Raw genomic sequence first — 98,898 nt, 5'->3', positions numbered from 1 at the left:
AGGTGGAAGGTAATATGTATTTAAAAATCTCTGAAAAAGCGCAGGAAAGATTAGAAAAGTATATCCAAGAAGGTGCCATCATCATTCTTGACCTAGATGATGGTGTGGGTAAGTATTCTAAGATGGGTGTGTGTTCGTTAGATACGAGCTTCCGTCTATTGTTATTAGCTAGCAAACAAGAGAAAACAGACTATCCAATGAAGATTGACAGTGATATGGGAGCCATTTATATCAAAGACTATTCAAAAATGTACATGGATGAAACGATGACGTTAACTTTAGACCCCCGTTTAAATAGTTTTAAACTTGAATCCCCTAGTGGAACTTTGGATAACCAAGTCCCTCTAGTTGATTTACGCCCTTAAAGACATGCAGTTGTGACAGCAGTGTTTAGCACTGAGAAATAAGCTGGAGAATCCAAAAATAGTTCTTCTTATTTTTTGGATTCTCCAGCTTATTTTCGATACTACTTGGAACATCGTAGATCAGAGGATGCGAAAAGAGCGTTTTGATCTGAGCGCTCACTAAATAGAAACTGCGATGAGTAATTGCAGGGCCAATAAGGATGGGGATCTTGAAACAGCTTCTCATATTATGAAAAATTCAGGCTTATTGCAAGGAGTGGTTGATTGAACACTGTTTACTCGTTATTAGAGTAAACCTAAGATTTATATCTAAGGCACTAGTCCTTTACGTTTATTTACAACTAGCTATTCATTACAGCTTAGTTTTATTAGCTATAAAATCATATAGTATTTAAAAAAATGAAGATAAAAAAACAACGTAACCTTATTGTTAAAACAACAGGTTACGTTATCTAAGTAAGCCACTTGCCGGGCTTGAACCGGCGACCTCTTCCTTACCATGGAAGCGCTCTACCAACTGAGCTAAAGCGGCATGATTTCTTAATACAAGTAATAGAATAACGAAAATAATCAATTTTGTCAATATCTAAAACAAAAAAAATTGGGTTTCATAGGATGATCATTCTAAATTGTATAAATAACAAATTTTGGACAGTGATTTTTGTGAAAAAACAAAAAAATATGTAAAAAAAGTATTGCGTTATTTAAGATAAATTGATATTATATACATGTACTTGATTCCGGCATAGCTCAGTTGGTAGTAGCGCATGACTGTTAATCATGATGTCGTAGGTTCGAGTCCTACTGCCGGAGTACTTCAACCACAGCTTAGAGGCTGTGGTTTTTTTGTTATTCTCAAAAACTTTTGAGAATAACAAAAAAGGGTTGTCGTGAGGGGGATTCAGCCGATTTGTTGTAACGATTAAAAGTGAGTCGTTGTATTTCAAACCACTTAAGGGTAGAATTAAAGATATATTTTTGATTGGAAGGATGATTGGATGAAAGCTATTACACCTGAAATGACGAAAAAATTTGCAAAAGGTTTTGAAGAAAACAACAAGCAACAAGCTCTACAAAGAGCGGTAGTAAAAAATGGGATCACCGCTTCTGCTGAAAATGTGGCTGCCCATGTGTCTAATACACCGGTTTTTTCAATTGATTTAACAACGGGAAAGGTTTCAAATCAGAAACAATCTGGTCGTTGCTGGATGTTTGCAGCATTAAATACTTTCCGACATAAATTGCTCAATCAATTCCATTTGAAAGAATTTGAATTATCACAAAACTATACGTTTTTCTGGGACAAATATGAAAAAGCTAATTATTTTTATGAAAATATTATCGCAACAGGGAATGATGCCTTAGATAGCCGAAAAGTAGCCTTTTTATTAACAACCCCACAACAAGATGGCGGACAATGGGATATGATTGTTTCCCTCTTCCAGAAATATGGTGTAGTTCCTAAATCTGTTATGCCAGAAAGTGCAAATAGTTCAAATTCACGAGATTTAAATAATTACTTGAATAAATTGTTGCGTAAAGATGCGACGGTCTTACGTGAAATGATTGCCGGTGGTGAAACTGCTGAAGCGATTCAAGCAAAAAAAGAGGAAATGCTAGAAGGAATCTATCAATTTTTAGCCATCTCCTTAGGAACACCACCAAAAGAATTTGATTTTGAATACCGTGACGAAGAAAACAATTATCATATTGACCAACAGCTTACACCTCAACTCTTTTATGATAAATATATTGGTGTAAAACTAGATGATTACGTTAGCATCATCAATGCACCGACAAAAGACAAACCTTTTGATCGTTCTTACACTGTAGAAATGTTAGGTAATGTGGTTGGCGGGAAAGAAGTTCGTTACTTGAACGTAGATATGTCAACGTTTAAACAGTTGGCTATTGCCCAACTGGAACAAGGAGAGTCCGTTTGGTTTGGTTGTGATGTTGGACAATCTTCAACTAGAGATAGTGGGGTCATGGCACTGGATGTTTACGACATGGATGACTTATTCGATGTAGATTTTACGATGACTAAAGCACAACGTTTAGATTATGGTGAAAGCTTAATGACCCACGCGATGGTATTGACGGGAGTCGATCTTGTTGATGGGAAATCAACGAAATGGAAAGTCGAAAATAGCTGGGGAGAAAAAGTTGGCAATAAAGGATTTTTTGTAATGAGTGACGATTGGATGAACGAATACACGTATCAAATCGTTGTTCGCAAAGATTTGTTGTCGAAAGAGCAACTCCAAGCCTTCAATGAAGAACCAATCGTTTTAGCTCCTTGGGATCCAATGGGCGCATTGGCTTAAAAAACTGATTCTACTCAAAGTATGAAGAAAATAGACGAATTGGTGTCTCAGATTACTGAAAAAGAAAGTAAATGAGGGATTGAAAGAAAGACGAGGTTAGTCTTCGAAATTAGTAGGGTTGCTAATTTTGAAAGAAGCCTCTCTTTTTTTGTCTATAAATATGAGCAATGGGCTTTTACTGTTGAACAAAGAGTTACTAGACTCATTTTCTTTGTTTTAGATTCTCTGTGATATAATGATAGCTAACAAATAGGTTGGAAAAGCATGTGAGGAGGAGTAGAGATGAATATTCAGTCGGTGTTAGCAGAAATCCAATTAGAAGGCAAAGTGATACCTATCACTGGTGGGGACGTTAATCAAACGTATCGAATTGAAGAGCAAAATAAATCATATTTCTTAAAGCTTCATCCTAATATTGGAAAGTCTTTTTTTGAAGCAGAAGTGGATGGGTTAAAAGAACTAGCTCCCTACGTTCGAGTACCTGAAACTTACATGCTGGGTGAACAAAAAGATGGTGCCTATCTTTTGATGGAATGGATCGAACCTGGTAAAGGAGATCAAAAAGATCTAGCCGTTTCTTTGGCGAAATTGCACAAGGTAACCGCTCCTCAATTTGGGTATCGAAAGGATAACTATTTAGGGACCGTTCCGCAATTCAATCATGTGGAAGAAGATTGGTGGCTTTTCTTCTTCAAAAATCGTCTAGAAAGTCAAATTGCTTTGGCACAAAAAAACAACCATTGGAATCAAAACCGCCAAGAAACATTTATTTCTTTTAAGCAATATGTGTTAGAAAACTTTAGTGATAAAAAGATTGTCCCTAGCCTCTTGCATGGCGACTTGTGGAGTGGTAATGTGTTCTTTGATCAGCAAGGAGAGCCAGTCTTCGTTGATCCAGCCGTTTCTTACGGTGATCGTGAGCAGGACATAGCTATGAGCCAGCTATTTGGTGGATTTCGTCCAGAGTTTTTACAAAGTTATCAAATGGTCTATCCTTTGGAAAAAAATTGGGAAAAGCGATTGCCGATTTACCAGTTATATTATTTGTTAGCCCATCTAAATATGTTTGGGGAAAGTTATGGTTCACAAGTGGATCAATTATTAGCGAAAAGATAAGAGGAGGGTGTTTTTTTGGCAAAGAGATATACAAAAAAACATGAAGTTTCATATTATGAATGTGACATTAATCAGACCATGACATTTCCATCAATGTTAGGAATCGTGATCAAGACATCGGAAGATCAAAGTGATGCGCTTAATCGTGGCAGTAAATTTGTCAATAGTTTTGGACTGACTTGGGTCATTACTAATTATTCAATGACAATCACTCGTTTGCCTAAAGTAGGAGAGACGATTTCTATAACAACACAAGCCATGGAGTACAATAAATTCTTTTGTTATCGTAATTTTTGGATTCATGATGAAGAAGGTACAGAACTGGTAAAAATAGAATCAGTTTTTGTATTAATGGATTTTGTGAATCGGAAAATGAGTAGCGTCAATGAAGAAATTATTGCACCGTTTGAAAGCGAAAAAATCAAAAAAATCAAACGGCAAGAAAAAATAGAAAAGATCGAATCGGGCACGATGTTACCTTATCGCGTGCGTTTCTATGATATCGATAGTAACCAACATGTGAACAATGCCATGTATTTCAACTGGATTATTGATGTCTTAGGCTATGATTTCTTGACGACACATGTACCAGAAAAAGTTTTGATCCGTTTTGACAAAGAAGTGGAATATGGAAATGAAATTGAAAGTCATTATGAACAAGTAGAGATGGAACATGGTGTGAAAACAAGACATGAAATCAGAATGCAAGAACAACTCTATTGTGAAGCAAATATCACTTGGAAAAATAAATAAACAGCTAATAGCAAACGATGTTCCAATTGGAAAGAGGTTGTCGCAGAAGTGTCTAGCTCTGGGAAATAAGCAGGAACAACAAGGGAAAAAAGGGACTGAGACAAAAGTTGTCTCAGTCTCTTCTAGTATCTCTAAAAACGAATAAACGGTGAGACAAAAGTAGCATCTTCGGAAATAAGCCGAAATTTACCAAAAATTTGAGAAGCAATTTTCGGAAATTCCTTCTTATTTCTTGATGCTGAACACTTTTGTCTCAACCTCTTTTTTGATTGATTGCCGAAGTGCTGAATAATAAAGAATTCTTTAGGTGTTCATACTTTTGGACATTCTAACATGGAAATAAGACTTTTGGATATCCAGTAATAGGTAAGGATCGATAACCTTCCATGATTGAAAAAAGAATGCGCAAAATTGGTTCAATTGCTAAACGAACACTGGATTTTTTTAGAACGGAATTTTAATGTCAGGAATTTTTGTATGTGATTTAGCTATAACTTATTGAGTAATAAACGAAATCAATGATTGATCTTTTAACCCGTGATTCAAGGCAATCAGTAGTTTGATGCGAGCTTTTTGGCTATTGATGCTATTACAAAAAATAATCCCCATGTTTGCTAATTCCTTTCCGCCACCCTCGTAGTCATAAACAGGTTCTGCTATCCCATTAAAACACCGGGAAACTAAGACCACTGGGATTTTTTGTACTAATAATTTTTTCAAAGCTGTTACAGCTTGTGGTGGTAAATTGCCAGCTCCTAAAGCTTCGATCACTAGGCCATCTACTTTGGTATGGGCGATAGCTTCTAATAGATCACCTTGCATCCCCGCATAAGCCTTAACGATTGGGATCGTACCATTGACTGAAGTGATATCTAAGCGTGTAGTTTCTAGTAATTCTTGCATAAATAAGATCCGATGTTTTGTTACTAGACCAATTGGACCTAATGTGGGTGTACGAAAAGTGGCAACATTTGTCGTGTGGGTTTTGGTCACGTAACGTGCGGAGTGGATCTCATCGTTCATTACGACCAATACACCTTTTCCATTTGCTTCCTTACAACTAGCGACTCGAATAGCACTCTCGAAATTGTACAGCCCATCGCTCCCTAATTCGTTGCTGGATCGCATAGCGCCAGTTAGTACGATCGGCAGTTTATCTCCAATCGTCGTGTCTAAGAAAAAGGCGGTTTCTTCTAACGTATCTGTTCCATGAGTGATTACAACACCGTCAAACTCCAAATGATAGGCTTCATTAATCCGATTTTTTAAAATCAACATATGCTTAGGCATGATATGAGGTGAAGGAAGATTAAAGATATCTTCTATTACTAAATCAACATCTTCTGGAATTTCAATTTCAGCATCTAGCAAAGGATTCACAACATCAGGACTCACTCCACCAGTTAAAAGATTTTCTCTCATGGCAATCGTTCCGCCAGTGTGTAAAATTAGAATTTTTTTCATTTTTTTTCGGACTTCCTTACATATAATTTTGCATAGGCTTTAACGCTTATTGTATACTATATGAAAGAGTTTTGCTATCCGTGGCATTGAGCAATGAGTAGTAAATCTCACTATACATAGTTGATTTTTGGATGGAAAAGCAAAGGTGGCTTGAAATGATACGAATCGGATTAACCTCATTTAAAGAACATGATAAATTGACTGGAAAAAAGAATAACACACTTTATGAGTATGCTAGATATTTGCCATTAGTGGAGCTTGATACAGCTTACTATGGAATCCCAAGACGAACTTCGGTAGAAAAATGGGTGCAAGAGGTTCCAAATGATTTTCGTTTTGTTGTTAAGGCGTATCAAGGGATTAGTGGTCAAGGAGACTGGGAAAAATATTATCAAACAGAAGAAGAAATGATTGCTAAATTTCTGGAAGTAATGAAACCAATGAGTGATGCGAACAAGCTTTTTTGTTTTTTAGTCCAATTTCCAGCTTCCTTTAAATGCACCAAGGAAAGTGTACAATACCTACGTAAGCTTCGAAAATGGTTTGCTGGCTATCCGGTAGCAATCGAACTTCGGGACTTTTCGTGGTACAGTGAGGAATTCGTTGAGCGCACGAGAAGCTTCATGACTCGAGCAGAATTTTCTTTGGCAGTAATTGATGAACCACAGTTGTTAAACACAACAGTTCCTTTTGACCCATTCATCACGAATCCAGACTTTGCTCTTTTCAGGTTTCACGGAAGAAATGCTCAAGGTTGGCAGGCCAATGATAAAGATTGGCGTAAAAAAAGAACTCTTTATCGCTATTCTGAGCAGGAACTGAGAGAACTAGCAACTGCTATTGACTCTGTTAGCTCAAAAACGAAAGAAATCGGAGTTATCTTTAACAACAATTCTGGTGGAGATGCTGCAGAAAATGCGTTAGCTTTACAAAAAATATTAAAAATAAAACCGGAAGGCTTAAACCCACAACAAATGGATTTATTTTAGAGAGGGAGCGTTGAATGATCAAAGCAATTTTTTTTGATATTGATGGCACATTAGTCAACGACCGTTCAAAAGCACTTGCTTCGACTAAACGTGCGATTAGCTATGCTAGAAAAAATGGGATATTGTGTGGTGTAGCAACTGGGCGGAGTCCAGTTAAAATCAAAGAAGTGATTGATGAATTGGAATTAGATATGTATGTTGTCTATAATGGACAATTGGTATTTACTGCCGAACGAACGATTGTAGATCAACCATTTGATCAAGTCGTTTTAAGTAAGATCGTGGAATATGCTGATAAGAACCATCGCCAGATCATTTTTGGTGGAAGAGATCAACTAGCTGGTTCGACCACGATGCTATTAGGACAGTCGATTTTAATCAAACGTTTAGTTAGTTTATTACCAAAAAAATTTCCCGTTCGATTGATGAAAAAAGGACTGCAAATTTTTAGCCCACATCGACAGAAAAAGCGATATGAGGCACTGGAGATTCTTGATGAGCCAATTTACCAATGTATTTTATTGAGTCAGGAATCAGAACAAGAAAAATTAGAAGAGCGGTTTCCGGAGTGCAGCTTTCAACGGTCCAATGCGTATACCGTTGATATCATTCCAAAAGGTGGCTCAAAGCTTTCAGGAATTGCAGCCTTTGCCAAAGACATGGGGATCGAAATGACCGAGATCATGGCATTTGGTGATCATTATAACGACATTGAGATGCTGGAAGGTGTCGGAATCGGGGTTGCTATGGGGAATGCTCAAAAAGAAGTTAAGCAAGCTGCTGATTATGTGACGGATACCAATGAAAAAGACGGAATTTATCAAGGACTGAAGCATTATGGTTTGATTTACTAAAACAGTTGATAGACTAGACTTCAGTAAAAATGTTAAGAGAAGTAAGAAAAGAAGGTAGAAAAAGATGTCTGAGAAAACACCCTTTCAACAAGTAGAAGAGTTTCATAAAATTTTTGATCCTCGTTCACCTGATGTACCGACTGCATTTTCGAAACAAGCAGCCATTTATCGTGCAGAATTTAAAATCGAAGAATTAGTCGAATTGATTGCGGCCAATTGTCAGGGAGATCAGGAACAATTACACGAAGGAGTAACAGCTCTTCACGAAGCATTAGAGAAAGCAGAACAAAAAATGTTGACTAAAAAAGAATGGGGACAAGCACCTTTGATCGAGCAAGTCGATGCTTTAACCGATCTTTTATATTTTACTTATGGTTCTTTTTCATTATTGGGTGTTGATCCTACGAGGATATTTGAGATCGTTCACCAAGCAAACATGGGGAAATTATTCCCAGATGGTAAACCACATTATCATCCGGTCACGAATAAGGTATTAAAACCTGATAACTGGGAAGAGCAGTGTGCCCCTGAACCTAAGATCGCTAAAGAAATTCAACGGCAAATCGCCCAAGCGACTCGAAAGAAACAGTCTTGAATAGACGAAACAAACCAAAATAAACCGGCGTTTCATACTGGTTATGCTATTTTCTAGGTAGGAATAAAAGATTTTCGATGAAGTTAGTGAATGCTTAAAAATTGTGTGTTATAATTTACAATAGATGTCTTTTGCACGGAAGACGTATTTATTGTTTTATGCACACAAATTATTTAACTAAGCATAAAAAATAGATGCATATTGAAAACGGAGGTACCTTAAATGGGAAATAATGTTATCATCGGAATCGTCATAGCAATCATTATAGTCGCCCTAGTCGTCTTTTTGGTTAGTTACTATATGAAGAAAAAAAACCAAGATCGATTGGACGCCTTGGAAAAGCGCAAGGAAGAATTATTCGACTTGCCTGTGATTGAAGAAGTCGATGATGTTAAAAAAATGCATCTGGTGGGGCAAAGCCAAAATACCTTTCGTGAATGGAGTCAAAAATGGAATGACATATCCACTTCCTCGTTTGCTGAGTTAGAAAGTCAAATTTTTGAAGTAGAAAATCTTAATGAGAGTTTCCGATTTTTAAAAGGTAAAAAAGCTGTGATCGAAGCAGAAAAAACCATGGACCAAATGGAAAAGAAAGTTTCTGAGATTCGTGATGGACTAAAAGAGTTACGTGAAACAGAAGAACGTAATTCACTAGCGGTTCAGCAAGCTTTGGATGTCTATGAAGAACTGAAAGAAACAATCAGAGAAGATGAGCAAGAATACGGTCCTGCGTTTCCTGAATTACAAAAGCAAGTCAAGATGATCGAAAATGAATTCACGCAATTTGTTGCATTGAATACTTCAGGTGATCCTGTTGAAGCTCGAGAAGTTTTGGATAAAGCAGAAAAACATACGTATGAAGTTGAAGCTTTGATGAAAAAAGTTCCGCCGTTATTTGAAGATTTGAACACTACTTTCCCAGAACAACTGGAAGAAATCCAGCAAACTTATGAAAAATTGATGCAGGAACAATATGTTTTCCCAGAAGAAGATCTTGTTGGTGAGATTGAAAAAGTAAGCCATCGTATTGAAAGTTCATTAGCAAATCTTGAAAAAACAGAAGTTGAAACGGTTGAATTCGAGAATCGTGAAACTGCTAGTATGATTGATTCGCTCTATGACATTCTAGAGCGGGAAATGGAAGCCCAAAATTATGTCACAACCAATCAAGCAACCATTGAACAATACATCAAACATGCCACAAAAAACAATCGTCAATTATTGATTGAGTTAGATCATACTGCTCAAAGTTATGCGTTGAATCATAATGAAATTGGTCGAGTACGCGGATTCCAAACAGAAGTGGAAGAAATCGAACGTCAAAACGAACAGATGAAACCACAAATCCAGCAACACTTGTTACCATATTCTGAAGTACGGACTTTCTATAAAAAAGTATTCAAAGTTTTAGAAGATATCGAAAACCAACAAGTTGAAATCGATGACTCACTACACGAGTTAAGAAAAGGTGAAAAAGAAGCGCAAGAAAAAATCGATACTTTCGAATTTAAATTGCGTAATTTGAAACGTTTTGTAGAACAACAACGTTTGCCTGGTCTACCAAATGATTATTTAGAATTTTTCTTTGTGGCAACTGATCGGATTGAAGAGCTAAGTATCGTGCTAAATAAAATCAGAGTCAATATGGAAGAAGTCAATCGCTTAGTTACGTTATGTGAAGAAGATTTAGACTTACTTGATAAGAAAACGCATGATTTAGTGGATGCTGCAGCACTGACAGAACAAATGCTACAGTATGCAAATCGTTATCGCCACACACATGAAGAAATCAGAGAAGCAATTGATAAAAGTTATTACTTATTCAATAAGGAACATCATTATCAAGAAGCTCTGGATGAGATCGGTACAGCACTCGAACGTGTTGAACCTGGTGCTTTCAAGCGAATTGAAGATTTTTATTTTAAGAATCCTGATTTAGTTTAATAAAACTAACTAAAAAGGCAACACTGGTCAATCCACCAAGTGTTGTCTTTTTTCGTGTTCAATTACACGAAACTTTCTGAAAAAACAACCTCCTCTTGAAAGCAATTGGGACAACCGTTATAATAGTAAAGAATTTCAAAAAAGAGGGGTTTCTTATGATATATTTTGATAATAGTGCGACAACCCCAATCTTTCCGCAAAGTTTAGATGCCTATATAAAGACAAGTCAGCGGATTATTGGGAATCCGTCAAGTTTGCATGATTTAGGCAATCAAGCAAACCGTTTGTTACAACAAGCTAGAAAACAAATTGCTGAGCTGATCACTGTTACTCCAGATGAAATTTATTTTACTTCTGGTGGGACAGAAGGCGATAATTGGGTACTTAAAGGGACGATGATTGAAAAACGTGAATATGGAAACCACATGATCATCTCTGGGATAGAACATCCTGCTGTAAGTGAAACAGCTGAACAACTTAAATCTCTAGGGGTAGAAGTTAGTATAGCGCCAGTAAATAATCAAGGATTTGTCATTGTTGATGAATTGAAGAAACTAATTCGTAAAGACACGGTATTGGTTTCAATCATGGCAGTCAATAACGAAATTGGATCAATCCAACCAATTTTAGAAATCAGTGAGTTGCTAAAAGAATACCCTAAAATCCATTTTCATGTGGATGCTGTGCAAGCAATCGGAAAAGTTTCTTTATCTGAATGGCTGACCGAAAGAGTTGATTTTGCGACGTTTTCAGCTCATAAATTTCATGGACCACGTGGTATAGGTTTTATTTATTGGAAGAAGGGACGACGTTTAGCACCGCTTCTTAATGGCGGTGGCCAAGAAAAAAATCAACGAAGTGGAACAGAAAATGTTCCTGCGATTGTCGCAATGGCGAAAGCCTTACGAATTGCACTGGATCGAAAACTTCAAAAGCCAGATCACACCAAACATTTAAAAGAGGCATTGATCAACGCTTTGAAAGCCTATGAAAAAGTGACTATTTTTTCAGAGGGAGAAGATTATGCACCACATATCTTATGTTTTTCACTCAAAGGGATTCGAGGAGAAGTCCTTGTTCATGCGTTAGAAGAAAAACAAATATTTATTTCTACAACTAGTGCTTGTTCTTCTCGTAAACACCTTGCAAGTAGCACGTTGCATGCCATGCATGTGCCTGATGATTTAGCTACGTCAGCTGTTCGCATTAGTTTAGATGAAAGTAATTCTATGGCAGAAGTAGAACAATTTATGATCATTTTTAAACAATTATATAAGAAATTTTCAACCATCAATTAATCAATAAGGAGTGTTTTTGTGAAATATAGTGAAATCATGGTCCGCTATGGTGAACTGTCAACAAAAGGAAAAAACCGTAAAAGTTTTATTATGCAACTTGCTCAAAATGTTCGTCAAGCATTGAGTGATTTTCCCGAAATCAAGATCCATGCTGATCGTGACCGGATGCACCTACTGTTAAATGGTGCTGATAGTGCATTAGTTATACCTAAATTGGCTAAAATTTTCGGTATCCAAAATTTCTCACCAAGTATTCGAATCGAAAAAGATGTTCAAAAGTTAAAAGATGCAGTTCAAGCTATCATGAAAGAAGTCTATACAGGAAAAGAAACCTTTAAAATTATTGCGAAACGTAGTGACCACGACTTTGAATTAACAAGTAATGAATTAAATCAAACGTTAGGAAATGCGGTGGTAGATATCTTCCCTGATATAGAAGCACAAATGCGTAAACCAGATATTCCACTACGGGTAGAAATCCGTCGAGATGCTGCTTACCTATCCTATGAAACGATTAAAGGAGCAGGCGGATTGCCAGTGGGAACGAGTGGTAAAGGCATGTTGATGTTGTCTGGTGGAATCGACTCACCTGTGGCTGGTTACTTTGCCATGAAGCGTGGTGTCGAAATTGAAGCGGTCCACTTTGCTAGTCCACCTTACACGAGTGAGCAGGCATTGCAAAAAGCAAAAGATTTAACAGCAAAATTGACTCCTTATGTCGGTAAAATTGAGTTTATCGAGGTACCGTTTACTGAGATCCAAGAAGAAATCAAGAAAAACATTCCGCAAGGGTACTGGATGACGATTACTCGACGGATGATGCTGCGATTAACGGATGAGATCCGCCGATTACGCCATGGGTTGATTATCCTTAACGGGGAGTCTTTAGGACAAGTAGCTTCCCAGACCTTACAAAGCATGGTTGCTATCAATGAAGTAACGAATACGCCTATCATTCGTCCAGTTGCTACGATGGATAAATTAGAAATCATTGAAGTAGCTGAACAAATCGATACCTTTGAGCTTTCAGTCCAACCATTTGAAGATTGCTGTACGATTTTTGCCCCACCTCAACCAAAGACTCGACCACGCCTTGATAAAGTTCATCAATACGAAGAACGTTTACCAATCGAAGAAATGATCGAACGAGCTCTTTCTGGTTTAAAAATGGAAACGATCCATACAGCTACCGAAGCTGAACAAGTAGAAGAATTTGCTGATTTGTTATAAGAGTCTTGAAATTATCGTGGAGCTTTGACAAGAATAAGACAGTAGATTGAACCGTTTTTTTATGTTTAATAAAACATATTTTAAAAACATTACTTTTTATTTGTTCTTACACTTATTTAAGAGTCTGGGGTCAATCCCAGACTCTTTTTTATGTTCCCTACTGTTGCTCTAAGAGAGGATAAATGATAAACTGACTATGTGAAGAAATTAACAAAGGAGTTTGAAGATGGGAGAAAAAATAGCGGTTTTACCAAAAGCAACAGCTAAAAGACTACCTTTATATTTACGTTATTTAAAAATGCTCAATGATTCAGGTGTGAAGCGGATTAAATCAAATGAATTTAGTCAAATCACCCAAGTACCTTCTGCGTCGATCCGTAGAGATTTTTCATATTTAGGGGAGTTGGGGCGCAGTGGCTATGGTTATGAAGTGCCTTATCTGATCGAAGTATTTGATCGGATCTTAAAGACGGAAGAGGAAAAACGAATTGCCTTAGTTGGGTATGGAAATCTAGGGAAAGCTTTAAAGCACAATAATTTTAGAAGAAATGAAAATTTGAATATCGTCTGTGTATTTGACAATGACCCTAAAATCGTCAACCAAGAAATCGATGGTCAATTCATTTATCCAATCGAACAGTTTGGCGAAATCGTCAAAAAAGAAAAAGTAACAGTTGCGATTTCAACGGTTCCAAGTAAACACTCCCAGTCAGCAATCGATGAAATCGTGAAAGGTGGCGTATCAGCGATCTTAAACTTTGCTCCTGACCGAGTGATCGTACCCAAACATGTGAATATTCAATACATTGATTTGACGACAGAATTGCAAACGCTTATATTTTTTAACGAGAAATATTCAGAAGTTTTTTTATGACAATCCATAGTTTTAGCGCTTAGAGCCAATGTTTCTAAGCGTTTTTTTATAACGTATGTTTATATCTATTTTTGTTTGTTTACAATCATAATACTGATATAATAGCTTTCAGTTCATTGTATCATCGTGTGTAGGGATTATAAAATAACAGGTTTTTTTGAAAGAAGAACCCTTTTTTAGGAGTGAATGACAGTAATAAAGATGAATGCAATGGATAGAATCACTGTTGTAAGAAAAAAGTTAACCTGAAGGAGGCGGTTATGAAACAAGTTGGAGTAAAAAATACTAATGAAGTTTAAGATTTGATTGAATGTACATAAAAGGAACAATTCTTAATTCTTATGATTCAGGCTAGATATGAATGTCTAGCAAAACAGACAAGCCACGGATGCTATAACAAAAAAATGTAAAGGATGGTAAAAAAATGAATCAAGAGGAGAAAAAAGCAAAAATCACTGCAGATGAGGCATACGAAATCCTTACCTTGCTTGAAGAAGAAGTGACACCTGAATTGGTGAACAAGTACGACAAAGTGTTAGTTTTGGGAAAACAAGGAACAGTTGAGTTGATGACACAAATTTATGTTGAGTCTCAGTTCACACTGGTAAAAGATTCTGTCAGACACCAAGTCAATACTTCCTTTAAAGAAACGGACCGTTTAGAATTTTATAAAAAAAGTATTATCGAAAAACTAAAAAAAGAAAATCGATCAGATTTAGGGGATCAATTAGAAGATTTATTGAATAGTGGGGCAAAAATAGATCGATTTGATAGATTCTATAGATTATTGAATTCTCCAGAGTTAAAACAACAGTTATCCTATTTAGGGAGACTTGTTTTTGGTGAAAATCAATGGCACAAATTTGAAACAGTTCAGGCATTTAAAGAAGAATTAAAGGAGACAGAATCAAAAACAAATAGTCCTTTATCGGAAATGATGAAAAAAGATCTGAGTGAAATCGAAAATCAACGAATCATGAATGGACTTCGATCAATTGATAATAATCTGGAAAACGATGACTATCTTCAGCAATTAAAACCGGAACAGATTGCAACGATTATGCTTCAGTTAAAGATTAATTACCCAAACTGGTCCGAGAAAAGCTTTGAACAAGTTAATAAGCAATTGAACACTCATTTAAATGAAGAAGATAAGATTCAAACAAATAAAATTTTGAATGAAAAAGAACTGATCTTAAAAATATCCGCAATAAGTACGGAAATGGGAGAAATAGCGAAAAATATAGCACATAACCTTACCGATGATATGAAAGTTAGGTATGTAGTGGAAGAAGTAAGAAAAGAATTAGAGAAACAGAAAGTCAATTACCTTTTTCTTGAAGTACGGAAAATAATTGATCGTACACTATACGAACATGAAATTGATTGTGATTACCGTTCCGACAGGGAAAAAGCATTAGATTTATTATATAGTTATCAGACAAAAAAAGAAATACTTCCAAAAATCGAAGAAGCACTCCAGCAAAAAAAGGAGGGAGAGACTTTATCAACAGTCATTTATTCTGTAATGATGAGAGAATGGGAAAGTCCAAGTGATGTAAACTATCTTAAAGAAAGATATGGGGATGACGGAGAAGGACTATTAAAGGAAACCAAGGACCTTTCACAAGCTGAGTCTCTCCTTCAATCAATTAAAGAAGCACTTCGTTCACAAAATATTAATTTTACTGAATCGGATGTAATCAATTGGACGGAAAAATGTTTATCAATGGATGAAAAAAAGCGGCAAAGGGAATCCCAAGTTGTAATAAATAAGATTAAAAATAGTTTATTGAAGATAAAAAAATCAAAAAATATAGAACAAACCAGAGTCAATAAAGCAATTAGTCGGTTTCAAATAGATTTAAATAATAAAAAAGAAGAAATAAAAAAACAAATGAAATATAGTGTGATTGAGGTGTACAAACTTAGAGATAATCGAGTTAGTATAGAGGAGCAATTTTCAAATATCCTTAATCAAAAAGAAGAGATACAAAATTTTATACATACATATCCCAAATTAAAAAACATCATTGACGAGTGTATCAAGCAAATTCCTTTAGTTTCTGTTGATCTTAAGATGGTAACGACTAAAGAAGTTGAGAGCAACAATAATAGATATTTTAACAATCTTAATAAGGTGCTGACTCCATTCGAAAGGGAGTGGTGGCAAAAGGAAAGCGATAAGATTAAGCAGTTTATAAATACTTACGTAAGTAAGAAGAATCTATTAGTGTCTGATGTGAATCGACAGATTGAAGAATTACTAGTGGAGGATGAGTATTGTTGTTCCCAGGTTGTTTTGTCTTTCTTAGTATATTCATCTGGTGTATCTAAAAATTTAAATCCTAAATACACGGCAGGGTATCTTAATAAAGACTCAGAACACCAACAGAATCGAGGGAAAATTAAAGGATTAGTTGAGAGTTTCAAGGAATTACACTCACATAGACAGGAAACGAAGCAACTTAAAGAACTGAATATAGACGTTGAACCAACTCTAATGCCCCAGGGAACAAGTAATCAATCTCTAATAAGTACTTCAGTAAAGGAACCAGAGAGAAAAAAGGAGCAACCTAAAGAAAAGTCTGCAGGTATTGAACCAACATTAACACCTCTCGGAATCAGTAATCACTCTCTAACAGATAAACAAACCAAAACGCCCCTTGTAATAAAAAATCAAACATTCGAGGAGCAAATGAATCAGTCTACAAATGTGGCTGATAGTCTAAATCAGGAGAAGTCCGCTGGTATTCAATCAATACCAATTCCCAAGGAAATCAGGGATCAATCTCTAACAAATAAATCACCTCAAACGGCTAATAGTCTCTCTCTGACAAGTAAATCAACCCAAACGACTAATAGTCTCTCTTTGACAAGTAATAAATCAACTCAAACGCCCAATAGCCACCCAGTAATAAAAATTCAAACACTAGAGGAGCGAATGAATCAGTCTACAAATAAGGCTAATAATCTAAATGAGATGAAGGAAGCAGGAAAAAATCAGCCTTCTGTAAGAAATTTAAAAAATTTCTTTGAACAGTTACGATCTGAATAAACAAACATTGTCAATACTGCTTATTGTTTAGTCAATTATTTATAATAGGCGAATCATAAGCCTAAAGAGGTACTATTTAGGGAAATACGATTCTTACCGTCTTTTATTGACTTTAAAATTGAACCATTGTAAAATGAGGCATAACGTTGATCAAGAGGAGTAACTAGTTACAGCCTTTTAGAGAGAGAACGAGATGGTGGGACGTTCTTAGGAGAGACTAGTGAAGGTAGCTTGGGAGTTTTTATCTTGAACCCTTTATCGTGTACAGCAAACCGATAAAACCTAGAGATAAACGAGTCGTGATCGTTAACTCACATGAGAGGTAGTAGGAAACTGCTACAAATTAGGTGGTACCGCGTAAATCAATACGTCCTAAAATACGAAAGTATTTTAGGACTTTTTTTATTTTTAAGGAGGACATCAGTATGACGGAAGAAAAAAATCTATCAACAAAATACAATCCGCAAGAAGTTGAAGCTGGCCGTTATGAAAAATGGTTGGAACAAGATTTGTTCAAACCAAGTGGCGATCAGAAAGCAAAACCCTATTCAATCGTAATCCCCCCACCAAATGTTACAGGAAAACTTCACTTAGGACATGCCTGGGATACGACTTTACAAGACATGCTGATTCGTCAAAAACGGATGCAAGGCTTTGATACCTTGTGGTTACCTGGGATGGACCATGCAGGGATCGCTACACAGGCAAAAGTAGAAGAAAAGCTTCGTCAACAAGGAATTTCGCGTTATGACTTAGGACGTGAAAAATTTGTGGATCAAGTATGGGAATGGAAAGAAGAGTATGCAAGCCATATCCGTGAACAATGGGCAAAAATGGGCTTATCTCTCGATTATAGTCGTGAACGTTTTACACTAGACGATGGCTTGTCAGAAGCTGTTCGTAAAGTATTCGTGACACTTTATGAAAAAGGCTTGATTTACCGTGGTGAATACATCATTAACTGGGACCCACAAGCACGCACTGCTTTATCGGATATCGAAGTGATCCACAAAGAGATTGAAGGTGCTTTCTACCACATGAGCTATGAACTGGCTGATGGTTCGGGTGTAGTGGAAATTGCAACGACTCGTCCAGAAACTATGCTAGGTGACACAGCGATTGCTGTACACCCAGAAGACGAGCGTTATCAAGCGTTGATCGGCAAAAAAGTAATTTTACCATTAGTAAATAAAGAAATTCCGATTATTGCAGATACGTATGTTGATATGGAATTTGGAACAGGCGTAGTGAAAATTACACCTGCGCATGATCCAAATGACTTTGAGGTAGGTAACCGTCATGATCTGCCACGTGTAAATGTGATGAACGAAAATGGAACGATGAATGACTTAGCTGGAAAATATGCAGGTATGGATCGTTTCGAAGCACGTAAAGCGATTGTCTCTGATTTGAAGGAAATCGGACGATTGATCAAAATTGAAAAAATGATCCATAATGTTGGGCATTCAGAACGTACGGGAGTAGTCATTGAACCACGCTTGTCCACACAATGGTTTGTTAAAATGGCTCCATTAGCTGAGAAAGCAATGAAAAATCAAGAGACTGATGATGCAGTTGAATTTTTCCCACCACGTTTTAATCAAACATTTTTACGTTGGATGGAAAATGTTCACGATTGGGTTATCTCTCGTCAATTGTGGTGGGGACACCAAATCCCGGCTTGGTACCATAAAGAAACGGGTGAAATGTATGTAGGGATGGAAGCTCCAGAAAATAGTGAAGAGTGGGTACAAGATCCAGATGTATTAGATACTTGGTTTAGTTCAGCGTTATGGCCTTTTTCAACGATGGGATGGCCAGATGAAAATAGTGCTGATTATCAACGCTATTTCCCAACAAGCACATTAGTAACTGGCTACGACATTATCTTCTTCTGGGTTAGTCGAATGATTTTCCAAAGCTTAGAATTTACAGATCGTCGTCCGTTTGAAAATGTTTTGATTCATGGGTTGATTCGGGACGAGCAAGGACGTAAGATGAGTAAATCTCTTGGAAACGGCATTGATCCAATGGAAGTGATTGAAAAATATGGCGCTGATGCCTTACGTTGGTTCTTATCAAACGGTTCAGCACCTGGTCAAGATGTCCGTTTCAGCTATGAAAAAATGGATGCAGCTTGGAATTTCATTAATAAAATTTGGAATGCTTCACGTTTTGTTATTATGAACAGTGAAGGCATGACAGTTGAAGATATTACGCTAACTGGCGAGAAAACTGTGGCAGACCGCTGGATCTTGACACGTCTAAATGAAACGATCGCTAAGGTTACTGAACTCTTTGATCATTTTGAATTTGGGGAAGCTGGGCGTCAGTTGTATAACTTTATTTGGGATGATTTTTGTGACTGGTATATCGAGATGAGTAAAGAAGTCTTGTATGGTGATGATGCTGTCTCAAAACAAACAACACAAAGTATTTTGGTGCATACGTTAGATCAAATTTTACGTCTATTGCATCCAATTATGCCATTTGTTACTGAAGAAATTTGGCAACACATCCCACATCAAGGTACTTCTTTAGTAGTTGCTGATTATCCGGTGGTTCATCCGGAATTTAATGATGAAACAGCTTCAAAAGGGATGGAAGTACTCAAAGAACTAATTCGTTCCGTACGTAATATTCGTTCTGAAGTGAATACACCATTATCCAAACCAATTACATTAATGATTAAGATCAATGATCCGAAAATCGGTCAATTCTTAACAGAAAATACCAGCTATATCGAGCGTTTCTGTAATCCAGAAGAGCTAACGATCTCAAGTGAAATCGTTGCGCCTGATCTAGCAATGTCAGCTGTATTGACAGGTGCAGAAATTTTCTTACCATTAGCAGGTTTGATCAATATCGAAGAAGAAATCAAACGGTTAGAAAAAGAACTAGCGAAATGGACAGATGAAGTGAAACGAGTACAAGGAAAATTAGGCAATGAACGCTTTGTTGCCAATGCGCCAGCAGAAGTGGTTGAAGCAGAGCGGGCAAAAGAAAAAGATTATTTGGACAAACAAGCAGCAGTTACAGAAAGAATCCGCAGCTTAAGAACCATCCAGTAATCTGACATTCGAACAATCGTACAAATGCAAAAGAGAGCGGAAAGTGGTTGAAAAACATTTCCGCTCTTTTTTTAAGTAAAAAGCAAGACGTCAGCACAAATAAGTAGAATCAGAATGGGCTATTCAGTATTTCTTCTTTTACATATACTACGTCTTTTTCTGTGATTCCGCTTGCTTTTTGCTATAATAAATATGGAATGGGGGAAACGTTGATGAAAATAGAAGAAGCAATCGCATGGATCCATAGCCGCTTGCCATTTGGCTCTCGTCCGGGACTAGATCGAGTGGAGGCATTATTAGAGATAGTCGGACATCCTGAAAAACAGGTAAAAACGATCCATATCGCAGGAACCAACGGAAAAGGTTCAACGGTTACGTATCTGAGATGTCTACTAGAAGAAGCAGGACTGACAGTGGGGACATTTACTTCGCCGTATATTGAATCTTTTAATGAACGAATCTCGATCAATGGACAAGAAATTCCAGATCAAGACTTAATCAAGCTTGTACAAAAATACCGACCACTTGTTGAACATTTGGATCGATTTGAAGCAGTTGCCGGAATCACTGAGTTTGAAACGCTGACAGCAATGGCATTTGATTATTTTTTGTGTCAAAAAGTCGACGTTGCTATTATTGAAGTTGGGTTAGGCGGTTTACTAGACTCAACAAATGTTGCCGTACCATTACTTACAGGAATCACCACGATTGGCTTGGATCATACGGATATTTTAGGAGAAACAATTGAAGAAATCGCTGCCCAAAAAGCAGGAATAATCAAGCAAGGGGTGCCTGTCGTTACGGGAAATATCGAAGAAAGAGCTTTAGAAGTAATCAAAAAACAGGCTAGACTAAGAAATGCCCCCCTTCATATTTTTGGCGAAAACTATCAAGTTACTTATCAACATCCAGCTGAGCAATGGGGAGAAGTATTTTCATTTCATAATGAGCATGGAAAAATGACCTCGCTTACGATTGGCATGATTGGACAACATCAGACAGAAAATGCTGGTATGGCAATTGAACTATACCAAGTTTACTGCAAGATGACAGGAATACCATTTAGTGAAAAAGAAATTCGCAAAGGACTGAAAAAAGCGCACTGGCCTGGACGAATGGAAAAATTAAGTGAAGAACCTTTTGTTATTTTAGATGGCGCTCATAATACACATGCAGTCAGCCGTTTGGTTCAAAATTTGAAGAAAGAGTTCAAAGATTATCGGATCAATATTTTATTTTCTGCACTAAGTACAAAAGATGTAGAAGCAATGCTAACCCAATTAAAAGCAGTTCCTAATGCGCATTTGTATTTAACGACGTTTGAACACCCGAAAGCATTGGATTTAAGCACCGTGACTGATCTTGTAGATGAAACAGTTTCAATTGTTTCATTATGGCAATTTGGTTTAGCTGAAATATTAGAAAAAATGACCAATGAAGATGTCTTAGTGGTTACAGGTTCCCTTTACTTTATTTCTGAAGTACGAACACTATTGTTACAGTTAGGAGGAAAAAATGAATTATAAAGCTGTCATTTTTGACATGGATGGGTTACTCTTTGACACAGAAATCGTCTACTATGAAGCCTCGCAAATGGTTGCTGATCAAATGGGCTTTCCTTACGACAAAGAATTGTATTTGAAATATCTAGGTGTATCAGATGAAGAGGTTTGGGCAAATTATCATCAGATCTTTGCAAGTTTTGGGAAAAATAATGTCCAAAAATTCATTAATGATGCTTATGAAGAAACGATCAGACGGTTTTCCTTAGGTGCAGTGCAATTAAAACCAGGAGTAATTGAATTACTGGACTTTTTAGAAGAACACCGAATACCTAAAGTTGTCGCTTCTAGTAACCAACGTCATATTATTGAGCTATTATTGGAAAAGAACCAACTGACAAACTATTTTGAAACGATTGTTTCAGCAGAAAATGTCAAACGTGCTAAACCTGATCCAGAAATCTTTTTGCTTGCCCATGAATATCTAGGAACGAAAAAACAAGAAACATTGGTTCTGGAAGATTCTAAAAACGGGATACTTGCAGCAGCAAGTGCGGAGATCCCAGTGATTATGATTCCAGATTTGTTGGCTCCTTCAGAAGACTTGCAACAAAAAACGTTAGCAGTTTTATCTTCTCTACACGAAGTACCAGGATATCTAAAAAAATAAAAATAGCTCCCCCCTTTTTTCGTATCTTATTAGTGAGAAGAAGAAAGGGGGGATTTTATGGAAAAAAATTTGCTGGATGCTGTGCCAGCAACCTCACTTCCAAGGGAGCGGATGTTGCTTTACGGAGAGAAAGCACTCTCTGATCAAGAATTACTTGCTATTTTATTACGCACGGGACAGCATCCCTATAATGTCTTGGAACTAGCAGGTAATTTGTTGAAAACATTTGGTGGACTTGCACTGTTAAGACAGGCAACGCTGTCTGAGCTGGAAAAAATACGAGGAATTGGTCAGGTTAAGGCTCTTGAAATCAAAGCACTGATCGAGCTAGGAAAAAGAATCCAAACACAGCATGTAGCGGTACAACCCACGATCCATGCCAGCTATGAATTAGCGCATCAATTAATCATAGAATTAAAGGATCACAAACAAGAACATTTGATTTGTATTTATTTGGATACTAAGAATCAAGTATTGTTGAAAAAAACGCTATTTATTGGTTCCCTGGATCAAACGATCGCACATCCAAGAGAAGTGTTCCATTATGCTGTTCGATATTCTGCAGCAAGAATTATTTTAGTTCATAATCATCCCTCGGGGAATGTTCTTCCATCTAAACAAGACTTGCTTTTTACTAAAAGAGTTCAAAAATGTGGGGAGATGATGGGAATCGATGTCTTAGATCATTTGATCATTGGATGCAAACAGTATTTTAGTCTGAGAGAGGAGGGATTGATGGAAGAGGAATAAATTGAATAAGTGGAAGTAGCTTTCTTGCAAAAAAAAAGAACCAAGTGTACAATTATATTGTAATTTTGTTTGGGAATAGAAGTTGAAACATCTGTTGCACCTCTATCGTACGCGAGCAATGTTACAATCAATTAAGTGCTTAGGCACGAGGAGGGTATTATTAATGGAAAACGGAACAGTTAAATGGTTCAACGCTGAAAAAGGATTTGGTTTTATTTCACGTGAAGACGGAAGCGATGTTTTTGTTCACTTTTCAGCTATCCAAGGTGACGGATTCAAAACTTTAGAAGAAGGTCAAGCAGTGACTTTTGATGTTGAAGAATCAGATCGTGGCCCACAAGCTGCTAATGTTGAAAAAGCTTAAGTAGAGCGAGTAAACTAAATAAGTGTTGTTCACCTATTTAAACATGTTAAGAGCGTAAGTGATTACGCTCTTTTTTGTTACAAAAAAACTTATAATGGACAACTGCGCCGAACTTTACCCATCTATGTAGGTAGTCGGCGCATGCAGCCATTATAAGTTTTTCATTTATTTTTCTTCATCAGGTGTCATCACCATTGGAAGGATCATTGGATGTCTTTCTGTTCGTTCAAATAAGAAAGGTTGTAAAGCGCCTGTCATGGCTTCTTTCAGTTTATGTTCAGAGCAATCAGGAGCATTTAACACTTCACGCAATGCATGGAAAAGGATGCGTTGCGCCTCATTGATCATCTCACCTGATTCACGCATATAAACAAAGCCACGTGATAAAATATCAGGTCCCGCTAAAATTTCTTTCTTTTTGATGTCGACAGTAGCAACTGCCAGAACTAGTCCTTCTTCAGATAACAAATGACGGTCTCTCAAAACAACATTTCCAATGTCACCGATCCCGCTACCGTCGATATAGACGTCACCGGCAATAAAATGTCCGGCTGGACGAGCGGTTTCGCTAGTCAAAGCCAACACATCTCCATTTTCCATAATAAAGCAATTTTCAGCAGGTACACCAGTATCTTGAGCAAGGGAAGCATGGATCTTCAACATTCTGAATTCTCCGTGGACTGGAACAAAGTATTTAGGCTTCATCAAACGAAGCATCAGCTTTTGTTCTTCTTGACCACCGTGTCCAGAAGTATGGATATTGTTGATTTTCCCATGAATGACTTCTGCACCAGCTTCAGATAATAAATTGATCAAATGGTTGACGCTGGTAGTATTCCCAGGAATTGGTGAGCTTGAGAAAATGACGGTATCATCTGGTTGGATCTGGATTTGGCGATGGGTACCATTAGCAATACGACTTAAAGCAGCCATCGGTTCACCTTGAGAACCAGTACATAAGATCATCGTTTCATTCGCAGGTAATCGATTGATTTCATGTGCATCAACAAAGGTTCCTTCTGGGACTTTGATATAGCCTAAACGTTGGCCGTTAACGATCGCATTTTCCATACTGCGTCCAAAAACAGCAATTTTTCTGCCGGTAGCAACCGCTGCATCTGCTGCTTGTTGTAGACGGAAAATGTTTGAAGCGAAGCTGGCAAAAATGATCCGACCTTCGATTTTCTCAAAAATCTTTAGGATCGAAAGACCAATCGTTTTTTCTGATTTTGTAAATGTTGGGATCTCAGCATTTGTACTGTCTGATAGCAAGCAGAGTACGCCTTCTTCACCGATCCGTGCCATTTTGTGCAGGTTAGCAGGTTCACCGACTGGGGTGAAATCAAATTTAAAGTCACCTGTTGCAACGATATTACCAGAAGGTGTTTTTACAACGACACCCAACGCATCAGGGATACTATGGGTTGTTCTAAAAAAGCTGACCGATGTTTTTCTGAAACGAATCACGGTATCTTCATTGATTTCATGCAATTGTGCATCTCTAAGCAAGCCATGTTCATCCAACTTATTGGTAATCAGTGCAAGCGCTAATGGCCCAGCATAAATAGGGATATTCGCTTGTTTCAACAAATAAGGAATGCCACCGATATGGTCTTCGTGTCCATGCGTGATCACCAGTGCTTTCACTTTGTGTATATTTTGAACGATATAGTTGTAGTCAGGAATTACGTAGTCAATCCCAAGCAGATCATCTTCTGGAAACTTGATTCCAGCATCAATGATGATAATCTCATCTTGGAATTGTACCCCATACGTGTTTTTCCCGATTTCACCTAATCCACCAATAGCAAAGACGCCTGTCTCATTATTTTTGATGGAAAGTTTCATTTTAAAACTCCACTAATGTGAATTCAGCATTTTCTTTTTCGTATTCTAGATGACTGCCTTCTAGAAGTTGAACGAATTCAATGTTGTATGGGGTATTTTCTTCCACTTGTTGACGTGCGTCAACATCACTATTTGCTTCAATGTAAAGTGATTTTGTTTCTTCCCGTTTAGGATTACGGATTTTTGATTCTTGATAATATACTTTGTAAATCATGTTTATGTCTCCTTTATCTGCATGTCGCAGTAATTTAGCTAGTTGATTTTTTTTAGACAACACAAAACGAGGGGTCAAGCCACCTGTTTTTTGATATGCTTTGATTAAAATGAGCGATTCTAATCAAAGAGACAAGCCTCGTTTTGCTTCTCTGTTCGGAAATTTTTTCAACCGTACCTTCTGTATGAATTCATACAATAGTTAATTGCTATTTTAGCATAAAAAAGTGGATAAGTATAGAAATCAACAAGGTGGAAAGGAAAAATGTTTTTTATCATTTAAATGTAATAAAAAAAATTTTTGATGAGAGAGGTGTTCTATATACTATAGGAGTGTGCTATTATTTTTATTAATAGCTAAATTTATTCTAATTAAAAGGAGATGAGAGTTTGAAGTTGATGTGGCACTATACCATGCGCTATAAGAAATATTTGTTATTAAATTTCATCTGCGTATTTGGTTTTATTTTAATTGAGTTAGGCTTACCAACGATTTTAGCTCGTATGATTGATGTCGGGATTCGTAACAACGATTTTGGTTATGTAAAACAACAAGGGATCTTGATGGTCGTGATTACTGTGGTTGGGATCATTATGAATATTCTATTAGGCTATTTTGGTTCACGGATCACGACGAACATCGTTGCGGATATTCGTGACGATCTATTCAAGAAAATCCAGAGTTATTCTCACCAAGAATATGAAACATTGGGGGTTGCTTCGTTGATCACGCGTACGACGAATGACGCTTATCAAATTATGCTGTTCTTACAAAATATCTTACGGATCGGATTTATGACACCGATGATGTTTGTTGTCAGTCTTTATATGGTTATGCGGACCAGTGTTTCATTGAGTTATTATGTGATCGGAGCTCTACCGTTTTTACTACTTTCAGTGGTTGCGATTGCGAAATTTTCTGAACCGTTATCAAAAAAACAACAGAAAAATTTGGATAAGATCAATAGTATTTTACGTGAAAATCTTTCAGGATTACGTGTTATCCGGGCATTCGTTAATGAAAAATTTGAAGAAAAACGATTTGCGAAAGTTAATGATAACTATACAAAAAGCTCGAAAAGCTTGTTTCGTTTAATGGCTGTTGCACAGCCTGGATTCTACTTCCTGTTTAACATTGTAATGGTCTTGATTATTTGGAGCGGAGCGGTTCAAATCGATGCTGGTTCACTTCAAGTGGGGGATCTGATTGCATTTATTGAATATATTTTCCATGCATTATTCTCCTTCATGCTGTTTGCAAGTGTCTTTATGATGTATCCACGGGCAGCTGTTTCAGCAGGGCGTATCCAAGAAGCATTAGATGCCTCACCGTCGATCAAAGAAGATCCAAATGGTGTATCTGAAACAAAAACCAAAGGATATATTGAGTTTAAGAATGTGACATTTGCTTACCCTGGACATTCACAAGAACCCGTGATCCGTAATGTGAGTTTTACTGCTTCGCCAGGAGAGACAGTCGCATTCATCGGTAGTACAGGTAGCGGGAAGTCAACGTTGATTCAATTGATTCCTCGATTTTACGATGTAAGTGATGGGGAAATCCTTATTGATGGCGTAGATGTCAGGGACTATCGCTTGAGTAAATTAAGAGATAAAATTGGTTTTATTCCTCAAAAAGCATTGTTATTTACTGGGACGATCGCAGATAATTTAAGATATGGAAAAGAAGATGCTACGCAAGAGGAGATGGAGCGAGCAGCTGAAATCGCACAAGCAACGGACTTCATTTCGAAGAAAACGGATGGGTATGATGAACTTCTTTCCGAAGGTGGAGCTAATTTCTCTGGAGGACAAAAGCAACGTTTAGCGATTGCCAGAGCTATTATTCGACGTCCGGAAATCTATATTTTTGATGACAGCTTCTCGGCACTTGATTATCAAACGGATGCAAAACTTCGAGCTCGCTTGAAAAAAGAAACGACCGAATCAACGGTGTTAATCGTGGCGCAGCGAGTGGGTACGATCATGCATGCTGATAAAATCATCGTCTTGAATGAGGGAGAAGTCGTAGGTATCGGGACACACCGTGAATTATTAGAAAACTGTCCAATCTATTATGATATCGCAGCTTCGCAATTATCGAAGGAGGAATTAGCATGAAACAAACATTATCTTCCTTAAAACGATTAGCTCGATACATCAAACCTTATCAGTTAACATTTTTCTTTGTGCTGTTGTTTACTGTTTTGACGGTGATTTTCAACGTTGCTTTACCCTACGTTGTCGGATTGCCAACTACTGAGATCAGTCACAATATTGCAAACAACGAAGCGATTAATTTTTCTTATATTTTCAATTGTTTGATTTGGATCACGATCGTGGGCGTTGGTTATTGTGTTTCGCAATTACTTTCAGGTGTTTTGATGACGAATGTCGTGCAAAGTGCAATGCAAGATTTGCGAAGAGATATTGAAGAAAAAATCAATCGATTGCCTGTTTCTTATTTTGATAAAAATCAACAAGGAAATATCTTATCTCGGGTGACGAATGACGTAGACGCAGTCAGTGGAGCGTTACAGCAAGCGTTTATCGGTGTGGTGAATGCTATTTTAGGGATCACACTGGCAGCAGCGATGATGTTTTATATCCAGCCATTGATGGCGTTGATCTCGATGATCATGATTCCAGCATCTATCTGGATTTCAAAACGTGTGATCAATGCTTCGCAAAAATATTTCCAAGAAATGCAAAATTCGTTAGGGGATTTAAATGGTTATGTCCAAGAAAATATGACTGGTTTTAGTGTGTTAAAAGTTTATGGACGTGAGCAAAAAACGTTTGAAGGATTCAAACAAGTCAATCATCGATTGAAACATTATGGATTTAGAGCAGCCTTTATATCTGGATTGATGATGCCCTTAGTTCAGTTGACCGCATATGCTACTTATATCGGTATGGCTGTATTGGGAAGTTTTTACGTCATTACGGGTGTCATCGTTGTGGGGCAATTACAAGCATTTATCCAATATATTTGGCAAATCAGCCAGCCAATGGGGAATATCACACAGTTATCTTCTGTATTGCAAAGTGCATCTGCGGCTACCAGACGTGTCTTTGAGATTTTAGATGAACCAGAAGAAAAAGAAAATAAAGTGGATGTCACTTTACCAGAAACAGTAGCAGGAAATGTTTCATTTGAACATGTTGATTTTGCTTATGACCCTAAAAAACCGTTGATTCAAGATTTGAACTTTGAAGTAAAAGCTGGTCAAACAGTTGCGGTAGTCGGACCAACCGGTGCAGGGAAAACCACTCTGATTAATTTATTGATGCGTTTTTATGATGTGAGTCATGGGGCAATAAAAATCGATGGTATTGATACTAAAACGATGAGTCGTAGTGATGTCCGCTCATTATTTGGGATGGTTCTTCAAGATGCTTGGCTCTATGAAGGGACAATCGCTGATAATATTCGTTTTGGTAAATTAGATGCGACGGATTATGAAGTCGTTGACGCAGCAAAAACAGCTAACGTTGATCATTTTATTCGGACAATGCCTGATGGGTACGAAATGGAAATCAACGCTGAAGGTGACAATGTTTCGTTAGGGCAAAAGCAATTATTGACTATTGCCAGAGCCGTGGTTTCTGATCCTAAAATCTTGATACTTGATGAAGCTACTAGTTCTGTCGATACTCGTTTAGAAGCATTGATCCAAAAAGCAATGGATCGTGTAATGGAAGGACGAACAAGTTTTGTTATTGCTCATCGCCTTTCAACGATTCGTGATGCGGATTTGATCTTAGTGATGGATCAAGGACAAATTATCGAAAAAGGAACGCATGAAGGGCTGTTAGCTCAAGGCGGATTCTATGAAAAACTGTACAATAGCCAATTTGCTGAAGATGTTGCTGATGCTTGATACCGTTTAAACCAAGAGGTTGTGAAAGAAGCGGGTAGCTCCGATGACAATAAGAAAGAATTTTTTGAAACAGCTTCTCATGTTTTGAAAAATTCAGGCTTATTTCAAGGAGTTGCTTCTTGAACACCGTTTAAACCAAGAGGTCGTGAAAGAAGCGATCAGCTCCGAGCAAATAAGAAAGAATTTTTAGAATAGAGAGACTGAGGAAAAACTTTCCTCAGTCTCTTTTAGTATCTCTAAAAATCGAATAAACAGTGAGATAAAAGTAGCATCAAGAAATAAGAAGCACCAAGTAGGTAACGATCAACAGCAAAAAACGAGTGTTTATGCTTCTTGTTAATTTTCAGAAATCCCTTCTTATTTATTAAAGCTAAACATTTTTGTCTCACCTCTTTTTTTATTTGTTGGACTACTATACAAAATAAAAATAATAGGATCTGAGCGTTACGATAATTTTGTAGTAGAAAAAAGATCAAGGGAGGCGAAATAGCATTCAAAAATGCTTCTACTACTGGATGCTTGCTAGTAAATGAATTTTACGCGTAATTGTTTACTAAAAGAATGAAAAGAGATGGTGAAATGCAGATAAAACGGAAAAGGATAGTGTATAAAAAATAACTATATGAATGGGAGTGTTATTTATTATGAACAAAAAGACCTTTTATAAAAAAGTATGTGCAGGAACTATTGGATTAATTGGGGTAAGTGTTGTTGGATTGTCAGTAAATGCAGAAACTAGTAATGTTTTAGTCAATAAAAATATTGCTATCTCCCAAAATGTGGATCAAAATAATTTTGATTTGAAAGACATCGTCGCATTTAATGGAAGTGCCGTCCAACTTGATTCCCATACAGCTCGTCTTACTCAATCGAAACAATTTCAAAAAGGAACAATATCTGGAATCGTCTCCCTTGATATGAACTATGATTTCTTGTTGGATATGGATGTCAATTTAGGTGATAATGTAAATGGTGCTGATGGGGTAGGTGTGGCTTTCCACCAAGGAGCAATTGGCGACATTGGAGCTAATGGTGGTGGTCTAGGTATCAGAGGCCTGAAAAAGGGAATTGGATTTGAATTGGATACCTATTCTAAAGCGCCAGATAGAGATGATGCGGATACTTCTTTCAACCATGCTCAAATGGTTGGTGCTCATGGAGGCTTTGTTTCAACAGATGCCAACAGCGGATTTTTAACCGCTTTAGCTCCTATGCAACAAATTAAATTCACGCCAAATACTTTTAAAAAATTAACGTTAAAATGGAATAGCAAGCAACAACTTATTACTGCAGATTATGATGGGCAACATTGGGAATTGAAAAATCCAAACATCGATAAATCAAAGAAATATACTTTTACGATTGGAGCTGCAACAGGAGAACACTTCAATACGCATACTGTCAGAATCAATCAATTTGCAGCTGTTTTTGAAAAACCAGAGTTACATGCAAATGATATTGAAATTTTGCACGATGAGTTATTTGATCCATATGACAAACGAATCAATCTAAGTGCTTATGATCGTGTTGACGGAGACATCACAGACAAAATCAAAGTGGTAGAAAACAACGTTGATTCCTCTATTCCTGGAAAATACCAAGTCACTTATGAAGTGAAAAATAGTGTAAATGAAGTGGCTAGAAAAACGATTAATGTAACGGTGAAAATCAATGATACTTGGCCTGACGGACAAACTGCTGGATGGAAAATGTTCTCAGGAGATGACATTGAACTAGTGAAAGACCCTGTGAATGCTTTAGTTGGTGACTATACTTTCTTTGCTGATCAGCATGCTAGTGTATATAAAATCTTTAACGGTAGTGAAGCTTTAGAAGAAAATGCAACTTATCGAGTAACCGTTTATGTGAAACCAGTGGTCGATATGTTGAGTGACCATTATGTAAAAGTGGCATTGAAGGAAGATACTTCGTCTAAAGATAGTCGTGAACTCCTTAACACCACATTGATGAGAGATGGGGTTTTAGAAGAAAAAGGATACTATCGACTTACAACTACTTTTAAAGTAAATAAAGGAGAAACAAGCCCACTAATCAATGTGGAAAACTATAAAGCTGGCTATATCGGCTCAATCAATATTTCTAAAGTAAATGGATAAAATTTAGCTACCAGTTTAGATAGCATATAGATAAAAGGAAAGAGCTTGGAACACGAAAGATTGTTCTGAGCTCTTTAGTTGTGTAAAAACGAGAGGTTGAGACAAAAGTGTTCAGCATCAAGAAATAAGAAGGAATTTCCGAAAATTGACAAGAAACACAAAAACTAGTTTTTGATGTTGATTGTTACCTACTTGGTGCTTCTCAAATTTTTGGTAAATTTCGGCAAATTTTCCGAAGATGCTACTTTTGTCTCACCGTGAATCAGAGATCGTGAAAACATCGGGTAGCTCTGATGACAATAAGAAAGAATTTTTTGAAACAGCTTCTCATGTTTTGAAAAATTCAGGCTTATTGTTGAGGAGTTGCTTCTTGAACGCCGTTTATTCGTTTTTAGAGATACTAGAAGAGACTGAGACAACTTTTGTCTCAGTCCCTAGAGAGTAGGCGTGCTTGAAGGGACTATGAAATAATAGCTGCCAGTCTTTTTGAAGGAGAAATCCATCTTCTGCTATAATTGGAAATAAGCCAAAAAAGGAGATGTGTAAAAATGAGTCAAAAATTTATTGCACCGAATGCAACTGTTGTTGGCGATGTAGAGCTCGAAGAATCGGTCACAGTTTGGTATCAAGCGGTGATTCGTGGGGATAGCAATACGGTTAAAGTTGGAGCAAGAACGAATATTCAAGATGGTACTGTTATTCATGTGGACCATGATGCACCAGTTGAAATTGCTGAAAATGTAACGGTAGGACATCAATGTATGCTTCATGGTTGCACCATCGAAAAGGGCGCGTTGATTGGTATGGGATCAACTATTTTGAACCATGCAGTGATCGGTGAAAATAGTTTGATTGGTGCTGGTTCTTTAGTGACCGAAGGCAAGGTCATTCCGCCCAACGTATTAGCGTTTGGTCGGCCAGCTAAAGTCATTCGTCCTTTAACGGAAGAAGAGATTGAAAAGAATCGCCAAAATATTCAACATTACGTTGAACTTGGAGAACAATATAACGAAGGAAAGTTTAAAGAACAGCATTGAAAAACCGAGCTTTCGTTCCAACTGAAAAAAGGACGATGAGCCGCTCAATCGAGCAGTCCCATCGTCCTTTTAGTTTACAAATGATATTAGTTTAATCCAGCACTGTTTTCCATCACTTCATCAATCAAACCGTATGCTTTCGCTTGTTCAGCAGTCATGTAATTATCGCGGTCGGTATCTTTTTCAATCACTTCAAGAGGTTGACCAGTACGTTCTGCTAAAATTTTGTTCAAGCGTTCTCGTGTTTGTAAAATGTGACGAGCTGCGATTTCGATTTCTGTCGCTTGACCTTGTGCGCCGCCAAGTGGTTGATGGATCATGATTTCAGCATTTGGTAAAGCAAAACGTTTGCCTTTTTTACCTGCTGTCAGTAAGAAACTACCCATAGAAGCAGCCATACCCATCACAATGGTTTGGACATCTGCTTTAACAAAATTCATCGTATCATAAATCGCCATTCCAGCAGTAACAGAACCGCCAGGAGAGTTGATATAAAGATAAATGTCTTTTTCAGAATCTTGTGCATCTAGGAAAAGCAATTGGGCAATAATCGAGTTTGCAAGATCATCTGTCACTTGACCACTTAACATGATAATGCGGTCTTTTAATAAGCGTGAATAAATATCATAAGCTCGTTCGCCACGAGAGGATTGCTCAATAACTGTAGGGATTAAATTCATAATTTGGTTCCTCCTTAAGTTCTTTACAAATAGTGTAACACAAATTCATTTCTTCTACCTAAAAAGTAGTATACATTCTTGGTCAATAAAGGTCAAATAAAAAAATTTTAGAAAATAGTCTGTGCTTGCACGTTTATGTTATGATGAAATAGAAGAATACAGCAAGGAGGAACACTAATTGGTAGTTGGCATCGTAGGCTTAATTGGCGTTTTATTAGGAGCTATTTTAGTATATATCGGGATGGTTGTTCAGATGCGCCATCTTGAAAACAAAGAGCAACGAAGACGGGAGTTAGAATTAAAAGTTAAAGAGATTGAGACTTTGAATCAACTAAATAAAAAAATCAATGAAATCTTGCAAAAAAGAGCAACACTGTTAGATGAATATGTCAGCTTTGATGCATTTGATGATTGTTATATCACTATTGATGATTTTGCTTATTTACAGTCATTTGCTGCACAAAATAATTTTTATCTTCCAAATTACATCTTAGAGGAGTTGTTTAAAAACATTGCGCACCGTAAAGTCGTTCTTTCTCCTGACGAAACGATGAAAATAGGCGGTTATGCTTATAAAGGTGGACGTGTGATCTTAGAAAACTTCACGGATAATCTGACGGAAATGATCAATGAAAAAAAAGCGCAATTAAAAAGTGTCACGCGACAACCTATTGGCTTTTTCTCAAATGATAATGTGTGGAGCTAATTGTTTTTTGAGTTGAGATCGAAGAGGATCAAAAAACTTTTATAATTTGTAAAGGCAAGGTTGTGACAGAATTGTCTAGCTTTTAGAAATAAGCCGAAGAATCCAAAAGTAGTTCCTTATATTTTTGGTTTTTTCGGCTTATTTTCGATAGAGGGAACACTATAAATGAGAGAGGACTTTTTTATAGCTTTTCATATTTTAGAAAATCATCGCTTATTGCTGAGTAGTTCTTTATTGAATACCGTTTACTCATTTTTTAGAATGACAAGTCAACCTCATTCTTAACCATTTGAAGTATTACGACTTTTTCACAGCCTTTTTCCTATGGTACAATCAAAGAGACTGAAAGTGGTGATGAAATGGTTCAGATTTTTGCGCATCGTGGAAGTAGTGGTACCCATCCAGAGAATACATTGCCTGCGTTTGCCGAAGCGGTTCGAATAGGTGCAGATGGGATTGAACTAGATGTTCATTTGACGAAAGATGAGCAGATCGTGGTGATTCATGATGAGGAAGTGGATCGGACAACGGATGGCAAAGGATTGGTACGGGAAAAAACATTAGCAGAGATAAAAAAGTTGAATGCAGGAAAGTGGTTCAATACAGAGTTTCAGGCAACAAAAGTGCCAACTTTGAAAGAGGTCTTGCATCTTTTTTGGGAAATGAATTATCGTGGAACGGTAATGATCGAGATTAAAACAGATAAATATGAGTATGCTGGCATCGAAGAAAAAGTAGTTCAACAATTAAAAGCAGTGGAATGGCCTTTTCGACATGCGTACTGCAGTTTTAACTTTCATACATTGGAACGAGTAGTAAAAATTGATCCTCAGGCACAGCTGGATCTTCTTTTAAGTACGTCACAAAAGAAAGTACAGTTAGCTGAAGATACTCCTTGGATAGAAGGGATTCATCCTAGAGGTGACTGGTACTTGGAGCATTTGCCATCCATGGAGACATTCCCCAAATCGATCAGATGCTGGACCATCAACGACGACCAGCAGATGGCACGATGTTTCGATCAACAACTAGATGCAATAATCACAGACTTTCCCCAAAAAGCATTTTGGATAAAACAAACAATGAAAAAGTAGGATGATAATGGAAAAAGTATTAGTAATCGTTGGACCTACAGCGGTAGGGAAAACAGCGCTTAGCGTGGAATTGGCTAAAAAATTTCACGGTGAAATTATTAGTGGGGATTCACTGCAAGTGTACAAAAAATTAGATATCGGGACGGCTAAAATAAAAACGTCAGAAATGGAAGGTATCCCTCATCATTTGATTGATGTCATCGAACCGAATGAAACTTATTCCGTAGCAGATTTTCAAAAAGCTGGACGAAAATTGATCACAGAAATCACAGAACGTGGTCGTTTGCCGATGATCGTTGGCGGAACAGGGTTGTATATTCAATCTTTACTTTATGATTTTCAATTGGGTGCAAAAGAGGAAAGCGTCACAGCAGTACGAAAAAAATATGAAGAATTAGCTGAAACACTCAGTAAAAAAGAACTTTGGGAGTATTTGAAAACACAAGATCCGCTAGCAGCGGAAAAAATTCATTGGAACAACCAACGAAAAGTGATTCGAGCTTTAGAAGTATTTGAAGTGACTGGCTACAGTATCACAACACCGCAAGAGGAACCCGCACGTCTTTATGATTATTGTATGATTGGTCTTAATACCGAGAGATCCTTGTTATACCAGCGCATCAATCAACGTGTAGATAGTATGTTAGAGGAAGGCTTATTAGAAGAAGCACGTTTTGTGTATGAACTTGGTGAAGTCCAAGCGAGTCAGGGCATTGGATACAAAGAATTCTATCCGTATTTTAAGGGAGAAGAATCTTTAGAAAACGTTGTGGAGCAGTTGAAGATGAACTCGAGACGGTATGCAAAGCGACAATTAACATGGTTTCGTAATCGTCTTGATGCACATTGGTTTGACTTATTAGCAGAGTCCAGTAGTATGGAGCAAATTGATCAATTGATCAGAACGTGGTTGGAGGAAAAAGATGACAAATAAAAAAGAAAAAGTGATCATCGTAGGCGTTGAGACAGAACAGAATCAACGATACTTCACAGAGTCGATGGCAGAATTAAGCAAGCTGACCAATACAGCTTCTGGGGAAGTTGTATTTACATTGACGCAAAAACGACCGCAAGTCGATCGTCAAACCATTATCGGTAAAGGTAAATTACAAGAATTGATCCAACAAGCGGATGCTCATGAAGCGGATCTGATTATCTTTAACCATGAAATGACCCCTCGGCAGAGTCAGCTAGTCTCAGAAGCAGTAGGAATCCCTATCATTGACCGAGTCCAGTTGATTTTAGATATTTTTGCCATGAGAGCCCGTTCGAAAGAAGGAAAGTTGCAAGTAGAGCTAGCTCAATTAGAATACCTTTTACCACGCTTAGCTGGACAAGGAAAGTCATTGTCTCGATTAGGTGGTGGAATTGGAACGAGAGGACCTGGGGAAACCAAATTGGAAACGGATCGACGTCATATCCGTAATAAAATATTAGGGGTAAAACGTGAGTTGAAGGCTGTAGAAGCCCATCGAGCGAGAAATCGCCAAAAAAGACAGTCTAGTGAAATCTTTCAAATTGGTTTGATTGGGTATACCAATGCGGGGAAGTCAACCATTCTTAATTTGCTTACGCAAGCGGATACGTATTCTAAAGATCAGTTATTTGCTACTTTGGATCCCTTAACAAAGAAATGGCGATTTGCAGAAGGATTTGAGATTACTGTTACTGATACGGTTGGATTTATTCAAGATCTTCCGACACAATTAATTGATGCGTTCCATTCAACATTGGAAGAAAGTCAATCAATGGATCTATTGTTACATGTAGTTGATGCAAGTTCGCCAGATCGTATTTTGCAGGAGCAGACTGTATTACAGTTGATGGCGGAACTAAAGATGGAAGAGATGCCTGTATTAACAGTCTATAACAAAGCGGATCAAATTGATCCAGCCTTATTTACTCCCTCACTCTTTCCAAATGTATTGATATCGGCGCAAAGTACCGATGGGAAAGAAAAGCTAGTACAAGCGATCAAACAGCAGTTGTTGGAATTGATGGTGCCATACACGCTCTTTGTACCCAGTCAGGATGGGCAAACGTTAAGTGCTTTACGAAGACAAACCCTCGTTTTGAAAGAGCATTTTGTAGAAGAAAAAAATGGATATGAAGTAAAAGGATTTGCAAAGTCAACTTCTAAATGGCTGAATAGTTAAATGGTCGTTGTCTCTTTCTTATCAGAGTGACCTATGTATTTTCTCTTTTTTTAAAAGTTAGAAAACTTGAGCAATGAATCGTTGCTCAAGTTTTTTTGTAAAAAAAACAACTCTCATGTTAGAAAACCTGACATAAGCGGTTGACAGTAGTTTTTTTGATTGGTATACTTTACCCAACTTGTTAAACGAAAGGGGACGTCTGATGGGAGAAAAGGAATTGCGCCGTTCAATGTCTGTATTTCCAATTGGTACAGTAATGAAACTGACTGATTTATCCGCACGACAAATTCGTTATTATGAAGAACAAGATTTTGTTCATCCTGAAAGAAGTGAAGGAAATCGTCGAATGTATTCATTAAACGATATTGACTTGTTGTTAGAGATCAAAGATTATCTTTCTGATGGATTAAATATGGCTGGTATCAAACGAGTTTACGAAATGGCTCAAGCCAAAAAACAGGAAGAAAAGAGCAAAAAACCGCTAACTGATCATGACGTTCGACAAATTTTTCGTGATGAGATATTGGCGCAAGGTGGGCTAAGTAAAACTGGGCATTATCAGTCGCAAGGAATGCAACGACAATTCTTTGACTGAATAATATAAAGAAAAAGAAAGAGGGATACCATGGTAAAGAAACAAATAACTGGTGATGAAATTAAACGAATCATTGAAGAAGAGAACGTTCGATTTTTAAGATTAATGTTCACAGATATCTTAGGAACGATCAAAAATGTCGAAGTACCCGTTAGTCAAATCGATAAAGTACTTGAAAACAAAATGATGTTTGATGGTTCTTCGATCGAAGGTTTTGTTCGGATTGAAGAAAGCGATATGTATTTGTATCCTGATCTTTCAACATGGATGATCTTCCCTTGGGAAAGTGATCATGGCAAAGTAGCTCGTTTGATTTGTGATATCTATAACCCAGATGGCACACCTTTTGCAGGTGATCCACGCGGGAATTTGAAACGTGCATTAAAAGATATGCGCAACCTTGGATTTACCTCTTTCAACTTAGGTCCAGAACCAGAATTCTTCTTATTTAAGTTAGATGAAGATGGTGGAATCACGACCACGTTAAACGATAAAGGTGGATATTTTGATTTTGCACCAACAGATTTAGGTGAGAACTGTCGTCGTGATATTGTTTTAGAATTAGAAAGCCTTGGGTTTGAAGTAGAAGCTTCTCACCACGAAGTAGCTCCTGGGCAACATGAGATTGATTTTAAATATGCAGACGTTGTGGATGCTTGTGACAATATTCAAACATTCAAACTAGTCGTTAAAACAATTGCTCGTAAACATGGGTTACACGCAACGTTCATGCCTAAACCATTATTCGGGATCAATGGTTCGGGGATGCACTGTAATATGTCCTTGTTCAATGATGAAGGAAATGTCTTTTATGACAAAGATGGCGATTTAGAACTTAGCCAAACAGCGTATCATTTCCTAGGTGGGCTATTGAAACATGCTCGTGCCTATACAGCGGTTTGCAATCCGACCGTCAACTCATATAAACGTTTAGTTCCTGGCTATGAAGCACCAGTATATGTGGCATGGAGCGGTCGTAATCGTTCACCATTAGTCCGTGTTCCAGAATCACGTGGCTTATCCACACGTTTGGAATTGCGTTCAGTTGATCCGTCTGCTAACCCATATCTAGCAATGGCTGTTTTATTACAAGCTGGATTAGATGGCGTTCGTAATGAAATCACACCACCAGCAGCGGTGGACCGAAATATTTATGTGATGAACGAAGAAGAACGGGAAGAAGCTCACATTCAAGATCTTCCTTCAACGATCCATAATGCAATCAAAGAATTAAGAAAAGACAAAGTGATGATCGATGCATTGGGACAACATATCTTTTCGAACTTTGTCGAAGCAAAACGCTTGGAATGGGCAGCGTTTAGACAAACTGTTTCAGAATGGGAAAGAGAACAATACTTGGAGTTATATTGATTATCGTTGCCCCATTAGAATACGAATAATTGGAGTTGGAGAGATCAATCTCACCTCATTCTAAAAACGAGTAAATGGGTTTTTAGCATCAGCTCCTTGAAATAAGCATGAATTTTTCAAAACATGAAAAGCTGTTTCGAGGTTTTCATCCTTAATACTCAGGGCAAACCGCTCTTTTCATAGCCTTCTTTTGCATGATAACAGGACAATAAGCCAAAATTTTACGAAAAATAAGTACGACTGAAGAGAAAGTTAGTTTGTTTCACTGATTTCTTAGTCGCTGAAGACTTATTTTAGGAAATTTTGGCTTATTTTGTTCGTGCATGGTTTAGTGAGAGCAAAATAGATGTGGGACAACAAAAAACTCCTGAAGAATACACCTCAGGAGTAAGAGAATGAGAAACGGATGATGTTAAGTTATTCTGAATCACAAATAACTGGTTGGATTGTGTAATGAAATCATTCTCTACGAGTAGTATACAGCTATTTCTGATTGAAATTTTTTTTAAAATTTTAATGGAAAGAAAATTATTTGCAAAATATGAATAACACACCTATTCTATAGTATAAAAAAATTTTTTTCATTTTTTTTGTGTAGAATTTTTCTGAGAATATTCTTGTTTTACAGTGATTATTGCACTCCTGGTTGATACGCACAAGTAAAAAATGAGTTCATTGAAGATTGTATATGATGATAAATAATTGAATTTTTTTAATTTGAGCATACCTATTTCTTCTGGGGGGAAAATTAGGTATGCTCAAATTAAAGTTATTGCCTTATTATTATATTATAAAGGAGGCATAAATTTATGAATAAAGTTGAATTAGATCAAATAATCAAAGATATGAATGAAGGATTAGAGGAAGATGAAGAAGAAATATTTTTATTAAACCTACGTACTTATTCTAAAGATGAAATCAATTACGTAGTAGATCGTCTTAATCTGGATGATCATACTCGTGAACAGGTTAGAACATCACAAATTAATTCAATGAAAAAACATCAAGTGCGAAAAAAAAATTTATTAAGAGACGAAAAACTTAGAGCTGTTCATAAAAATTTAAACAAACAAAGTGAGGAAGTCAATTCATTCTCTGATCGCTCAAAGATGATAGATACAGTTGTTGCATCTATCAATCAATTGATTCATGATCCGGAAATTAATGTTATTCAACCAATAGACGATATTGATATAAGTGAGGCATTAGACGTCTTCTTTGAAAAAACCTATTTTACACCAGATGAAATAAATTCTACTATTGATAAGCTAGAACTAGCAAATAAAGAAAATCTTCGTGAAACAATTAGAAAAAGGGAGATTGAAGAAGAACCTCGACGTAAAATCAAGTTTTTAAAAGAAGAACGAATACAAAAAATTAACGAAATGGTGCAACAGTCGATGACATCAAGGACGTTCACAGAGGTTGCAGAGAGTCTTAAAAAAATGTATTCAGAGTTACCTTACAAAGTTAATGAGGCTGATTTAAGTGAGGATATAGAATTTGTAATAGAAAATTTTAAGATGAAACCTAATGATATTGGTTCTTTCGTGGACTTGTTTGACCTCAGTCCTGATACTCGTAATAAAATTAAAGAATCACAAAAGAAAAGAATTGAGGAGATGAAGGCAATAAGGGATACTGAACTTTCAATAAAAATAGAAAGGTTGAGAATGCGCCGTCCTTTTACCCTGATACAGGATATCACTTCAGTACTTCGTGAGCAAATGAATGACCCAGTTATTCCACTTGCACAACACGAGGTTGTATCTATATTAGAAGAGAATTTAGATATACCACATAGTACAACAATAGAAGGTACTTCAAGACGTGTTTTGCCTCTTAGGCAGAATGAATATAGGGAAATTATACATAATCTTGGTTTGAGCGTGGAAAACGTAAATGAACGTTGGCAGGTTAACCGCCATGCTGTAGAACTGCTGACTAACTATGCTGAATTCAATATGTTACAGCATCCACAAACAGATCTTGTGCATGGCAATCCAGAGGAACTTTCAAACCTTGAATTATATAAAAGAGAATTTAGAGAGTTGGTTAAAGAAAGTGTAGGTAAGGTGGGAACTAAAGCTGAAGATAAATCAGGTTTTCAAGCTGAAATTTCTAATTTGACCCCCGAACAACAGGAACAGGTAATGAAAAAAGTGGAGGATTTGAAGAAAAGAAGACAAGAAAACTGGAAACAATTAGATGTAGAAAAATTGTTACCGTTAAAAAATAGGACAGAAAAATTCAATGCTGCAAGAACGAGAAGTACAAATACATCTGAAAAACAAGGACAAAAATCTTCTAGAGATCATCAAAGATAGTCTAGTGAATGAGTAAAGAAGTCGTATGGCTAATCGTTCTTACTAAAAGAATGAGTGTACTATTTTTCGTGCAGTTTTTTTATTAGAGAGTGAACTACCTGTTTTCATTTATCAATGACGTTGGATTATTCTTATGACTAACGACATCTGCAACGTTAAATTAGAGGCTTGACTTTCTTCAAATTTGCTTGTAGTATACTCATTGGGCACCCTTTTAAAGGGTCAGAAGTTCACAGAAATTTTGCTCCCTATTCTAACTAGAATAGGGAGCTTTGTTCATTTTCTGGGACTTTTCCTGCAGATAAAAGAAGAAGGAGTTTTTGAACTTATGACAAAATACATTTTTGTAACGGGCGGCGTAGTTTCATCGATTGGTAAAGGAATCGTTGCAGCTTCTTTAGGTCGTTTGTTGAAAAATCGTGGCTTAAAAGTAACCATCCAAAAATTTGATCCCTACATCAACGTAGACCCGGGAACAATGAGTCCGTACCAACACGGAGAAGTTTTTGTAACAGACGACGGAGCAGAAACTGATTTGGATCTAGGCCATTATGAACGTTTTATCGATATCAATTTGAACAAATACTCCAATGTTACTACAGGGAAAATTTATTCAGAAGTACTTCGTAAAGAACGAAAAGGGGAATACTTAGGAGCAACTGTTCAAGTCATCCCTCATATCACAAATGAAATCAAAGAGAAAATCATGCGTGCAGCAAAAATGACTGATTCAGACGTGATCATCACTGAAGTTGGCGGAACAGTCGGCGATATCGAATCTTTACCATTTTTAGAAGCACTACGCCAAATGAAGGCGGATGTTGGTGCTGATAACGTGATGTATATCCACACAACATTGATTCCTTATCTAAAAGCTGCGGGAGAAATGAAAACTAAACCAACTCAACATAGTGTAAAAGAATTACGTGGTTTAGGAATCCAACCTAATATCTTGGTGGTTCGAACAGAGCAACCTGTTTCACAAAATGTGAAAAATAAATTAGCACAATTTTGTGACGTAGAACCCGAAGCGGTCATTGAATCACCAGATGTGGACACTCTTTACTCTATTCCGTTGCTTTTACAAAAACAAGGCATGGATCGCATCGTTTGTGAACATTTGAAACTAGAAACGCCAGAAGCTGATATGGAAGAATGGAAACAATTAGAAGAAAAAGTATTGAATCTGAAGAAAAAAGTCCGAATTGCTTTAGTAGGTAAATATGTAGAATTACCAGATGCTTATATCTCAGTTGTTGAAGCGTTGAAACATTCAGGCTTTGCTTTTGATGCGGACATCGAACTTGACTGGATCAAGGCTCAAGATCTAACCAAAGAAAATGTTGCAGAATATTTGAAAGATGCAGATGGTATCTTAGTACCCGGTGGCTTTGGCGATCGTGGGGTTGAAGGAAAAATTGAAGCTATTCGTTACGCTCGTGAAAATGATGTGCCTTTCTTAGGGATTTGTTTAGGCATGCAAATGGCGTGTGTGGAGTTCGCTCGTAATGTGGTTGGTTTGGAAGATGCTGCTTCAGCAGAAACTACACCAGAAACAACGAACAATATCATTGATTTGATGGCAGACCAAGAAAATATCGAAAACTTAGGTGGAACGTTACGTCTAGGTCTTTACCCATGTAAAATTAAAAAAGGAACGAAAACAGCCGAAGCTTATGACGGAGCCGATGTAGTACAAGAACGTCACCGTCATCGTTATGAATTCAACAATAAATACCGTCAATTATTTGAAGAAAAAGGATTAGTATTCTCAGGTGTTTCTCCTGATAATCGTTTAGTGGAAATCGTGGAATTAACAGAGAAAAAATTCTTTGTTGGTTGTCAATTCCATCCAGAATTGATCTCAAGACCAAATCGCCCACAAAAATTGATCAAAGGATTTGTCGGAGCTGCTTTGTCTGAACGTGAAGGAAAATAAGCGGGACAAATACGCTTTTAATGTTTCAGATGAATTTAGAGAAAACAGTTATAAATAAATTGTTATTGTTTGAACAATAAAAAACGATAAACTAGCCATTTTTGACTAAATCAGCCAACTGAAAACCTTATTTTTTGCAAAAAAGTTCTTGAAAATTTTCATTTTCATTGATTTTAGTAGAAAACTCTGAAAATGTTTGGTAAAATAGGTTCGTTGGTTAAGGATAGTCTTAACAAATTTAGTTTTACAAAACTTAGGAGGAATTTATTATGCCAGTAGTATCAGGAGCTGAATTTTTAAAAGCTGCTCGTAAAGGCGGTTACGCTGTCGGCGGATTCAATACAAATAACTTAGAATGGACTCAAGCAATTCTTGAAGCAGCTGAAGCAAAACAAGCACCAGTACTTATCCAAACTTCAATGGGTGCGGCTAAATACATGGGTGGCTACAAAGTTGCTAAAGATATTATTTGTGACTTAGTTGAATCAATGAACATCACTGTTCCTGTTGCCATCCACTTAGACCATGGTGACTATGATGCAGCTATGGAATGTATCGAAGTAGGCTATACTTCAGTTATGTTTGATGGTTCTCACTTACCATTTGAAGAAAACTTGAAATTAGCGAAAGAAGTTGTAGAAAAAGCTCACGCTAAAGGAATTTCTGTTGAATGTGAAGTTGGTTCAATCGGCGGAGAAGAAGATGGAATCATCGGTAACGGTGAATTAGCAGATATCGAAGAATGCAAACAAATGGTTGCTACAGGAATCGACTACCTAGCATGTGGTATCGGTAACATCCATGGTCAATATCCAGAAAACTGGAATGGTTTAGCATTTGATCATTTACAAGCAATCGCTGATGCTGTAGGTCCAGATATGCCTTTAGTATTACATGGTGGATCAGGTATTCCTCAAGAACAAATCCAAAAAGCAATTTCAATGGGTGTTTCTAAAGTAAACGTAAATACTGAATTCCAATTATCATTTGCTAAAGCTACTCGTGAATATATCGAAGCTGGCAAAGATAAAGAAGGAAAAGGTTTTGACCCTCGTAAATTGTTAGCACCAGGTAAAGCTGCAATCATTAAAGATGCAGAAGAACACATTGATTGGTTCGGTTCAGCTAACAAAGCTTAATTAATCGATTAAGAATGCCGTGAAACAGGTTCAACCTGTTTTGCGGTTTTTTTTTCGCAAATTGATAATCGTTCACTTTGATAAACATTTGTCCATCTTTTTTCAGAATAAACCTTTGATTTTTGAGGAAATAAAAAAGAATGGGAACTCGTTTCTTTATTTCATCTATGATAAAATACAAGCATGTGTAATAAAATTGAACAATAACAAGGTGGAAATCAATGAAAAAAATCATAATTGAAGGAAATCGTCCGTTAACTGGTGAAGTAACGATCAGTGGGGCTAAAAATAGTGCAGTGGCTTTGATTCCTGCAGCGATTTTAGCAGATTCTCCGGTTATTTTAGAAGGCGTACCTGATATTCAGGATGTTCATTCACTAATCGAAATTTTAGAAATCATGGGAGCAAAAATCCATTTTTCACAAAACATTTTAGAAATTGATCCCCGCGGTATCGTCTCTGTGCCCATGCCAAGTGGTAAGATCAATAGTCTACGGGCTTCCTATTATTTTATGGGGGCACTGCTTGGAAAATTTGGTGAGGCAGTGGTTGGTTTGCCAGGTGGTTGCTATCTAGGACCGCGACCAATTGATTTACATGTCAAGGGTTTCGAAGCATTAGGTGCTTCAGTCAACAATGAACATGGTGCGATGTATTTACGGACCGACCAAGAGGGATTACAGGGAAATCGGATTTTCATGGATGTCGTTTCAGTCGGTGCAACGATTAATGTGATGCTGGCGGCTATTAAAGCGAAAGGTCAGACAGTAATCGAAAATGCCGCTCGTGAACCAGAGATCATCGATGTTGCTACTTTGTTAAATAATATGGGTGCCAAAGTGCGAGGAGCAGGGACGGATGTGATCCGAATCGAAGGTGTAGACAAACTCCATGGTTGTCGCCATTTCATGATCCCTGATCGAATCGAAGCAGGAACTTATCTAGCGCTTGCTGCAGCAGCAGGAAATGGTGTTAAGATCAAAAATGTGATTTACGAACATTTAGAAAGTTTTATTGCTAAACTTCAAGAAATGGGCGTAAACATGACAATTAGAGAAGATGAGATTGAAGTGTTTCCGTCTAAAGAGTTAAAAGCGGTGAATGTGATGACTTATCCATATCCTGGGTTTGCAACAGACTTACAACAACCATTGACTCCCCTCTTATTAATGACCAAAGGAACAGCTGAAATCACAGATACGATCTATGCTAAACGTGTGAATCATGTGCCTGAATTAGCACGTATGGGTGCTGATATATCAGTGGAAGGGAATTTGATCATTACAAATGGACCAAATAAACTTCATGGAACAGAGGTAGTCGCTTCTGACCTTCGAGCAGGTGCTTGTTTAGTTATTGCAGGTCTCATGGCTGAAGGAACAACTACTATTTATAACGTAGAATATATTTTACGTGGTTATGATCATATTATTGAAAAATTGACGGCATTAGGTGCTGAAATCCAAATGGTGGAGGAAGTGGAAGCTGAATGAGTGATTATTTAACGATGGCGGAACTGGAAAATAAGACATTAAAAGAGGTCTACAGTTACGCAAAAGAATTTAAGATTCCTTATTATAGCAAAATGAATAAAAAAGAATTATCTTTAGCTGTGATTCGGGCGCAAGCAGAAAAACAAGGGTTTTATTATATGGAAGGAATCTTAGATATCGTTGGACAAGATGGGTATGGTTTTTTACGACCAATCAATTATGGGCCAAGTGTAGAAGATATCTATATCTCTGCTTCACAAATAAGACGGTTTAGTTTGCGAAATGGAGATAAAGTAGCAGGAAAGGCTCGCCCACCTAAAGAGTCAGAACGTTATTATGGGTTGATGCACGTGGAAAGTGTAAATGGAAAAGACCCAGAAGAAGCCAAAGAACGTCCGCATTTTCCAGCATTGACACCTCTGTATCCTCAAGAACAGCTTAGGTTAGAAACAACCTCTCAAAGACTAGCAACAAGAATGATCGATATCTTCTCACCAGTAGGTTTTGGTCAACGTGGCTTGATCGTAGCACCTCCTAAAGCCGGAAAAACTTCTGTGTTAAAGGAAATCGCCAATGGAATCACTGAAAATCATCCAGAAGTAGAACTGATCGTTCTTCTGATCGATGAACGCCCAGAAGAAGTCACGGATTTGGAACGAAGCGTCAAAGGAGATGTCGTTTCATCTACTTTCGATTTACAACCACAAAATCATACAAGGGTATCTGAGTTGGTCCTGGAAAGAGCGATGCGTTTAGTCGAAGATAAACGAGATGTCGTGATCTTGATGGACAGTATTACCCGATTAGCTAGAGCTTACAATTTAGTCGTACCGCCAAGTGGTCGTACATTGAGCGGGGGAATCGATCCAGCCGCACTATATAAACCAAAAAAATTCTTCGGAGCAGCTAGAAATATCGAAGAAGGTGGAAGCTTGACGATCTTAGCAACTGCCTTAGTCGATACGGGTAGCCGAATGGATGATGTGATCTATGAAGAGTTTAAAGGAACAGGGAATTTAGAACTTCAACTGTCTCGTGAACTATCTGAGCGTCGTATCTTCCCTGCCATTGATATCAAGAAATCTGGTACGAGAAAAGAAGAGCTTCTAATGCCAGAAGATCAATTAGAAGAAATTTGGAAGTTACGAAAGAATATGGTCGGCGATTCATTGGAATACACCGAACAATTGATCCGTTTTTTAAGAAAAACCAAAAACAATCAACAATTTTTCAAAGAATTCCAAGATGTCTCGTTCGGTAAAAAAAATCAGACAAGAAATCTAAAAAGATAATTGCAACGTTGTTAGAAACATGTTAAGATGTTACTGTTGTATATCGACAAATCAACTCTGGTTCAGCAAATGGGTCAGGGCAAAGGAGCGAAAACGCATGAAAGAAAACATCCATCCAGATTACCATCCAGTAGTGTTCTTGGATTCAACAACTGGCTTTAAATTCTTGTCAGGTTCAACAAAAACTTCACAAGAAACAGTTGAATGGGAAGACGGTAATACATACCCAGTCATCCGTGTCGAAGTTACTTCTGACTCACATCCATTCTATACTGGACGTCAAAAATTCACACAAGCAGACGGACGTGTGGACCGTTTCAACAAAAAATACGGTCTCAAAGACGCAAACGCTGCAGAATAATCAAAACATTGTTCATACGATGTTTAGCAGACTATCTGATAAAGGTAGTCTGTTTTTTTTTGTGTTTTCTGTTTCTGATAATCAAAAAATTGTCACTAAAAATTTATCATACCATATTATTTAAAATTCTGATTTTCATTATTTCCTTTCGTTAGAAAAAAACGACAACATTTATAAAATAATGCATGTTAATGTTATATTATAAAGAAAAAATAACATTAAGGGGTGCTAATATGAGTAAGAAGAAAGCAATGATTTTGGGGTCTTTACTGTTCGGTATGGTTATTTTATCAAATGACCTAAATGTTGAGGCAACAGTAAATGAACCGACTATTGGGAGGGAAGTCGTTCTTTCAGAGCGAAGTAATGAAAACGTTTCAACGGTTTTGAATGCTTATCAAAGTGAGGATGTTGAGAGTTATCGGGAAGAAATCGGTAATTGGTTTGGTCCTAGTAGCAATCAATCTACAGGGATCTATAAACGTAAAAATGATACGATCGAAATTTATGTAGATGAAACGGCGCAACAACTACCGACGTATACGATTACCAGGGCTAGTCTGAAAGATTATCTCGAAGGGGCAACGAAAGGGAAACGACTAAATAGAGGAAGAAACGTCATTTCCGGTACTCAAGAAGGTGTGATCCATATCCAAAATGAATCCACTCGCATCACGCAACAAAAAACGAGAATTGAAATACGTGGTGGTATTACAATTCCACGTTTTATTCTAGGAAAAATGACCAATAAAGATTGGCAGAATGAAGTAAGAAATCATCCAAATGCACCTGCTTATGAATTGGTCAGTGATCGAGTTTTGGTTACAGGATCCGACAAAACAATTAATTATGTGAAGGACCCAACTAAAATTTTAACAACGAAAGAAAAAGTAATTGATCTTCACGATCAAACAGCCGGACTAGATAATAGCGCTACAATCCATCGTCAACCAACTGGCTTAGTTCAACATATGCGTGAAACGAGTGCCAGAGAAGATTATATGTACGCGTATGAACAACATACTGGTTTTAATTATGCAGATGGAATGAGAGTCTTGTTAGATCCAGACGGTTCCTCACAGTGGGGGATTTGGCATGAATTAGGTCATACCTATCAAATTGATGATATGGGTTGGGAGGATATGACCGAAGTGACCGTGAATATCTTTTCGATGCGGGTACAAAAAGCATTAGGACAGCGTAGTCGTTTAGAAGAAGATCGCGTATATACGGATATTTTCAATTATTTGAATCGAAGTCAATCGAAAAATTTTGATAAACAAGATGAATTTGTTCGACTAGGAATGTTTTGGCAGCTGGAATTAGCATTTGGCAGCGACTTCTATCCTAAACTACATCAGTTATATCGTGAAGAAAGTCCACAGCTATGGACAGAACAAGATAAGCGACAACATTTTATCTTATCTGCTTCAAAGATCAGTAACAAAAATCTAACGCCATTTTTTGAAAAATGGGCTATCGAAGTTACTGCCGATACTAAAAAAGAATTAGCAAGACTACCAAAATTAACGAAGAAAATCTGGGAATATCGTGATGAAATGAAAGGTGATGTAGGAAATATCACCGATGATGATAATAACAATGGCAACACGGAAGATCCTTCAATTGAAACTTGGGATAAAGATAAAGTGTATGTTGCTGGGGATATTGTCATGTATAAAGGTGTGAAATATCGTGCAAAATGGTGGAATACCGATAAAGTTCCTGGAGAAACGATTGACTGGGAAAGAATTGATTGATCATCAATAAACACAACGTATTTTGATTGTAACGGTCAAAATACGTTGTGTTTTTTTATATAAGTAAGGCCTGAAACACATGAATCTCTAATTTTGATGAACGCTATCGATCATTTTTTTGACTGATTTTTTAAAAATTTGATCCATTTTTCGTTATTCGTTCAAAGCATTGAATGGCTGAATTAGGGATGCTATACTTGCCACAGTTATTAGAAAGCGTTAACAAATAGTGAAAGGAGGCTATATGGAGTGGAGATTAGTCAACTGATTTCAGAAGAATTGATTCTTTTCGATGACTCAATTCGATCAAAAAAATCATTATTTGAATGTATCGGTACTACACTTGAAACCACACATAGAGTAAAAAGTGCAAAAAAAATAATCAAAGCATTATTTAAAAGAGAAGAGGAAGTGCCTACAGGAATCGAAGCTGGATTTGGTATCCCACATGCTAAAAGCAAGGCTGTCATTACACCAACCATTTGTTTTGTTCGTAGCAGCCAGATTACAGAATATCTTGGCTTAGATGGGGAGCCAATTGCATATACTTTTGCAATCGTGGTTCCTGCAAACGCTGCTGACAGTCATCTTGAGATTCTCAGTGCGTTGTCAAGGCGATTAATTGATCCAAACTTTAGAAAACAAATCAAAGAAGCAAATTCAGCCTCAGAAATTATGACCGTTTTAAAAAATGAAGAAAAAGCAATCCGTTAAATGAATCATCGAATAATGTCACACGCATCAACTGAGACCGTTATTGAATAAGCAGATAGGGGAGAATAACGATGAAAATAATTGGTGTAACCGCATGTCCTACGGGAATTGCGCATACGTATATGTCCGCTGAGAAATTAGAAGGGACTGCTAAAAAACTAGGCCATGATGCAAAGTTTGAAACGCAAGGAATCAAAACGGAAAATAGGTTAACTACAAAAGAGATTGCTGAAGCAGATGCGATTATTCTAGCAGTTGATAAAGAAATTGATATGCAACGTTTTACGGGTAAAAGAATCAAAAAAGTTTCAACGAGTCGAGCAATTAAAGAACCAGAATTGGTAATTGATGAAGCATTAAAAGGGATCAATACTTTAGAAATTGCCCAATCAGTTGAACAAACAAAAGCGACAAAACAAAAAGCCACACTTTATAACCATTTTATGAGTGGTGTGAACTATATGTTACCGTTTGTTATTGCGGGCGGAATTATTATCGCATTAAGTTTTGCTTTTGGGATCACTGCAGCGGATCCTAAATCAGCTGACTATAATGTCCTAGCTGCCGCATTTTCTAGAATTGGCGGAGACACCGCTTTTGCTATGATGGTGCCAGCTTTAGGGGCAGGGATTGCGACCTCTATTGCGGGGAAAGCTGGCTTTGCACCTGGGATCGTGGCAGGGCTACTGGCATCTACTGGTGGTTCTGGATTTCTTGGGGGGATGATTGGGGGGCTGTTAGCAGGGTATGTGACAGATTTTCTGGCAAATAAAATTCCTGTAAAAAAAGGTATCTTAGCGATGTATCAATTGATCGTTGTTCCGCTAGTATCTATCTTGATCATTGGTTTAGCAATGGTTTTTGTAATCGAACACCCCATTTCATGGTTATTAGAAGTATTAACCAATTGGTTGAATAGTTTAGGCAATACTTCTGGGTTAATGTTTGGCTTGATCATCGGCGTGATGATGGCAGCTGATATGGGAGGGCCGATCAATAAATCGATCTCAACTTTTTCCATTGGTTTGATGTCTGCCGGAGTCAATGCACCGATCGCAGCATGTATGGCAGCTGGAATGACCCCACCTCTGGGGATCGCTTTAGCCACACTGTTGTTCAAGAAAAAATTTACGAAAGAAGAACGGACTTCTGGTCAATCTTGTTGGGTGCTTGGTGCTTCTTATATTACAGAAGGAGCGATTCCCTTCGCAGTTTCAGATCCGATTCGAGTCATTCCGAGCTTGATTCTTGGCTCTGCTACTGCAGCGGGTATCTCAATGGCTGCCGGTGTCACATCCATTGCTCCGCATGGTGGGATCTGGGTCATGCTGATACCTAACGTGATCAATCACCTACCCATGTATTTGCTAGCGATTGGTGCTGGGACAGTAGTTACGGCTCTTTCACTTGGATTATTAAAGAAATCAAGCGAAGAACAAGTCGGAAATGAAGAAAAAATAGTGAAGCAAGAAAAAATAATAAATGAGGTGGAAGTGTAATGTTATATACAATGAAAGAGTTATTGAAAGTAGCTAAAAACAATCAATTTGCGGTTCCTGCTTTTAATATTTGTAGTTATGATATGTTAAAGGCAATCATGGAAGAAGTAGAACGGTTAAATGCACCAGTGATTTTAGAGATCCATCCCGATGAGATTGCTTACTTGAATGATGAATTTGTTGCTGCTGTTCGAGCTTATGCGCATAAAAGTAAAGTACCTGTAGTGATCCATCTTGACCATGGCGGTAAAGTAAGTGATGTATTACGGGCTATCCGCAATGGCTATACCTCGGTTATGATTGATGCCTCCTTGCAATCCTTTGACGATAATATAAAGATAACTAAAGAAGTGGTGGCTCTAGCTCACGAGGTAGATGTGTCAGTCGAAGCAGAAATTGGTACGATTGGGAATAATGGGTCAGCAGAAGGTGGGGCAGCTAATATTATTTACACAGATCCTGAACAAGCAAAACAGTTTGTTGAAGAAACGAATATTGATACATTAGCTATCGCTATTGGAACAGCACATGGCTTATATCCTAAAGATAAAACACCAAAACTGAATATCGAGTTATTGAAAGAATTGAATGAGACCATCGATTTGCCGTTTGTTTTGCATGGTGGTTCAGGAAATCCGGATAAAGAAGTAAGCGAAGCAGTTAAATATGGTGTAGCTAAGGTCAACCTTAGTTCGGATCTTAAAAGTGTCTTTTTCGATGCATTAAGAGAAATCTTAAATGAAAACCCGGAAATGTATGAACCGAATATGATCTACCCTTATGCGAATCAAAAAGTACAGGAAGTAGTGAAACATAAAATGACGATCTTAAACACGATCGATCAAGCCAAGTGTTATAAATAAGACGAATTTCTCACCGTTTATTCGTTTTAGAGATACTAAAAGAGACCGAGACAAGTTTTGACTCAGTCTCCAATGAAATCGAAATCGAGTGGTCATGAAAAAATGCTCAGTATTTCTAGGAATAAGCCAATGAATCGCTAATTTTAGTTGTTTCGGCTGATGTCCTATAGCGAAGCATTTTCATTCTAACCGCTCGATTCTGTTTTTGGATGTAGGTGGAGGCATCTTTGTTTATGGTAAAATAAAGCGAAAGAGAAAGGAGTGGGGAAGATGTTAAGTGACGTAGAAGAGCGACAACAAACGATTGTCAATCATTTGAAAATCAACCAATTTGCCAGGATTACTGAATTGATCGATTTAGTAAATTACAGTGAAGCGACAGTGAAACGAGATCTTGTTGTCTTAGAACAAAGTGGTCTGATCCGAAGAGTCCGTGGTGGGGCTATGTTAGTAGATAATCAGAAAATCGATGTACCATATATGATGAAAATCACCCATTTAGAGGAAGAAAGTGAAAAACGTTATATTGCGGATATTGCAGCTAATTTGATCAAAGATGATATGGTTTTATTTTTAGACTCTAGTACAACTAGTTTGCATTTAGTTCGAAATTTAGGTCGATTTGAAGGGCTGCAAATCATTACGAATGGGGTCATTACTGCTGCGATGCTAAGTGAATTTACTTCAGCAAAAGTATCGATCGTCGGTGGTAAAATCGTTCAAAAACGAGCAACGATCAACGGAGCAAAAGCGTATAATGATATTTTGACTTATGCTGCTGACCTTGCAATCATCAGCTGTCGAGGATTTGATTTTAATCAAGGCGTGACGGAAACGCATGAAGGAGAAGCGTTAGTAAAAAGAGCGTTTCGTAAACAAGCCAATCATTTGATGGTGTTAGCTACACAAGATAAATTAGAACAACGCTTCATTCATCAAGCAATTGCTAGTCATGAAATCGATTATTTAGTGACCAGTCATAAATTAACGAACGAACAATTGAAAAAAATCCATGAACACCACACAGAGTGTTTTTATTAATCAGAAAGACCAATAAAAGTGTATGTTCTCATAAAATTCATTCATTGATAACACCTATAATTTGTATCAAGAAAGCTATAGTTTGTTCATGTACACCCTTTTTGGTAAGCGCTATCATAAATTGTGGAAGATAATAATTGAGAAAGGAGTAACGAGTGGACAGTTGCAGCAAGCGATTAGATAAGAACAAATCATAGGAGGTAGCGATGAAGAAGTTAGAAGGTACTTTAGCTGGATTGTTGGTAACGGTGATGATGGGAATTGCACTGAAAGAACCGGTCGTTTATGCACAAGTAGATGCCACAAATCCCGAGGTAAGGGTTTCGATGGATAATCAACCGGAGTCCTCTTACTGGTTCCCTGATGAATTGCTTAAATGGACGTTTGATCAGGATACAGATGCGAAATACAATGTTAGTGTTGAGCCTTTAGCCACACGAGTGGAGAAATCGCACTTATTAAAATCGAATACTACCCAAAACGAAAAGATGAAGGTTGTCGCACTTTCGATCATGAATAATAGCACTAGTGGAAATGCACCAAGAGGGAGCAATCAGTTTGATGCAAATGTTTTTTCGAATTGGCAATATATTGATCAATTGGTTTATTGGGGAGGCTCAGCTGGCGAAGGTATTATTGTTCCGCCAAGCCCAGATGTTACCGATGCGGCGCACAAAAATGGTGTGCCTGTTTTAGGTACGATCTTTTTTCCGCAAGGGGCCCATGGCGGAAAAATCGAATGGTTGAATACTTTTTTAGAAAAAGATGATCAAGGTCATTTTCCAATCGTGGACAAGATGATCGAAGTCGCACAAAGATATGGGTTTGATGGATGGTTCATCAATCAAGAGACAGAAACCAATCTAACGAAAAAGCACGCTGATTTAATGAAAGAACTGATTGGGGAATTTAAACAAAAATCAGCTGGAGCGTTAGAGGTTATGTGGTACGATTCCATGACAAGTGATGGGAAAATGGATTGGCAGAATGCGTTGACTGATCAAAACCAAGATTATTTAGTGGATGCTGATTTGAATCCAGTAGCAGATAGCATGTTTTTGAATTTTTGGTGGAATACCTCTAGCTTAGCAGGCCAAGATCTATTGCGTAAATCAAAAGAAAAAGCAGAAAGTTTAGCCATTGATCCCTATGATTTATTTGCGGGAATCGATGTCCAAGAAAAAGGGTACGATACACCGGTCAAATGGGATTTGTTTACGGATAAGAAGGGAATACCCTATACTTCACTAGGGCTTTACGTCCCAAGTTGGACCTATTCTTCTTCCAATGACCCAATGGACTACCAACAAAAAGAAGAAAAATTCTGGATCAATGAACAAGGGGATCCTACTAAAAGTACACTACCAACCGGCACAAGTTGGCCTGGAATCTCTACTTTTTCGGTTGAACAAACCGCTATTACGCAATGGCCTTTTATCACCAATTTCAATGTTGGAAATGGTTACAGCTATTTTAGCAATGGGCAACAAGTTTCAACAAATGAATGGAATAATCGAAGTCTCCAAGATATCATGCCGACTTACCGCTATATTATCGAAGAAGGAGCTGGCAATAAATTAGCTGGTAGTGTGGACTATACTACTGCTTTTAATGGTGGGAGTTCTTTGGCTTTTAAAGGTAAGATGGCAGAAAAAGTAACAAGTAAGATCAAACTGTATCAAACAAAAGTCAAAGTCGAAAAAAACATGTCATTTACGACGACAGCCAAAGCATCTGATCGAACCACGTTGAAACTAGTGTTAGGTTTTGCTGATGGTACATTTGAAACGTTTAATGGCAATAAAAAAATAGGGAATGACTGGACAACGGTTTCTTATCCTTTGAATAAAGCAACTGGAAAAGAAGTAACGTCGATTGCCTATGAGGTAACCTCAGCAAAAGCAAGTGAGAATTATGAGTTATTCTTAGGTCAAATTTCTGCGACACCTAAAAAAGTGCTGAGTCCAACAGCGGTCAATGATGTTACGTTCGATGATTTGTCATTTGACGAAGAAGCAATGTTTGCCGGGATCAGATTATCTTGGACTAGTCCACAAGCAGATCGCATCAAACACTATGAAATTTACCGAGTTCTAGACGATGAAACACGTGTCTTTATCGGAGCCACACCTGCTGAGAATTATTTTATCAATGGCTTAGAACGTCAAAATGCAACAGCTACAGCTATCGAAGTTGTGCCAGTTGATATCTATGGCAACAAGGGTGAACCTTCCAGACCAAACAGTTTTGACTGGCCACCTGTTCAGTTACCACGTGCTTCCTTTACTGTCTCAAAAACTTTGGTAGCGCCAGGAGAACCGATCACTTTCACGAACACCTCTTCACGAAATACCCAAAGTTTAAAGTGGACATTCAAAGGTGCTGATGTAGAGTCAAGTACGGAAGAACATCCTCGTGTCACTTATTCAAAAGAAGGAAGCTACGATGTAGAATTGACAGCAATCAATGAAGCAGGAGAAACGACAACTGAAATGAAAGGGATCGTTACGGTTACCAAGAATGCCCAAGCTGGTCTGAGTTTATTATCTAAAGGTGCCAAAGCAGAAGCCTCTTCATATGTGAATGAATCAGAGGCACCAAAGTTTGCTGTCGATGGTGATCTTGGAACAAAATGGTGTGCTGTAGGGAGTGCCCCACATACCATCACGATTGACTTAGGAACAGCTAAATTGATCAGTGAAGTGCGCATGGCTCATGCTTCTGCAGGAGGAGAAAGTGTAGGCATGAATACCAAAGCTTATACTATAGAAGTGAGTGCAGACGGAGAAAAATTCCAAGAAGTTTCGCGAACAACTAATAATACGCAAGGTTCAACGCTAAATACCTTTGCAGCAACGTCTGCCCGATTTGTGAGAGTCATCATCGATCAACCAACTCAAGGCGCAGATACAGCTGTCCGTCTTTATGAACTAGAAGTTTATGGGTTAGCAGAATAAAATTGGGTGATTGTTTCTGAACAAAAAGGAGTTCTGACAGAAGTATCTATTCATGAAAATAAGCCGAAGAATCCAAAAATAGTTTCTTCTATCTTTGGATTCTTCGGCCAATATTTTGCTAGAGGTGAATACTTCAACACCTTTTATTCGTTTCTTGAATCAGTTTCAGATCATCACTAATTCCATTCAAGTTTTGCTGAGTGGCTCTTTTTTTTATTATAAACGATATAGAGAACTGTACAGATCAAAGGAATGATACCAGAAACAATGTATAATCCTCTAAATGACGTATAAGATTTCAATATTCCCATCAAGTAGGGGCCAACACCTAGACCTAGATCTAATCCGATGAAGTAAGTTGAAAGAGCGATACTGATACGGTGTTCTTTGACGATTTTCAAACAAACTGCTTGTCCGTTTGACATGAAAGTCCCGTAACCTAAACCAACGAGTGCGCCTGAAATAAGTAAGGTGATGCTGTTTGTTGTCGCACTTAGTAGAAACAAGCCAGCAGTCAAGAACAAATAGCTAGGATACATGACATACTGTTCGCCTTTAGCATCAAAAATACGTCCCGTCAATGGGCGAGTGAAGGTGATAACTAACGCATAGACCACAAAGAAAAAGGAGCCTGCAGCGACTAAATGAATGACTTTCGTGTAAGAAGATAAGAAGGACAAAACACTTGAATAAGAAAGACCCATCAAAAAGGCGATTCCTGTAATGAACAATGCTTTTTTCTCAATGAATCCATGGATACTCCAAGATTGTAGTGATTTTCTTTGAGTATCTGATAAATCAATGTTTTTGACTGGGAACATCAGGCAAGCAATCGTGACAAGAAAAACTAAAACGATAGAAAACCAAATAATAAAATGAAAATCAGTCAGATTAAGCAAGATCATTCCTAAAAAGGGTCCGATAGCAGCGGCTAAACTAGTACTTAAACCATAATAATTGATCCCTTCTCCTTTTTTTGATTCAGGAATATAGGCAGTGACGATCGCATTGGTTGCTGTCGAAACGGTCCCGTAGCCAAACCCATTTAAAAAACGTACCAGATATAATACGCCGATCGTTGGGGTGAAAAGATAGGCTAAAGTAGAGAGTAAATAAAAAATCGCTCCACCACGCAAAGTAAACTTGCGCCCAAATAATTCAAGTTGTTTACCCATAAATAAACGAGCCAATAGTGTACCTATGATGTAGATACCAGAAGCAAAACCTGCTTGGCTCATACTAGCATGTAAATCATCTTGAGCAATAACGGCAATAATGACCATCAGTAAATAATAAATTAAATAGACAATGAAATTAATAAGAGTGATTCCGATAAAATGTTTATTGAATAATTTTTTTTCCATTTGCTTTGTGTTTACCCCTTAATCTGAATAAGCTTTTAATTTTTGGATTTGTACTTCAACATCGTGGTAATTTGATGGGTAGCGATCGACCAATTGACGAATGAACAAGTCTCGAGTCGTCATAAATAATTCTAAAAATTCTTCTAATTCGTTCGATGGTTTTTCATCAACTGCTTTGATCAATTCAATCGAATTTTGGTAAGCATCATTTAAGAAAACCAAAGAAGCTTTCATGTCAAATCTTGTTTGATAAGCTGTTTCAAGTCGATTAATAATTGTTTTCATCCAGTAGTTCATATTTTTTTCCTCAATTCTTTCATTTTTTTTACATTCGCAGTATAACGAAACGAAAAGAAGAAAAAAATCACAGACATAATTTAAAATGGTACTTAACAAATGTTAATATCATTAGTAAAATACCTTTGGGCTTTAAAATACTTAGAAATCTTGTATTATTTTTTTAGATAAATGTTTGGATGGGGGAGCATGATTGGACAGCAGAGTGCTAAAGGAATATTTAGAGAAAAATCAATTTCCAATTGTACGAAAAAGATATCATAAGTATCTAACTTTTGAAGGAGTGGAGGATTGTTACACGTATATTTTAAAAGAAGGCACGGTCAAAGCAAGTGTCATCTCAAATGATGGTCGTGAGTTCAACTTGAGGTATATTAAAGATCTAGAGATTGTTTCACTTTTAAAAGATGAATATTCGCAGTTTATTGATTCGCCGTACAATATTCGGATTGAATCTGAATATGCAGAATTTTATCGAATCAATCGAGTGAAATTTTGGGAACATATCAACGAGGATCCAAAGATGCAACACTATGTAAAAGAGTATTATCGGTATCGTTTGCTGTATTCCATGAAAAAAATGCAACAAATGCTTTTAAATGGGAAATTAGGTGCTGTATGTACGCAACTTTACGAGTTATATGATTTATTTGGGGTTCGGACAGAGGAAGGCATGATGATCGATTTTGTGATCACTAATGAAGAAATCGCCAAGTTTTGCGGAATCTCTACCGCTAGTAGTGTGAGTAGGATCTTAAAACAACTGAAAGAAAATGGGATAATCACCGTTAAAGATCATCGGATCATTATCACCAATATGGATTTATTAGAAGACAATATTATCTTTTAAACAGGATCAGTGGAAAACATAAGATGCTTCCTTCATGTAGTTGTATCAGCTTTAGCTGACGACAATGCATGAAGGAAGCATCTTAATTTATGGATGATTGTTCCTATTGTGGTGCTTTAAAAGCTTCGACCACCACCACCGAAAGTCCCGCCACCGCTGGAATGAGTCGTACTTCCGCCACCGCCACTGCCAGGAGGTGGGCTTTTTGGAATCCTGCGTGTAGTGACAAAGGAGTTGGTTAAGCGATCTGTTTTATCCGTTAATTTTACGTTTGATTTTTCTCTAAATGGGTATTTATAAGTTCCCGATTTTAACTGATACCTCGAAACTGTTACAAAGTAGAATACGAGGCTCAACGCTAGGGCTAAAATGATAGAAATCACCATTTCAGTCGTCGTCAACACTTTATACCGCGTGATCTTACCAGTCTTTTCATCAATTCGATAATGCCCACCAGGAACTCCAGCTTCTACATATTCTGAAGTTTTAGTCAAATAAGCTTGAGCTGCTGCAAAATAAGCCGAATTTGTCATTTGGTCGTAGACATCATCTAACGTGTCATTGATCCGAGCATCATCAAGATAATCGATCATATTACCAGAAGTTGAAATGTAAATCTCACGTTGTCCCATATCTAACAACAGAACAGCCCCATTTTGATCATTACCGATCGCATTTCTTAAGTAATCATCTGCAAACGTTCGAGGTTCTTCTGAGTTGGAAGTCGTCGTTACGATAAAGATTTGTCCTTTGATCTTCTCATTGATAGGCTGGATTTGTTGCTCTAAAGATTGGATCTGCTCTTGCGTGAACAAACCAGCTTCATCGTTCACTGCGGGTGTAGCAGCATCAACGGAAGAACTCCAAAAGAAACCGAATAGGACTAGAAAGAAAAGTAAAATTCTTTTTTTCATATCAAGTATCCTCCAATCATAAAGAGGATCGCCAATACAGCAAAGATTCCAAAAGCCGTCAAGCCCAGTTTTTTATGACTGATGGGTAAAACACCGCTGACTTTACCTGTTTGACCATTCATGGCGTAATAATAGACTTTCTTATTGGCATCACTACTGCGATAAGTGACTAACCATACCGGTAAAAGAACATATTCATTATTCTCACTAGTGATATCTGTCGAAGTCCGAACATTGGTCAATGTGGTATAACCATTTGCGGTGTCACGTAACAATTTCTCGGAGTAATCTTGCAGTTCATCTTGCACTTGTGATTTGATTGCTTCATATTCGATATCTCGTTTTTCTGCTTGAAACCCTGCCAGATACTGACTTTTGAAGTCAATTGCCTTGTTCAAAGGAAACGGTTGGACTGCTTCCACCATTTTTTGTTGGGTATTCTTGGACAATGCATTTTTTACTAGTTCTTTAAAGGAAAGTGAGCCTTCTCGATGAACAGCAAACTGTTTGGTTTCTGTATACTCGATGTCACCCACTCGCCAAATACGAATCACTGTTCCGGTCGCTTGCATAGAGCCGTCAACGGTTGCATCCGTTGTCCAATAAGGAAAATAAACGCCAGTTAGTTTGTCGATTTGGTCTTTGTTGAAAAATTCTTTGGGTACAAACCATTTTTTCTTTGTCCAAGCTAAGAATTTTTCGACCGCCTCTTCTTTTTCGACTGCAAATGGTAAGACTTTATTTGGCAGTAATTTTCCACTTAACCGCCCGGATAAAACAACTGGGTTGTGACAATAGTAGCAGTAAGTAGCAGCAGTTGTTGCATCGGTCACGATCTCTGCTCCACAGCTTGGACAAAGAAATAGTTCCATCGTTGCTTCTGTTTCTTCTTCCGCTGATTCAGCTGGTGTTGCTTGATCGCTAGGATCAGAAAAACCACCAGCTTCTTCAAACGCTTTTCGTTCTGCTTCATCCATCTGCTCCAACTGTTCATCTGCAGTAAAAGTAAAATCTTTTTCAGAATCTTGTTGGGAGGGCGGTTGATCTTCTGAGTGAATCCCTCGGGCTGCTTTTTGTTCTTGTTCGTACTGACTGACTTCTTCCTCAGTGTAAACATTTAAACAATAGTCACAGTGGAATTTTTGATCTTTTGGATCAAACGTGAGAGGACCCCCACAGTTTGGGCATTTATGTGTAAGAACGTCCATTCTATCCACACCTTTCTAAAACTTAGTCGAGTGGGATTCCTTTGAATGGTTTTCCACAATTTGGACAAAACTTAGGGATACCATTTGAAAGATCGACCACTTCGTTACATTCACTACATTTCATTTGTAACTTTGGTTGGACATTTGCAACTGGCTTGGCTGCCCCACAGTTAGAACAGAATTTTCCCGTATTTTCAGTTCCGCAGACTGGACATGTCCAAGTATCATTGCTCCCTTGAGCAGTTTGTTGGTTTTGTTTTTCAGCTTGTTGTTTGATTTGTTCCTGGTTATTTTGTGCTGCTTGTGAAAGGTAAGAACCATTAGCATTCATTCCCATTCCCATGCCCATAAAGCCAGTCATCGCGCCGGCATCATTTTTACCAGCTGCTTCCATCCCACGAGCAATCGAACCTTGAACATAGCCTTCACGGACACTTGGATCTCCCAACATCGCACCTTCATTACGCATATTGATCAATTTCACTGAATCATCTGTGTAAGAAATACTTGCTACTGCGACAGAAACGATTTCCATACCACGTAATTCATTCCAAGATTCATCTAAAACATTGCCCATGTATTTACTTAATTCTAAGCTTTTTGATGGAACATAAGAAATGCGCTGACCATCAGCAGACATTTGGTTGATTGCAGCTTGAAGAGCTGTTAAAAATTCTGCCAGATACTGCTCATTAATATCTGAGATTTCTACTTGCGTTTTGTTTTTAGGAATAGCGTTGGTATAAAACAAAATTGGATCAGTAATATGGATCGAATAAGTACCATGAGCTCGTAAGAACAATTCAGCATTGTAAAAATTGTCAAAATAGTTCAGTGGCGCACTGGTACCAAACTTGATTCCTTTGATTTCTTGAAGATTGATATAAAAGACTTGTTGCTTTTGAGGTGTCACGCCACCGAATTTAAAACGTTCAAAAGTTTCTGCGATCGCACCTTTCAATGAACCATTGAACATGGAAGGAGCAGAGTCATTTTTGATCGTGTAGTAGCCTTCTTCAGCAGTATAATCAATGATTTTACCACCATCTACAAGGAGCATCATCATATTCGGATAGACATGGACAACGGTTCCGTCAGTTAGAACATCCTCTGTTCCTTTACGATTGGAGCCACGTTTATCATCTTTACGTACTTTCACACCTTTTGTCATAACTGTTGTATCGCTCATATCCGCTGGTTCGATTACTTCGATCCATTGATCTGCTAATCCACCGCCGATCATGCTTGTGGCTGCTTTGATAAGACCCATAAAAAATTCCTCCCTTTATGAATGTTGATTGTTAAATGAATGACTCTATTATACCATAGGAGCAATGAAAAACTCTCAGACGGAAGATGGATATTAGCTGTTTAGCTGATTTTCTTTCAGTTGCAAAAAGCAAGGAAGATCGAGAAAGCTGTTTGTGAGTATTTATTTGAAAGAATCGGGGAATACACAAGTAACTACAAACGACAAATCATGATTCTTCTCATAACTATAGTAGTTTTTTTTAGCAAAATCACGTATAATAAAAGATAGTGAATTTTTCAAAAAAGGGGGATCTTCATGGCATATCAAGCACTCTATCGTGTCTGGCGTTCACAGCGTTTCGAAGACATTGTCGGGCAAAAAGCGGTGACACAGACGTTGAAAAATGCTATCGTTTCCCATAAAACTTCTCATGCTTATCTATTTACAGGACCACGAGGAACTGGTAAAACGAGTGCAGCTAAAATTTTTGCAAAAGCTATCAACTGTCCGAATAGTCAAGATGGAGAACCTTGTAATCATTGTGAAATGTGTCAGTCGATTACAGCGGGAACACAAGAAGACGTGATTGAAATCGACGCAGCAAGTAATAACGGAGTCGAAGAAATACGTTTTATTCGAGATCGAGCGAACTACGCACCGACAAAAGCAACTTATAAAATCTATATCATAGATGAAGTGCATATGCTTTCTACCGGAGCGTTCAATGCATTGTTGAAAACTTTAGAAGAACCTAAAGAAAATGTTATTTTTATTTTAGCAACAACCGAGCCACATAAGATACCAGCAACGATCATTTCCAGAACACAACGCTTTGATTTCAAACGAATCAATGCAGCAGATATCGTTGAGCATTTGGCATACATTTTAAAGCAATCAGACGTACAATATGAAGAACCAGCACTAGGGGTTATTGCTCGAGCAGCAGAAGGCGGGATGCGTGATGCGCTAAGTATCATGGACCAAGCGATTTCTTTTAGTAATGGGATCGTAACTGTGGATGATGCGATGCAAGTTACCGGTAGTCTAACCAACGAGATGATGGATGAATTTTTAGGCGCTTGTGTGAATAATGAAGTGCCCAAAGCGTTAGAATCATTAACAGATATCTTAGCTGCTGGTAAGGAAGCACGGCGCTTTTTAGAAGATCTTTTACAGTATTGTCGTGACTTACTGATGTACCAACAAGCACCAAACCTCGTAGCAGAACGAACAACTTCACTTCGAGAACCATTTGTCGAACTAGCAAAAGAAGTACCTGCATCTCGACTTTTTCAGATGATCCATATTTTGAGTGAAACACAAAATGAGATTCGTTTTACTAATAGTGCTACGATCTATCTGGAAGTAGCAACCGTCAAGCTAGCTCAAGCTTCTGGTTCAGCTGCTCCTTCAAGTAGTAACCAAGCAAGTGAAGTAGACAGTCAGTTGATCAATCAGCTACAAGCAGAGATCAAAGAGCTGAAAAAAGCGATCAACGAGATCAAAACGAATGGGGGAACCCCTTCAACTACTGCCAAGCAAACACAAGCTCCTGTTCAAAAGAAACAAGCAAGTACGTATCGGATACCAACTGAACGTGTGTATCAGGTTCTAAGAGAAGCGACCAGAAAGCATTTGAATGAAGTCAAAGAAGTCTGGGACGATTTGTTGATGAGTTTGTCTGTGACACAACGAGCGATGCTTAAAGCAAGTGAACCAGTTGCGGCTAGTCCTACTGGGTTAGTCATTGCGTTTGATTACGAGATCGTTTGTCAACGAGCTGCTAACGACGAAGAATTACAGTTGGCGATCCATAATAATTTAAGTCGAATGATCAAAGACTATGCACCAGATTCAGTCTATATCACGAGAGAAAGCTGGCCAACGATCCGCAAAGACTATTTAGTCCAAGCAAAAGACGGGAGTAATGATGATTCTTTTGCTCCGGAAGATTCAGATGAAGAGATCGAACTGATCCCTCAACAAGCACCAAGTGAAGAAACGATCGTCACGAAAGCCGAAGAAATCTTTGGCACAGATGTTGTGACAATCATTGATGATTAAATAAAAAAAGGAGAATGATCAATTATGATGCGCGGAATGGGAAACATGCAAGGGATGATGAAACAAGTCCAAAAAATGCAAAAAGAGATGGTTCAAGCACAAGAACAATTGAACGAAACAGAATTTACTGGTGTAGCAACCAATGAGTTAGTGAAAGTTATTTTTACAGGTGATCGTCGGATGAAAGACATCCAAATCAGTGAAGGTGTCGTGGATCCTGAAGATACAGAAATGTTGCAAGACCTGTTGATGATGGCTGTCAATGATGCTTTGACAAAAATCGATGCAGAATCTGAAAAAACAATGGGAAAATACACTAAGGGGTTACCCTTCTAATTTTTCCTAAAGGGGTAATGAAAATGCAATATCCAGAACCAATTGCTAAATTGATCGATAGTTACATGAGACTGCCAGGGATCGGTCAGAAAACAGCCACAAGATTAGCTTTCTACACGATCGATATGAAAGATGAAATCGTGAATGAATTTGCTAAATCGTTGTTAAGTGTCAAACGAGATCTTCATTTTTGTAGTGTTTGCGGCAACATCACAGAAGAAGACCCATGTGAGATTTGTAAAGATCCTTCAAGAGACCGGGGGGTTATCTTAGTTGTCGAAGAACCAAAAGACGTGATGGCGTTAGAAAAAATGCGGGAATATCGTGGGCTTTATCATGTTCTACATGGGGTTCTTTCTCCAATGGAAGGGACTGGACCTGAAGATATCAACATTTCTTCGTTACTTGAACGCCTACATGATGATCAAGTGAAAGAAGTGATCATTGCAACAAATGCAACCACTGAAGGAGAAGCTACTGCCATGTATCTTTCACGATTGATCAAACCGGCTGGTATCAAAGTCACTCGATTGGCCCACGGCTTATCCGTTGGTTCGGATATCGAATATGCTGATGAAGTGACCCTGTTAAAAGCGGTAGAAGGCAGACGCGAGTTATAAATTTTCTATAAAAAAGAATTTCGGCTACAATAAAGAAGTAACGCAAGAGATGGGGGCAAAAATGTGAACGGACTATTTATTACGATCGAGGGACCAGATGGAGCTGGGAAAACCAGTATTCTAAATGAGTTATTCCCTCTTTTGAAAAAAGTAGCAAAAACAAAGATCATTCAAACAAGAGAACCAGGTGGGATCCCGATTGCCGAAGAGATTCGGGCAGTTATCCTTGATCCTAAAAATGATCGGATGGATGAACGGACAGAAGCTTTGCTATATGCTGCGGCTAGAAGACAGCATTTGGTCGAGAAAGTCCTACCTGCTTTATCAGAAGGAAGCATTGTTTTATGTGATCGATTTGTAGACAGCTCATTGGCTTATCAAGGGGCGGGACGTAGAATTGGTGTTTCTGAGATTGCCCGCTTGAATGAATTTGCTACAGAAGGTACGACACCTGACTTTACCCTTTATCTCGATATTGATTCAGATACTGGATTGCATCGCATTAAAGAGAACCGAAGAGGTCAAATCGATCGATTAGATTCAGAAGGATTGGAATTTCATCAACGAGTACGTCATGCGTATTTAAAAATAGCTGAAGAGAATCCTGAACGTATTTATAAAATTGATGCAAGAAAGAGCTTTGAAGAGGTACTTCAAACAAGTTACAGAGCCATTGTTGAACAATACCCACAATTTTTTGAAAACTAGGAAGGTGACTGTATATGAAAATTATTTTAGCAATTATTCAAGACAAAGACAGTAATCGTTTATCCAATGAATTGATTGATGCCAATATCCGTGCAACAAAATTATCTTCAACTGGTGGCTTTTTGAAAGCTGGCAACAGTACATTTATTGTTGGGATTGAAGACGAACGTGTAGAAGAAGCATTAGAAATCATCAAAAAAACTTGTGAATCAAGAAAACAATTTGTTTCAACACCTGTCACGTTGGATATCTCTATGGACGGTGGAGTTCCTTATCCAGTAGAAGTTGAAGTCGGTGGAGCAACCGTCTTTGTGTTACCAGTTGAAGGATTTCATCAATTTTAGGAGGCGCCATGGATCAAGAATTTACGCTGGATCAAATGCAACCTATCGTGTATCAACAGCTTCAACGAAGTTTTGAGCATGGGCGCCTCGCTCATGCTTATCTTTTTGAAGGCGAAAAAGGAACGGGAAAACACGAAATGGGGATTTGGTTAGCACAACACCTGTTTTGTACGAATCTGCAGGAACAACTTCCTTGTGGAGTATGCAATAATTGTCAACGAATCCAAAACCAAGAACATCCAGACGTTTTAACGATCGTACCAGAAGGGCAAACGATCAAAGTCGATCAAATTAGACGTTTGCAAACCGAATTTAGTCGTAGTGGTTATGAATCTAGGAAGAAAGTCTTCCTTATTCAAGAAGCAGAAAAGATGAATGCAAGTGCAGCAAATAGTTTGCTTAAGTTTTTAGAAGAACCACCAGGCGATTTTCTAGCGATCTTAGAAACGGATTCGATTGGGCGAATCCTACCAACGATTCAATCACGCTGCCAAATCTTGCATTTTCAGGAGCTGGCTAAAGATGCGTTGATTTATAAATTACAACAAGCACAGATTCCTTTAGAAAAAGCGAAACTTTTGACTTTCTTGACGAACAGTTTCACAAAAGCAGTTGAAATATCGCAAAATGAATGGTTTAATGATGCTAAGGATTCGATTCAACAGTGGTTTGTGTATTTGCAAAAAAATGATACACAAGCATTCATTTATGTTCAAAAAAAGTTAATAAAGACTTTTAAAGAAAAATCGCAACAATTTACTGGTTTATCGATCTTAATGTTTTATTATCAAGAAGCTTTACAACAAGCTTTAATAGCAGAAAATCTTAGAAAAGTAACACGTATTAATCAGACGATTGAGCGTATTTTATTAGCGGAACAGAAATTAAGAAGCAATGTCAGCTTCCAAGCAGTAGCGGAACAGTTTGTTTTACAAACAATTACTGGCTGAGACAGCAGGAAAAATGAGGGTCAAGGGGGATGGAAATGGTCGAAGTAGTAGGTGTCCGTTATAAAGAAGCAGGTCCTATCTATTATTTTAAACCTGGTCAATTAACGTATGAATACAACGAGAAAGTAATCGTTGAAACTCAAAAAAACTTACATATTGCAACTGTCGCCATTCCTAAAGCAGAACTTGATCCGGAAGAATTGCCTGAGCAAATCAGTTCAATTTTGCATAAAGCGACACAAGCAGAACTCGAAAAAGAACAAAAAAATAAAGAAGATGCAGAACAAGCCAGGCTGATTGCGAAAGAAAAAGTCAAAAAACATGGGTTAGAAATGAAGATCATTCATGTAGAATATACGTTAGATCGTAGTAAACTCATCTTTTCATTCACAGCAGATGGACGAATTGATTTTCGGGAATTAGTCAAAGACTTAGCTGCCGTGTTTCGCACTAGGATTGAACTTCAACAAATCGGAGTACGAGATGAAGCAAAATTGCTAGGTGGGATTGGTCCATGTGGACGGCCTTTATGCTGTGCTTCATTTTTAGGAGATTTTGTCCCAGTTTCAATCAAAATGGCAAAAAATCAAAATTTGTCCTTAAACCCGACTAAGATATCTGGGTTGTGTGGACGTTTGATGTGTTGCTTGCAATATGAAAATGAAGAATATGAATTAGCAAAAAAAGCACTTCCAGATTTTGGAACAGTGGTTAACACTCCTGATGGTAAAGGGAAAGTTGTCGGCTTGAACTTACTTAATCGACTAGTAAATGTTCGATTAACAGGTCGGGAAAATCCAATCGAATATGAATGGGATGAATTGAAAAACTTCATCCAGGTAGGTGAGATAAATGGATAAGAGATCATTATATGATGGCTTGAACCAATTAGAATCAGAGCTAAGAAATACATTAACTGAATTGGTGGAAATGAAGCAAGCATTACATGAGATCGTTGAAAAAAATACAACGTTGGAAATGGAAAATCAACGTTTAAGAGAGCATTTACGGGAATTAAATCAAGTACAAACACCAGCAGATAATGTGAAACAAGAACTTTCAAAATCTCGTATGAACTTAGAAAAGATTTATGAAGAAGGCTTTCATGTTTGTTATGATCTCTATGGCTCAAGACGTGAGAATGACGAACCTTGTGCCTTTTGTTTAGAAGTCATCTATCGAGAAAGCGGACGGTAAACAAAGAGATTTGAAACAAGCCTGATATTGCTTATTTTTAGCGATCAATAAACGGCACTCACAGTATCACTTCTACGGAATTAAGTCCGAAAATAAAAAATAAGAAATGCTATTTTTCAATGTTTCGCCCTTAATTCTTAAAGGAGGCCGTGTTGTTCACGACCTCTTATATGGCGTTCAAGAAGCAACTCCTCAGCAATAAGCGATGATTTTCTAAAATATGGGAAGCTATTTTAAAAAATCCTCTCTTATTTGCTCGGAGCTGATCGCTTCTTTCACGACCTCTTACACGGCGTTCAAAGAGCTGACCTTTGATAATAGTTCAAAAAACTGCAAAATATGAGAAGCTATTTTTCAGTTTTCTTCACTATTTCTCAGGTCAAACCGCTCTTTTCACGACCTCTTACACAGGAGAATAAATCATGCTTAATCAAAAAAGTTTTAAAGGACATCATGAAACTGGCTCGCTTTATTTAGTACCGACTCCGATTGGCAATTTAGAAGATATGACTTATCGTAGTGTACGGATATTACAAGAAGTAGACTTGATTGCCAGTGAGGATACACGAAATACCCAAAAATTACTGAATCATTTTGAGATTCAGACACCGCAAAAAAGTTTACATGAACACAACTATAAGGAACGAATTCCGCAATTGATCGCTGAGTTGATGTCTGGTCGCTCGATTGCACAGGTAAGTGATGCTGGGATGCCTTCTATTAGCGATCCAGGACATGAGCTGGTACTTGCTTGCATCCAAGCGGGGATTCCAGTAGTCGCTATTCCAGGACCAACTGCTGGGATGACTGCTTTGATTGCTTCAGGCTTGTTACCTCAGCCATTTTTATTTTATGGTTTTTTAGGAAGAAAGAAAAAAGAACAACAAACAACGTTAGAAACATTGAAAGAATACACAGCTACATTGATTTTTTACGAATCTCCTTATCGGATCAGTGCAACTTTAACGAATATGTTGACTGTTTTTGGTAACCGTCAAGTTGTTTTGTGTCGAGAATTAACAAAAATCCATGAAGAATATTTACGTGGAAGTATTGAAGAGTTATTAGACTACATTGAAGAACACCCTGTAAAGGGAGAATGCTGTTTATTGGTTGAAGGAAATACTGGAAGTGAAGAGCCACAAACACAAATTGAAGGATCATTGAAAGAACAAGTCGAACAGTTGATTGCTCTTGGGGAAAAAACAAATGCAGCCATTAAAGCTGTTGCTGTAAAAAACGGACTCAAAAAGCAAGAAGTATATCGACAATTTCACGACTTGGACTAGTTGTATCGAAAAAGATATTTTTTGAAGGAAAGTTATGTCCGAATTGTATAGGAAAGAACGTTTCTTTTTTGGTAATGACCATTTGCTTTCAATGAAAATTTAACTGATTTGAGACTTTTTCTAAAGATTATCGAGGTGATCAATGTGAAAACATATGTAGGTTTACTTGATAAGATCAGAGTGATAAAGACGCAACCATTGCTTGTTCGGTTTACATTGGAAACCATTCATCAGCCACTTAATTGTATTGTTGCAAATGTCGAGATTGCGGATAAGTTGATGATGATGGAAGAAAGAAAATATAACATTGCTGTGACAGGACACTTGAATCGACGTAATCAGCTAGTTGTTGAGAGTTTGCAAGTGAGAAACCCAGATCAATATACACGAAATCTCAAGATCTAGAGCGAGTGCGAGAAGTACTATGAAATTAGTGCGGTGCAACGCTACTCGTAGATTTCAAATATTAAAACACCATGGAGATTGAATGAAGTTCAACCTCTATGGTGTTTTTACGTAATGTCAACTACATAGCTAAATAAACCATAGTGAAAAAAATACTAGAACGAATTTCCAAAATTTCGCCCATAGTAAGATGAAGGGAACTTAAGCAAACCTAAGTAAACCTAAGAAGTATTTTATCCTATCTAAAGGTTAGCGCGCATTAATTGTCTTCATATAGCTATAGTATAGGTTAAGACAACGATTACTGAAACAATTCTTCATAGCTGATCGTTTCATCAGAGTTATTTAACTGATCCAGCAGCGTTTCTAGTTTCGCAAAATTGATAAAGCGTGCTTGTCGTTCGACTTCTTTATTTTTATGGTAGATCAAAATAACAGGAGCAGTCAATATTTGAAAGGCGCTAGCTACTTCAGGTGTTTCCACAGCATCTAAATGAAAACTAGGAAAATCATACTGATCCAATAATTTCTTCAAACGAGGAAGAACAGCATGACATACGCTGCAATTTGGCATAGATAAGTAAAGAACTACCGTTTCATCTTGTGCTAATGACTGATGTACTTCTGATAGATTCGTGGTTTTTTTCATATAAAAAACGTCCTTCCTAATCAAAACAGCGAGACTGGGACAAAACTTGTCTCAGTCTCTTCTAGTATCTCTAAAAACGGATAAACGGTGTTCAAAGAGCTAACCTTCGGCGATAAGTCAAAAAATCTCAAAACATGGGGAGCTGTTTCGAGATTTTCATCCTTAACGCTCAGGTCAAAACACTCTTTTCACGACCTCTTGTTCACGGTGAGACAAAAGTAGCATCTTCGGAAAATTTGCCGAAATTTACCAAAAATTTGAGAAGCACCAAGTAGGTAACAATTAACATCAAAAACTAGTTTTTGTGTTTCTTGTCAATTTTCGGAAATTCCTTCTTATTTCTTGATGCTAAACACTTTTGTCTCAACCTAATTTCGTGAACCAATTTAATCACAATAAGAAAAAAAGTCAACTAACTTGTCTTATTTTTATCAAATAAAAGATAAGAGTTAGGTAAGAAATAGAAGTAACCTTGTTTTTTTTTAGCGAAAAGCGTATATTATTCTGGCAAATGATGTTTATAGTAAGGAGCGAAAAAATGTTTTCTTTTATACCAAATTCGGTATTGCAGATGAGTACGATTTTTCTATCAATCGTTATTGAAGCTTTACCATTTGTTCTATTAGGCTGTCTCATCTCTGGGGCACTACAAGTCTTTTTAACACCTGAGCGAGTCAAACGCTGGTTACCAGATAATCGCTTTTTATCCATTTTGACTGGTTCTGTTTTAGGATTTTTCTTTCCATCCTGTGAATGTGGGATTGTACCGATCGTTCATCAGTTTGTCAAAAAAGGAGTTTCTGTGCATACCGCTTTTGCATTTATGTTAACAGCACCTATTATCAATCCAATCGTCATTTTTTCTACTTTTATTGCATTTGGGAACTCTTGGGAAATGGCCGGTTGGCGAATGGTTGGAAGCTTTGTGGTAGCGTTGATCATTGGTATCTGGCTCGCTTATTTTCAAAAAGAAAGTGTATTGAAAACGAAGATCCAACAAACAATCGATCATAACCATCATCACAACCATCATCATGACCACACCCATGGTACCAATGAACACGAGGAGGTCAAAATTGGGAGAATCAAGCAACTTAGTCAGCAAACAGGTCATGTCCTCACACATTCAATCGATGAATTTTTTGATACGGGTCGGTATCTGATTGTCGGTGGTCTGATTGCCGCTAGTATGCAAACTTACTTGCCAACTCGTGTCATGTTGACACTGGGCTCAACCAAACTACTAGCAATTATTATCATGCTTCTTCTAGCTTTTACGATGTCCCTATGCTCGGAAGCAGATGCGTTCATCGGGTCATCCTTACTCAGCCTTTTTGGTACAGCTCCTGTGGTGGCATTCTTAGTATTTGGACCAATGGTGGATATCAAAAACCTTTTGATGATGAAACGCTATTTTAATGGTCGCTTTATTTTGATGCTCATTGGTTTGATAGCCGTTAGTGTGATTGGTTTTACATTATTTATCTAGGAGGAGCAGTATGATACGATTTTTGATATTATCTGGTTATTTTGAGCTAATGATGTATTTACAAGTATCTGGGAAATTAGATCAGTACATCAATGTTCATTATCGTTATTTGGCTATTTTATCGATGATTTTATCTGCTTTACTTGCATTGGTCCAATTGTATATTTGGGTCAAGAGTGATTCAGTAAAAGGGAAAAAACAGGTAGATGAAGAAGTACACCATCACCACGATCATGATCACGATCACGGGTTAACCAAGCCCTCACAACGAGTGATCGCTTATGTTCTGTTGGCTTTACCTGTTATTGTCGGTACTTTATTTCCAACAGTCAGTTTAGATACGACGATTGTGGAAGCAAAAGGATTCAATTTTCCAATAAGTAAGGAGTCGGTTGGAGACCCTGAAATGCAGACACAATATTTAAAGCCTGATACGAGCATTTATTTTAACAAGTCTGACTATTTGGATCAGATGAAAAAATTAAAAGAAAAATATGATGACAAACAGCTTATTAAGATCACTGATGAGAATTACTTGGAAGTCATGGAATTGATTTATAATTACCCAAGTGAATTTATTGGGAAAAAAATCTCTTATGAAGGCTTTGTGTATAAAACGCCAGATGGGGAAAAAGAAGATAATTTCTTATTCCGTTTTGGAATCATCCATTGCGTTGCTGACTCAGGTGTATTCGGTCTATTGACACATATGCCGGAAGGAACGAATGTCAAAAACGATGAGTGGTATAAAGTCGAAGGCACCATCCAATCTGACTACTATGAACCCTTCAAACGGGACATTCCAGTTGTAGAGGTCAATACTCTAACCAAAATCGAGGCGCCCAAAAATCAATATGTGTATCGGTCATTTTAAAGCAAAGACTAAAATTATTAGTGACAAAAATAACTGATGTGACAATAAAAAACCAAAGTACTTGAAAATAGCTTGTAGCTTGCCTATTTTCTAGATACTTTGTTTTTTTATTCATGGCACGATTATTTTCGCCGTTACTTTTTCATTTATGAACGTTTTTAGATGTTCTTTTTTTTCGTTTCAAAAAAATGGCTTCTCGTTTTAATTTGAAGTTTCGGATATTGTGGTTGAAGACTTCTGATAAAACGAGTCCTAAAGCAATAGCACCAGCAATCATGATCGCTTGAACTGTATAACTCGCAGCTGCCTGATAAGAGCCAGTTACTAGATTTCTCACTGCTTGATAAGCCAGACCTCCAGGAACTAGTGGTACCATGCCAGGGATATTAAAGATGGTTACAGGCATTTTTAATCGTTTAGAAAAAAGATCACTGATAAATGCAACACCTAAAGAACCCAGTAACGAACCAAAGGCCGGCGTGCCACCCAAATCCACACATATCCAATAGATCATCCAGCCAAAGGCACCAGAGAGCCCACAACAAATCAAGGCACGTCTAGGAACGTTGGTGATGATCGCAAAAGCTGCTGTGGCTAAAAAGCTAAAAGAAAATTGAATAAATAGATTCCACATCATCATGTTCCTTTCTCAATAAAAAAGTTGGAAGATAAAGGCAATCGCAAATCCGATCATTGTGGCAGTCATCATGGCTTCTGTACCACGAGAAACTCCAGAAACATAGTGTCCAGCTAGTAAATCCCGAATAGCATTTGTAATCTGTACTCCAGGAACAAGGGGCATGACACAACCGATGATGATCAAATCCTGATTGGCACCTAATCCGACACGAACGCTGAGAATAGCTGTAAGACCAATTAACAAGGAAGATAAGAACTCTGACAAAAATTTGATCCGAAAAAATTTTAAACTATATAAGTAAATCGCATAGCCGATACCGCCGATCATCAAAGTGATTGGTAAATCACTCATTTCTCCACCAAATAATACCATGATCGTTCCGCTAATCACTGCAGCACTTAAAATTTGAAGCCATACTGGGAAAAATGATCGGTCTTTTTCAATGGCTTGTAAGGCAACGTAGAGATCATTCAAAGTTAACTCACCAGCAACATATTTTCTAGAAAGATTATTGACATTGACAACTTTTTCCAGATTAATGGAGCGATTGGTGATTTGTTCCATTCTAATGGTTGACGTACGGTCAAGACCAATAAACAAACCCGTTTGAGTAACATAGCTGACCAGTCGATAATTGCCAGAAGCAAGAGCGATTCGGCTCATTGTGTCTTCTACTCGGTACATCTCAGCATTGCTTTCCATCATGATTTTGCCAGCTAATAAACAAGTATCAAGTAATAAATCCAACTCTTTTTCTGTCATAATATTTTCTCCAATAGTTCATTTGTTGCTTTTATTTTACTACAAATGACTAAATAAAAGAGAAATAAATAAATACTTGAGTATGAAAAGAAAGAGGCGTATACTGATTTTTGTAAGATGCGGGTGTAGTTTAGTGGTAAAATCCCAGCTTCCCAAGCTGATGTCGCGGGTTCGATTCCCGTCACCCGCTTAAACGAACGATAAGAATGAATAGAAACAGTATTGATCACATTTTGTTTGATCAATACTGTTTTTTGTTTTTGAGTCACAAGGCATTTTTTGCTTGATTAAGTGAAAACATACTGTTTTAAGATCAATGATTTTTTATGACGTATTCTTTTTAAGAAGAGATCAATTTTTACTTAGTATAGAGAATTAAAGGTAGAAATAAATGGAATAAAATAAGTTTAAATATTTTAAAAAAGGGGAACGTATGTTAAAGTTTAGAATAGTTGTTTAGAAAAGGAGTAAAGAAATGCAGAAAAAATCAACAAAAGCCATTATGGGTGTGGTTGTTGCTGTTTTAGCAGGGGCACTAGGACTATCAACACAAAAAAATTCAGATATCGTTCAACAAATTACTGGGTTATTTGACTCAACCCCACAAGCGTCAAAAGTAGCAGACGTACCAGAATATGATGGGAAGCATCAAGAAATTGAGATCAATCAGAATCGTCCGGATTTCACTGAAGAAGATTTGAGCTTAGCTAAAGGAACATGGCAAAGCTATTCAAATATTGATCGATTGAACCGTGTAGGTGCGGCCAATGCGTTATTGGGAAAAGACCTTTTTCCCAAAGAAAAACGCGAGCCGTTGTATATTGATCCAACTGGTTGGAAACAAAAAAAATTAAGCGATGGCCAATGGCTTTATAATCGTAGCCATTTGATTGGTTATCAATTGACTGGACAAAACAACAACATCAAAAATTTGATGACAGGTACTCGTTCATTAAATGCGCCGTATATGCTAGTCCATGAAAATGATATTGCCGCTTATATCAAAGAAACCAATCATCACGTTCGTTATCGTGTCACTCCACATTTTAAGGGGAATGAATTAGTTGCCAGAGGAGTACAATTAGAAGCAGAAAGTATTGAAGATAAAAAAATAAAATTTAATGTGTTTATTTATAACGTTCAAGAGGGTTATGAAATCAACTATGATACTGGACAGGCGAGAAAAAAATAGCTAATGACATTTGATAGTATACGAAAAAAGTATGAACTTTTTGAAGAATTATCGAAAAAGCTTATATTTATTTAAATATAGCGTATACTTTGGTTAAGATACGATCAAGTAACTGAACATTTGATCACAAATATGTTAAAGTAATGAGAAGTCTGTTTATTAATTTAACCGGAAGTTTTTTAAGATTTATTTGTAGTTTTAAGGTAATTCGAGTAAAATAAAAGTGTAGAAGGTAAATGAATACCTTGCGGGAAAGAGGTGTAGAATCATGGGTTTTACAGATGAAACCGTACGTTTTGGTTTTGACGATAGTCGTAAAAAAGAAGTAAGTGAGACATTAGCGATCGTTTATCGGGCTTTAGAAGAAAAAGGCTACAATCCAATTAATCAGATTGTTGGCTACTTGCTTTCTGGAGACCCGGCCTACATTCCTCGTTATCGTGATGCAAGAAACTTGATACGTCGTCACGAACGCGATGAAATCATGGAAGTAATTGTTAAAGATTATCTAACAAACCATGGGGTAAGTATATGAGAGTAATGGGCTTAGATGTGGGCTCAAAAACAGTTGGTATTGCTGTTAGCGATCCATTTGGTTGGACCGCTCAAGGAGTAGAGATCATTCGTATTGATGAAGAGGCGGAAGAGTTTGGCTTTGACCGTTTGAAAGAACTAGTCGATCAATACGAAGTAGACCGATTTGTCGTAGGCTTACCTAAAAATATGAATAATACAATTGGACCAAGAGCAGAAAGCTCAATGGCTTATGGAGAAAAAATTAAAGAATTATTCTCGTTACCAGTTGAATATCAAGATGAACGACTAACCACAGTTCAAGCTGAACGAATGTTAGTTGAGCAAGCCAATACATCAAGAGCTAAAAGAAAAAAAGTGATTGATAAATTAGCTGCTGTCATGATTTTACAAAATTATTTAGACGGTTCAGGAAAAAAATTATTTTAATTTCAATGAAAAGAGGGAGACTTATGACAGAACATAACCACACACATGACCACGATCACGAAGGGCACGAGCATATCACCTTAGTAGATGATCAAGGAAACGAAACATTATATGAAATCTTATTAACAGTTGATGGACAAGAAGAATTTGGCCGTAACTACGTATTGCTTTATCCAGCTGGTGTACCAGAAGATGAAGATGTTGAGTTGCAAGCCTATGCTTATGTCGAAAATGAAGATGGCACAGAAGGCGAACTAGAACAAATCGAAACTGATGCAGAATGGGACATGATTGAAGAAGTATTCAACACGTTCATGGCTGAAGAAGAAGAATAGTCTTAAAATGACGGCTGAACCCTTGATGGATAAGGGTTCAGCTTTTTTGTGTTTTGCTTTGACCAAGGTTATTAAAAATCGGCTCTTTGTCAAGAAGGACTGATGAGTGGAGTAAAATCAAATCTGAGTCTGAACAATCAACTCGCTTTCATCAGCCACATAAATAATAGAGTCAAAATAGTTAAGTGTATTTTGTTTTAAGGAATGATCAAGAATAAAGTATGCAGAAAATATCTGATTTCTAGATAGGAATATAAAACCCTTCGTAGGGTACGATATAATAATAAGAGGTTCTTTGTGATGAAGTATGTGACTTGTCATTGTTTCTAAGAATGAAATGACAGATAAAGTGAATATTCTTGTCCACTTTTTCAGATGTTCAAGCGTTGTATAGATGAAAGGAGAAAATGAAATGAAACAGGAGGGAACATTTGAAGAAGTATTACTTTTATTAGGGCAAGAAGTAATAAGAGTGCTAATAGAAAAGGGGAGTACGTTGGAAGACGCAGAAGATGCTGTTTCTAAAACCTATGATACTATATTTTCTTCTCTTATCTATATGACACAGGATAATTTACGTCCTTGGTTTTTTAGAGTTTCTTTCAATAACTATATTGATCTATTCAGGAAAAAGAAGCGTGAAAAAGAGCTTATTTTTCGCTATGTTGACTCGCAGTCGAATGGAACTAATGAATCAGAAAATTTATGGATGATTATCGACTCGCTAAAAAGGCAAGAACAAGAATTACTGATTTTTAAGTATTATTATCGACTATCGTATGAGGACATCGCGAGTATGTTAAATCAAAAAGTAGAAACCGTGAAAAAACAATTATACAGAGCACGAAAAAAATTAAAGGCAAACTGGGAGGATGAGTGATGGATTTGAATAGGAGTATCAAAAAAGCCAAAAGAAAACAGATAATAATGGTCAGTTGTGTTTCAATCATAATTTTTCTTACGATGTCGGGTATCTTGGTTTTTATATTAGATAAAGTCGCTACGAAAAATTATCATGAGCTAGATCAGTCGTTATTTGCTTACCAAACAATTGCGTCACCAAATACACAAATTGACTCACAAGTGATTGCTAACAGCTCAATTTTGGGCGGGGAGGTCGTAACTAACCAATCGAAAAACATTGATGGCTACATTGTACCCTGGAGTAGTTTACATAGTAAGTACAATGTTTTTGGCAACGAAGTGGACAATAATGAACGGATGACATCTTGGTATCATTCCCTTAAAAATTCATATGAATATAATCGTCAAACCAAACAAAAAGTCGCCACATTCTACAATCCGACGATTGAAAACTATTATGGTGGGGTGAAAAATGAATTAGCGGATTTAAAAAGCACGGATGATTTACTTGCAGAAGTAGCGATTTCCTTTGATCGGCCCTATCGCTATAGTGAAGTGAAAAAAATGTTTCCGGAAAATGTCAATGTTGTCTGGTTGTATTTGTTTTCTGAAGAGAGAGACGAAAGCAAAGGACGTTCCGGTATGCCAACGTATGGTTTTCAGTTAAGTTTTGATGAAAAGAATCAGCTGATTGATGCAGAAGCAGATAAAGATTATTTTTTCAGCTCATTTGAATCACACGTTTCTTCTGTGAATAATAAAGCAATGGTAAATTTTCTAAAGGAAAACGAAAATAAGAAAGTAGATGACCTAGAAGTCTTAGGAGTAATGATCACAGGACAAGCAAAGAATTTAGCAGAACTAAAAGACAAACCCTTTGTTAGAGGCAGTTCTGTTGGTGTAACAGTACCGATTGTTCCATACATTGAACCAGAAAAATAGTAAGCTATCCTAAACAAGGAAATTGATTTAGTTCGTTTTATTTTATAAAGGTAAACAGAGGGTGTTCAGAAGACAACGGATTTCTGGACACTTTTGTTGTAATCGAATATGAAGTGTATCCTATTCTTTTTGTGTCTATAAACACTCAAACAAAGTTCATTAAATGTTTAGATGTGCTGCAAGTTTTTTAATTGCTTTATTTTTAGTCGCTTGGCTAAGGTTAACCATCGGTGTCCTTTTTTTGTTAACAGCCAACTGATGAACCTATGTTATCTAATACAATAGAAGAATTGAGGTATAACAGGTAATTAGATATCGTATTTCTTCTGAAAAATAAAATACTCCAAGCAAGAGAGAAACTCTCATTGCTTAGAGTATTCGCAAGCCCTTATTTTGATGAACTTTTCCAATTCTCGTATTGTTCTTTCAACTTCTTGATATACCAAGGGATTCGTTCAGGATTGTTGCTCAGAAAAGTCAAAGCATTTTCTTCAGATTCAACAATTTTTTTATCAATCACATAGGCAAATTTTTGTATGTCCATTTCTAACTTATCAATATCACTTATGAAAAATAGTTGTCCGTTAGTTTTGGCGGTCTTATTTAATGAACTCCATTTTATTTGTTTATTTTCATATGAACTATCATTAGACTGATTGTTTTCAAAACGAAATTTTATTTTTTTATTCATAAGCTTCCTCACCCTTTATATTCATCCTAATTTTTTGGTTTCAAGAAATATTTCATTAAGATAGATTGGTTAGACTTATCTTTTTAAGTTATTTTAATTCTTTTTGTTAGTTGGAATTCTCTTTATTTGATAACATATTCATTTTGGCTCAATTTTTTTAAAAAGGTTTTAATTTTTGAATTTAGATAGTATCGGTATATTTCCGCTACAATTTTCGGATAGCGATAGGTGCATGCTATTTCTACCAAATGAGTATAGATATCATAGAGTACAAGCCTAATCTTATCTTCTTGACTAAACGTAAAATGATCATTTATCACTTTACTGTAACCTGAGATGAAATTTGGATCTTTTTCTAATCTATCTAACATGAATGAAGGGAATGTGGCTAATGGATCTCCGAAAAAGAATCGTTCAAAATCAATGATACCTGAGATAGTCAACTTTTCTTTTTTGGGTGCCAAATATATGTTTCCAGTCCACATATCATAATTAACAAGCTTAGGTATTTGAATTTCATCTAGCAACTCTTTTCTTTGTTCTATAGCAGATAAGATTTCAGTATACGGAATTTTGTATCCGTGCTGTCGCGCATCCTCTAACAAATCGCTAACCATAGCCGTAAATGCTTCACTCCAAGATGTGTAACGATAATGACGTTCTTCTTTGATATAGCCAAACCATTCGCCTTCAATCCCATGTAATTTAGCATTTATTTTCCCGAGTTTTTTCATCAATTCAGGTCTTGATTTATTTAAAAGCAAGTAATTAGAAAAATAGTTGGACCAAGTTTTTCCTTTAACACACTCTAATAGAATGTAATTATAAGGAATCACTTTTCTTGAAAAATCATATGCATACATTTTGGGTACAGGGACATGATGATCTTGGAGCAACTGATAAACATAAACTTCTGTGTAAAGTCCGCCTTTTTCTAACAAAGGTAAACCAGCACTTTCGTCAGGTGCAGTCTTTAATACTACTCCGTTGCGTAATTCTTGGGTGCCTTTTATTAGGTAGACTGTATTCAGCGTTCCTTCCTTAAATTGCTTGATACTCGTAACTTCAGAATGTTTAAATTGTTTGTATATAACTGTTTTGATTTGTTCATTTGTTAGCGCATTTTTTGTTGAAATCTTCATACCTTCCTCCATACGTTACTTGCAATAATTTAGTTTCTTCATTCGTCGAAAGAGCATTGATACCAAGCCCTTAGATTAGGCTGCAAATTGGCTATTATATAAATCAGCATAGAACCCATTTTGACGAATCAATTCTTCATGATTCCCTTGTTCAATAATCGTTCCTTTGTCCATGACCAGAATATGATCAGCATCTTGAATTGTTGAAAGACGATGTGCGATGATAAAACTTGTACGGTTTTTCATCAGGGCATCCATTGCTTTTTGAATTTCAGCTTCCGTACGTGTATCTACGCTAGAAGTTGCTTCATCTAAAATTAGAATTGCTGGATCTGCAAGAATAGCTCTAGCTATAGTTAGTAATTGCTTTTGTCCAACAGAAATATTTGATGTTTCATCATCCAAAATAGTTTGATAACCATCAGGAAGGGTACGTATAAAATGATCGATTCGTGCAGCTTTAGCGGCTTTGATAATCTCAGTTTCTGGAGCATCTCTTTTTCCATAAGCAATATTTTCAGCAATAGTACCCGAGGATAGCCAAGTATCTTGGAGAACCATCCCAATGATCGAACGCAATTCTTGACGAGTCATTTCCGTTATATTGACATTATCGATAGAAATCTTACCTCCATTTAATTCATAAAACCTCATGATTAAGTTAACTAATGTTGTTTTGCCAGCACCTGTAGGACCAACGATGGCCACTTTACTTCCCGCTTTAACATCAATATTGATGTTATCCATCAACATCATGTCTTCTTTGTAGCCGAAACGAACATTTTCAAAACGCATTTGTCCTTTGACTTTAGGTAAGCTAATGCGTTTGTTCGTTTCAGGAATTTCTTCTATTTCATCTTCTATTTGATAGATCCGCTCAGCAGCGGCAATAGCTCCTTGAAGTGAATTAGAGATATAGGCAAATGTAGACACTGATTCAGATACTTTTTCAATATATTGTAAAAACGCTTGAATATACCCAATTGAAATACTTCCATTTAAAACAAGAATTGCCCCGCCAATTGCGATTACAACATAGCCTAAATGGTTCATAAATTGGATGATTGGATTGATGACGTAAGTAATGAACTTTGCTTTTTTTTCTTTCTGACACAGATCTTCATTTAAAGACGCAGTATTCTGAATCATTTCATCTTGGATATTAAACGCCTTAATAATTATATTTCCTGTGAATGCTTCTTCGATCTGAGCATTCATGTTTCCCAAAGCTTTCTGGTTCTCAGCATGAGCAACCTGTGTTTTTTTCGTGAACATTGAAGCAATTACCAGACTCAAGAACACAGTGCCTAGTACAATCAAAGACAGCAAAGGACTAATCATAAACATGATGAACAAGGCACCAATCATTGCTACAAATGAAGAAAGCAGTTGAGAAATTCCATCTTGTAAGGTTGTCGAAACTTTTTCAAGGTCGCTAGTGATACGACTGGATATATCTCCTTTTTTATGTGTATCATAAAATCGAAGTGGCACTCTATTCAGTTTTTCACTAATTCGTTTTCTCATTGAAAGCGTGACATTTTCTGCAACACTTGCCAAGACATATTGTTGCAGATAACTAAACAAAGCTCTGGCGGAAAAAATACTAACTAGCAATAGCAGCAACGTATTCATTGAGTGTATGCCTATTGTAAATGCGTTACTTGTTTGTACAGGTAATTGAACTTCTTGGGCAATAAGATTGATAGCCTGAGCTAATAACAAAGGATAAACTATACTCAGTAACGAACTAATCCCTACACCTATAAGAGTTAATAGTAGTTTCCATTTTTGCCCCATGAGATCAGTGTACAGACGAGAAGTTGTTTTTTTCACACTCTTTATTTTTGATGGATTTCCATTTACGGTCGTGTTACTCATGCGATATCCTCCTTGCTAAACTGAGAATCAACGATTTGTTTATAAGGTAAGCAAGTCTCTAATAAAGTCTGATGGGTGCCAATACCTGCTACTTTACCTTCGTCCAAAACAATGATTTGGTCGGCATCGATAATTGTATTGATTCTCTGAGCTACAATGATCATAGCGGCTTCTCTTGTTTCCTTTTTCAAGAGTGACCGAAGTTTCGCATCCGTCTTATAATCTAGGGCTGAAAAGCTATCATCAAATACATATAACTCAGGCTTTTTAATTAATGCACGTGCAATGGCTAGTCTTTGTTTTTGTCCACCAGAAAAATTATTTCCTCCTTGTGCTACTGATGTTTCAAATCTATCATTTAAGCTGTTAATGTAATCATTGACCTGAGCAATTTTACAAGCATGAGTGATTTCCTCATCTGTTGCATCTTTCTTACCATGTTTAAGATTATCTAAAATCGTGCCACTGAATAAAAAAGCTTTTTGAGGTACATAGCCAATTTCCTCTCGGAGGGCTGCACTAGATAAATTTTTGATATTTTTCCCTTTATAGGAAATAGTTCCTGTATAAGAGTGATAAAACCCCATAAGTAAACTTGCGATTGTTGATTTTCCAGAACCTGTACTTCCAACGATAGCTGTAGTTTGACCTTTCTTTACACTAAAACTAATGTCTTCCAACACTGGTTCTTCAGCATTTGCATAACCGAAAGACACTTTATCAAATTTGATTACTTCCGTTACTTCAGCAGTTTCATTGATAGAAGTCTCTGAGGAATCATCTTCCTCGACATTTAAAACAGCTAGTATCCTATCTGCACTTATTTTTGCTTTCGGAAGGCTAGTGATTCCTGCAAGTCCCATGATCAATGACATAAGAATGATAGAAGAGTATCCGATGACGGCAATGATATCTCCTAATTGCATTGATCCATTGGTTACTCTGATATTTCCTAGATAGACAATCAACAATGTAGAAAAATTCATGATAAGCGTAATGATCGGCATGAGGATGGCAAATAGTTTATTTATACTAACTGCTGTTTTATTGTAGTCAAAAAAGGATTTATCCATACGGCTCTTTTCATAATCCATACGATTAAAGGCACGAATGACTCTGACACCAGTAATTTTTTCCCTAATATTCTTATTCATCTTGTCAAAAAGCGTTTGCTGTTTTGCTAGAAGAGGAATCGCTTTTTTGCTAATTAAAAAAGCTAAGAAAAGAATGACCACCATGATTCCCATGATGCTGATTGCTAAACCAGTATCTTTTGAAAAAGTGAGAACTAATCCAGCAATTGCCATGAAAGGAGCGGGTAAGAGCATTTCAACTGATGAAGAAAAAGCTTCTTGGATTTTTGTTACATCGCTGGTATTTCTACTGATCATTGAAGCTGGTCCGAAATCATTGAATTTATCTATTGATAGATTTTGTGCTTTTTGAAATAACGCATTTCGAAGGTCACGGCCTAGATAGGCAGAAATTTTTGAAGAAAGATAAGTACCAAAGATGGAAAAACTCATGATAGTAAGTGCTACCAAAATCATCAGCGTACCAATTTTCCAGATATAATCTAAATCTCCTTGAAGAATACCATTATCCACAATATCTGCAGTGAGGGTAGGGATATATAATGTTCCAAATCCTTGTATGAAAACACATAAGATCATTACTATAGTTTCTTTATAATATGACTTTAAGAAGGAAAATAATTTTTTCATGATTCATTTCTCCTTTTTAAGTAATCTTCTAAAGAGAAAAAGAGTTCATTGGAAAATCTCTCAAAATCATCAATAAAAGTTGGTGCAATTTTCATAGTTTCTTGAAGGGCTTTATTTTCAATCTCATATACCGGTTTTAATACTTCTTGGGCATAGAGGAGACCTTTTTCAGTTAAACAGATTTGTAATTCACGTTTTTTCCCAGGAATATTTTTAAGAGTAATGTATCCATCTGATTCACATTCTTTGATCAGCGTATTGATTGTTGTTTTGGGAAATGACCAATCCTCGCAGATTTGTTTCTGTGAATGGAATTCTCCATCGTCTAAAACATATAAGAGCCAAAATAAATTTTCTTTGACACCAGATAATTTTGAAATTTTCCAATAAACACCATCAAGTGTAGAAGTTATTTTTCCAATTCGTTGATTCGTGTGTTTTTCAGCCATTTATGAACCTCTCCTTTATAATCCTAATTCGTACTTATAATAATAATAATACGAATTCGTACTAATGTCAATGATAGAATTTAGTCTTTTGATAGGGTTCTTTGTTTTTATTATTAGAGAATAATAGTTGGTCGAAAAAAATAAGAAGTGACTAGTATAACGACTGGATTCATAAGAATGGAGGACACATTTCTAGTAGGGGAAATTTGAATGCTAAAACAATTTCTTAAAACGACTGAATTAGGACTTACTAGATGTGAGGAATGGAATAGGATATTTATTGAGGACACATTTGATTGTTTTTCTTTACTGGAGGGATCAAAATGAAGGGGGAAAAATGAAAAGATGTTGGTGAACTTCACCAACATCAAAACGTATAAAGCCATTCTATATAGAGCATTTCTTAACTGAAAAACTGTTTTATTTCTAGTGATACTTTGGAGTGACAGCTTTCAATATTTAGTCAGTTGGCAAACATAGTAATCAAATGTACTTTTCTTTTCAAAGCCCATGTTTACATATAAATCATATGCAATTTGATTGGTTGCGTCGACTTCTAAATAAATTTCTTTTTCTTCTTTGATTAATAATTCTTGGATCAAACGGTTCAAGCAAAGTTTACCTAACCCTTGACCACGAAAAGCCGGTGCTACGACTAAGCCGTAGATACCATAGGAAGATAGATCCTCTTCGATTCGGGCACAAGCAATCAGTTGATTTTCTTTATGAAAAACAACTGTTTTCTCTAAATCTTCAGATGACAATGGAGGAACCGTTGCCCCAATTTCTCCTAATTGGAGTTGGGCAATTAGGGAAGATTCCTTTAGAGTAGCTTTTTGTGGTCGATAAGGAGAATCTAGCTGTTTAAATTTGTTTGGCTGAAGAATCAACCGATACTCAGTAAACTGTTTGTTCAATTCTTTTTTCGACTTAAAGTAATTTTTCAAAAAAAGGTCACGTGGATCAGTGATGTAAAGAATCGTTGTTCGACCGATGGTTTGAGCAAATCGCATTATTTCATCAAGTAGTTGTTGTAAACAAGCCAAATTTTCATGCACGATCATTGTCACTTCTAGTTCGCTCTCATCATAAAAACTTAAAAAAGCATAGGCAATAAGTGTCTCTTCTTTAAAACAAAGGACATGGCGGATCTGGTCGTTCGTTTGTTCAGCAAAATCAGGAGCTAGTTTAAACTGGCAGTGACGCTGCTGTTCGATCTGTTCTTTCAATTCACGGATCGTTTGCTTGGTATCAGGTTGTAGCTGTCTTGTGATAGATGCTTTCATTTGTTTTCCCCAATCAAAAGATTTTTCTCATCTTATCTTATTTTTTTAACCAACACAATAAGAAAGTGAATCGCGGTAGTTGGTCGTTCCTTCATTTGGTCATGAAGCCAGAAAGCGAGTCATTGTATTCAATGAGAGTGCCATACAAATGCAATGCTCATAAAAATATAGTTTATAAGGAAAAGTGACATATAAATAAAATTTATGGTAGGTATTAGTTTTGACTATATTCTTTTCTCACGCCTATACTTCCCTTGTTACTAAAACCTAGGAGGAATTAGCTATGTTGACAGGATTAAACTTATTAAATAATCCATTTTTAAATAAAGGAACAGCTTTTACGAAAGAAGAACGTGCGAAATATGGGATTACAGGTATGTTACCAAGCACAGTCCAAACGTTAGAGGAACAATCGATTCAAGCATACGGACAATATTTGAGTAAACAAAGTGATCTTGAAAAACGGATCTTTTTAATGAATTTATTCAATACAAACCGGACACTTTTCTATAAATTAATGGGACAACATTTAGTTGAGTTTATGCCAGTTGTTTATGATCCAGTCGTTGCGGATTCAATCGAACAATACAATGAAATTTTCTTAAAACCGCAAGATGCTGCGTTTCTTTCAATTGATGAACCAGAAAATATCAAAGCAAGTTTACAAAATGCTGCGGACGGTCGAGACATTCGCTTGATCGTGGTGACTGATGCAGAAGGAATCTTAGGTATGGGTGACTGGGGAGTCAATGGTGTAGATATTGCGATCGGTAAATTGATGGTTTATACAGCAGCTGCTGGAATCAACCCTGCCCAAGTATTACCTGTATCGATTGATGCAGGAACAAATAATGAAGAATTACTAAATAATCCATTGTATTTAGGAAATCGCCATCGTCGTGTGACAGGACAAAAATATTATGAATTTATCGATCAATTCGTTGATGCAGCAACGGATCTTTTCCCAGAACTATTACTACATTGGGAAGATTTTGGACGAGGAAATGCTGCAACGATCTTAGAAAAATATGAAGATAAAATCACTACTTTCAATGATGATATCCAAGGAACAGGGATTGTTGTTCTTGCTGGTGTACTAGGTGGACTGAATATTTCTGGAGAATCATTGAAAGACCAAACTATTTTGACTTTTGGAGCCGGTACTGCGGGCGTAGGTATTGCCAATATTCTATTAGACGAAATGATTCGTCAAGGTGTATCAGAAGAAGAAGCTCGAAAACACTTTTATCAAGTAGACAAACAAGGGTTATTATTTGAAGATACAGAAGGTTTGACTCCAGGACAAATTCCTTTTGCTCGAAAACGATCTGAATTTACTAATTCTGCTGAACTAACAACTTTAGAAGCGGTCGTAAAAGAAATTCATCCAACAATCATGATTGGGACATCGACTCAACCAGGTGCGTTTACGGAAGAAATCGTTAAGGAAATGGCAAGCCATACACCACGTCCAATCATCATGCCATTGTCTAATCCAACGAAATTAGCGGAAGCGAAAGCCAAAGATTTAATTGAATGGACTGATGGGAAAGCATTAGTAGGAACTGGGATTCCGGCAGCAGACGTGGAATATCAAGGAGTAACTTATCAAATCGGACAAGCAAACAATGCGTTGATGTATCCAGGGTTAGGACTTGGTTTGATTGCTTCAACGGCTACACGTGTGAATGCTGAGATCATTTCTCAAGCAAGTCGTGCATTAGGTGGAATCGTTGATGTTACACAACCAGGCGCAGCAATTTTACCTCCAGTTGCGAAAATCACTGAATTTTCTCAAACAATTGCAGAAACAGTAGCGAAATCTGTTGTTTCTCAAAAATTGAATCGTGAAGAAATCACTGATATCAAAGCAGCAGTGGAATCTGCTAAATGGGTACCAGAATACCAAGAGTTAGACAAATAAGCTTGACCAAATTTCTAAAACAAAGTGAATGAAGGATTAGTTGAGCACAATCATACACAGAGTACGTTAATCGGTGAAAGGAAAGCAGCTGATTAGATGCAACGAGGTGAAAAATGGGAGTCACCTGATGAAGAAGCTATAAAAATCAGATATTGAACTATTTTTCAACGTACCTCAGCCTTTCACCGTGCTTTTTTATTCAGAAAGGATCTGTATGAATGACACAAAGAGAAGAATCAACTACAAAAGTTGAAGAAAAAACAAAAGAAGGATTTTGGACAACTAAGATTACTGGAGTAAGTCTTCCTATCTATTTTGTTATGGTATTAGTCCTGATCGTTGCAATGGCACTTGGAAAATTACCAACGAATATGATTGGTCCGATCGCTGTTCTAGTGATATTCGGGAATTTATTTCATTTTATTGGTACAAAAATCCCAATCGTTAGAAGTTATCTAGGTGGAGGTTCCGTATTTGCGATCTTTGCCTCAGCTGCAATTGCGACTTTTGGTATATTACCAGAATACGTGGTGAAAGCTACTGAAAATTTTGTAAGTAACATGGGTTTCTTAGATTTTTATATCGCAGCTTTAATCACTGGGAGTATTTTAGGGATGAACCGTAATTTACTAATGAAAGCATCGGTACGTTTCATTCCAGTAGCACTTATTTCAATGATTGTATCGTTTTTTGCTGTTGGTCTAGTTGGAATGTTAATTGGTAATGGGTTTGGACGTTCCGTACTGTATATCTCTTTACCAGCAATGGCTGGAGGAGTTGGAGCTGGCGCAGTTCCATTATCTACGATTTATGCGAACGTCTTAGGAACGAATGCTTCCTCTATTATTTCTCAATTACTCCCAGCTACAGCAATGACTAATGTCTTAGCCATCATTGGAGCAGCTTTGGTTGCTCGTGCAGGAAAATCAATGCCTAAATTGAATGGTGAAGGCAAACTTATGGCAAAAGGCGATCTTGGTGACGGTAAACCACGGAATGTGAAACCATCGATCCCCCAATTAGGTGTAGGTCTAATGGTGTCATTGACATTCTTTATTTTAGGACAAATCGGCAACTACTTTGTGCCAAAAATCCATGCGTATGCATTCATGATTATCATTGTCGTGATTTGTAAAATTACAAATCTCTTACCTGATTATTATGAGGATGCAGCAATTATGTTCAATAATCTGATCGTTAAGAATTTAACAGCAGCTGTCCTTGCAGGAATAGGGATTGCGCTATTGAATCTAAATGTCTTAGCTTCAGCGTTAACTTGGCAATTCGTTGTTTTATGTTTGACAAGTGTTGTAGCAATCTCGCTCACTTCAGGATTCGTGGGACGTTTATTCGGTTTGTACCCAGTTGAATCAACCATTACAGCTGGATTGTGTAACAACTCAATGGGTGGTACAGGGAACGTAGCAGTATTATCTGCGGCTAATCGAATGGAACTAATTGCTTTTGCGCAAATGGGAAATCGTTTAGGCGGTGCAATCGTCTTGATCATTTCAGGATTTTTGATGCAACTATTTTCTTAAGGAACGAAGACAATAATTTTTTTCCTACTTTAATCGATAAGAAAAACATAGATCTGGAACAACGTTTGTTCCAGATCTATGTTTTTTTGTTTACATTCTTCTAATTGAGCAGGAACTACCCATGATGAAAGTCACGAGTGTACTCGGCTAATTCATCAAACCAAAAGCATGAATCGTAAAAGAAACCAGATCAACAAAAAAATTGGGTTTATCTGACAAAAATCTTCAAGTACTTGCGTATCTCTATTATGAAAAGAGAATGACGAACGTGTTGGTCAAATAGATAGAAAACAGGAAGAGGATTTATGAAAAAACAAAAAATGTTGTATCGTTTAATGAAAATTTTAGGGATAGCAGTAATCATAATCGGAGGGATTGTGTACATGAAACAAAAGCAGCTTAATGAAGAAATGGTCAATATGATTAAGAGTGACCGAGTAGCGCAACTGATCGAATCTGAGTTAAAACGGTTAGATCCCAAAGCATTAGCAGCTGAAGGAATCGTCCATTCGTATGAAATTGATTACGAAAGTATTGAACCTAATCGTTTAGGAGGAATCAACGTTGAATTGATCATTAATCAAGATAAAGAGTTAACATTAGGATTGGTAGTCAATGAGCGCAGGAACCAATTAGTGAATGATGGATTAGTTCTCTCAGAAAAACTAGATAGGCTGATTGAGAGAGCGGATCAGTCATGAGTATGACTGATGAAGAGAGAATAAAAATGATAAGCCAAAGCTATATGAACCTCGAAGTGAACAAAAAAATTTCAGTGAATCGTCAAACATATGGTTATGTATCAAAGATAATAGATAACAAAAAAAGTGGAGAAAAAAGTTTTATCATTACCGACGGAAATCCAAAAGTGCAAAAGCCAAAAGAAGTGAAACAGATAACTATCCTTTATCAAGGCTCGATAGGGATCAATAAAATACTGGTAAATCCTGGAGATGTATGGCGAGATTGGGGAGTAAACAATCTTCCTACGGCTGTCCAAGTGATCAATGCAGGAGGAGCAACTGCGATGCCGCAATTAAAGTCTGCTGCCCATACATTACAAGAAACCATGCAAATGTATCCCAATGCCAAAGTTTCAGTATATGGCCATTCTTTAGGTTCAATGAATGGACAATATGCTATTTCAGATTTGCCGACTGCTTTTCATGATCGGCTAGAGGGGGTATATCTCTACCAAGGCCCCAACATTTACAGTATTTTAAATCCCAGACAACAAGCAACAGCAGATAAATTAACGAATGAAGGAAAGATTTTCAATTTTATTGACACAAGAGATTTAGTACCGATCGGGTATTCACTGACAAAAAAACAAGTGGGCACAATAATTGAAGTAACATCTAAAAAAGTGAAGTTGGGCAAACAGCATATGTTGGGCGGTTATTTATTTGATCAAGATGGGAATCTAGTGACACAGTCTAAAGGGATTATCCAATTAGCAAAACATCAGACAAGCAAAGAGTTGGATCGGCTCGCTGAGATTCATCATCAATTTCGTCACAGCGGTAAAGGAATTTCTTCTTCACAAGAGATTTTTTTAGATGCGATGCAAGCGAGAACGATTACCTTGGGATACAAACAAGCGATTCAATCTGAGATAGACACAGTGGTCAAGTGGCTAAACAAGGAGATTGAACAGGCTAATCTTCTTTGGAGCCAAACGAAACGGGATACGAACCGCTGGGGTGAACATTTGAATGATACCGAAAAAATGGCTATTCTGGCAGAAAATCAGGTGACAGAGTACACACTAGTCCGTCAGCCAGTGGCTACCTATGAACAACAACTAACCCTATTGCAAAAGGTCCAACATGAATTAGATACGCTGCTGAAACAGATAGTAACCACCATTGAAGAACAGGTGAGGACAGATAAAACATTGTCCCAATATCTTTCATAAAATGGAGGGGTTATGGAAAAAAAGGTGAAGGACAGTCTCAACCTATGGAAAAACAGTTATATTCAGAAAAAAAACAATTAGAAAATCAACTCGACCAACTAAAGAAAGAAAAAAGTAAATTTGATCATTACTTAGATCAAGTAGCAAACCAATTCCATGATTTTTCGTTTTTTGATGTTTTCCCCCACAGAAAACAGTTCTATCGTTTGTTAAATGATAGCAAAGAAGAGGCGGAAGGGATTTTTCGCAGAGAGAAAAGAATGATCGAATGTCGCATTAAATGTCCATTAGTAGAGAAGTATTCCACTTTAGAGAAAGAATCTAGCAACTAATAAAAACGAAACGGGAGAAAAATATGTTTGAAGAATTACAAAAAACATTGGAAAAACAACTCATTCGGCTTATTGTTGCAACACCAAGTCATGCCACATCGCAAAATAGAAAAAACTTGACCAAACAAACACTTCAACAGAAGAAACAAACGTTGAAACAGCTGACTACAAGTTATGCAAGTCATTTAAGTCACGTTTCTAAAGGAACATGGGTCAAGACAGCTATCCAAGTGATCGAAAGAACGGCGAATCAATTTGAATGGCTTACTTAAGGAAGTAAAAAAGTTGAGCATGAAGTTGTGCTAAACTTTTTTACTACGAGTAAATGATCGATTCAATGATGAACCCCAATAACAAGAGAAGACGTTCTAAATCTAAGGAGTGATGGATCTTCTCTTGTTTGCCAGTGATTGAATGATTTTTTGAGTATACCTAAAAATAGAAACTAAAAAATCATAAATAAGCATCGATTTCTTCTTTAATGATCCGTAATCCTTTCTTTAAAATCTCCAAATGATTGGATGATAAGGCGATTCGGATAAAAGGATCAGCTTGTTGTTGACTAGTGAAGCGATTCGAGTGATAAATTCTTATCCCTTTATTCAAAAAATGTTGTTCTACATCTAAGGGAGAAATATCGGCTCGGATCGGAATATTTCGATAATAAGGATAAGGATTCGAAGGACGAGGTAAATCAAAATACGCATCAAAGCAGTCATTTGCTTCGGCTGTTCGTTTTAATTTTGTTGTTAAGATTTTCTGGATTGTTTCTGGTGAGTGCAAGATTTGAGTGATGATTTCTGCATCTAGACCAGATGTTTTGACGTTTATATTAAAGATTGCACGTTCAATTCGTTCTCTTAAACGTTCTGGGAATACAAGATAGGCTACACGAAGACCTGAACAAATGAATTTGGTCATTCCTGACAAGTAAATGGTTTGATCAGGTAGCAGCTGTTGAAACGGTGGCAAAACTTGTTGTTGAAAATGGGTCGTTAAAAAAGAATGAATATCGTCTTCAATAACTAATAACTTTTCTTTGGAAATAATAGCTTTCAATTCATTACGCCGTTGGAGAGACAGTTGAAAACCAATGGGGTTATTACAAGAAGGCATCAGATAAATCCCTTTTATTTTCTTTTTATGACACTCTTGTAGCAATAATTCAGGTTTCATTCCTTCTTGGTCGAAATCGATCGGAACTACTTCTAAGTGATACAAATGCGCTAACTCAATAAAATTGGAATAGGTATATCGATCAATAGCGATTCGATCTCCAGGAGAAAAAAAGGCGGCAAGTGTCACAGCAAGACCATTTTGAACACCAGAAACGATTGCGGTATGATGAATCGTTGTTTGAACCCCTTGAGTCTGTAACCACTCGACTGCCGTCTTTAATTGAAAATTGGTTCCCATAGGGTCACGATAATTCAATAAACCCACGATATTGGGGTTGAGACTGACTGAATGGATAAAAGGCAGGACAAGATGGTTGCAGTCTTCAAAAGAACTAACTAATCCAAAATCAATCACATGCTCGGCTACTTGATTAGTTGAAATCGTGATTGAAGTAAAAGCATTAGGGGAAACGAACGTACCACTTCCAATATTGGTGTACAAGAGACCTTTCTCAATACCATATTTATAGGCCTGACCGACAGTTGTAAAATTGATATCTAAATAGTCGGCTAATTCTCTCTGAGAAGGAAGTTGGGTATTTTTTTGTAACTTACTTGTAAGAATATCTTCTTCTAGCTGTTGGATCAGAGATTTATAGATGGGGCGTGTTAATTTTGTTTTATCAGGTCGCCAAGTGATCGGATAATCTTCATAAGAATTTATGGGCATTTTATTCACCTCTAAAATTGTATTCCATACAATTATACTATTGAATGTATATAATTCAATGATAATATATGGACGTGAGGGGGAGATTTTTATGAGAAAAATCGATTTTGAGGAAGCAGTATCACGATTAGATTTTCAAGAGGCAATTGAAGTAATGCGTCAGTGTTTTAGCGATTATGGCGAAGGAAAAATTAGTCAAAATACACGTATGGTAGAGATTTTGCCAGATGGTAAAAACAAAAATGTTTTTGCGATGATGCCTGCTTATCTTGGTAAAGATCGTTATTTTGGTGCAAAAATCATTACTGCATTTCCTGATAATCATTTACAAGGACTATCTTCACATTTGGGGGAAATTCTATTATTTGATTCTAAAAACGGTGTACCTGTAGCGCTAATCAACGCGAATGCAGTCACTTGGATTCGTACCGCTGCAGTTTCCGCTTTAGCCACTGATATATTGGCGAAAAAAGAAGCGGCATCATTAGCTTTAATCGGGGCTGGACAACAAGCAAGCTCGCATTTGAATGCGATCTGTGCTATACGTTCAATCAATAAAGTATCTGTCTATGACTTGAGTAAAGAAAGAAGTCAACAATTTATTGAGGAAATGCAAACAGCATACCCGGAAATTGAATTTTCAAGTGGAGAAACACTCGCAGAAACAGTGGAACAAGCTGAGATCATTTGTACACTAACACCTAGTAAAGAGGCGTTTTTGAAAAAAGAATGGCTTACTCCTGGTGCGCATATCAATGCTATTGGTACGTTTACACCAGATACACGTGAAATCACTAGTGAGTTGATGAAAAGCAGTGCCATCTATGTCGATGATTATGAAGCTGCAATGAAAGAAAGTGGCGATCTACTGATTCCGATTGCTGAAGGAGAATTATCAGAATCAGCGATCTCAGGCTCGTTAAGTGAATTGGTTTCAGGAAAAAGATTATTAAAAGACCAACAAGAAACAATCACGATTTTTGATGCCGTTGGCTTAGCGATTGAAGATCTATGTTGTGCAGAATATATTTATCAAAAAGTTAAGGAGTCTGAATAAAATGAAGTTAAGTTATTATGTTGTTGATGCATTCACACAAGAAGTGTTTAAAGGGAATCCAGCAGCAGTCTACGTTTTAGAGAAGTGGTTACCAGATACGGTGATGCAAAAAATTGCTATTGAGAATAACTTATCTGAAACAGCATTTACTGTCAAAAAGGAGGAACACTATGAGTTACGTTGGTTTACTCCGGATCGTGAAATCGACTTATGTGGACATGCTACTTTAGCAACAGCGTTTGTTTTGTTCAATTATTATGGGGTAGAGGAAGAAATAATCAAATTTACTAGTCAAAGTGGCGAACTTCTTGTGACAAAACAACAAGAAACTTACTATATGGATTTTCCAAGTATCATGCCTAAAAAAGTAGCAATTTTACCTGAATACGAAAAAGCGATCGGTGCAAAAATCAAAGCTGCTTATTTAGCGCGAGATTTATTTTTTGAACTGACAGATGAAGAAACCGTAAAACAGTTGCAACCAAACTTTTCAGCTATTAAAAATTTTGATTTGGGCGTTGGCGTGATCGTGACCGCACGTGGTCAGAAGGAAGATTTTGTTTCTCGTACATTTTTCCCGAAATTAACGATCAATGAAGATCCCGTTTGCGGTTCTGCTCATGCCAATCTTATTCCTTATTGGGCAAATAAATTAAGTAAGAAAAAAATGATTGCCCATCAGCTTTCACCAAGAGGTGGCTACCTTGATTGTGAGTTACGAGGGGAGCGGATCGTGATTGGTGGAGAAGCAGTGCTATTCGCTCAAGGAGAAGCTTATATTACAGAAAAATAAGCATCACAAATGAAGCAAGAGTTCCTTTTGACAATCTACACCTTTTTCTTCCAGGGCGTTTTCCAGAGGATAGAAGTAAGCCTGTTTTTAGAGATGCTAGAAGAGGCTGAGGCAGGTTTTGGCTTAGTCTCTTCTTTTCAACCATAATATTGAACCTTTCATAGAAAATCTCTCTATTATTTTACTACTACTTTACTGCTAGAGTTCAAACAGATTATTTGCCTGTATCATTTTTGAGAGGTACGATAATGATGCAAACGCTATCATAAAATTTATGGTTCTTAATTCGAGAGAAAGAAGGCTTTATTATGGAAAAAGTTTATCAAGCTGGTACACATGAAGGGATGATTGATTTCATCAATATGGAAGATCTGGAATTAGCAGCTACTCAAGTAATCCCTAGTGGTGGATATGGCTATATCAGTAGTGGTGCAGGGGATTTGTTTACTTATCGAGAAAATCAAAAAGCCTTTAATCATCAATTGGTTATCCCTCATGTTTTGAAAGATGTGGAATTACCTGATACAACGACCTATTTTTCTGATGAAACATTAGCCGCACCAATCATTATGGCACCAGTAGCAGCGCATGGATTAGCCCATGTACAAGCTGAAAAAGCTTCGGCTAAAGGAGTATCAGAATTTGGAACGATCTATACAGCTAGTTCTTACGCTTCTTGTACCTTGGAAGAAATTAGAGCAGCTGGTGGTCCTGAAGCTCCTCAATGGTTTCAGTTTTATATGAGTAAGGACGATGGGATCAACTTGGATATCCTGGAAATGGCAAAAAGAAACGGAGCAAAGGCGGTTGTTTTAACAGCTGATGCAACAGTTGGCGGAAATCGTGAAACAGATCGGCGAAATGGTTTTACTTTTCCGTTGCCCATGCCAATCGTTCAAGCTTACCAATCGGGAGTCGGTCAAACGATGGATGCAGTCTATAAATCGTCTAAACAAAAATTAAGTCCAAAAGATATCGAATTTATTACGACCCATTCAGAGTTGCCAGTTTATGTCAAAGGGGTACAATCAGAAGATGATGTGTATCGTTCTCTTGATGCTGGTGCACAAGGGATTTGGGTCTCCAATCATGGTGGTAGACAGTTAGATGGTGGTCCAGCTTCTTTTGATTCATTACGCTATGTAGCTGAAGCTGTGGATAAACGTGTACCGATCGTATTTGATAGCGGTGTTAGACGAGGGCAACATGTCTTTAAAGCGATTGCTTCAGGAGCTGATTTAGTTGCCATTGGTAGACCAGCCATTTATGGACTTTCTTTAGGTGGAAGTACAGGAATCAAACAAGTATTTGATTTTTTCAAAACAGAACTTGAAATGGTCATGCAATTAGCTGGAACTCAAACTGTTGAAGACATCAAAAACGCAAAATTGAGAGAAAATCGTTTCATGTGTTAAGACAAAAAATCGGTTTATCAATAGGGATTAAGTAGCAAAATAGCTTGAACAGATAGTGATTTTGGATAGAATTTTTGAATGATCGTGCTTATTTTAGGAAAGAATATTTCAACAAGACATTAACCAGTTTTATAGCGATAATCAAACGAGGTTGAGACAAAAGTGTTCAGCATCAAGAAATAAGAAGGAATTTCCGAAAATTGACAAGAAACACAAAAACTAGTTTTTGATGTTGATTGTTACCTACTTGGTGCTTCTCAAATTTTTGGTAAATTTCGGCAAATTTTCCGAAGATGCTACTTTTGTCTCACCGTGAACAAGAGGTCGTGAAAAGAGTGTTTTGACCTGAGCGCTCACCAAGTAAAAACTGCGACGAGTAATCGCAGGAGCATTAAGGATGGAAATCTCGAAACAGCTTCCCATGTTTTGAGATTTTTTGACTTATCGCCGAAGGTCAGCTCTTTGAACGCCGTTTATCCGTTTTTAGAGATACTAGAAGAGACTGAGACAACTTTTGTCTCAGTCCCGTTTTTTTGTGAGCAGATTATTCCTCTAAAAATTTATCAAGTGATAAACTTGTATTATTGTTGGATAAACTTTTAAAGGAGGAGTTAGATGTTTTTAGCATTAAATGAAATCATACATTCAAAATTACGCTATGCGTTGGTTGCTGGGGTGATGTTTTTAATTGCATATTTGGTCTTTTTTTTAACCGGTTTAGCGTATGGACTGGCACAAGATAACCGAACGGCTGTCGATAAGTGGGAGGCAGACTATATTGTACTGTCAAAAGATGCCAATACGAACCTAGGGATGTCAATGATCACGAAAAAGACAGCGCAAGAAGTAAAAGGGGATAAGGTGGCTTACTTAGCACAAACACCAGGGGTCGTAACCAGTAAAGACAACGATGAGGCAGGAAAAATCAATGTGAGTTTTTTTGGTATTGATCCAGATCAATTTATCATGCCTAATATTGTTGAAGGTAAGGCCTTTGTTGGGAACGATGAAGCAGTGGGTGATATTAGCTTAAAAGAAGAGTATGGTCTAGGAATTGGCGATACAGTTAAACTTTCTGGTAGTGACAAAACCTTTCGATTAACTGGATTTACCGAAAATGCGAAGTTCAATGTATCGCCAGTTTTATATACAACACTTGATGCTTACCAAGAAATTCGTTTTGAAAAAACAGATACAAGTGAGAATGCTCGAATCAACGCGGTGGTTGTTAGAGGGAAGATAGATGATTTACCAAATGATCTTGAAAAAATCAGCATTTCTAAATTTATCAATGAATTACCTGGCTATAGTGCGCAAGTACTCACTTTTGGTTTTATGATCGGCTTTTTGATCGTGATTGCAGCGATTGTAATCGGAATTTTCATTTATGTGTTGACCATGCAAAAAATCAATATTTTTGGTGTTTTGAAGGCGCAAGGAATGACAGGAGGGTTTATCGCTCGCTCAGTAGTGGCCCAAACTTTCTTACTCTCATTCTTTGGGATCGGTCTTGGTTTGTTGGGAACAGTGGGGACCTCGTTCCTTTTACCAGATACCGTACCTTTTCAAAGTAATTGGTTATTTTTCGGAGTTATCAGTGTTTTGATGTTAGTGGTCGCCATTTTAGGTGCGCTGTTTTCGGTACGAGCAATTGTAAAAATCGATCCGTTGAAGGCAATTGGTTAGGAGATGAAAAAAATGAAAGCAATCGAATTTAAAGATGTCGAAAAGAATTTCAAAGATGGTGATCAAATCGTCCACGCACTGAAAAAAACCAATGTTAGTGTAGATAAAGGCGAATTTGTTGCGATCATCGGTCCTTCTGGTTCAGGAAAAAGTACTTTCTTGACCATTGCAGGTGGCTTACAAACGCCTAGTAAAGGGTCTGTTTTGATCAATGGGCAAGAATTTAGTGCTCAACCTGAGAATCAGCGGGTAAAATTACGTTTTAAGGAAATCGGATTTATTTTACAAGCGTCTAATTTGGTTCCATTTTTATCGGTCAAAAAGCAATTGATATTAGTGGATAAAGTCAAACATGAGAATCGTCAGAAAGAAGCGAATGAACTATTTGAGCAG

88 protein-coding genes, 3 tRNA genes and 1 other annotated feature (1 of these 92 running past the window's edge) are annotated in these 98,898 nt (G+C 37.2%); of the genes, 71 read left to right on the top strand and 20 right to left on the bottom strand.

All coding sequences use genetic code 11. From position 1 onward, the window contains the following. Positions 1 to 14: 14 nt before the first annotated feature. Positions 15 to 365: an iron-sulfur cluster biosynthesis family protein gene (locus IGJ23_RS10540; protein ID WP_438774941.1), complete on the top strand. Its 351-nt coding sequence runs from the start codon at positions 15 to 17 to the stop codon at positions 363 to 365. A gap of 459 nt (positions 366 to 824) precedes the next feature. Here IGJ23_RS10540 and IGJ23_RS10535 read toward each other — a convergent pair. Continuing rightward, positions 825 to 897: transfer RNA gene (locus IGJ23_RS10535), tRNA-Thr, on the bottom strand. A gap of 207 nt (positions 898 to 1,104) precedes the next feature. Here IGJ23_RS10535 and IGJ23_RS10530 point away from each other — a divergent pair. The 4 genes from IGJ23_RS10530 (at position 1,105) to IGJ23_RS10515 (ending at position 4,561) form a co-directional block, all read left to right on the top strand. Beyond that, positions 1,105 to 1,178, top strand: a tRNA-Asn gene (locus IGJ23_RS10530). A 185-nt stretch (positions 1,179 to 1,363) separates the two neighbouring features. Next, complete coding sequence (locus IGJ23_RS10525; protein ID WP_053765753.1) at positions 1,364 to 2,692, top strand: aminopeptidase C; 1,329 nt, start codon at positions 1,364 to 1,366, stop codon at positions 2,690 to 2,692. A 282-nt stretch (positions 2,693 to 2,974) separates the two neighbouring features. Continuing rightward, entirely contained in the window at positions 2,975 to 3,808 is an 834-nt protein-coding gene (locus IGJ23_RS10520) for a fructosamine kinase family protein (RefSeq protein WP_010718739.1), read from the top strand. A gap of 15 nt (positions 3,809 to 3,823) precedes the next feature. After that, complete coding sequence (locus tag IGJ23_RS10515) at positions 3,824 to 4,561, top strand: acyl-ACP thioesterase domain-containing protein (RefSeq protein ID WP_438774940.1); 738 nt, start codon at positions 3,824 to 3,826, stop codon at positions 4,559 to 4,561. 495 nt (positions 4,562 to 5,056) lie between these two features. On the opposite strand, the gene IGJ23_RS10510 is transcribed toward IGJ23_RS10515, so the two are convergent. Next, the gene (locus tag IGJ23_RS10510; RefSeq protein WP_438774939.1) at positions 5,057 to 6,025 is read right to left on the bottom strand and encodes an asparaginase; all 969 of its coding nucleotides are present in this window, start codon (positions 6,023 to 6,025) and stop codon (positions 5,057 to 5,059) included. Positions 6,026 to 6,180: 155 nt separating this feature from the next. Here IGJ23_RS10510 and IGJ23_RS10505 point away from each other — a divergent pair, with 155 nt between their 5' ends. The 13 genes from IGJ23_RS10505 (at position 6,181) to IGJ23_RS10445 (ending at position 23,224) form a co-directional block, all read left to right on the top strand. Beyond that, positions 6,181 to 7,014, top strand: coding sequence for a DUF72 domain-containing protein (locus IGJ23_RS10505; RefSeq protein ID WP_178285716.1), 834 nt, complete (start codon positions 6,181 to 6,183; stop codon positions 7,012 to 7,014). Positions 7,015 to 7,028: 14 nt separating this feature from the next. Next, on the top strand, positions 7,029 to 7,868 hold the full coding sequence (locus IGJ23_RS10500) for a Cof-type HAD-IIB family hydrolase (RefSeq protein WP_034698936.1): 840 nt from the start codon (positions 7,029 to 7,031) through the stop codon (positions 7,866 to 7,868). A 64-nt stretch (positions 7,869 to 7,932) separates the two neighbouring features. Then, positions 7,933 to 8,463: an HAD family hydrolase gene (locus IGJ23_RS10495; RefSeq protein ID WP_438774938.1), complete on the top strand. Its 531-nt coding sequence runs from the start codon at positions 7,933 to 7,935 to the stop codon at positions 8,461 to 8,463. Between the two features lie 222 nt (positions 8,464 to 8,685). Then, positions 8,686 to 10,407, top strand: coding sequence for a septation ring formation regulator EzrA (locus IGJ23_RS10490; protein ID WP_010718733.1), 1,722 nt, complete (start codon positions 8,686 to 8,688; stop codon positions 10,405 to 10,407). 155 nt (positions 10,408 to 10,562) lie between these two features. Further along, a complete protein-coding gene (locus tag IGJ23_RS10485) occupies positions 10,563 to 11,705 on the top strand; it encodes a cysteine desulfurase family protein (RefSeq protein ID WP_010738070.1) in 1,143 nt (380 codons plus the stop codon). An 18-nt stretch (positions 11,706 to 11,723) separates the two neighbouring features. Further along, the gene (gene thiI, locus IGJ23_RS10480) at positions 11,724 to 12,935 is read left to right on the top strand and encodes a tRNA uracil 4-sulfurtransferase ThiI (protein WP_010718731.1); all 1,212 of its coding nucleotides are present in this window, start codon (positions 11,724 to 11,726) and stop codon (positions 12,933 to 12,935) included. Between the two features lie 226 nt (positions 12,936 to 13,161). After that, the gene (locus IGJ23_RS10475; RefSeq protein WP_010718730.1) at positions 13,162 to 13,809 is read left to right on the top strand and encodes a redox-sensing transcriptional repressor Rex; all 648 of its coding nucleotides are present in this window, start codon (positions 13,162 to 13,164) and stop codon (positions 13,807 to 13,809) included. Between the two features lie 424 nt (positions 13,810 to 14,233). After that, positions 14,234 to 16,867, top strand: coding sequence for a hypothetical protein (locus IGJ23_RS10470; protein WP_438774937.1), 2,634 nt, complete (start codon positions 14,234 to 14,236; stop codon positions 16,865 to 16,867). Positions 16,868 to 17,004: 137 nt separating this feature from the next. After that, positions 17,005 to 17,245 (top strand) — a binding site (T-box leader). Between the two features lie 47 nt (positions 17,246 to 17,292). Beyond that, positions 17,293 to 19,938, top strand: coding sequence for a valine--tRNA ligase (locus IGJ23_RS10465; protein WP_010718728.1), 2,646 nt, complete (start codon positions 17,293 to 17,295; stop codon positions 19,936 to 19,938). A 212-nt stretch (positions 19,939 to 20,150) separates the two neighbouring features. After that, a complete protein-coding gene (locus tag IGJ23_RS10460; protein ID WP_010738066.1) occupies positions 20,151 to 21,464 on the top strand; it encodes a bifunctional folylpolyglutamate synthase/dihydrofolate synthase in 1,314 nt (437 codons plus the stop codon). Then, positions 21,454 to 22,110, top strand: a complete 657-nt coding sequence (locus tag IGJ23_RS10455; protein ID WP_010718726.1) for an HAD family hydrolase — start codon at positions 21,454 to 21,456, stop codon at positions 22,108 to 22,110. Before IGJ23_RS10460 ends, IGJ23_RS10455 begins: the two co-directional genes overlap by 11 nt. 57 nt (positions 22,111 to 22,167) lie before the next feature. Beyond that, the gene (radC, locus tag IGJ23_RS10450) at positions 22,168 to 22,860 is read left to right on the top strand and encodes a RadC family protein (protein WP_034698946.1); all 693 of its coding nucleotides are present in this window, start codon (positions 22,168 to 22,170) and stop codon (positions 22,858 to 22,860) included. A 163-nt stretch (positions 22,861 to 23,023) separates the two neighbouring features. Beyond that, positions 23,024 to 23,224 (top strand): cold-shock protein, encoded by a 201-nt coding sequence (locus IGJ23_RS10445; RefSeq protein WP_010718724.1) that lies wholly within the window; start codon positions 23,024 to 23,026, stop codon positions 23,222 to 23,224. Between the two features lie 165 nt (positions 23,225 to 23,389). Here the strand turns inward: IGJ23_RS10445 and rnjA are convergent, their stop codons facing one another. Next, positions 23,390 to 25,072 (bottom strand): ribonuclease J1, encoded by a 1,683-nt coding sequence (gene rnjA, locus IGJ23_RS10440; protein WP_010718723.1) that lies wholly within the window; start codon positions 25,070 to 25,072, stop codon positions 23,390 to 23,392. Between the two features lies 1 nt (position 25,073). After that, entirely contained in the window at positions 25,074 to 25,286 is a 213-nt protein-coding gene (locus IGJ23_RS10435) for a DNA-directed RNA polymerase subunit epsilon (protein ID WP_010718722.1), read from the bottom strand. A gap of 389 nt (positions 25,287 to 25,675) precedes the next feature. On the opposite strand from IGJ23_RS10435, the gene efrA reads away from it, so the two are divergent. From efrA to IGJ23_RS10415, 4 genes are all read left to right on the top strand, one after another. Further along, the gene (efrA, locus tag IGJ23_RS10430) at positions 25,676 to 27,406 is read left to right on the top strand and encodes a multidrug efflux ABC transporter subunit EfrA (protein ID WP_010738063.1); all 1,731 of its coding nucleotides are present in this window, start codon (positions 25,676 to 25,678) and stop codon (positions 27,404 to 27,406) included. Then, complete coding sequence (gene efrB, locus IGJ23_RS10425; RefSeq protein WP_010718720.1) at positions 27,403 to 29,169, top strand: multidrug efflux ABC transporter subunit EfrB; 1,767 nt, start codon at positions 27,403 to 27,405, stop codon at positions 29,167 to 29,169. Before efrA ends, efrB begins: the two co-directional genes overlap by 4 nt. A gap of 644 nt (positions 29,170 to 29,813) precedes the next feature. After that, entirely contained in the window at positions 29,814 to 31,286 is a 1,473-nt protein-coding gene (locus tag IGJ23_RS10420; protein ID WP_034698948.1) for a lectin-like domain-containing protein, read from the top strand. 548 nt (positions 31,287 to 31,834) lie between these two features. After that, positions 31,835 to 32,323 (top strand): gamma carbonic anhydrase family protein, encoded by a 489-nt coding sequence (locus IGJ23_RS10415; RefSeq protein ID WP_438774936.1) that lies wholly within the window; start codon positions 31,835 to 31,837, stop codon positions 32,321 to 32,323. An 86-nt stretch (positions 32,324 to 32,409) separates the two neighbouring features. Here IGJ23_RS10415 and clpP read toward each other — a convergent pair whose 3' ends face one another. After that, on the bottom strand, positions 32,410 to 33,003 hold the full coding sequence (gene clpP, locus IGJ23_RS10410; protein WP_010718717.1) for an ATP-dependent Clp endopeptidase proteolytic subunit ClpP: 594 nt from the start codon (positions 33,001 to 33,003) through the stop codon (positions 32,410 to 32,412). Positions 33,004 to 33,181: 178 nt separating this feature from the next. Between clpP and IGJ23_RS10405 the strand changes: the two genes are divergently transcribed. From IGJ23_RS10405 to IGJ23_RS10320, 18 genes are all read left to right on the top strand, one after another. Continuing rightward, positions 33,182 to 33,709 carry a hypothetical protein gene (locus IGJ23_RS10405; RefSeq protein ID WP_010718716.1) on the top strand — a complete coding sequence of 176 codons (528 nt, stop codon included), beginning with the start codon at positions 33,182 to 33,184 and terminating at the stop codon, positions 33,707 to 33,709. Between the two features lie 359 nt (positions 33,710 to 34,068). Then, complete coding sequence (locus IGJ23_RS10400) at positions 34,069 to 34,803, top strand: glycerophosphodiester phosphodiesterase (protein WP_088762555.1); 735 nt, start codon at positions 34,069 to 34,071, stop codon at positions 34,801 to 34,803. A gap of 7 nt (positions 34,804 to 34,810) precedes the next feature. Further along, a complete protein-coding gene (gene miaA / locus IGJ23_RS10395) occupies positions 34,811 to 35,737 on the top strand; it encodes a tRNA (adenosine(37)-N6)-dimethylallyltransferase MiaA (protein ID WP_438774935.1) in 927 nt (308 codons plus the stop codon). Beyond that, on the top strand, positions 35,727 to 36,959 hold the full coding sequence (hflX, locus tag IGJ23_RS10390) for a GTPase HflX (protein ID WP_034698955.1): 1,233 nt from the start codon (positions 35,727 to 35,729) through the stop codon (positions 36,957 to 36,959). Before miaA ends, hflX begins: the two co-directional genes overlap by 11 nt. Positions 36,960 to 37,161: 202 nt before the next feature. Next, complete coding sequence (locus tag IGJ23_RS10385; RefSeq protein ID WP_010718712.1) at positions 37,162 to 37,554, top strand: MerR family transcriptional regulator; 393 nt, start codon at positions 37,162 to 37,164, stop codon at positions 37,552 to 37,554. 30 nt (positions 37,555 to 37,584) lie between these two features. Continuing rightward, entirely contained in the window at positions 37,585 to 38,925 is a 1,341-nt protein-coding gene (gene glnA / locus IGJ23_RS10380) for a type I glutamate--ammonia ligase (RefSeq protein ID WP_010718711.1), read from the top strand. Between the two features lie 809 nt (positions 38,926 to 39,734). Next, complete coding sequence (locus IGJ23_RS10375; RefSeq protein WP_438774934.1) at positions 39,735 to 41,252, top strand: hypothetical protein; 1,518 nt, start codon at positions 39,735 to 39,737, stop codon at positions 41,250 to 41,252. A 328-nt stretch (positions 41,253 to 41,580) separates the two neighbouring features. Further along, complete coding sequence (locus IGJ23_RS10370) at positions 41,581 to 43,191, top strand: CTP synthase (RefSeq protein WP_010718709.1); 1,611 nt, start codon at positions 41,581 to 41,583, stop codon at positions 43,189 to 43,191. Positions 43,192 to 43,460: 269 nt separating this feature from the next. Continuing rightward, positions 43,461 to 44,330, top strand: a complete 870-nt coding sequence (locus IGJ23_RS10365; protein WP_010718708.1) for a class II fructose-bisphosphate aldolase — start codon at positions 43,461 to 43,463, stop codon at positions 44,328 to 44,330. 221 nt (positions 44,331 to 44,551) lie between these two features. Next, entirely contained in the window at positions 44,552 to 45,823 is a 1,272-nt protein-coding gene (locus tag IGJ23_RS10360; RefSeq protein ID WP_053765738.1) for a UDP-N-acetylglucosamine 1-carboxyvinyltransferase, read from the top strand. Then, positions 45,820 to 47,115: a transcription termination factor Rho gene (rho, locus tag IGJ23_RS10355; RefSeq protein WP_010718706.1), complete on the top strand. Its 1,296-nt coding sequence runs from the start codon at positions 45,820 to 45,822 to the stop codon at positions 47,113 to 47,115. The genes IGJ23_RS10360 and rho overlap by 4 nt, the downstream gene beginning before the upstream one ends. A gap of 97 nt (positions 47,116 to 47,212) precedes the next feature. Continuing rightward, positions 47,213 to 47,476: a type B 50S ribosomal protein L31 gene (locus IGJ23_RS10350; RefSeq protein ID WP_010718705.1), complete on the top strand. Its 264-nt coding sequence runs from the start codon at positions 47,213 to 47,215 to the stop codon at positions 47,474 to 47,476. A 233-nt stretch (positions 47,477 to 47,709) separates the two neighbouring features. Continuing rightward, positions 47,710 to 49,236 (top strand): M60 family metallopeptidase, encoded by a 1,527-nt coding sequence (locus IGJ23_RS10345; RefSeq protein WP_438774933.1) that lies wholly within the window; start codon positions 47,710 to 47,712, stop codon positions 49,234 to 49,236. Positions 49,237 to 49,485: 249 nt separating this feature from the next. Then, entirely contained in the window at positions 49,486 to 49,950 is a 465-nt protein-coding gene (locus tag IGJ23_RS10340; protein ID WP_053765737.1) for a PTS sugar transporter subunit IIA, read from the top strand. 71 nt (positions 49,951 to 50,021) lie between these two features. Next, positions 50,022 to 51,449 carry a PTS fructose transporter subunit IIC gene (locus tag IGJ23_RS10335; protein WP_178285736.1) on the top strand — a complete coding sequence of 476 codons (1,428 nt, stop codon included), beginning with the start codon at positions 50,022 to 50,024 and terminating at the stop codon, positions 51,447 to 51,449. Further along, positions 51,449 to 52,312, top strand: coding sequence for a ketose-bisphosphate aldolase (locus IGJ23_RS10330; RefSeq protein ID WP_438774932.1), 864 nt, complete (start codon positions 51,449 to 51,451; stop codon positions 52,310 to 52,312). The genes IGJ23_RS10335 and IGJ23_RS10330 overlap by 1 nt, the downstream gene beginning before the upstream one ends. 270 nt (positions 52,313 to 52,582) lie before the next feature. Continuing rightward, the gene (locus IGJ23_RS10325) at positions 52,583 to 53,353 is read left to right on the top strand and encodes a DeoR/GlpR family DNA-binding transcription regulator (protein ID WP_438774930.1); all 771 of its coding nucleotides are present in this window, start codon (positions 52,583 to 52,585) and stop codon (positions 53,351 to 53,353) included. Positions 53,354 to 53,559: 206 nt separating this feature from the next. Continuing rightward, positions 53,560 to 56,310, top strand: a complete 2,751-nt coding sequence (locus IGJ23_RS10320; protein ID WP_438774929.1) for an endo-beta-N-acetylglucosaminidase — start codon at positions 53,560 to 53,562, stop codon at positions 56,308 to 56,310. Positions 56,311 to 56,486: 176 nt separating this feature from the next. Here the strand turns inward: IGJ23_RS10320 and IGJ23_RS10315 are convergent, their stop codons facing one another. Together IGJ23_RS10315 and IGJ23_RS10310 are read right to left on the bottom strand one after the other, a co-directional pair. Continuing rightward, positions 56,487 to 57,674, bottom strand: coding sequence for an MFS transporter (locus tag IGJ23_RS10315; protein WP_010738045.1), 1,188 nt, complete (start codon positions 57,672 to 57,674; stop codon positions 56,487 to 56,489). 18 nt (positions 57,675 to 57,692) lie between these two features. Continuing rightward, positions 57,693 to 57,971, bottom strand: a complete 279-nt coding sequence (locus IGJ23_RS10310) for a hypothetical protein (protein ID WP_010718697.1) — start codon at positions 57,969 to 57,971, stop codon at positions 57,693 to 57,695. Positions 57,972 to 58,164: 193 nt separating this feature from the next. Here IGJ23_RS10310 and IGJ23_RS10305 point away from each other — a divergent pair, with 193 nt between their 5' ends. After that, positions 58,165 to 58,821, top strand: coding sequence for a Crp/Fnr family transcriptional regulator (locus tag IGJ23_RS10305; RefSeq protein WP_010738044.1), 657 nt, complete (start codon positions 58,165 to 58,167; stop codon positions 58,819 to 58,821). Positions 58,822 to 58,937: 116 nt separating this feature from the next. Here the strand turns inward: IGJ23_RS10305 and IGJ23_RS10300 are convergent, their stop codons facing one another. From IGJ23_RS10300 to IGJ23_RS10290, 3 genes are read right to left on the bottom strand one after another with little or no spacing between them, the layout of a single operon-like run. Then, a complete protein-coding gene (locus tag IGJ23_RS10300; protein WP_010718695.1) occupies positions 58,938 to 59,735 on the bottom strand; it encodes a TPM domain-containing protein in 798 nt (265 codons plus the stop codon). After that, positions 59,732 to 60,943, bottom strand: a complete 1,212-nt coding sequence (locus IGJ23_RS10295) for a TFIIB-type zinc ribbon-containing protein (protein ID WP_207431729.1) — start codon at positions 60,941 to 60,943, stop codon at positions 59,732 to 59,734. Before IGJ23_RS10295 ends, IGJ23_RS10300 begins: the two co-directional genes overlap by 4 nt. A 22-nt stretch (positions 60,944 to 60,965) precedes the next feature. After that, positions 60,966 to 62,213 (bottom strand): SPFH domain-containing protein, encoded by a 1,248-nt coding sequence (locus IGJ23_RS10290; RefSeq protein ID WP_010718693.1) that lies wholly within the window; start codon positions 62,211 to 62,213, stop codon positions 60,966 to 60,968. A 297-nt stretch (positions 62,214 to 62,510) separates the two neighbouring features. Here IGJ23_RS10290 and dnaX point away from each other — a divergent pair, with 297 nt between their 5' ends. The 10 genes from dnaX to IGJ23_RS10240 all read left to right on the top strand — a co-directional run bounded on the left by dnaX (position 62,511) and on the right by IGJ23_RS10240 (position 70,108). Further along, positions 62,511 to 64,259 carry a DNA polymerase III subunit gamma/tau gene (gene dnaX / locus IGJ23_RS10285; RefSeq protein WP_053765732.1) on the top strand — a complete coding sequence of 583 codons (1,749 nt, stop codon included), beginning with the start codon at positions 62,511 to 62,513 and terminating at the stop codon, positions 64,257 to 64,259. A gap of 24 nt (positions 64,260 to 64,283) precedes the next feature. Next, positions 64,284 to 64,595 carry a YbaB/EbfC family nucleoid-associated protein gene (locus IGJ23_RS10280; protein ID WP_010718691.1) on the top strand — a complete coding sequence of 104 codons (312 nt, stop codon included), beginning with the start codon at positions 64,284 to 64,286 and terminating at the stop codon, positions 64,593 to 64,595. A gap of 23 nt (positions 64,596 to 64,618) precedes the next feature. Then, positions 64,619 to 65,215, top strand: coding sequence for a recombination mediator RecR (gene recR, locus IGJ23_RS10275; RefSeq protein ID WP_010718690.1), 597 nt, complete (start codon positions 64,619 to 64,621; stop codon positions 65,213 to 65,215). 63 nt (positions 65,216 to 65,278) lie between these two features. Beyond that, positions 65,279 to 65,923, top strand: coding sequence for a dTMP kinase (gene tmk, locus IGJ23_RS10270; protein WP_010718689.1), 645 nt, complete (start codon positions 65,279 to 65,281; stop codon positions 65,921 to 65,923). 14 nt (positions 65,924 to 65,937) lie between these two features. Further along, positions 65,938 to 66,267: a cyclic-di-AMP receptor gene (locus IGJ23_RS10265; protein ID WP_010718688.1), complete on the top strand. Its 330-nt coding sequence runs from the start codon at positions 65,938 to 65,940 to the stop codon at positions 66,265 to 66,267. A gap of 8 nt (positions 66,268 to 66,275) precedes the next feature. After that, positions 66,276 to 67,217, top strand: a complete 942-nt coding sequence (holB, locus tag IGJ23_RS10260) for a DNA polymerase III subunit delta' (protein ID WP_010718687.1) — start codon at positions 66,276 to 66,278, stop codon at positions 67,215 to 67,217. A 35-nt stretch (positions 67,218 to 67,252) separates the two neighbouring features. After that, the gene (locus IGJ23_RS10255) at positions 67,253 to 68,077 is read left to right on the top strand and encodes a PSP1 domain-containing protein (RefSeq protein WP_010738041.1); all 825 of its coding nucleotides are present in this window, start codon (positions 67,253 to 67,255) and stop codon (positions 68,075 to 68,077) included. Continuing rightward, positions 68,070 to 68,414, top strand: a complete 345-nt coding sequence (locus tag IGJ23_RS10250; RefSeq protein WP_010718685.1) for a DNA replication initiation control protein YabA — start codon at positions 68,070 to 68,072, stop codon at positions 68,412 to 68,414. The genes IGJ23_RS10255 and IGJ23_RS10250 overlap by 8 nt, the downstream gene beginning before the upstream one ends. Positions 68,415 to 68,836: 422 nt before the next feature. Continuing rightward, a complete protein-coding gene (rsmI, locus tag IGJ23_RS10245; protein ID WP_010718684.1) occupies positions 68,837 to 69,703 on the top strand; it encodes a 16S rRNA (cytidine(1402)-2'-O)-methyltransferase in 867 nt (288 codons plus the stop codon). A gap of 144 nt (positions 69,704 to 69,847) precedes the next feature. Beyond that, a complete protein-coding gene (locus IGJ23_RS10240; RefSeq protein ID WP_002328071.1) occupies positions 69,848 to 70,108 on the top strand; it encodes a hypothetical protein in 261 nt (86 codons plus the stop codon). Between the two features lie 301 nt (positions 70,109 to 70,409). Here IGJ23_RS10240 and IGJ23_RS10235 read toward each other — a convergent pair whose 3' ends face one another. Beyond that, positions 70,410 to 70,757 carry a thioredoxin family protein gene (locus IGJ23_RS10235; RefSeq protein ID WP_002328072.1) on the bottom strand — a complete coding sequence of 116 codons (348 nt, stop codon included), beginning with the start codon at positions 70,755 to 70,757 and terminating at the stop codon, positions 70,410 to 70,412. Positions 70,758 to 71,295: 538 nt separating this feature from the next. Here IGJ23_RS10235 and IGJ23_RS10230 point away from each other — a divergent pair. Together IGJ23_RS10230 and IGJ23_RS10225 are read left to right on the top strand one after the other, a co-directional pair. Next, positions 71,296 to 72,246, top strand: coding sequence for a permease (locus IGJ23_RS10230; RefSeq protein WP_438774928.1), 951 nt, complete (start codon positions 71,296 to 71,298; stop codon positions 72,244 to 72,246). A 10-nt stretch (positions 72,247 to 72,256) separates the two neighbouring features. Continuing rightward, positions 72,257 to 73,120 carry a TIGR03943 family putative permease subunit gene (locus IGJ23_RS10225; RefSeq protein WP_010718682.1) on the top strand — a complete coding sequence of 288 codons (864 nt, stop codon included), beginning with the start codon at positions 72,257 to 72,259 and terminating at the stop codon, positions 73,118 to 73,120. Between the two features lie 142 nt (positions 73,121 to 73,262). Here the strand turns inward: IGJ23_RS10225 and IGJ23_RS10220 are convergent, their stop codons facing one another. Next, a complete protein-coding gene (locus IGJ23_RS10220) occupies positions 73,263 to 73,754 on the bottom strand; it encodes a threonine/serine exporter family protein (protein ID WP_438775077.1) in 492 nt (163 codons plus the stop codon). Positions 73,755 to 73,769: 15 nt separating this feature from the next. After that, entirely contained in the window at positions 73,770 to 74,522 is a 753-nt protein-coding gene (locus IGJ23_RS10215) for a threonine/serine exporter family protein (RefSeq protein ID WP_053765728.1), read from the bottom strand. A 119-nt stretch (positions 74,523 to 74,641) separates the two neighbouring features. Here IGJ23_RS10215 and IGJ23_RS10210 point away from each other — a divergent pair. The 7 genes from IGJ23_RS10210 (at position 74,642) to IGJ23_RS10180 (ending at position 78,818) form a co-directional block, all read left to right on the top strand. Further along, positions 74,642 to 74,712, top strand: a tRNA-Gly gene (locus IGJ23_RS10210). 285 nt (positions 74,713 to 74,997) lie between these two features. Further along, complete coding sequence (locus IGJ23_RS10205) at positions 74,998 to 75,714, top strand: DNA/RNA non-specific endonuclease (protein WP_010718679.1); 717 nt, start codon at positions 74,998 to 75,000, stop codon at positions 75,712 to 75,714. 268 nt (positions 75,715 to 75,982) lie between these two features. Beyond that, entirely contained in the window at positions 75,983 to 76,249 is a 267-nt protein-coding gene (locus tag IGJ23_RS10200; protein ID WP_010718678.1) for an IreB family regulatory phosphoprotein, read from the top strand. Further along, a complete protein-coding gene (gene ruvX / locus IGJ23_RS10195) occupies positions 76,246 to 76,677 on the top strand; it encodes a Holliday junction resolvase RuvX (RefSeq protein WP_010718677.1) in 432 nt (143 codons plus the stop codon). Before IGJ23_RS10200 ends, ruvX begins: the two co-directional genes overlap by 4 nt. A 23-nt stretch (positions 76,678 to 76,700) precedes the next feature. Further along, entirely contained in the window at positions 76,701 to 77,012 is a 312-nt protein-coding gene (locus IGJ23_RS10190; protein WP_010718676.1) for a DUF1292 domain-containing protein, read from the top strand. Between the two features lie 412 nt (positions 77,013 to 77,424). Further along, positions 77,425 to 77,892, top strand: a complete 468-nt coding sequence (locus tag IGJ23_RS10185; protein WP_010738038.1) for an RNA polymerase sigma factor — start codon at positions 77,425 to 77,427, stop codon at positions 77,890 to 77,892. Continuing rightward, positions 77,892 to 78,818 carry an anti sigma factor C-terminal domain-containing protein gene (locus tag IGJ23_RS10180; RefSeq protein ID WP_178305760.1) on the top strand — a complete coding sequence of 309 codons (927 nt, stop codon included), beginning with the start codon at positions 77,892 to 77,894 and terminating at the stop codon, positions 78,816 to 78,818. The genes IGJ23_RS10185 and IGJ23_RS10180 overlap by 1 nt, the downstream gene beginning before the upstream one ends. A gap of 388 nt (positions 78,819 to 79,206) precedes the next feature. On the opposite strand, the gene IGJ23_RS10175 is transcribed toward IGJ23_RS10180, so the two are convergent. From IGJ23_RS10175 to IGJ23_RS10150, 6 genes are all read right to left on the bottom strand, one after another. Continuing rightward, entirely contained in the window at positions 79,207 to 79,509 is a 303-nt protein-coding gene (locus tag IGJ23_RS10175) for a hypothetical protein (RefSeq protein WP_010718673.1), read from the bottom strand. A gap of 122 nt (positions 79,510 to 79,631) precedes the next feature. Continuing rightward, complete coding sequence (locus IGJ23_RS10170) at positions 79,632 to 80,651, bottom strand: phosphotransferase family protein (protein WP_161298825.1); 1,020 nt, start codon at positions 80,649 to 80,651, stop codon at positions 79,632 to 79,634. A 75-nt stretch (positions 80,652 to 80,726) separates the two neighbouring features. Then, positions 80,727 to 82,532: an ABC transporter ATP-binding protein gene (locus IGJ23_RS10165; RefSeq protein WP_178285753.1), complete on the bottom strand. Its 1,806-nt coding sequence runs from the start codon at positions 82,530 to 82,532 to the stop codon at positions 80,727 to 80,729. Next, positions 82,529 to 84,256: an ABC transporter ATP-binding protein gene (locus tag IGJ23_RS10160; RefSeq protein ID WP_178305763.1), complete on the bottom strand. Its 1,728-nt coding sequence runs from the start codon at positions 84,254 to 84,256 to the stop codon at positions 82,529 to 82,531. The genes IGJ23_RS10165 and IGJ23_RS10160 overlap by 4 nt, the downstream gene beginning before the upstream one ends. Then, a complete protein-coding gene (locus IGJ23_RS10155) occupies positions 84,253 to 84,705 on the bottom strand; it encodes a MarR family winged helix-turn-helix transcriptional regulator (protein ID WP_010718669.1) in 453 nt (150 codons plus the stop codon). Before IGJ23_RS10155 ends, IGJ23_RS10160 begins: the two co-directional genes overlap by 4 nt. Positions 84,706 to 85,157: 452 nt before the next feature. Then, entirely contained in the window at positions 85,158 to 85,991 is an 834-nt protein-coding gene (locus tag IGJ23_RS10150) for a GNAT family N-acetyltransferase (protein ID WP_438774927.1), read from the bottom strand. Between the two features lie 283 nt (positions 85,992 to 86,274). On the opposite strand from IGJ23_RS10150, the gene IGJ23_RS10145 reads away from it, so the two are divergent. From IGJ23_RS10145 to IGJ23_RS10120, 6 genes are all read left to right on the top strand, one after another. After that, positions 86,275 to 87,915: a malolactic enzyme gene (locus IGJ23_RS10145; protein WP_010718666.1), complete on the top strand. Its 1,641-nt coding sequence runs from the start codon at positions 86,275 to 86,277 to the stop codon at positions 87,913 to 87,915. A 218-nt stretch (positions 87,916 to 88,133) separates the two neighbouring features. Continuing rightward, a complete protein-coding gene (locus tag IGJ23_RS10140; RefSeq protein WP_010718665.1) occupies positions 88,134 to 89,456 on the top strand; it encodes a 2-hydroxycarboxylate transporter family protein in 1,323 nt (440 codons plus the stop codon). Between the two features lie 305 nt (positions 89,457 to 89,761). Then, a complete protein-coding gene (locus IGJ23_RS10135) occupies positions 89,762 to 90,157 on the top strand; it encodes a DUF1310 family protein (RefSeq protein ID WP_010718664.1) in 396 nt (131 codons plus the stop codon). Between the two features lie 26 nt (positions 90,158 to 90,183). Beyond that, the gene (locus tag IGJ23_RS10130) at positions 90,184 to 91,374 is read left to right on the top strand and encodes an Mbeg1-like protein (protein WP_438774926.1); all 1,191 of its coding nucleotides are present in this window, start codon (positions 90,184 to 90,186) and stop codon (positions 91,372 to 91,374) included. Between the two features lie 44 nt (positions 91,375 to 91,418). Then, positions 91,419 to 91,706, top strand: a complete 288-nt coding sequence (locus IGJ23_RS10125) for a hypothetical protein (RefSeq protein WP_438774925.1) — start codon at positions 91,419 to 91,421, stop codon at positions 91,704 to 91,706. A gap of 23 nt (positions 91,707 to 91,729) precedes the next feature. Then, positions 91,730 to 91,978, top strand: coding sequence for a hypothetical protein (locus tag IGJ23_RS10120; protein WP_063627435.1), 249 nt, complete (start codon positions 91,730 to 91,732; stop codon positions 91,976 to 91,978). A gap of 181 nt (positions 91,979 to 92,159) precedes the next feature. On the opposite strand, the gene IGJ23_RS10115 is transcribed toward IGJ23_RS10120, so the two are convergent. Further along, positions 92,160 to 93,554 carry a PLP-dependent aminotransferase family protein gene (locus tag IGJ23_RS10115; protein ID WP_088762247.1) on the bottom strand — a complete coding sequence of 465 codons (1,395 nt, stop codon included), beginning with the start codon at positions 93,552 to 93,554 and terminating at the stop codon, positions 92,160 to 92,162. A gap of 91 nt (positions 93,555 to 93,645) precedes the next feature. Here IGJ23_RS10115 and IGJ23_RS10110 point away from each other — a divergent pair, with 91 nt between their 5' ends. From IGJ23_RS10110 to IGJ23_RS10090, 5 genes are all read left to right on the top strand, one after another. Continuing rightward, positions 93,646 to 94,611 carry an ornithine cyclodeaminase family protein gene (locus IGJ23_RS10110; RefSeq protein ID WP_010738029.1) on the top strand — a complete coding sequence of 322 codons (966 nt, stop codon included), beginning with the start codon at positions 93,646 to 93,648 and terminating at the stop codon, positions 94,609 to 94,611. A 1-nt stretch (position 94,612) separates the two neighbouring features. Continuing rightward, positions 94,613 to 95,404, top strand: a complete 792-nt coding sequence (locus IGJ23_RS10105; RefSeq protein ID WP_438774924.1) for a PhzF family phenazine biosynthesis protein — start codon at positions 94,613 to 94,615, stop codon at positions 95,402 to 95,404. 308 nt (positions 95,405 to 95,712) lie between these two features. Then, complete coding sequence (locus tag IGJ23_RS10100; RefSeq protein ID WP_010718658.1) at positions 95,713 to 96,819, top strand: alpha-hydroxy-acid oxidizing protein; 1,107 nt, start codon at positions 95,713 to 95,715, stop codon at positions 96,817 to 96,819. Between the two features lie 615 nt (positions 96,820 to 97,434). Next, positions 97,435 to 98,505, top strand: coding sequence for an ABC transporter permease (locus IGJ23_RS10095; RefSeq protein WP_096710050.1), 1,071 nt, complete (start codon positions 97,435 to 97,437; stop codon positions 98,503 to 98,505). 12 nt (positions 98,506 to 98,517) lie between these two features. Then, a protein-coding gene (locus IGJ23_RS10090) for an ABC transporter ATP-binding protein (protein WP_010718656.1) crosses the window boundary here: on the top strand, positions 98,518 to 98,898 show its 5' portion. Its footprint extends 291 nt past the window's final position; 381 of the gene's 672 nt are visible here — the first part of the coding sequence; the start codon lies at positions 98,518 to 98,520; the stop codon falls past the right edge of the window.

This window comes from Enterococcus sp. DIV1682a (genome assembly GCF_051711005.1).
GTDB classification, from domain to species: domain Bacteria; phylum Bacillota; class Bacilli; order Lactobacillales; family Enterococcaceae; genus Enterococcus_B; species Enterococcus_B hirae.
Note: the sequence above shows the minus strand (reverse complement) of the source record. Positions and strands in the feature narration are given on the sequence as shown.

Coding starts and splice junctions, on each gene's coding strand:
- efrB (WP_010718720.1), top strand. CDS start 27,403: ATGAAACAAACATTATCTTCCTTAAAACGATTAGCTCGATACATCAAA.
- IGJ23_RS10400 (WP_088762555.1), top strand. CDS start 34,069: ATGGTTCAGATTTTTGCGCATCGTGGAAGTAGTGGTACCCATCCAGAG.
- IGJ23_RS10465 (WP_010718728.1), top strand. CDS start 17,293: ATGACGGAAGAAAAAAATCTATCAACAAAATACAATCCGCAAGAAGTT.
- IGJ23_RS10095 (WP_096710050.1), top strand. CDS start 97,435: ATGTTTTTAGCATTAAATGAAATCATACATTCAAAATTACGCTATGCG.
- IGJ23_RS10495 (WP_438774938.1), top strand. CDS start 7,933: ATGTCTGAGAAAACACCCTTTCAACAAGTAGAAGAGTTTCATAAAATT.
- IGJ23_RS10520 (WP_010718739.1), top strand. CDS start 2,975: ATGAATATTCAGTCGGTGTTAGCAGAAATCCAATTAGAAGGCAAAGTG.
- IGJ23_RS10235 (WP_002328072.1), bottom strand. CDS start 70,757: ATGAAAAAAACCACGAATCTATCAGAAGTACATCAGTCATTAGCACAA.
- IGJ23_RS10310 (WP_010718697.1), bottom strand. CDS start 57,971: ATGAACTACTGGATGAAAACAATTATTAATCGACTTGAAACAGCTTAT.
- IGJ23_RS10435 (WP_010718722.1), bottom strand. CDS start 25,286: ATGATTTACAAAGTATATTATCAAGAATCAAAAATCCGTAATCCTAAA.
- IGJ23_RS10150 (WP_438774927.1), bottom strand. CDS start 85,991: ATGAAAGCATCTATCACAAGACAGCTACAACCTGATACCAAGCAAACG.
- IGJ23_RS10265 (WP_010718688.1), top strand. CDS start 65,938: ATGAAAATTATTTTAGCAATTATTCAAGACAAAGACAGTAATCGTTTA.
- IGJ23_RS10375 (WP_438774934.1), top strand. CDS start 39,735: ATGAATAAAGTTGAATTAGATCAAATAATCAAAGATATGAATGAAGGA.
- IGJ23_RS10540 (WP_438774941.1), top strand. CDS start 15: ATGTATTTAAAAATCTCTGAAAAAGCGCAGGAAAGATTAGAAAAGTAT.
- IGJ23_RS10160 (WP_178305763.1), bottom strand. CDS start 84,256: ATGAAAAAATTATTTTCCTTCTTAAAGTCATATTATAAAGAAACTATA.
- IGJ23_RS10300 (WP_010718695.1), bottom strand. CDS start 59,735: ATGAAAAAAAGAATTTTACTTTTCTTTCTAGTCCTATTCGGTTTCTTT.
- IGJ23_RS10365 (WP_010718708.1), top strand. CDS start 43,461: ATGCCAGTAGTATCAGGAGCTGAATTTTTAAAAGCTGCTCGTAAAGGC.
- recR (WP_010718690.1), top strand. CDS start 64,619: ATGCAATATCCAGAACCAATTGCTAAATTGATCGATAGTTACATGAGA.
- glnA (WP_010718711.1), top strand. CDS start 37,585: ATGGTAAAGAAACAAATAACTGGTGATGAAATTAAACGAATCATTGAA.
- IGJ23_RS10505 (WP_178285716.1), top strand. CDS start 6,181: ATGATACGAATCGGATTAACCTCATTTAAAGAACATGATAAATTGACT.
- IGJ23_RS10330 (WP_438774932.1), top strand. CDS start 51,449: ATGTTATATACAATGAAAGAGTTATTGAAAGTAGCTAAAAACAATCAA.
- radC (WP_034698946.1), top strand. CDS start 22,168: ATGGAAAAAAATTTGCTGGATGCTGTGCCAGCAACCTCACTTCCAAGG.
- IGJ23_RS10135 (WP_010718664.1), top strand. CDS start 89,762: ATGAAAAAACAAAAAATGTTGTATCGTTTAATGAAAATTTTAGGGATA.
- IGJ23_RS10215 (WP_053765728.1), bottom strand. CDS start 74,522: ATGACAGAAAAAGAGTTGGATTTATTACTTGATACTTGTTTATTAGCT.
- IGJ23_RS10370 (WP_010718709.1), top strand. CDS start 41,581: ATGACAAAATACATTTTTGTAACGGGCGGCGTAGTTTCATCGATTGGT.
- IGJ23_RS10320 (WP_438774929.1), top strand. CDS start 53,560: ATGAAGAAGTTAGAAGGTACTTTAGCTGGATTGTTGGTAACGGTGATG.
- IGJ23_RS10230 (WP_438774928.1), top strand. CDS start 71,296: ATGTTTTCTTTTATACCAAATTCGGTATTGCAGATGAGTACGATTTTT.
- IGJ23_RS10335 (WP_178285736.1), top strand. CDS start 50,022: ATGAAAATAATTGGTGTAACCGCATGTCCTACGGGAATTGCGCATACG.
- IGJ23_RS10360 (WP_053765738.1), top strand. CDS start 44,552: ATGAAAAAAATCATAATTGAAGGAAATCGTCCGTTAACTGGTGAAGTA.
- IGJ23_RS10205 (WP_010718679.1), top strand. CDS start 74,998: ATGCAGAAAAAATCAACAAAAGCCATTATGGGTGTGGTTGTTGCTGTT.
- IGJ23_RS10175 (WP_010718673.1), bottom strand. CDS start 79,509: ATGAATAAAAAAATAAAATTTCGTTTTGAAAACAATCAGTCTAATGAT.
- miaA (WP_438774935.1), top strand. CDS start 34,811: ATGGAAAAAGTATTAGTAATCGTTGGACCTACAGCGGTAGGGAAAACA.
- clpP (WP_010718717.1), bottom strand. CDS start 33,003: ATGAATTTAATCCCTACAGTTATTGAGCAATCCTCTCGTGGCGAACGA.
- IGJ23_RS10100 (WP_010718658.1), top strand. CDS start 95,713: ATGGAAAAAGTTTATCAAGCTGGTACACATGAAGGGATGATTGATTTC.
- IGJ23_RS10145 (WP_010718666.1), top strand. CDS start 86,275: ATGTTGACAGGATTAAACTTATTAAATAATCCATTTTTAAATAAAGGA.
- IGJ23_RS10155 (WP_010718669.1), bottom strand. CDS start 84,705: ATGGCTGAAAAACACACGAATCAACGAATTGGAAAAATAACTTCTACA.
- IGJ23_RS10385 (WP_010718712.1), top strand. CDS start 37,162: ATGGGAGAAAAGGAATTGCGCCGTTCAATGTCTGTATTTCCAATTGGT.
- IGJ23_RS10115 (WP_088762247.1), bottom strand. CDS start 93,554: ATGCCCATAAATTCTTATGAAGATTATCCGATCACTTGGCGACCTGAT.
- IGJ23_RS10350 (WP_010718705.1), top strand. CDS start 47,213: ATGAAAGAAAACATCCATCCAGATTACCATCCAGTAGTGTTCTTGGAT.
- IGJ23_RS10345 (WP_438774933.1), top strand. CDS start 47,710: ATGAGTAAGAAGAAAGCAATGATTTTGGGGTCTTTACTGTTCGGTATG.
- IGJ23_RS10325 (WP_438774930.1), top strand. CDS start 52,583: ATGTTAAGTGACGTAGAAGAGCGACAACAAACGATTGTCAATCATTTG.
- hflX (WP_034698955.1), top strand. CDS start 35,727: ATGACAAATAAAAAAGAAAAAGTGATCATCGTAGGCGTTGAGACAGAA.
- IGJ23_RS10475 (WP_010718730.1), top strand. CDS start 13,162: ATGGGAGAAAAAATAGCGGTTTTACCAAAAGCAACAGCTAAAAGACTA.
- IGJ23_RS10250 (WP_010718685.1), top strand. CDS start 68,070: ATGGATAAGAGATCATTATATGATGGCTTGAACCAATTAGAATCAGAG.
- IGJ23_RS10470 (WP_438774937.1), top strand. CDS start 14,234: ATGAATCAAGAGGAGAAAAAAGCAAAAATCACTGCAGATGAGGCATAC.
- IGJ23_RS10105 (WP_438774924.1), top strand. CDS start 94,613: ATGAAGTTAAGTTATTATGTTGTTGATGCATTCACACAAGAAGTGTTT.
- IGJ23_RS10485 (WP_010738070.1), top strand. CDS start 10,563: ATGATATATTTTGATAATAGTGCGACAACCCCAATCTTTCCGCAAAGT.
- IGJ23_RS10120 (WP_063627435.1), top strand. CDS start 91,730: ATGTTTGAAGAATTACAAAAAACATTGGAAAAACAACTCATTCGGCTT.
- IGJ23_RS10315 (WP_010738045.1), bottom strand. CDS start 57,674: ATGGAAAAAAAATTATTCAATAAACATTTTATCGGAATCACTCTTATT.
- IGJ23_RS10525 (WP_053765753.1), top strand. CDS start 1,364: ATGAAAGCTATTACACCTGAAATGACGAAAAAATTTGCAAAAGGTTTT.
- IGJ23_RS10510 (WP_438774939.1), bottom strand. CDS start 6,025: ATGAAAAAAATTCTAATTTTACACACTGGCGGAACGATTGCCATGAGA.
- IGJ23_RS10225 (WP_010718682.1), top strand. CDS start 72,257: ATGATACGATTTTTGATATTATCTGGTTATTTTGAGCTAATGATGTAT.
- IGJ23_RS10220 (WP_438775077.1), bottom strand. CDS start 73,754: ATGTGGAATCTATTTATTCAATTTTCTTTTAGCTTTTTAGCCACAGCA.
- IGJ23_RS10295 (WP_207431729.1), bottom strand. CDS start 60,943: ATGGACGTTCTTACACATAAATGCCCAAACTGTGGGGGTCCTCTCACG.
- IGJ23_RS10255 (WP_010738041.1), top strand. CDS start 67,253: ATGGTCGAAGTAGTAGGTGTCCGTTATAAAGAAGCAGGTCCTATCTAT.
- IGJ23_RS10190 (WP_010718676.1), top strand. CDS start 76,701: ATGACAGAACATAACCACACACATGACCACGATCACGAAGGGCACGAG.
- IGJ23_RS10445 (WP_010718724.1), top strand. CDS start 23,024: ATGGAAAACGGAACAGTTAAATGGTTCAACGCTGAAAAAGGATTTGGT.
- IGJ23_RS10180 (WP_178305760.1), top strand. CDS start 77,892: ATGGATTTGAATAGGAGTATCAAAAAAGCCAAAAGAAAACAGATAATA.
- holB (WP_010718687.1), top strand. CDS start 66,276: ATGGATCAAGAATTTACGCTGGATCAAATGCAACCTATCGTGTATCAA.
- IGJ23_RS10460 (WP_010738066.1), top strand. CDS start 20,151: ATGAAAATAGAAGAAGCAATCGCATGGATCCATAGCCGCTTGCCATTT.
- rsmI (WP_010718684.1), top strand. CDS start 68,837: ATGCTTAATCAAAAAAGTTTTAAAGGACATCATGAAACTGGCTCGCTT.
- IGJ23_RS10490 (WP_010718733.1), top strand. CDS start 8,686: ATGGGAAATAATGTTATCATCGGAATCGTCATAGCAATCATTATAGTC.
- IGJ23_RS10130 (WP_438774926.1), top strand. CDS start 90,184: ATGATAAGCCAAAGCTATATGAACCTCGAAGTGAACAAAAAAATTTCA.
- IGJ23_RS10420 (WP_034698948.1), top strand. CDS start 29,814: ATGAACAAAAAGACCTTTTATAAAAAAGTATGTGCAGGAACTATTGGA.
- ruvX (WP_010718677.1), top strand. CDS start 76,246: ATGAGAGTAATGGGCTTAGATGTGGGCTCAAAAACAGTTGGTATTGCT.
- rnjA (WP_010718723.1), bottom strand. CDS start 25,072: ATGAAACTTTCCATCAAAAATAATGAGACAGGCGTCTTTGCTATTGGT.
- IGJ23_RS10500 (WP_034698936.1), top strand. CDS start 7,029: ATGATCAAAGCAATTTTTTTTGATATTGATGGCACATTAGTCAACGAC.
- IGJ23_RS10185 (WP_010738038.1), top strand. CDS start 77,425: ATGAAACAGGAGGGAACATTTGAAGAAGTATTACTTTTATTAGGGCAA.
- IGJ23_RS10200 (WP_010718678.1), top strand. CDS start 75,983: ATGGGTTTTACAGATGAAACCGTACGTTTTGGTTTTGACGATAGTCGT.
- IGJ23_RS10165 (WP_178285753.1), bottom strand. CDS start 82,532: ATGAGTAACACGACCGTAAATGGAAATCCATCAAAAATAAAGAGTGTG.
- dnaX (WP_053765732.1), top strand. CDS start 62,511: ATGGCATATCAAGCACTCTATCGTGTCTGGCGTTCACAGCGTTTCGAA.
- IGJ23_RS10110 (WP_010738029.1), top strand. CDS start 93,646: ATGAGAAAAATCGATTTTGAGGAAGCAGTATCACGATTAGATTTTCAA.
- IGJ23_RS10170 (WP_161298825.1), bottom strand. CDS start 80,651: ATGAAGATTTCAACAAAAAATGCGCTAACAAATGAACAAATCAAAACA.
- IGJ23_RS10125 (WP_438774925.1), top strand. CDS start 91,419: ATGGAAAAACAGTTATATTCAGAAAAAAAACAATTAGAAAATCAACTC.
- IGJ23_RS10415 (WP_438774936.1), top strand. CDS start 31,835: ATGAGTCAAAAATTTATTGCACCGAATGCAACTGTTGTTGGCGATGTA.
- IGJ23_RS10455 (WP_010718726.1), top strand. CDS start 21,454: ATGAATTATAAAGCTGTCATTTTTGACATGGATGGGTTACTCTTTGAC.
- IGJ23_RS10140 (WP_010718665.1), top strand. CDS start 88,134: ATGACACAAAGAGAAGAATCAACTACAAAAGTTGAAGAAAAAACAAAA.
- IGJ23_RS10290 (WP_010718693.1), bottom strand. CDS start 62,213: ATGGGTCTTATCAAAGCAGCCACAAGCATGATCGGCGGTGGATTAGCA.
- IGJ23_RS10280 (WP_010718691.1), top strand. CDS start 64,284: ATGATGCGCGGAATGGGAAACATGCAAGGGATGATGAAACAAGTCCAA.
- rho (WP_010718706.1), top strand. CDS start 45,820: ATGAGTGATTATTTAACGATGGCGGAACTGGAAAATAAGACATTAAAA.